This is a genomic window from Arthrobacter sp. Y3221048 (assembly GCF_059092685.1).
On the sequence record NZ_JBNHHX010000005.1, the window covers coordinates 57,479 to 171,320 of the forward strand.

General features: G+C 67.6%; 107 protein-coding genes, 7 tRNA genes, 2 pseudogenes and 1 riboswitch (2 of these 117 cut by a window edge). Of the genes and pseudogenes, 72 read left to right on the plus strand and 44 right to left on the minus strand.

Going from position 1 to position 113,842, the window contains the following annotated elements:
* The 5 genes from AC5RVS_RS14920 to AC5RVS_RS14940 all read left to right on the plus strand — a co-directional run.
* On the plus strand, positions 1-539 hold the final stretch of the coding sequence (locus AC5RVS_RS14920) for a class I SAM-dependent RNA methyltransferase (RefSeq protein WP_494108724.1). 778 nt of this gene lie to the left of the window's left edge; only the last 539 of its 1,317 coding nucleotides appear in the window; its start codon lies beyond the left edge, outside the window; the stop codon is at positions 537-539.
* Positions 540-856: 317 nt separating this feature from the next.
* Entirely contained in the window at positions 857-3,721 is a 2,865-nt protein-coding gene (locus AC5RVS_RS14925; RefSeq protein ID WP_494108725.1) for an aconitate hydratase, read from the plus strand.
* A gap of 220 nt (positions 3,722-3,941) precedes the next feature.
* Entirely contained in the window at positions 3,942-5,918 is a 1,977-nt protein-coding gene (gene dxs, locus AC5RVS_RS14930; protein WP_494108726.1) for a 1-deoxy-D-xylulose-5-phosphate synthase, read from the plus strand.
* 8 nt (positions 5,919-5,926) lie between these two features.
* Positions 5,927-6,466 carry a DUF402 domain-containing protein gene (locus AC5RVS_RS14935; protein ID WP_494108727.1) on the plus strand — a complete coding sequence of 180 codons (540 nt, stop codon included), beginning with the start codon at positions 5,927-5,929 and terminating at the stop codon, positions 6,464-6,466.
* Complete coding sequence (locus AC5RVS_RS14940) at positions 6,463-7,020, plus strand: hypothetical protein (RefSeq protein WP_494108728.1); 558 nt, start codon at positions 6,463-6,465, stop codon at positions 7,018-7,020. The genes AC5RVS_RS14935 and AC5RVS_RS14940 overlap by 4 nt, the downstream gene beginning before the upstream one ends.
* A gap of 24 nt (positions 7,021-7,044) precedes the next feature.
* Here AC5RVS_RS14940 and AC5RVS_RS14945 read toward each other — a convergent pair.
* Positions 7,045-7,364 (minus strand): annotated as a pseudogene (locus tag AC5RVS_RS14945) (integrase core domain-containing protein); the annotation flags it as partial.
* Positions 7,365-7,382: 18 nt separating this feature from the next.
* Positions 7,383-8,120 (minus strand): alpha/beta fold hydrolase, encoded by a 738-nt coding sequence (locus AC5RVS_RS14950; RefSeq protein ID WP_494108729.1) that lies wholly within the window; start codon positions 8,118-8,120, stop codon positions 7,383-7,385.
* 73 nt (positions 8,121-8,193) lie between these two features.
* On the opposite strand from AC5RVS_RS14950, the gene AC5RVS_RS14955 reads away from it, so the two are divergent.
* A complete protein-coding gene (locus AC5RVS_RS14955) occupies positions 8,194-8,892 on the plus strand; it encodes a helix-turn-helix transcriptional regulator (protein WP_494108730.1) in 699 nt (232 codons plus the stop codon).
* A gap of 31 nt (positions 8,893-8,923) precedes the next feature.
* Here AC5RVS_RS14955 and AC5RVS_RS14960 read toward each other — a convergent pair whose 3' ends face one another.
* Positions 8,924-9,502 carry a mismatch-specific DNA-glycosylase gene (locus AC5RVS_RS14960; RefSeq protein WP_494108731.1) on the minus strand — a complete coding sequence of 193 codons (579 nt, stop codon included), beginning with the start codon at positions 9,500-9,502 and terminating at the stop codon, positions 8,924-8,926.
* A 130-nt stretch (positions 9,503-9,632) separates the two neighbouring features.
* Entirely contained in the window at positions 9,633-11,060 is a 1,428-nt protein-coding gene (argG, locus tag AC5RVS_RS14965; protein WP_494108732.1) for an argininosuccinate synthase, read from the minus strand.
* Positions 11,061-11,224: 164 nt separating this feature from the next.
* Between argG and AC5RVS_RS14970 the strand changes: the two genes are divergently transcribed.
* Both AC5RVS_RS14970 and AC5RVS_RS14975 read left to right on the plus strand, forming a co-directional pair.
* Positions 11,225-12,199: an aldo/keto reductase gene (locus AC5RVS_RS14970; protein ID WP_494108733.1), complete on the plus strand. Its 975-nt coding sequence runs from the start codon at positions 11,225-11,227 to the stop codon at positions 12,197-12,199.
* A gap of 29 nt (positions 12,200-12,228) precedes the next feature.
* Positions 12,229-12,912 carry a hypothetical protein gene (locus AC5RVS_RS14975; RefSeq protein WP_494108734.1) on the plus strand — a complete coding sequence of 228 codons (684 nt, stop codon included), beginning with the start codon at positions 12,229-12,231 and terminating at the stop codon, positions 12,910-12,912.
* Between the two features lie 34 nt (positions 12,913-12,946).
* Here the strand turns inward: AC5RVS_RS14975 and AC5RVS_RS14980 are convergent, their stop codons facing one another.
* Both AC5RVS_RS14980 and AC5RVS_RS14985 read right to left on the minus strand, forming a co-directional pair.
* Positions 12,947-13,387 (minus strand): QcrA and Rieske domain-containing protein, encoded by a 441-nt coding sequence (locus tag AC5RVS_RS14980; protein ID WP_494108735.1) that lies wholly within the window; start codon positions 13,385-13,387, stop codon positions 12,947-12,949.
* 75 nt (positions 13,388-13,462) lie between these two features.
* Positions 13,463-13,906 carry a Rieske (2Fe-2S) protein gene (locus AC5RVS_RS14985; protein ID WP_494108736.1) on the minus strand — a complete coding sequence of 148 codons (444 nt, stop codon included), beginning with the start codon at positions 13,904-13,906 and terminating at the stop codon, positions 13,463-13,465.
* Between the two features lie 118 nt (positions 13,907-14,024).
* Here AC5RVS_RS14985 and AC5RVS_RS14990 point away from each other — a divergent pair, with 118 nt between their 5' ends.
* Complete coding sequence (locus tag AC5RVS_RS14990) at positions 14,025-14,684, plus strand: cation efflux transmembrane domain-containing protein (protein ID WP_494108737.1); 660 nt, start codon at positions 14,025-14,027, stop codon at positions 14,682-14,684.
* Positions 14,685-14,767: 83 nt separating this feature from the next.
* On the opposite strand, the gene AC5RVS_RS14995 is transcribed toward AC5RVS_RS14990, so the two are convergent.
* Together AC5RVS_RS14995 and AC5RVS_RS15000 are read right to left on the minus strand one after the other, a co-directional pair.
* On the minus strand, positions 14,768-16,894 hold the full coding sequence (locus tag AC5RVS_RS14995) for a 3-hydroxyacyl-CoA dehydrogenase NAD-binding domain-containing protein (protein WP_494108738.1): 2,127 nt from the start codon (positions 16,892-16,894) through the stop codon (positions 14,768-14,770).
* Complete coding sequence (locus AC5RVS_RS15000) at positions 16,891-18,186, minus strand: thiolase family protein (protein ID WP_494108739.1); 1,296 nt, start codon at positions 18,184-18,186, stop codon at positions 16,891-16,893. The genes AC5RVS_RS14995 and AC5RVS_RS15000 overlap by 4 nt, the downstream gene beginning before the upstream one ends.
* A gap of 152 nt (positions 18,187-18,338) precedes the next feature.
* Between AC5RVS_RS15000 and AC5RVS_RS15005 the strand changes: the two genes are divergently transcribed.
* Positions 18,339-19,397, plus strand: a complete 1,059-nt coding sequence (locus AC5RVS_RS15005; RefSeq protein WP_494108740.1) for a DMT family transporter — start codon at positions 18,339-18,341, stop codon at positions 19,395-19,397.
* On the opposite strand, the gene AC5RVS_RS15010 is transcribed toward AC5RVS_RS15005, so the two are convergent.
* The 7 genes from AC5RVS_RS15010 to AC5RVS_RS15040 form a co-directional block, all read right to left on the minus strand.
* On the minus strand, positions 19,335-20,792 hold the full coding sequence (locus AC5RVS_RS15010; protein ID WP_494108741.1) for an HRDC domain-containing protein: 1,458 nt from the start codon (positions 20,790-20,792) through the stop codon (positions 19,335-19,337). The two genes, AC5RVS_RS15005 and AC5RVS_RS15010, sit on opposite strands and share 63 nt — an antisense overlap.
* Positions 20,793-20,880: 88 nt before the next feature.
* Positions 20,881-21,471, minus strand: a complete 591-nt coding sequence (locus AC5RVS_RS15015) for a DUF3000 domain-containing protein (protein WP_494108853.1) — start codon at positions 21,469-21,471, stop codon at positions 20,881-20,883.
* 114 nt (positions 21,472-21,585) lie between these two features.
* Positions 21,586-22,653 (minus strand): threonine aldolase family protein, encoded by a 1,068-nt coding sequence (locus tag AC5RVS_RS15020; RefSeq protein WP_494108742.1) that lies wholly within the window; start codon positions 22,651-22,653, stop codon positions 21,586-21,588.
* A 49-nt stretch (positions 22,654-22,702) separates the two neighbouring features.
* On the minus strand, positions 22,703-23,506 hold the full coding sequence (locus tag AC5RVS_RS15025; protein WP_494108743.1) for an SDR family NAD(P)-dependent oxidoreductase: 804 nt from the start codon (positions 23,504-23,506) through the stop codon (positions 22,703-22,705).
* Between the two features lies 1 nt (position 23,507).
* Positions 23,508-24,887 (minus strand): DUF6421 family protein, encoded by a 1,380-nt coding sequence (locus AC5RVS_RS15030; protein WP_494108744.1) that lies wholly within the window; start codon positions 24,885-24,887, stop codon positions 23,508-23,510.
* A 231-nt stretch (positions 24,888-25,118) separates the two neighbouring features.
* The gene (msrB, locus tag AC5RVS_RS15035; protein ID WP_494108745.1) at positions 25,119-25,541 is read right to left on the minus strand and encodes a peptide-methionine (R)-S-oxide reductase MsrB; all 423 of its coding nucleotides are present in this window, start codon (positions 25,539-25,541) and stop codon (positions 25,119-25,121) included.
* A 14-nt stretch (positions 25,542-25,555) separates the two neighbouring features.
* Positions 25,556-26,059, minus strand: a complete 504-nt coding sequence (locus tag AC5RVS_RS15040) for a hypothetical protein (RefSeq protein ID WP_494108746.1) — start codon at positions 26,057-26,059, stop codon at positions 25,556-25,558.
* A 100-nt stretch (positions 26,060-26,159) separates the two neighbouring features.
* On the opposite strand from AC5RVS_RS15040, the gene AC5RVS_RS15045 reads away from it, so the two are divergent.
* A complete protein-coding gene (locus AC5RVS_RS15045) occupies positions 26,160-27,398 on the plus strand; it encodes an alpha/beta hydrolase family protein (RefSeq protein ID WP_494108747.1) in 1,239 nt (412 codons plus the stop codon).
* A gap of 3 nt (positions 27,399-27,401) precedes the next feature.
* Here the strand turns inward: AC5RVS_RS15045 and ybaK are convergent, their stop codons facing one another.
* From ybaK to AC5RVS_RS15060, 3 genes are all read right to left on the minus strand, one after another.
* A complete protein-coding gene (ybaK, locus tag AC5RVS_RS15050; RefSeq protein ID WP_494108748.1) occupies positions 27,402-27,893 on the minus strand; it encodes a Cys-tRNA(Pro) deacylase in 492 nt (163 codons plus the stop codon).
* Positions 27,894-27,895: 2 nt separating this feature from the next.
* Positions 27,896-28,357 (minus strand): SufE family protein, encoded by a 462-nt coding sequence (locus AC5RVS_RS15055; RefSeq protein ID WP_494108749.1) that lies wholly within the window; start codon positions 28,355-28,357, stop codon positions 27,896-27,898.
* Between the two features lie 71 nt (positions 28,358-28,428).
* Positions 28,429-29,334, minus strand: coding sequence for a sulfurtransferase (locus AC5RVS_RS15060; protein ID WP_493987385.1), 906 nt, complete (start codon positions 29,332-29,334; stop codon positions 28,429-28,431).
* A 282-nt stretch (positions 29,335-29,616) separates the two neighbouring features.
* On the opposite strand from AC5RVS_RS15060, the gene zapE reads away from it, so the two are divergent.
* The 5 genes from zapE to AC5RVS_RS15085 all read left to right on the plus strand — a co-directional run bounded on the left by zapE (position 29,617) and on the right by AC5RVS_RS15085 (position 34,516).
* Complete coding sequence (gene zapE, locus AC5RVS_RS15065; protein WP_494108750.1) at positions 29,617-30,654, plus strand: cell division protein ZapE; 1,038 nt, start codon at positions 29,617-29,619, stop codon at positions 30,652-30,654.
* Positions 30,655-31,638: 984 nt separating this feature from the next.
* A complete protein-coding gene (locus tag AC5RVS_RS15070; RefSeq protein WP_493987383.1) occupies positions 31,639-31,851 on the plus strand; it encodes a hypothetical protein in 213 nt (70 codons plus the stop codon).
* 631 nt (positions 31,852-32,482) lie between these two features.
* Positions 32,483-33,205 (plus strand): recombinase family protein, encoded by a 723-nt coding sequence (locus AC5RVS_RS15075; RefSeq protein ID WP_494108751.1) that lies wholly within the window; start codon positions 32,483-32,485, stop codon positions 33,203-33,205.
* Positions 33,206-33,236: 31 nt separating this feature from the next.
* Positions 33,237-33,716, plus strand: coding sequence for a DUF2975 domain-containing protein (locus tag AC5RVS_RS15080; RefSeq protein ID WP_493987381.1), 480 nt, complete (start codon positions 33,237-33,239; stop codon positions 33,714-33,716).
* A gap of 182 nt (positions 33,717-33,898) precedes the next feature.
* Complete coding sequence (locus tag AC5RVS_RS15085) at positions 33,899-34,516, plus strand: hypothetical protein (protein ID WP_493987380.1); 618 nt, start codon at positions 33,899-33,901, stop codon at positions 34,514-34,516.
* A 72-nt stretch (positions 34,517-34,588) separates the two neighbouring features.
* Here AC5RVS_RS15085 and AC5RVS_RS15090 read toward each other — a convergent pair whose 3' ends face one another.
* From AC5RVS_RS15090 to AC5RVS_RS15120, 7 genes are all read right to left on the minus strand, one after another.
* A complete protein-coding gene (locus AC5RVS_RS15090) occupies positions 34,589-34,786 on the minus strand; it encodes a hypothetical protein (protein WP_493987379.1) in 198 nt (65 codons plus the stop codon).
* 291 nt (positions 34,787-35,077) lie between these two features.
* A complete protein-coding gene (locus AC5RVS_RS15095) occupies positions 35,078-35,326 on the minus strand; it encodes an antitoxin (protein WP_493987378.1) in 249 nt (82 codons plus the stop codon).
* A 114-nt stretch (positions 35,327-35,440) separates the two neighbouring features.
* A tRNA-Val gene (locus AC5RVS_RS15100) sits at positions 35,441-35,515 on the minus strand.
* Between the two features lie 42 nt (positions 35,516-35,557).
* Positions 35,558-35,631: transfer RNA gene (locus tag AC5RVS_RS15105), tRNA-Gly, on the minus strand.
* Between the two features lie 37 nt (positions 35,632-35,668).
* Positions 35,669-35,740, minus strand: a tRNA-Val gene (locus tag AC5RVS_RS15110).
* A 35-nt stretch (positions 35,741-35,775) separates the two neighbouring features.
* A tRNA-Cys gene (locus AC5RVS_RS15115) sits at positions 35,776-35,846 on the minus strand.
* A gap of 61 nt (positions 35,847-35,907) precedes the next feature.
* A tRNA-Gly gene (locus tag AC5RVS_RS15120) sits at positions 35,908-35,981 on the minus strand.
* A 234-nt stretch (positions 35,982-36,215) separates the two neighbouring features.
* Between AC5RVS_RS15120 and AC5RVS_RS15125 the strand changes: the two genes are divergently transcribed.
* From AC5RVS_RS15125 to hisF, 15 genes are all read left to right on the plus strand, one after another.
* Positions 36,216-36,290 (plus strand) — tRNA-Val (locus tag AC5RVS_RS15125).
* A gap of 133 nt (positions 36,291-36,423) precedes the next feature.
* Positions 36,424-37,308 (plus strand): cytochrome, encoded by an 885-nt coding sequence (locus AC5RVS_RS15130; protein ID WP_494108752.1) that lies wholly within the window; start codon positions 36,424-36,426, stop codon positions 37,306-37,308.
* A gap of 56 nt (positions 37,309-37,364) precedes the next feature.
* Positions 37,365-37,964, plus strand: coding sequence for a peptide deformylase (gene def, locus AC5RVS_RS15135; protein WP_494108753.1), 600 nt, complete (start codon positions 37,365-37,367; stop codon positions 37,962-37,964).
* 13 nt (positions 37,965-37,977) lie between these two features.
* A complete protein-coding gene (gene fmt, locus AC5RVS_RS15140; protein WP_494108854.1) occupies positions 37,978-38,907 on the plus strand; it encodes a methionyl-tRNA formyltransferase in 930 nt (309 codons plus the stop codon).
* A complete protein-coding gene (locus tag AC5RVS_RS15145; protein WP_494108754.1) occupies positions 38,904-40,454 on the plus strand; it encodes an RsmB/NOP family class I SAM-dependent RNA methyltransferase in 1,551 nt (516 codons plus the stop codon). The genes fmt and AC5RVS_RS15145 overlap by 4 nt, the downstream gene beginning before the upstream one ends.
* A gap of 55 nt (positions 40,455-40,509) precedes the next feature.
* Complete coding sequence (gene rpe, locus AC5RVS_RS15150; RefSeq protein WP_494108755.1) at positions 40,510-41,178, plus strand: ribulose-phosphate 3-epimerase; 669 nt, start codon at positions 40,510-40,512, stop codon at positions 41,176-41,178.
* Positions 41,179-41,260: 82 nt separating this feature from the next.
* A riboswitch (FMN riboswitch) is annotated at positions 41,261-41,405 on the plus strand.
* A 110-nt stretch (positions 41,406-41,515) separates the two neighbouring features.
* A complete protein-coding gene (pnuC, locus tag AC5RVS_RS15155; protein WP_494108756.1) occupies positions 41,516-42,226 on the plus strand; it encodes a nicotinamide riboside transporter PnuC in 711 nt (236 codons plus the stop codon).
* Positions 42,223-43,314: a bifunctional diaminohydroxyphosphoribosylaminopyrimidine deaminase/5-amino-6-(5-phosphoribosylamino)uracil reductase RibD gene (gene ribD / locus AC5RVS_RS15160; protein WP_494108757.1), complete on the plus strand. Its 1,092-nt coding sequence runs from the start codon at positions 42,223-42,225 to the stop codon at positions 43,312-43,314. The genes pnuC and ribD overlap by 4 nt, the downstream gene beginning before the upstream one ends.
* Positions 43,315-43,941 (plus strand): riboflavin synthase, encoded by a 627-nt coding sequence (locus tag AC5RVS_RS15165; RefSeq protein ID WP_493987370.1) that lies wholly within the window; start codon positions 43,315-43,317, stop codon positions 43,939-43,941.
* Positions 43,938-44,612 carry a 3,4-dihydroxy-2-butanone-4-phosphate synthase gene (ribB, locus tag AC5RVS_RS15170; protein WP_493987369.1) on the plus strand — a complete coding sequence of 225 codons (675 nt, stop codon included), beginning with the start codon at positions 43,938-43,940 and terminating at the stop codon, positions 44,610-44,612. Before AC5RVS_RS15165 ends, ribB begins: the two co-directional genes overlap by 4 nt.
* Positions 44,602-45,252: a GTP cyclohydrolase II gene (gene ribA, locus AC5RVS_RS15175; protein WP_493987368.1), complete on the plus strand. Its 651-nt coding sequence runs from the start codon at positions 44,602-44,604 to the stop codon at positions 45,250-45,252. The genes ribB and ribA overlap by 11 nt, the downstream gene beginning before the upstream one ends.
* 61 nt (positions 45,253-45,313) lie before the next feature.
* The gene (gene ribH, locus AC5RVS_RS15180; RefSeq protein ID WP_494108758.1) at positions 45,314-45,799 is read left to right on the plus strand and encodes a 6,7-dimethyl-8-ribityllumazine synthase; all 486 of its coding nucleotides are present in this window, start codon (positions 45,314-45,316) and stop codon (positions 45,797-45,799) included.
* A gap of 120 nt (positions 45,800-45,919) precedes the next feature.
* Entirely contained in the window at positions 45,920-46,183 is a 264-nt protein-coding gene (locus AC5RVS_RS15185; protein ID WP_493987366.1) for a phosphoribosyl-ATP diphosphatase, read from the plus strand.
* A 96-nt stretch (positions 46,184-46,279) separates the two neighbouring features.
* Positions 46,280-47,122 carry an ATP phosphoribosyltransferase gene (gene hisG / locus AC5RVS_RS15190; protein WP_493987365.1) on the plus strand — a complete coding sequence of 281 codons (843 nt, stop codon included), beginning with the start codon at positions 46,280-46,282 and terminating at the stop codon, positions 47,120-47,122.
* Positions 47,123-47,139: 17 nt separating this feature from the next.
* A complete protein-coding gene (hisF, locus tag AC5RVS_RS15195) occupies positions 47,140-47,910 on the plus strand; it encodes an imidazole glycerol phosphate synthase subunit HisF (RefSeq protein ID WP_493987364.1) in 771 nt (256 codons plus the stop codon).
* Positions 47,911-47,935: 25 nt separating this feature from the next.
* Here the strand turns inward: hisF and AC5RVS_RS15200 are convergent, their stop codons facing one another.
* Entirely contained in the window at positions 47,936-48,580 is a 645-nt protein-coding gene (locus tag AC5RVS_RS15200; protein WP_493987545.1) for a TIGR03085 family metal-binding protein, read from the minus strand.
* Between the two features lie 138 nt (positions 48,581-48,718).
* On the opposite strand from AC5RVS_RS15200, the gene hisI reads away from it, so the two are divergent.
* The 11 genes from hisI (at position 48,719) to pyk (ending at position 64,266) form a co-directional block, all read left to right on the plus strand.
* A complete protein-coding gene (gene hisI / locus AC5RVS_RS15205; protein ID WP_493987544.1) occupies positions 48,719-49,180 on the plus strand; it encodes a phosphoribosyl-AMP cyclohydrolase in 462 nt (153 codons plus the stop codon).
* A 3-nt stretch (positions 49,181-49,183) separates the two neighbouring features.
* Positions 49,184-50,755, plus strand: a complete 1,572-nt coding sequence (locus tag AC5RVS_RS15210; protein WP_493987363.1) for an anthranilate synthase component I — start codon at positions 49,184-49,186, stop codon at positions 50,753-50,755.
* Positions 50,752-51,396: a Trp biosynthesis-associated membrane protein gene (locus tag AC5RVS_RS15215; protein WP_493987362.1), complete on the plus strand. Its 645-nt coding sequence runs from the start codon at positions 50,752-50,754 to the stop codon at positions 51,394-51,396. The genes AC5RVS_RS15210 and AC5RVS_RS15215 overlap by 4 nt, the downstream gene beginning before the upstream one ends.
* Before the next feature lie 121 nt (positions 51,397-51,517).
* On the plus strand, positions 51,518-51,799 hold the full coding sequence (locus AC5RVS_RS15220) for an HGxxPAAW family protein (RefSeq protein ID WP_493987361.1): 282 nt from the start codon (positions 51,518-51,520) through the stop codon (positions 51,797-51,799).
* Between the two features lie 2 nt (positions 51,800-51,801).
* On the plus strand, positions 51,802-52,620 hold the full coding sequence (gene trpC / locus AC5RVS_RS15225; RefSeq protein WP_494108759.1) for an indole-3-glycerol phosphate synthase TrpC: 819 nt from the start codon (positions 51,802-51,804) through the stop codon (positions 52,618-52,620).
* Between the two features lie 93 nt (positions 52,621-52,713).
* A complete protein-coding gene (gene trpB, locus AC5RVS_RS15230; RefSeq protein ID WP_494108760.1) occupies positions 52,714-54,042 on the plus strand; it encodes a tryptophan synthase subunit beta in 1,329 nt (442 codons plus the stop codon).
* Entirely contained in the window at positions 54,039-54,842 is an 804-nt protein-coding gene (gene trpA / locus AC5RVS_RS15235; protein WP_493987358.1) for a tryptophan synthase subunit alpha, read from the plus strand. The genes trpB and trpA overlap by 4 nt, the downstream gene beginning before the upstream one ends.
* Before the next feature lie 75 nt (positions 54,843-54,917).
* Positions 54,918-56,153 carry a prolipoprotein diacylglyceryl transferase gene (gene lgt, locus AC5RVS_RS15240; protein WP_494108761.1) on the plus strand — a complete coding sequence of 412 codons (1,236 nt, stop codon included), beginning with the start codon at positions 54,918-54,920 and terminating at the stop codon, positions 56,151-56,153.
* A 496-nt stretch (positions 56,154-56,649) separates the two neighbouring features.
* Positions 56,650-61,281, plus strand: coding sequence for a glutamate synthase large subunit (gene gltB / locus AC5RVS_RS15245; protein WP_494108762.1), 4,632 nt, complete (start codon positions 56,650-56,652; stop codon positions 61,279-61,281).
* Positions 61,274-62,734 (plus strand): glutamate synthase subunit beta, encoded by a 1,461-nt coding sequence (locus AC5RVS_RS15250; protein WP_493987355.1) that lies wholly within the window; start codon positions 61,274-61,276, stop codon positions 62,732-62,734. The genes gltB and AC5RVS_RS15250 overlap by 8 nt, the downstream gene beginning before the upstream one ends.
* Before the next feature lie 47 nt (positions 62,735-62,781).
* On the plus strand, positions 62,782-64,266 hold the full coding sequence (pyk, locus tag AC5RVS_RS15255) for a pyruvate kinase (protein WP_493987354.1): 1,485 nt from the start codon (positions 62,782-62,784) through the stop codon (positions 64,264-64,266).
* A 72-nt stretch (positions 64,267-64,338) separates the two neighbouring features.
* On the opposite strand, the gene AC5RVS_RS15260 is transcribed toward pyk, so the two are convergent.
* Complete coding sequence (locus AC5RVS_RS15260) at positions 64,339-64,932, minus strand: ANTAR domain-containing response regulator (RefSeq protein ID WP_493987353.1); 594 nt, start codon at positions 64,930-64,932, stop codon at positions 64,339-64,341.
* 138 nt (positions 64,933-65,070) lie between these two features.
* Between AC5RVS_RS15260 and AC5RVS_RS15265 the strand changes: the two genes are divergently transcribed.
* Positions 65,071-65,151, plus strand: a tRNA-Leu gene (locus AC5RVS_RS15265).
* A gap of 92 nt (positions 65,152-65,243) precedes the next feature.
* Positions 65,244-65,915, plus strand: coding sequence for a TetR/AcrR family transcriptional regulator (locus tag AC5RVS_RS15270; protein WP_493987352.1), 672 nt, complete (start codon positions 65,244-65,246; stop codon positions 65,913-65,915).
* A gap of 94 nt (positions 65,916-66,009) precedes the next feature.
* On the opposite strand, the gene AC5RVS_RS15275 is transcribed toward AC5RVS_RS15270, so the two are convergent.
* Positions 66,010-67,398, minus strand: coding sequence for an MFS transporter (locus AC5RVS_RS15275; protein ID WP_494108763.1), 1,389 nt, complete (start codon positions 67,396-67,398; stop codon positions 66,010-66,012).
* 381 nt (positions 67,399-67,779) lie between these two features.
* On the opposite strand from AC5RVS_RS15275, the gene AC5RVS_RS15280 reads away from it, so the two are divergent.
* The 5 genes from AC5RVS_RS15280 to AC5RVS_RS15300 all read left to right on the plus strand — a co-directional run bounded on the left by AC5RVS_RS15280 (position 67,780) and on the right by AC5RVS_RS15300 (position 75,053).
* The gene (locus AC5RVS_RS15280; RefSeq protein WP_494108764.1) at positions 67,780-68,589 is read left to right on the plus strand and encodes an SDR family NAD(P)-dependent oxidoreductase; all 810 of its coding nucleotides are present in this window, start codon (positions 67,780-67,782) and stop codon (positions 68,587-68,589) included.
* A 115-nt stretch (positions 68,590-68,704) separates the two neighbouring features.
* Positions 68,705-69,862: a serine hydrolase domain-containing protein gene (locus AC5RVS_RS15285; RefSeq protein ID WP_494108765.1), complete on the plus strand. Its 1,158-nt coding sequence runs from the start codon at positions 68,705-68,707 to the stop codon at positions 69,860-69,862.
* 15 nt (positions 69,863-69,877) lie between these two features.
* Entirely contained in the window at positions 69,878-72,121 is a 2,244-nt protein-coding gene (locus tag AC5RVS_RS15290; RefSeq protein WP_494108766.1) for a cytochrome P450, read from the plus strand.
* A 10-nt stretch (positions 72,122-72,131) separates the two neighbouring features.
* The gene (locus AC5RVS_RS15295) at positions 72,132-72,683 is read left to right on the plus strand and encodes an HtaA domain-containing protein (RefSeq protein ID WP_494108767.1); all 552 of its coding nucleotides are present in this window, start codon (positions 72,132-72,134) and stop codon (positions 72,681-72,683) included.
* A 192-nt stretch (positions 72,684-72,875) separates the two neighbouring features.
* Positions 72,876-75,053, plus strand: coding sequence for an elongation factor G-like protein EF-G2 (locus AC5RVS_RS15300; protein WP_494108768.1), 2,178 nt, complete (start codon positions 72,876-72,878; stop codon positions 75,051-75,053).
* A gap of 76 nt (positions 75,054-75,129) precedes the next feature.
* Here the strand turns inward: AC5RVS_RS15300 and AC5RVS_RS15305 are convergent, their stop codons facing one another.
* A complete protein-coding gene (locus AC5RVS_RS15305) occupies positions 75,130-75,582 on the minus strand; it encodes an SRPBCC family protein (protein WP_494108769.1) in 453 nt (150 codons plus the stop codon).
* Positions 75,583-75,794: 212 nt separating this feature from the next.
* On the opposite strand from AC5RVS_RS15305, the gene AC5RVS_RS15310 reads away from it, so the two are divergent.
* A complete protein-coding gene (locus AC5RVS_RS15310) occupies positions 75,795-76,226 on the plus strand; it encodes a YybH family protein (RefSeq protein WP_494108770.1) in 432 nt (143 codons plus the stop codon).
* A 78-nt stretch (positions 76,227-76,304) separates the two neighbouring features.
* On the opposite strand, the gene AC5RVS_RS15315 is transcribed toward AC5RVS_RS15310, so the two are convergent.
* A complete protein-coding gene (locus tag AC5RVS_RS15315) occupies positions 76,305-76,979 on the minus strand; it encodes an alpha/beta hydrolase family protein (protein WP_494108771.1) in 675 nt (224 codons plus the stop codon).
* Between the two features lie 51 nt (positions 76,980-77,030).
* On the opposite strand from AC5RVS_RS15315, the gene ligD reads away from it, so the two are divergent.
* The gene (gene ligD / locus AC5RVS_RS15320; RefSeq protein ID WP_494108772.1) at positions 77,031-78,053 is read left to right on the plus strand and encodes a non-homologous end-joining DNA ligase; all 1,023 of its coding nucleotides are present in this window, start codon (positions 77,031-77,033) and stop codon (positions 78,051-78,053) included.
* 102 nt (positions 78,054-78,155) lie between these two features.
* Here the strand turns inward: ligD and AC5RVS_RS15325 are convergent, their stop codons facing one another.
* Both AC5RVS_RS15325 and AC5RVS_RS15330 read right to left on the minus strand, forming a co-directional pair.
* Entirely contained in the window at positions 78,156-78,776 is a 621-nt protein-coding gene (locus tag AC5RVS_RS15325; protein ID WP_494108773.1) for an L-threonylcarbamoyladenylate synthase, read from the minus strand.
* Positions 78,777-78,840: 64 nt separating this feature from the next.
* Positions 78,841-79,200 (minus strand): nuclear transport factor 2 family protein, encoded by a 360-nt coding sequence (locus AC5RVS_RS15330; RefSeq protein WP_494108774.1) that lies wholly within the window; start codon positions 79,198-79,200, stop codon positions 78,841-78,843.
* Between the two features lie 208 nt (positions 79,201-79,408).
* Here AC5RVS_RS15330 and AC5RVS_RS15335 point away from each other — a divergent pair, with 208 nt between their 5' ends.
* Positions 79,409-79,957 carry a dihydrofolate reductase family protein gene (locus tag AC5RVS_RS15335; RefSeq protein ID WP_494108775.1) on the plus strand — a complete coding sequence of 183 codons (549 nt, stop codon included), beginning with the start codon at positions 79,409-79,411 and terminating at the stop codon, positions 79,955-79,957.
* Positions 79,958-80,604: 647 nt separating this feature from the next.
* Complete coding sequence (locus tag AC5RVS_RS15340) at positions 80,605-82,419, plus strand: HNH endonuclease (protein WP_494108776.1); 1,815 nt, start codon at positions 80,605-80,607, stop codon at positions 82,417-82,419.
* A gap of 141 nt (positions 82,420-82,560) precedes the next feature.
* On the opposite strand, the gene AC5RVS_RS15345 is transcribed toward AC5RVS_RS15340, so the two are convergent.
* Positions 82,561-83,070 carry a hotdog fold thioesterase gene (locus AC5RVS_RS15345; RefSeq protein ID WP_493987337.1) on the minus strand — a complete coding sequence of 170 codons (510 nt, stop codon included), beginning with the start codon at positions 83,068-83,070 and terminating at the stop codon, positions 82,561-82,563.
* On the opposite strand from AC5RVS_RS15345, the gene polA reads away from it, so the two are divergent.
* The 4 genes from polA (at position 83,069) to AC5RVS_RS15365 (ending at position 89,574) form a co-directional block, all read left to right on the plus strand.
* Positions 83,069-85,843 (plus strand): DNA polymerase I, encoded by a 2,775-nt coding sequence (polA, locus tag AC5RVS_RS15350; RefSeq protein WP_494108777.1) that lies wholly within the window; start codon positions 83,069-83,071, stop codon positions 85,841-85,843. The genes AC5RVS_RS15345 and polA overlap by 2 nt on opposite strands.
* 110 nt (positions 85,844-85,953) lie before the next feature.
* Complete coding sequence (locus AC5RVS_RS15355; protein WP_494108778.1) at positions 85,954-87,264, plus strand: GNAT family N-acetyltransferase; 1,311 nt, start codon at positions 85,954-85,956, stop codon at positions 87,262-87,264.
* 288 nt (positions 87,265-87,552) lie between these two features.
* The gene (rpsA, locus tag AC5RVS_RS15360; RefSeq protein WP_494108779.1) at positions 87,553-89,025 is read left to right on the plus strand and encodes a 30S ribosomal protein S1; all 1,473 of its coding nucleotides are present in this window, start codon (positions 87,553-87,555) and stop codon (positions 89,023-89,025) included.
* 240 nt (positions 89,026-89,265) lie between these two features.
* The gene (locus tag AC5RVS_RS15365) at positions 89,266-89,574 is read left to right on the plus strand and encodes a PRC-barrel domain-containing protein (RefSeq protein ID WP_494108780.1); all 309 of its coding nucleotides are present in this window, start codon (positions 89,266-89,268) and stop codon (positions 89,572-89,574) included.
* A gap of 88 nt (positions 89,575-89,662) precedes the next feature.
* On the opposite strand, the gene AC5RVS_RS15370 is transcribed toward AC5RVS_RS15365, so the two are convergent.
* A complete protein-coding gene (locus tag AC5RVS_RS15370) occupies positions 89,663-90,868 on the minus strand; it encodes a class I SAM-dependent methyltransferase (protein ID WP_494108781.1) in 1,206 nt (401 codons plus the stop codon).
* Entirely contained in the window at positions 90,861-91,535 is a 675-nt protein-coding gene (locus AC5RVS_RS15375; RefSeq protein ID WP_494108782.1) for an IMPACT family protein, read from the minus strand. Before AC5RVS_RS15375 ends, AC5RVS_RS15370 begins: the two co-directional genes overlap by 8 nt.
* 165 nt (positions 91,536-91,700) lie before the next feature.
* Between AC5RVS_RS15375 and AC5RVS_RS15380 the strand changes: the two genes are divergently transcribed.
* Positions 91,701-91,934 (plus strand): DUF6480 family protein, encoded by a 234-nt coding sequence (locus AC5RVS_RS15380; protein ID WP_494108783.1) that lies wholly within the window; start codon positions 91,701-91,703, stop codon positions 91,932-91,934.
* Between the two features lie 167 nt (positions 91,935-92,101).
* Positions 92,102-93,313 carry a dephospho-CoA kinase gene (coaE, locus tag AC5RVS_RS15385; RefSeq protein WP_494108784.1) on the plus strand — a complete coding sequence of 404 codons (1,212 nt, stop codon included), beginning with the start codon at positions 92,102-92,104 and terminating at the stop codon, positions 93,311-93,313.
* A 12-nt stretch (positions 93,314-93,325) separates the two neighbouring features.
* Here the strand turns inward: coaE and AC5RVS_RS15390 are convergent, their stop codons facing one another.
* The 3 genes and pseudogenes from AC5RVS_RS15390 to AC5RVS_RS15400 form a co-directional block, all read right to left on the minus strand.
* A complete protein-coding gene (locus tag AC5RVS_RS15390; RefSeq protein WP_494108855.1) occupies positions 93,326-93,490 on the minus strand; it encodes a VOC family protein in 165 nt (54 codons plus the stop codon).
* On the minus strand, positions 93,462-93,755 hold the full coding sequence (locus AC5RVS_RS15395) for a VOC family protein (RefSeq protein WP_494108861.1): 294 nt from the start codon (positions 93,753-93,755) through the stop codon (positions 93,462-93,464). The genes AC5RVS_RS15390 and AC5RVS_RS15395 overlap by 29 nt, the downstream gene beginning before the upstream one ends.
* A gap of 100 nt (positions 93,756-93,855) precedes the next feature.
* A pseudogene (locus AC5RVS_RS15400) lies at positions 93,856-94,161 on the minus strand (VOC family protein); the annotation flags it as partial.
* Positions 94,162-94,324: 163 nt separating this feature from the next.
* On the opposite strand from AC5RVS_RS15400, the gene uvrB reads away from it, so the two are divergent.
* The 4 genes from uvrB (at position 94,325) to AC5RVS_RS15420 (ending at position 99,605) form a co-directional block, all read left to right on the plus strand.
* Complete coding sequence (gene uvrB, locus AC5RVS_RS15405; protein ID WP_494108785.1) at positions 94,325-96,421, plus strand: excinuclease ABC subunit UvrB; 2,097 nt, start codon at positions 94,325-94,327, stop codon at positions 96,419-96,421.
* A 260-nt stretch (positions 96,422-96,681) separates the two neighbouring features.
* Positions 96,682-97,794, plus strand: a complete 1,113-nt coding sequence (locus AC5RVS_RS15410; RefSeq protein WP_494108786.1) for a TerC/Alx family metal homeostasis membrane protein — start codon at positions 96,682-96,684, stop codon at positions 97,792-97,794.
* 39 nt (positions 97,795-97,833) lie between these two features.
* Complete coding sequence (locus AC5RVS_RS15415; RefSeq protein WP_494108787.1) at positions 97,834-99,165, plus strand: MFS transporter; 1,332 nt, start codon at positions 97,834-97,836, stop codon at positions 99,163-99,165.
* A complete protein-coding gene (locus AC5RVS_RS15420) occupies positions 99,162-99,605 on the plus strand; it encodes a hypothetical protein (RefSeq protein ID WP_494108788.1) in 444 nt (147 codons plus the stop codon). The genes AC5RVS_RS15415 and AC5RVS_RS15420 overlap by 4 nt, the downstream gene beginning before the upstream one ends.
* Positions 99,606-99,643: 38 nt before the next feature.
* On the opposite strand, the gene AC5RVS_RS15425 is transcribed toward AC5RVS_RS15420, so the two are convergent.
* The 4 genes from AC5RVS_RS15425 to AC5RVS_RS15440 all read right to left on the minus strand — a co-directional run bounded on the left by AC5RVS_RS15425 (position 99,644) and on the right by AC5RVS_RS15440 (position 105,320).
* On the minus strand, positions 99,644-100,900 hold the full coding sequence (locus AC5RVS_RS15425; protein WP_494108856.1) for an alpha/beta fold hydrolase: 1,257 nt from the start codon (positions 100,898-100,900) through the stop codon (positions 99,644-99,646).
* A 38-nt stretch (positions 100,901-100,938) separates the two neighbouring features.
* Positions 100,939-101,433 (minus strand): GNAT family N-acetyltransferase, encoded by a 495-nt coding sequence (locus tag AC5RVS_RS15430; RefSeq protein ID WP_494108789.1) that lies wholly within the window; start codon positions 101,431-101,433, stop codon positions 100,939-100,941.
* Positions 101,434-101,462: 29 nt separating this feature from the next.
* Positions 101,463-102,641, minus strand: coding sequence for a zinc-dependent alcohol dehydrogenase (locus tag AC5RVS_RS15435; RefSeq protein ID WP_494108790.1), 1,179 nt, complete (start codon positions 102,639-102,641; stop codon positions 101,463-101,465).
* 123 nt (positions 102,642-102,764) lie between these two features.
* Positions 102,765-105,320, minus strand: a complete 2,556-nt coding sequence (locus AC5RVS_RS15440) for a DEAD/DEAH box helicase (RefSeq protein WP_494108791.1) — start codon at positions 105,318-105,320, stop codon at positions 102,765-102,767.
* Between the two features lie 90 nt (positions 105,321-105,410).
* Here AC5RVS_RS15440 and AC5RVS_RS15445 point away from each other — a divergent pair, with 90 nt between their 5' ends.
* The gene (locus AC5RVS_RS15445; protein WP_494108792.1) at positions 105,411-106,187 is read left to right on the plus strand and encodes a trans-aconitate 2-methyltransferase; all 777 of its coding nucleotides are present in this window, start codon (positions 105,411-105,413) and stop codon (positions 106,185-106,187) included.
* A 38-nt stretch (positions 106,188-106,225) separates the two neighbouring features.
* Here AC5RVS_RS15445 and AC5RVS_RS15450 read toward each other — a convergent pair whose 3' ends face one another.
* Positions 106,226-107,122 carry a glucose 1-dehydrogenase gene (locus tag AC5RVS_RS15450; RefSeq protein ID WP_493987312.1) on the minus strand — a complete coding sequence of 299 codons (897 nt, stop codon included), beginning with the start codon at positions 107,120-107,122 and terminating at the stop codon, positions 106,226-106,228.
* A gap of 300 nt (positions 107,123-107,422) precedes the next feature.
* Here AC5RVS_RS15450 and AC5RVS_RS15455 point away from each other — a divergent pair, with 300 nt between their 5' ends.
* From AC5RVS_RS15455 to AC5RVS_RS15480, 6 genes are all read left to right on the plus strand, one after another.
* A complete protein-coding gene (locus AC5RVS_RS15455) occupies positions 107,423-107,641 on the plus strand; it encodes a CsbD family protein (RefSeq protein ID WP_494108793.1) in 219 nt (72 codons plus the stop codon).
* Between the two features lie 319 nt (positions 107,642-107,960).
* The gene (locus tag AC5RVS_RS15460) at positions 107,961-108,374 is read left to right on the plus strand and encodes a CBS domain-containing protein (RefSeq protein WP_493987310.1); all 414 of its coding nucleotides are present in this window, start codon (positions 107,961-107,963) and stop codon (positions 108,372-108,374) included.
* A 5-nt stretch (positions 108,375-108,379) separates the two neighbouring features.
* Positions 108,380-108,595, plus strand: coding sequence for a hypothetical protein (locus AC5RVS_RS15465; protein WP_493987309.1), 216 nt, complete (start codon positions 108,380-108,382; stop codon positions 108,593-108,595).
* Between the two features lie 290 nt (positions 108,596-108,885).
* The gene (locus AC5RVS_RS15470) at positions 108,886-109,137 is read left to right on the plus strand and encodes a hypothetical protein (protein ID WP_494108794.1); all 252 of its coding nucleotides are present in this window, start codon (positions 108,886-108,888) and stop codon (positions 109,135-109,137) included.
* A gap of 159 nt (positions 109,138-109,296) precedes the next feature.
* Positions 109,297-109,758: a hypothetical protein gene (locus AC5RVS_RS15475; protein WP_494108795.1), complete on the plus strand. Its 462-nt coding sequence runs from the start codon at positions 109,297-109,299 to the stop codon at positions 109,756-109,758.
* Positions 109,759-109,790: 32 nt separating this feature from the next.
* Positions 109,791-110,717, plus strand: coding sequence for a DNA topoisomerase IB (locus AC5RVS_RS15480; protein ID WP_494108857.1), 927 nt, complete (start codon positions 109,791-109,793; stop codon positions 110,715-110,717).
* A 93-nt stretch (positions 110,718-110,810) separates the two neighbouring features.
* On the opposite strand, the gene AC5RVS_RS15485 is transcribed toward AC5RVS_RS15480, so the two are convergent.
* Complete coding sequence (locus AC5RVS_RS15485; RefSeq protein WP_494108796.1) at positions 110,811-111,455, minus strand: MBL fold metallo-hydrolase; 645 nt, start codon at positions 111,453-111,455, stop codon at positions 110,811-110,813.
* Between the two features lie 109 nt (positions 111,456-111,564).
* Between AC5RVS_RS15485 and AC5RVS_RS15490 the strand changes: the two genes are divergently transcribed.
* Together AC5RVS_RS15490 and uvrA are read left to right on the plus strand one after the other, a co-directional pair.
* Complete coding sequence (locus AC5RVS_RS15490) at positions 111,565-111,948, plus strand: GntR family transcriptional regulator (protein WP_493987305.1); 384 nt, start codon at positions 111,565-111,567, stop codon at positions 111,946-111,948.
* A 198-nt stretch (positions 111,949-112,146) separates the two neighbouring features.
* Positions 112,147-113,842, plus strand: partial view of an excinuclease ABC subunit UvrA gene (gene uvrA, locus AC5RVS_RS15495; protein WP_494108858.1) — the 5' portion only. The gene runs 1,151 nt beyond the window's last position; the window shows 1,696 of its 2,847 coding nt (coding positions 1-1,696); it begins with the start codon at positions 112,147-112,149; its stop codon lies beyond the right edge, outside the window.

Here is a 113,842-nt window from a genome sequence, read left to right on the forward strand (position 1 = left end):
AGTACCGGGTGACGGGAGACGGCTTCTGGCAGATCCACCGGCTGGCGCCGGCCACGTTGACGGCCGCGGTCCTGGACGGCGTTGCGCCCGGGGCGGGGGAGCAGGTGGCCGATCTGTATGCGGGCGCCGGGCTTTTCACGGCGCCGTTGGCGGACGCCGTCGGGGTCACGGGCAACGTGCTCTCCATCGAGGGCTCGCCGGCCGCCAGCAAGGACGCCCGCAAGAACCTGCACGGCTTCGGGCAGGTCGAGATCGTCCAAGGCAAGGTGGAGCGGGTGCTGCGTTCGCAGCCAGACACGATGGACGCCGTCGTCCTTGATCCGCCCCGCACCGGCGCCGGAAAGGCCGTGGTGCAGGCGGTGGCCGCCCGGAACCCCCGGGTGGTCGGCTACGTGTCCTGTGATCCGGCCTCCTTCGCCCGGGACCTGGGCTACTTCCTGCAGCTGGGCTGGAACCTCGACTCGCTGCGCGTCTTCGACCTGTACCCGCATACCCACCACATGGAATCCTTCGCCGTGCTGACTCCGGGCCACCGCTGAGCGGGGAGCGCGTGCCCGCCCGGCCCTCCCCCGCGCCGCTCGCAACTCTCCCTCACCATCCGCGACCGCTGCAGCGCGATTGTGGCTGTGAGGCAGGCCACAGGCGGCGCTCCGGTTCCTGCCAACCGGCTACCCGATAGGATGGAGGCAGCGGTCCCGGACGAAGCATAGAGTCTCTGGTTTGTAAATTCTGCGGGCTTCGGCGTGCAAAGAGGCCAGAGGCCGAGCCCACAGCTGTCCCTTCACACTTAGGGATGCCTAACTAGCGGGTGGTTGCCGCCCGGACAAAGATAAAGTGTGGCGAGAGGAGTCCTGTCATGAGTAATGTGGACAGCTTCGGTTCCAAAGGCGTCTTGAACGTCGCCGGGGCCGAGTATGAAATTTTCCGGCTGAGTGCCGTTGAAGGTGCCGAGAGCCTTCCGTTCAGCCTCAAGGTCCTGCTGGAGAACCTGCTCCGCACCGAAGATGGTGCGAACATCACGGCGGACCACGTCCGCGCCCTGGCCGGTTGGAACCCCGACGCGCAGCCGGACACCGAAATCCAGTTCACCCCCGCCCGCGTCATCATGCAGGACTTCACCGGTGTTCCGTGTGTCGTCGACCTGGCCACCATGCGCGAGGCCGTCAAGGAGCTCGGCGGCGACCCGAAGCGCGTGAACCCGCTGGCCCCGGCCGAACTGGTGATCGACCACTCGGTCCAAATCGATGTCTTCGGCAACGCCGGCGCGCTCGAGCGCAACATGGAGATCGAGTACCAGCGCAACGGTGAGCGCTACCAGTTCCTGCGCTGGGGCCAGACCGCATTCGAAGACTTCAAGGTCGTCCCGCCGGGAACCGGCATCGTGCACCAGGTCAACATCGAATACCTGGCCCGCACCGTGATGACCCGCGAGGTTGACGGCAAGCTGCGCGCCTACCCGGACACCCTGGTCGGCACCGACTCGCACACCACCATGGTCAACGGCCTGGGCGTGCTCGGCTGGGGCGTCGGCGGCATCGAGGCCGAGGCCGCCATGCTCGGCCAGCCTGTCTCGATGCTGATTCCGCGCGTTGTCGGCTTCAAGCTCACCGGCTCCATCCCCGCCGGCGCCACCGCCACCGACGTCGTGCTGACCATCACTGAAATGCTGCGCAAGCACGGCGTGGTGGGCAAGTTCGTGGAGTTCTACGGCGAAGGCGTGGCCGCGGTGCCGCTGGCGAACCGCGCCACCATCGGCAACATGAGCCCGGAGTTCGGCTCGACCGCCGCCATGTTCCCGATCGACGACGTGACCCTCGACTACCTGCGCCTGACCGGCCGCTCCGAGGAGAACATCGCCCTCGTCGAGGCGTACACCAAGGAACAGGGCCTCTGGCACGATCCGTCGCACGAACTGAAGTTCTCCGAATACATTGAGCTGGACCTGTCCACCGTGGTTCCGTCCATTGCCGGTCCCAAGCGGCCGCAGGACCGCATCGCCCTGACCTCCGCCAAGAATCAGTTCCGCAAGGACCTGCAGGGCTACGTCGGCACCGGCAACGAGGACGCCCTGGACGAGGCGCTCGAAGAGTCCTTCCCGGCGTCGGACGTCCCGGCCATGACCTCCACGGTCCGTCACGCTGCCGCTGCCGCGCAGGCCGGCGGTGCGCAGGCCAACGACCGTCCCTCCGGCGGTTCGGCCAGCCAGGGACGCCACGTCGCCCTGCCCAGCGACGGCCGTGCCTCCAAGCGTGTCCACGTCACCATGGAAGATGGGCGCGAGTTCGAACTGGACCACGGTGCGGTTTCCATCGCGTCGATCACCTCCTGCACCAACACCTCCAACCCGTCGGTCATGCTGGCGGCGGCCGTGCTGGCGCGCAACGCGGTGGAGAAGGGCCTGGCGTCCAAGCCGTGGGTCAAGACCTCCATCGCACCGGGCTCCAAGGTCGTCACCGATTACTACGAAGAGTCCGGCCTGATCCCGTACCTGGAGAAGCTTGGCTTCTTCGTGGTCGGCTATGGCTGCGCCACGTGCATCGGTAACTCCGGACCGCTGGAGCCGGAGATCTCGCAGGCCGTCCAGGACAACGACCTGTCGATCACCTCGGTGCTGTCGGGTAACCGCAACTTCGAAGGCCGCATCAACCCGGACGTCAAGATGAACTACCTGGCGTCCCCGCCGCTGGTCGTCGCCTACGCCCTGGCCGGCACCATGGACTTCGACTTCGAGAAGCAGCCGCTGGGCCAGGACCCGGACGGCAACGACGTGTTCCTGAAGGACATCTGGCCGAACCCGGTCGAGGTCCAGCAGGTGATCGACTCCTCGATCAACAAGGAGATGTTCGCCAAGGGCTACGAGGGCGTGTTCGAGGGCGACGACCGCTGGAAGGCGCTGGAGACCCCGGCAGGCGATACCTTCGCCTGGGATCCCAACTCCACGTACGTGCGGAAGCCCCCGTACTTCGAAGGCATGAGCGCCAAGCCGGAGCCGGTGCAGGACATCAGCGGCGCGCGCGTGCTGGCCAAGCTGGGCGACTCGGTCACCACCGACCACATCTCCCCGGCCGGTTCGTTCAAGTCGGACAGCCCCGCAGGCCGTTACCTGCTGGAAAACGGCGTGGAGCGCAAGGACTTCAACTCCTACGGTTCCCGCCGCGGCAACCACGAAGTGATGATCCGCGGCACCTTCGCCAACATCCGGCTGCGGAACCAGCTGCTGGACAACGTGGAGGGCGGCTTCACCCGCGACTTCACCCAGACCGGCGGCCCGCAGGCGTACATCTACGACGCCGCCATGAACTACCAGGCCGCCGGCACCCCGCTGGTGGTGCTGGCCGGCAAGGAGTACGGTTCCGGCTCGTCCCGCGACTGGGCCGCGAAGGGCACGGCCCTGCTGGGCGTCAAGGCCGTCATCGCCGAGAGCTTCGAGCGCATCCACCGTTCGAACCTGATCGGCATGGGCGTGCTGCCGCTGCAGTTCCCGGCCGGCGAGTCCGCCGCGTCGCTGGGGCTGTCAGGCACGGAGACGTTCTCCATCGAGGGCGTGACCGCGCTGAACGAGGGCACCACCCCGAAGACGCTGAAGGTCACCGCCACCGGCGAGGACGGCGGCACCAAGAGCTTCGACGCCGTGGTGCGGATCGACACCCCGGGTGAAGCCGACTACTACCGCAACGGCGGCATCCTGCAGTACGTGCTGCGCCAAATCTCGGTGAACTAGCCTCCGGGTCCGGCACACACCGCACAGCGGCCCAACGCAGGGCGGGCGTCCGATGGACGTCCGCCCTGCGGCGTCTGCGCCCCGCACCAGCCCGCTTCCCGGCTCAGTCCCTGATCACGCGTCGACCGCGTTGTGTGCACCCTCGCATCGGCGGAACGCAGAGTGGCGGATGGATGGCGGTAGGATTAACCGACGCTTTGTGAAGGAAAGGACCTGCTCTGTGGGATTGCTCGAGACCATCCGCGAGCCGCGCGACCTGCGCCGGATCGACATGGTCCAGTTGCAGGACCTGGCCCGGGAGATCCGCCAGTTCCTGATCACGAACGTCGCACAGACCGGCGGACACCTCGGCCCGAACCTTGGAGTCGTCGAGCTGACCCTCGGCATCCACCGCGTGTTCGATTCCCCGCAGGACAGCATCGTCTTTGACACCGGCCACCAGTCCTACGTGCACAAACTGGTCACCGGCCGGCAGGACTTCGGGACGCTGCGGCAGCAGGGCGGGCTGGCCGGCTACCCGGACCGCGGCGAATCGGTGCACGACATCGTCGAAAGCTCGCACGCGTCGTCGTCGTTGTCCTGGGCAGACGGTATCTCCCGTGCCCGCCGGCTGACCGGCGAAGGCGACCGCTACGTCGTCGCGGTCGTGGGCGACGGCGCCCTCACCGGCGGCATGGCCTGGGAAGCCGTGAACAACATCGCCGCGGACCGCGGGCGGCGCGTGGTGATCGTGGTCAACGACAACGGGCGCTCCTACGCGCCGACGATCGGCGGGCTGGCCGACCAGCTGGCCGCGCTGCGCCGGACCACCATCGACAAGGTCCGCACCCACCAGGCCTACGAAGGCACCCTGGACTGGTGGAAGAAAAAGTTGCAGTCGGGCGGACCGCTGGGCCAGTTCGCCTACCGGAGCCTGCACGCCACCAAGAAGGGCATCAAGGACTGGTGGGCGCCGCAGGGCCTGTTCGAGGACCTCGGCATGAAGTACATCGGGCCGATCGACGGGCACGACCTGGAGGCCGTGGAAGCCGCACTGACGCAGGCCAAGAACTACCGGGGCCCGGTGATAGTCCACACCATGACCGAAAAGGGCCGCGGCTACGCCCCCGCCCGCGCCCACGAGGCGGACCAGTTCCACGCCGTGGGCGTCATCGACCCCGAGACCGGCGAACCCGTCGAGTCCGGCGGCCGGCAGTCCTGGACCTCGGTGTTCGCCGACGAGATCGCCGAGATCGCCGACGAACGCCAGGACATCGTCGGCATCACCGGAGCCATGCTGATCCCGGTGGGCCTGCAGAAATTCGCCAGCAAGCACCCGGACCGCGTCTTTGACGTCGGCATTGCCGAGCAGCACGCGCTGGCCAGCGCCGCCGGCATGGCCTACGGCGGACTCCACCCGGTGGTGGCCCTCTACGCAACCTTCCTGAACCGCGCCTTCGACCAGCTGCTGATGGACGTCGCCCTGCACAAGGCAGGCGTCACCGTGGTGCTGGACCGTGCCGGGGTCACCGGCCCGGACGGCCCCAGCCACCACGGCATGTGGGACATGTCGCTGCTGCAGATCGTGCCGGGGCTGCACCTGGCCGCCCCGCGCGACGCCACCCGCTTGAGGGAAGAGCTGCGCGAGGCGGTGTCCGTCGACGACGCCCCCACCGTGGTCCGTTTCTCCAAGGGGTCGGTGGGGCCCGAGGTTGAGGCGCTCGAGCGGCTCAAGGACGGCGTTGACGTCCTGGCGCGCCGGCCGTCCGGCTCCACCGAAAACGACGTGCTGATCGTCAGCGTGGGCGCCATGAGCGAACTGGCGCTGGATGTCTCGAACCGCCTCGGCGCGCAAGGCATCAGCTCCACCGTCGTCGACCCGCGCTGGGTGCTGCCGGTGCCCCGCTCGATCATCGGCCTTGCGGCCCGGCACCGGATCGTCGTCGTGATCGAAGACGGCGTCCGCGCCGGCGGCGTCGGATCCCGGATCCGCCAGGAGATGCGTGCCGCCGGCGTGGACACCGCGCTGAACGAGGTCGGCCTGCCCGTCGAGTTCCTGGTCCACGGCACCCGCGCCGAGGTCCTGGAGCGCGTGGGCCTCACGGCGCAGCAGGTGGCGCAGGACACGGTCGCGCAGGTGCTCGGTACCAAGGTCCCCTTCGCGCGCCCGCTGCCCGGCCAGGAACTGCCGACCGGCCAGATTCCCAAGATCCAGTGACCGGCCGCATGCCCGCCGAGGCCCAGCCCGGCGACATGGTGGTGTTCCGCAACTGGAAGTACGACGGCGGTGCCCACTGGCTGGTGCCCGGCACCTACCTGGGCGCCGACGGCTTCGGCGACTGGATCTTCCAGCCGGCCGGCTCCCTGGTCGCCCGGCCCGGCATCGCCTTCTTCGCCACCTCCGACGCCGTGCAGTTACTGCCCCAGGAAGGCGACTACGTGGCGACGTTCTACGACGACACCTACCCCGGCGACTTCCGGATCTACATCGACCTGGCCACCGGCATCCGGGTGGACCCGCTGCTTCCGGCCGGCTGGGAAGTCCAGCTCACGGACATGGACCTGGATGTGGTCCGCACCGCCAGCGGCGGCGTGTACGTAGACGACGAGGACGAATTCGCCGAACACCGGGTCAGCATGCACTATCCGCCGGCGCTGGCCGAACGGATCCAAGCCAGCTGCCTGGCGCTTTATGAGCAAGTGGCGGCAGAGGCCGCGCCGTTCAACGGGACGGCCCTGACGTGGTTGAACAAAGGACGGACATGAGTTTCCTGCGCGTGTACAAGAAGAATGACGACGGCGGGCTGGTGTTCCGCGAGGCGTGGTTCGACGAAGACTACGGCCAGTTCGTGGTCAACCACGGGACGGTGGGCCACCAGAGCACCACCCAGGACAGCCGGGACGTCGACCCCGAGGCCGCAGAGTCGCTGATGGGTGCGTTCGCCGCCCAGTGCGCCGAGGACGGCTACTCCGAGCTCACGCCGGGGGAGCAGCACTGGGTGATTGCCCAGTATGCGTTGAAGACGGCGGCCGGCAGCGACCGCGACCGCTACCTGGAGGACAAGGCCAAACGCACCATCACCGAGTACTTTGCCTGGCGCGGGCTCGGAACCGTGGAGAAGACCGAGTTCGTGCCGCACAAGCTCAACATCTATGTCCTGGCGCCGGATGCGGCCAAGGCGGTGGCGGGCCTGAAGGTCTGCCTCCGCGAAGCCAAACTGGACTTCACCAAGCTGAGCATCGGCGTCGCGCCCCACGGGAACCTTGCCGCGGTGAAGCAAAAGCATCCGCTGCCGGCCAAGACGGCGTTCAGCCTCTAGGTCCGGCCGGCTGCGGGGGCGGCGCTAGCTGCCCTGACCGGACACGTTGATCAATCGTGAGAAGGGCGGCGGGGCTGCCGCATGCGGTGTGGGGTCGGTGATGGTTGTAGTGGTGCAGTTAGCCATGTAGCTCCCCACGACGCTCAGCCTCGGAGGTATAGCAGCGGGCGTAGGCCCAGCCGTCGGCCAGGGTGCGGTGGAAGCGCTCGATCTTGCCGTTCGTCTGTGGGCGATACGGGCGGGTGCGCTTGTGCTTGATTTCAAGTTCGGCGCATGTGTCCCGCCACCAGTGTGAGCGGTAGGCGCCCCCCGTTGTCAGACAGAACCCGCTCGACGGTGATGCCGCAGGTTGAACGTGCAGTTCAGTTGGTTCGAGAAGCCGCTGACTGAATGGCGTCGGCGAGGTCGCGGGGACGGCTCCACATAGGCCAATGCCCCGTCGGGAGGTCAAGGACGTCGAGGTGCTCGATGTTCGCGACTTCGGCAAACATGGCATGGCCTGCGCGGGCCAGCTCCAGCACCTGCGCGCTCGGAATCGAGCAGCACACCAAGGTGGTCCGGACCTTGCGGCGGGCATCGTTCGTGAGCTCGACGGCCTGACGAAGCACGGGGCCGGGCTCAGGGACGGCGCGGGCCCGAAAACGCTCGAGGACCTCTGCGCTCAGGCCTTCGAGGCTCGCCTGCTGTGCGAGGACGTCGAGGGACGGCAGCGGAAGCTCCTCCAACTCCTCCGGGATGTCTGGAGCGAAGGCGCTTCCCGTCGCCAGAGGGCCGGAGTCGACCCACACCACTCGGTGGACAAGCTCAGGGTGTCGGTCAAGGACGAGGCTGACGGGGGCATTCGCCCCACTGTGAGCGACGAGAGTTGCGGGCTGATCCTCGGAAGCCCCGAGTTGAGTGATGACGTCTAGGACCGCTGCGGCTTGATCGTCGAGAGTCTTCGCCGCACGCTCGGGATCGTCCCCGTCGAGACCGGGCAGTGTCATCGCGATTGCACGAGAGTGGTCGGTTGTCAGGTGTTCAAGGACTTCATCCCACGCCCAAGCGCCCAGCCAGTGGCCGGCGATGAGAATGATCGGACTGCTTGTAGTAGTTGTCATGTCACTACCCTCGCAGGCACTACGGACAAGGGTATGTCACTATTTATGTCATGAATTTGTCGGGGTCTGAACTGTGAAGCGAGTCGAACGGCTCCATGCTCTGTCCGAGATGTTGCGCCGCAGCGGCGCGCGGGGGGTTTCCGCCGAACGGTTGGCGAGAGAGTTCGAGGTATCCGTGCGCACCATTAAGAGAGACCTCGATGCGTTGGAGAACAGCGGTGCGCCTATATGGTCTCGCCCAGGTCCGGGCGGTGGCTACGGATTGGCTACAGGCGCGTCCCTGCCGCCTGTCAGCCTGTCCCCAGCGCAGGCCGTGGCGCTCATGGCAGCCGTGTCCGCTGCACCCGATGCCCCCTACGCCGATCTGGCAGCAGCAGGTATCCAGAAGATCCTGGACGTCCTCGATCCCAAAACCCGAGCACGAGCCGACGAGCTGGCCCACCGCGTCTGGGTCAACGCGCTTCCCTCCTCTTCGCGCGCAATCAAGTCGGCACTGGAGGAGGCGATGGCCGAGCAGCGAGTGATCCGCATTCGCTACACATCGAGAGACGAGACCACGACCACCCGCGACGTTGAGCCAGTGCTGTTCGCCTCCACGAACGGCCAGTGGTACCTGGTTGGGTGGTGCCGACTGCGCAACGCAATGCGTTGGTTCACCGTGTCGCGCATCGAGCGAGCCAACGTAACCAAGACGGCTTGCGGCGGCCATACCATCCACGAGGTAGGAAAACCCCCAGCGAACGCGAGACCGGTGCACGGTCGGGGCGAGTGAGTCACTCAATCAACCTCTCCGGTCAGTACAGCTAGCTGCCCTCCGGCAGCTCCAGGCCCGCGGCCCGCGCCGCCTCCCGGTAGGCGGCCGCCAGCGTGGCCACGCTGTGGTGGGCGTTGAGGCCGCTGGGATTCGGCACCACCCAGAGTTCAGCCCCGCCGAGCGTCTCCGGCTGACGGCCAAGCTGCGCCTTCGGCCGGTCAAAGCCCACCCGGTAGGCGGTCACCCCGGCGACTGCCACCACCCGGGCCCCCAGGGCTTCGACCCGGAGGGCCAGCAGCCGGGCTCCGGTCCGGAGTTCCTCGGCACCCAGCTCGTCCGCCCGGGCGGTAGCCCGCGGAACGATGTTGGTAATGCCGACACCGCGGGAAATCAGGTGGTCGCGATCGGCCGCTGCCATGCCGTCCCCGGCGCGGATCAGATGGCCGGTGATGCCGGCGGCGGCCAATGCCGGATAGAACCGGTTGCCGGGCCGGGCGAAGTGCGAGCCGGCGGCAGCGGACCAGAGACCGGGATTGATGCCGACGAACAGCAGGCGCAAGCCCGGGCCCAGGAGATCGGGGACCAACGCGTCCCGATAAGCGAGCAGTTCAGCACGGGTAAAGGGCACAAAACCACTCTTTCACACGGCTTGCAGTCCCGCCGCGAACACGGCGCCGGCCCCGGAAAGACGAAGGCACGGCGCCCCGTGAAGGGGGCGCCGTGCCCGTGCCGCGGCCCGCGCAGGCGGGACCGGCGGATCAGTCGGTGCCGGCGTCGAACGCTGCGCGGTCCAGCGCCTCGTCGGCTGCGCGGTCGGCCGGGTCGAGCTCGGCGGTGTCAGCGATTTCGCTCGCGCCGCCGGCTTCCAGGGCGCCCACGAGCTCGGCGGTCGGACCGCCCACCAGGCCCTGCGCGGCGTACTGCTCCAGGCGGGCGCGGGAGTCGGCGATGTCCAGGTTGCGCATGGTCAGCTGGCCGATGCGGTCCAGCGGCCCGAAGGCAGCGTCGCCCACTCGCTCCATGGACAACTTGTCCGGGTGATAGCTCAGCGCAGGCCCGGAGGTGTCCAGGATGGTGTAGTCCTCGCCGCGGCGAAGTCGCAGCGTGACCTCACCGGTCACCGCGGAGCCAACCCACTTCTGCAGCGATTCGCGCAGCATGAGCGCCTGCGGGTCCAGCCAGCGGCCTTCGTACATCAGCCGGCCCAAGCGGCGGCCCTCGGCGTGGTAGCTGGCCACGGTGTCTTCGTTATGGATGGCGTTGAGCAGCCGCTCGTAGGCGATGTGCAGCAGGGCCATGCCCGGGGCCTCATAGATGCCGCGCGACTTGGCCTCGATGATGCGGTTCTCGATCTGGTCGGACATGCCCAGCCCGTGGCGGCCGCCAATGGCATTGGCTTCCTGGACCAGGGCGACGGCGTCGGCAAACTCGGTGCCGTTGATCGCCACCGGGCGGCCCGCCTCGAAGCGCACCGACACGTCCTCCGTGGGAATGTCCACGTCGTCACGCCAGAAGGCCACGCCCATGATCGGCTCGACGGCCTCCAGGCTGGTGCCCAGGTGCTCCAGCGTCTTGGCCTCATGGGTGGCACCCCAAATGTTGGCGTCGGTGCTGTACGCCTTCTCGGCGGAGTCGCGGTAGGGGAAGTTGTGCGCGGTCAGCCATTCGGACATCTCCTGGCGGCCGCCGAGCTCGGAGACGAAGCGCGGATCGAGCCACGGCTTGTAGATGCGCAGCCGCGGGTGGGCCAGCAGTCCGTAGCGGTAGAAACGCTCGATGTCGTTGCCCTTGTAGGTGGAACCGTCGCCCCAGATGTCCACGCCGTCTTCCCGCATGGCGCGCACCAGCAAGGTGCCGGTCACGGCGCGGCCCAACGGGGTGGTGTTGAAGTAGGAACGGCCGCCGCTGCGGATATGGAAGGCGCCGCAGGCCAGCGCGGCCAGGCCTTCCTCCACGAGTGCGGGCTTGCAGTCGACCAGGCGGGAGATGTCGGCGCCGTACTCGGTGGCGCGGCCGGGCACCGCGTCAATGTCCGGCTCGTCGTACTGGCCGAGGTCGGCCGTGTACGTGCAGGGCACGGCTCCGCCGTCGCGCATCCACGCAACGGCAACGGACGTATCAAGTCCACCGGAGAAGGCGATGCCGACGCGTTCGCCGACGGGAAGGGAAGTCAGAACTTTGGCCATGGTTTCGATCATATGTGCAGCGGCACCCAAAGACAGAAGCGGCAACGCCGCGGCTGCCTACGTGACGTGCGGGAACTCACGCCCGCCTCCGGTGCGGGGGTTGGAGCCGGGATAGGATGCGAAACGAACGGCAAATCCCCCAGCGACATGACAAGGATGTAGCGATGGAATACCGGCGTCTTGGCAAATCCGGCCTCACCGTCTCGACGGTGGGGCTCGGCTGCAACAACCTGGGCCGGTCCAATACCCCGACGGAAACGCAGGAAGGCACGGACGCGGTGGTCAATGCCGCGCTGGATGCCGGGGTGACCTTTTTCGACGTGGCCGACACCTACGGGAAGACTCCGGGGCTGAGTGAGGAGTTCCTGGGCAAGGCACTCGGAACGCGGCGCGATGACGTCGTGGTTGCCACGAAGTTTGGCATGGACATGCGCGGGGCGAACGGCGAAGACTTCGGTGCCCGCGGCTCGCGGCGCTACATCGTCAAGGCCGCCGAGGCGTCGTTGCGCCGGCTGGGCACCGACTGGATTGACCTCTACCAGTTCCACACGCCTGACCCGCTGACTCCGGTCGAGGAGACCCTGTCCGCCCTGGACGACCTGGTCCGCGCCGGCAAGGTCCGCTACATCGGCCACTCCAACCGGTCCGGCTGGCAGATCGCCGAGGCGGAATTCACCGCGCGGATGCGCGGCTACACCCCGTTCATCTCCAGCCAAAACCATTACAACCTGCTGGACCGTCGGGCGGAGCTGGAAGTCACCCCTGCTGCCGAGGCCTACGGGCTGGGCCTGCTGCCGTATTTCCCGCTGGCCAACGGCCTGCTCACCGGCAAGTACAAGGACGGCAAGGCACCGGAAGGCAGCCGGCTGACCCACTCGCGCACCAACATGCTCAAGGACGCCGACTGGGAGCAGCTGGGAGCCTTCTCCCGCTTCGCCGCCGACCGCGGACTCAAGGAAATCGAGGTGGCATTCTCCTGGCTTGCCACGCGTCCCGCGGTCGCATCGGTCATCGCCGGAGCCACGAAGCCGGAACAGATTCGGCAGAACGCCCAATCCGCCGGCTGGCAGCCGACTGGCGAGGACTTGGCCGAGCTGGAAGGCATCTTCCCCGCGGTCCCGAAAGTGGCCCTGTTTTGACATCCTCGAGGAGGCCGCGGGAGGAGCCAATGGAACGCTGGGAAGGCTTCTACTTTGGGGGCGCCAAGCAGGGCTGCCTCTACCGACGGTGGGCGGATCACGTCCTCACCACGCGGATCGCCTTCGGGAGCGGGCCGGACGGGTACCGCGCGGAATCCGTCATCCGGTTCGAGCCCGGGACACGGCGGTGGGAGTCCTCCTCCTACCGGCAGGGGCCGGGCCGCACCGAGGCATCGGCCCGCCGCGAGGATTTCGGGCTGCCCGGGACGAGCCTGCCCAGCTACGCGGAGTACCTCCTGTTGGCGGACATGCTCGGATCCGGCGCCCACGCCGTGGAGTTTTTCCGGTTGGACGACGCAGGCCCGGCCGAGCCCGACGGCGGGGCATGGACGAAGATGTCGCTGGCCGGCACCGAGACGGTCGTGTTGCCGGATGGCCGCCGGCACTCGTGCGACCGCTACGAAGTTGTCCGGAGCGGGCGACCGGCGGCCCCCGACGGCGGCTTTCCCACACCGCAGGACTATGGGTCGGACGCCGGCGCGGAGCTGATCGGCGTTCATTGGGCAGCCGGCGGCCGTGTGGTCAAGAGCGACTGGCGCGGAGCCGAGTCCTTCCGGGCACCGGATCGGGCGACTGCAACCGCGGGCCTCGACGGGCCGTTGATTGACTTCCTGGATACCGGATACGGTGCCCCGGCGGCTCCGGCCGACTAGAACGCCTGCTCCGGGGGCTTCCCGGCCACCGGTGTCAGACGGTGACGGTGATCCATTCGCCGTCGATGGCGGCCGCGAAACGCGGTAGCGGAGCCTGTGCCGGACCGCCGGTTACCGTGCCGTCGGCGAGCGCGAATGTCGAGTTGTGGCACGGGCACACGAACTCGGCCTTCGCCGGAGTCACGCCGCATCCTTGGTGCGTGCACACGGCGCTGTAGGCCAGGACGGTTGTCTCGTCGGGGCGGTGGATGAGGATCTTCTGCCCGTCTGCTTCACCGCTGGCACTGCCGCCTACCGGCACATCGCTGAGCTTGCCGACTCGAACCGGCGTGCCATCGCTGGCAACCGGGGAGGGAGAGCCGCCTTGTGCCCCTGTGTAGTCCTGGAGCGGGGAACACGCGGTCAGTGCGCCCACCGCACCGACGGCGGTAGTAGCGGTCAGAATGGCGCGACGCGAAGGCAGGGGCGAACTCATGTCCGCTATTCTCCCCGACGGTCCCGGTTAATTTCCAAACGGACTGCTGATGGTGCGCAGGGCGCAGTGTGCGGTTCAGGCCACCACGGTGATCCACTCGCCGTCAATGGCGGCGGCAAAGCGCTGCAGCGGTGCCGAGGCCGGCCCGTCGAGCACCGTGCCGTCGGCAGCGCTGAAGACAGAGCCGTGGCAGGGACAACGGAACTCCGCGTCCGCCGGCGCCACGGTGCATCCCTGGTGAGTACAGATTGCGCTGTAGGCCAGGACGGTGGTTTCATCCGGGCGGTGGATGAGGATTTCCTGCCCGCCGGCTTTACCATTGGCGCTGCCGCCAACCGGAACGTCGGCGAGCTTCAGGACCTGGACGGCCGCGCCGCCGGACGTAGCAGGGCCGGATTTTCCGCCGGCCTGGCCGCCACCGGTCCCCGCCGGCGCACAGGCAGCCAGTACACACGCCGAGCAAGCTGTTGCGGAGGCTGCCAGGACTGAGCGCCGCGCGGGACCGGCATCGGGATTCATGCGCTGACCTTCCCCGTTGGGCAGTATGCGTGTTCGTAAGAGATAGACGTCCGGGTTTCTGCGTTGGTTCAGCCGCCCGGCATCGACCGAATAAGCAAACGCTGAATACACTTTGATGGTGACCCTTGGGCACCACCGGACCACCGCAGCCGCGGCGGAGCGAAGGGCGGTCCTGTCGCGGCGGATTCGCCTGCTCGTCACGGCCACCATCGCCTACAACGTCTTGGAAGCGATCGTGGCGCTTGCCGCCGGTTCAGTCGCGTCGTCCAGCGCCTTGATCGGATTTGGCCTGGATTCCGTTGTCGAGGTGTCCTCGGCCGCTGCCTTGGCATGGCAGTTCGCCGGTTTCGACCCCGGGAAGCGTGAGAAGAAAGCGCTGAGGTTTATCGCCTTCTCCTTCTTCGCCCTGGCGGCCTTCGTTATCACCGATGCGCTCCGTTCGCTCCTGGGCGGACGCGAAGCGGACCCCTCCACGGCCGGCATCGTGCTGGCGGCCGCCAGCCTGGTCGTCATGCCGTGGTTGTCCTGGGCGCAGCGGCGCGCCGGCCGCGAGCTGGGATCTCGTTCCGCCGTGGCCGATTCGAAGCAGACCCTGCTCTGTACCTACCTGTCCGGGGTTCTGCTCGTGGGCCTGCTCCTGAACAGCACCCTGGGCTGGTCGTGGGCCGATCCGCTCGCCGCGCTCGTGATCGCCGCGGTGGCGATCAACGAAGGCCGCGAATCGTGGCGCGGGGACAGTTGTTACGCCCCGGGCCTGCATTCCCGGGCGGCCGGGTAACCACGCCGGTTCCGCCGGCGGCCACGCACCGCCGTCGTCCTGGAGGACCGGTACGACGGCGGTGCCCGGGTTGGGTGCTGCGGTTACCGCTCCGGGTGGAACTTTCGGCCGTTGACCCGTTCGGAGGCGCCCACCCGGTCCAGGTAGGGGGTGATGCCGCCCAAATGCAGCGGCCAACCGGCACCCATGACCATGCACAGGTCGATGTCTTCCGCCGCGGCCACCACGCCCTCTTCCAGCATGAGCCCGATCTCCTCGGCCAGTGCGTCCTGGGTGCGCCGCAGCAGTTGCTCGGCGCTGCTGGGGGAGTCCCCGAACTCCAGCAGCGCCAGAGTCGACTCGGGAATCACCTGCCGGCCGTCGTCGTCGGTGATCCAGAGGGACGTGATGCCGTTGTCGATGAGCCGCTGCTGGTTGGCGGAGACCCGGAAGCGGTCACCGAAGGCCGCATTCAGCGACTCGGTGACATGCTGGGCCACCGGGATGCCGACCATGGCCAACAGGGTGAACGGGGTCATCGGCAGACCCATGGGCCTGAGCGCGTTGTCGGCAATGTCGGCGGGCGTGCCTTCGTCGAAGGCGTTGGCCACTTCCCCCATCAGCCGCAGCAGCACGCGGTTCACCACAAAGGCGGCAGCGTCCTGGACCAGTACCGTGGTCTTCTTGAGTGCCTTGCCCAAAACGAAGGCGGTGGAGAGGACTTCGTCACTGGTCTTCGGCGCCCGGACGATTTCCAGCAGGGGCATGACGGCCACCGGGTTGAAGAAGTGAAAGCCGACCACACGTTCCGGATGCAGCAGGTCCGCCGCCATCTCCGTAACCGACAGCGATGAGGTGTTGGTCGCGAGGATGCAGTCCTGGGAGACCACTGCCTCGACCTCGGCGAAGACCTGCTTCTTGACGGACAGTTCCTCGAACACCGCCTCGATCACGAAGTCGGCATCCGCGAACGCTTCCTTGGAGACCGAGCCGGTGACCAGGGCCTTGGTGCGGTTGGCTGCGTCGGCCGAGAGCCGCTTCTTGGCCAGCAGTTTGTCCACTTCGGCGTGGACGTACCCCACGCCCTTGTCCACCCGGGCCTGGTCGATGTCCGTCATCACCACCGGAACCCTCAGCTGGCGGGCGAACAGCAACGCCAGTTGGCTGGCCATCAGGCCGGCCCCGACCACGCCCACCTTGGTGACCGGCCGGGCGAGCTTGGGATCCGGTGCGCCGGCCGGCCGCTTGGAACGCTTCTGCACCAGCTCCAGGAAGGCGTAGACCGTGTCGCGGAAATGCGGGGTCTGCATCAATTCAGCCAGCGCTTCGACTTCGAGGTCGGCGGATTCCTGCTGGCTCTTGCCCCGGCCGGCCTCCAGGACATCCAGCACCTTGGCCGGTGCCGGCGCGGCGTTGGACGTCTTGGCCTCCACGAACTTCCGACCGGCCGCGATGGCCTTGTCCCAGTCCGCCTCCGAGGCCGCCGAGGTTCCAGCGCGCCGATCCGCGACCAGCCGGCGGGCGCCGTCGTCGGTGAGGATCCGCGTGGCCCAGGCCAGCGACTGCTCCAGGAAATCGGCCGGTTCGAACAGGACGTCGGCGATGCCCAGCCGGTAGGCGGCCGCGCCGTCCAGCGCCTTGTTGTTGCTCAACGGATTCTCGACCATGATCTTGACGGCGTTGGCCGGGCCAATCAGCCGCGGCAGCCGGTAGACCCCGCCCCAGCCGGGGATCAGGCCCAAGAAGGCTTCCGGCAGGGAGATGGCGCTGGCGCCGGTGGAGATGGTGCGGTAGTCGGCAGCGAGCGCGATCTCCAGCCCGCCGCCCATCGCCGCTCCGTTAATGAAGGCGAAGGTCGGCACGCCCATGGAGGCGAGCGTGGCGTAAACATCGTGGCCCAGCCGGGCCATCGCCCGCCCGTCTTCGGGATCGGCGAGCTTGCCCACGGCGCTCAAGTCCGCCCCGGCCACCAGGTAGTAGGGCTTGCCGGTGATGGCGACGGCGCAGATCTTGCCCGCCGCGGCCCGTGCCCTGAGCCCCTCGAGCGCCGCGCCCAGTTCCACCAGGGTATTGGGGCCGAGCGTGGTCGGCTTGCGGTGGTCCAGGTCATTGTCCAGGGTCAGCAGCGCCAGGGTGCCGGCACCGGGCAGCGCCACATCCTGCACGTAGGGATGGGTGACGGTCTCGTCCGGAAACTTCGCGGCCAGGGCCGTGTACTGGGCGGGGTTCATGCGTGGTCCTCTCGTGCCGGTGCTGATGCGGGGGCGGCGGTTCCGACAGTTTCGGCGGCTGTATCAACGGTGCTGCCCGAATAATCCGCATGGTGCGGGTTCTCCCAGATCACCGTTCCCCCCATGCCCAGCCCAATGCACATCGTGGTCAGTCCGTAGCGGACCGACGGGTCCTCTTCGAACTGGCGGGCCAGCTGGGTCATGAGGCGCACGCCGGAGGCGGCCAGGGGATGGCCGACGGCGATGGCCCCGCCGTAGCGGTTGACGCGGGGATCGTCGTCGGCCATCCCGTAGTGATCCAGGAAGGACAGCACTTGTACGGCGAAAGCCTCGTTGATCTCGAACAAGCCGATGTCCGCGATGTCCAGGCCGGCCATCTTCAGGGCCTTCTCGGTGGCGGGGACGGGGCCGATGCCCATCACTTCGGGCTCGACGCCGGCGAAGGCGTAGGAGACCAGGCGCATCTTCACCGGCAGGCCGAGCTCCGCGGCGGCCTCCGCAGAGGCCAGCAGGGAGACCGTGGCGCCGTCGTTGAGGCCGGCGGCGTTGCCGGCGGTGACCCGGCCGTGCGGGCGGAACGGCGTCCGCAGCCCGGCCAGATCTTCCACGGTGGTGTCCGGCCGCGGGGGTTCGTCCGCGCTGTGCAACGACCAGCCTTCGCCCGGTTTGCGGCCGGCCACCGGCACCAGGTCGGGCTGGATGCTGCCGTTCCGGTAGGCAGCGGCGAGCTTGGCCTGGCTGGCCGCGGCGTAGGCATCGGCCCGTTCCCTCGTGATCGCGGGGAAGCGGTCATGCAGGTTTTCGGCGGTGTTGCCCATGTTCAGCGCCGCCGGGTCCACCAGGCGCTCGCTGGCGAACCGCGGATTCGGATCCGCCCCCTGGCCCATTGGGTGGTTGCCCATGTGTTCCACGCCGCCGGCCACCACCACGTCGTACGCGCCGAAGGCGATGCCCCCGGCCGTCGTCGTCACGGCGGTCATGGCGCCGGCGCACATCCGGTCAATGGCGAAGCCGGGGACCGAGCGGGGCAGCCCGGCAAGAAGCGCGGCGGTGCGGCCGATGGTCAGGCCCTGGTCGCCGGCCTGCGTGGTGGCGGCGATGGCCACGTCGTCGATGCGTTCGGGCGGCAGCGACGGATTGCGGCGCAAGAGTTCCCGGATGCACTTGACCACCAGGTCGTCGGCCCGGGTGCCGGCGTGGATCCCCTTCTCACCCGCCTTGCCGAACGGGGTGCGCACGCCGTCGACGAAGACGACATCGCGCAGGGCGCGGGACGGGGACGTAGGGCTCACCTGATACCTCCATGAGATGCGGGACACAGTGCTAGGCAGAATGTTACCCGCCGGTAACTTAGCCAGCAAGCGCAAGCCGGTGGCCCGGTGGAACGCATGCTGCGGGTACGGTGCAGCGGCTAGGCTGGGCGGCAGGCAACCGGCGAGGAGACATGGAAGCAGAACAGCGGTACCGGCCGGCGGTGGGCTATCCCGGTGCCTTCCTGGTGCTGGCGGCGTCAGTGCTGTGGGGGACTACCGGAACGGCTGCCACCTTCGCGCCCGACGTCGGTCCGCTTGCCATCGGCGCGGTGGCCATGGGGGTGGGCGGGCTGTTTCAAGCGTTGACTGCGCTGCGGCCGCTGGGTCGTGCCCGGCGGCGACTGCGGGTGCAGTGGAAGCTGGTGCTTCCGGGGGCGGTTGCCGTCGCCGTGTATCCGTTGGCGTTCTACAGTTCCATGCATTTGGCCGGCGTTGCCGTCGGCACGGTGGTGAGCATCGGCTCCGCCCCCTTGGCGTCTGCGCTCCTCGAACGGGCTGTCGACCGTCACATCCTGGGCGCCCGCTGGGCAGGGGCCGCCGTGCTGGGGCTCTCCGGAACCGCCTTGCTGTGCTTCGCGGCCGCTGGAGGCGGCGGAGACGGTGCCGGGGGTGCGGGCGGCACGATTGCCGGCATTGCCCTGGGCCTGTTGGCGGGACTGACCTACGCCCTCTACTCCTGGGCCGCGCATCGGATCATTGGCGGCGGTGTTCCCGCACCCGCCGCCATGGGCGCCATGTTCGGGCTGGGCGGACTGTTGCTGATGCCGGTGCTGCTGGCCACGGGCGCTCCGCTGCTGGCCTCGTGGGGCAACGCGGCCGTGGGGGCCTACATGGCACTGGTCCCGATGTTCGCCGGCTACGTGTTGTTCGGCCTCGGCCTCGCGCGGGTCCGCGCCAGCACCGCCACAACGCTTTCGCTGGCGGAGCCTGTCGTGGCCGCCGTGCTGGCCGTGCTGGTGGTGGGCGAGCGGCTGTCGCCGGCCGGCTGGTTGGGCGTCGCCCTGGTCGTCGCCGGCCTCGCCGTCCTGACTGTACCCGGCCGCCGCCGGGGTGCGTCCGTGGGCAGCGGTCAGTCGCCGTCCTCGACCGGTCGGCAGGCCGCTCCCGCGCCGGCGCAGCAGAGGCGGTCAGGCGGGGGAATGCCGTTCACGCCGGCGCCGCCGGATGGAGCCGGACACCGCCCCCGCTGAGGAATCGGCGGGCCCGGCAATGGTTCCCGTGGAAGTCCGCCGGCGCGCGGGGATGCCCGCAGCACCGTCGCCGGTCGCGGGCTCCGACCGCTCCGAGTTCTCCTTGAGTGCCAGCGGCTCCGGGAGGGCGTAGGCTTCGGCGAGCAGCCCGGCCGTCAGTTTGCGTTGCCAGGGGCGGGCGCCGAGCTCTGCCAAGGCGGCGTCCACCGACTGTTCCGTGACGGGCTCCGGCGGACGCCATGCGGTGCGGCGCAGGTAGTCGGGGGTCAGCAGGTTCTCCACCGGCATGTCCAACCGCTCGGCGAGCGATGCCAGCCGGGGCCGGGCGGTCTGCAGCCGGGCCGCGGCGGCCGGGTCCTTGTCGGCCCAGGAGCGCGGCGGCGGGGGAGCGTTGGTGGGCAGGTGCAGGGGAGGCAGCTCGGTCTCGCCCCTGGCCGTGGCAACGCAACGCAGCCAGCGCGGTGCTTCACGCTGTGCCGCCCGCCCATGGAACCCGTGCGTCTCCAGCAATTGCGGGACGGTGGCGGGCATGGCCTTGGCCGCGGCGACGATGGCCGAGTCCGGGATCAGCCGGCCCGGTGCAACATCGCGCTTGGCGGCCAGCGCTTCGCGTTCGTTCCAGAGTTCGCGCACGGCGGCCAGCTGCCGGCGGTCGCGGATCTGGTGCAGTCCGGAGGTGCGGCGCCAGGGGTCGACGCGCGGCGGCGACGGCGGGGCGGCGCGCACGGCCTCGAATTCCTCCAGCGCGTAATCCAGCTTGCCGGCGTCGCGCAGCTTCTCGATCAGGGCCTCGCGGAGCTCGATGAGCACCTCGACGTCCAGCGCTGCATAGCGCAGCCACGGCTCGGGCAGGGGGCGCGTGGACCAGTCCGCCGCGGAGTGCTCCTTGGCCAGCGTGAAGCCGAGCAGGGATTCGATGACAGCGGCCAGCCCCACCCGGGGCAGGCCGGCCAGCCGGGCGGCCAGTTCGGTGTCGAACAGTTTGTCCGGCCACATGCCCAGCTCGGACAGGCAGGGCAAATCCTGGCTGGCGGCGTGCAGGATCCACTCGACGCCGCGCAGGGAGTTATTGAGCAGCTTCAGGTCCTCAAACGGCTCGGGGTCGATCAGCCAGGTCCCGGCACCCTCGCGCCGCAACTGGACCAGGAAGGCCCGCTGCCCATAGCGGAAGCCCGAGGCCCGCTCGGCATCGATGGCGACGGGTCCGGTGCCGGCCGCCAGCGCGTCGGCGGCCCGCTGCAGCCCCGCTTCGCTGGCGATGACCAGCGGAACGCCGTCGCGGGGCGCGTCGAGGTGGATCAGCTGGGGGGTCTGCTCCCGGGGTTCTGCGGCGTCAGTGGAGGTGCTCTGGTCAGGGCTGTTGTGCCCGGACGTGTCCGAAGTCAAGGAGCTCATGATCCGTTCAGTTTAGGCCAGCATTATGCGCCCGGCCGAATGGCAGGACGCGCCGGCGCAGGGAGCCCTGCAGGCAGGCGGTGGTTGGTCAGTTGCGGCGGCGGTTTGGCAGGGCGGCAACGCCTTCCGGCAGCGGCGGCAGCCCGGCGTAGGTGCACACCATGTCGCTCCACGCCTCCAGGTGGGAGCGGATGTCGGCGGAAGCAGGCGTCCAGGAGGCACGAAGCTCGATGTCGATCGAGTCCTGCCGCCCGCTCAGCGTGCCGTAGCTTTCGGACAGGATGCGCGTGGCGGTGCCCCCGGCGTTGCGGTACGCGGCGCCGTGGTTCTCGAGGGCCTCCACCAGCCAGTCCCAAGCGACGGAGCCGAGCATGGTGTCGTTGCCCATGTCGGCGTCGAGCTGGGCGCGGATGTAGGTAACGATCCGGAAGGTTCCGTCCCAGACCGCCGAACCTTCGGGATCATGCAGCAGGATGAAGCGGCCGGTGGCCAGTTCCGGACCGTCGGCGGTCTGCAGCGCCGTGACCACCGGGCCGTGGAGCGGCCGGGGGCCGGGTTCGGCGATGACTTCCGCGCCGAGGGCTACGGCGAAGGGGGCCAGCCGGGAGGGCGCGGGAATTTCCTCCAGCCGCAGTTCATTCCGGCACTGCGCCTGGCGCAAGGCCGACAGCGCGCGCATGAACTCAGGCGGCACTGCTGAGAGATCAATCGCACTCACACAGCCAGATTAGGCCCTGACGCCGCAGGACGACAGGCAGGCGCGCCGGGGAGCCGCGGTGATCCTGGCGCGGGATTAGGAGAGTTCGCTGCGGATGGCCGCGGCGAAGGCGTCGATGTCGTCTTCGGTGGTGTCGAAGGAGCACATCCAGCGGACCTCCCCACGCGACGAATCCCAGTCGTAGAAGCGGAATTTCTGCCGCAGCCGGTCCGCCACCCCGGGCGGCAGCGCGGCGAACACGGCGTTGGACTGGGTCGGCTGGGTCAGGGACAGCCCCTCGACGCCCTCGACGGCGGCGCGCAGCCGGGCGGCCATCGCGTTGGCGTGGGAAGCGGAGCGCAGCCACAGGTCGCCGTCGTACAGGGCGATGAGCTGGGCGGAGATGAACCGCATCTTCGAGGCCAGCTGCATGTTCATCTTGCGCAGGTACAGCAGCCCGTGGGCCGCATCCGGGTTCAGCACCACCACGCATTCGCCATAGAGCAGGCCGTTCTTGGTGCCGCCGAGCGACAGAATGTCCACCCCGGCGTCGGTGGTAAAGCTGCGCAGGTCGGTGCCCAGGGAGGCGGCCGCGTTGGACAGCCGGGCCCCGTCCATGTGCAGCTTCATGCCGCGTTCGTGCACGTGGTCGGCGATGGCGCGGATTTCCTCGATGCTGTACAGCGTGCCCAGCTCGGTGCTTTGGGTGATGGACACGGCCAGCGGCTGCGCGCGGTGTTCGTCGCCCCAGCCCCACGCCTCGCGGTCGATCAGCTCCGGGGTGAGCTTGCCGTCGTCGGCCGGCACCGCCAAGAGTTTAATCCCGCCCACGCGTTCGGGCGCACCGTTTTCGTCCACGTTGATGTGCGCGGTGGAGGTGCAGATGACGGCGCCCCACCGCGGCAACAGCGACTGAAGCGACAGCACGTTGGCGCCGGTCCCGTTGAACACCGGGAAAGCCTGGGCGGCGTCGCCGAAGTGTCCGGCGATCACCTGTTGCAACCGCGCGGTGTAGGCGTCCTCGCCGTAGGCGACCTGGTGCCCGGTGTTGGCATGGGCCAACGCGGTCAACACCTCCGGGTGAACGCCGGAGTAATTGTCCGAGGCGAAGCCGCGCAGGTCGGTGTCGTGCAGGGAACCGGAAAGCAGGGGGGAGTCAGTCACGTGTTTCAGTATTCCTTAATCAGTGGGTGCCGTCACAGCCGGGCCGGGGTCAGGCCAGCCGGATGCGTGCCCCGTTGAGGCGGGCGGCGTCAAGCGTGAACAGGGCGGCGGCGGCGCGGCCCAGGTCTGCCACGTCGGTAAAGCCGGCAAAGGCCTTCTCCGGGTCTGCCCGGCGCATGGCGTCGTCCAGCAGGGCCTTTACGGCCAGGACGACGGCGGCGGAGCGCTGGGGCGCGGGATCCTCCTTGCGTCCGGACTGGGCCCGGCGGAAGGCGTCGGCTATCGAGAACATCCAGCTTTCCGCGGCGGCTTTGGCGGCGGCGTAGTTGGCGCCGGAGGCGGTGGGAGCATCCGTTGCCGTGGTCGAGACGATGGCCACCCGGCCGGACGGGGAGGCCTCCAGCTGGGAGTAGAACGCGCGGGTGGTGTTCCGCAGCGTGCTGATCAGCTGCCGGTGCAGGAAGTCCCAGTCTTCGTCCGACTGCCCCGCCAGGCTCTGGCCCCCGCGCCAGCCGCCCACCAGGTGGATCAGGCCGTCGGCCCCGCCGTGCTCCGCGGCAACGGTGCCGGCCAGTTCTCCCACGGCCCGGGGGTCGGCGAGGTCGCACTGGAAGCAGGCCACGGCGTCGTTCTCCGCATAGGCGGCGTCGAGCCGGTCCTTGCTGCTGCCGACCGCCAGCACCGTGGCGCCCGCGGCGGTCAGGGCCGCGGTGACGGCTTGGCCGGAGGCGCCGGATGCGCCGGCGATGACTACTGTCAGGCCGGCCAGCCGGCCGGGGCCGGGCGCTGCCGCCAGCAGCCGTTCGGCATCGGGGGGCCCGTCGCCGGTGCCCTGGTGTTCGGCGGCGGCCATGTCAGGCCGACTCTCCGGTGATCCCCGACGTGGATTCGATCACCGGCTTCATCTTCCGCGAGAGGGCCTCGTAGAACATCGACAGCGGGAACTCGTCGTCCATGACCTGGTCGGTGACCTCGCGCGGCAGCCCGGTCAGCGGCAGGGCATCGGGGCCCTTGGCCCAGACCGAGGCCGGGTGCGGGGTCAGTGTCCTGGTCAGCATCTCGTAGGCGGCCAGCCAGTGGGCCACCTTGGGCCGGTCGATGGAGCGCCAGTACAGGTCCTCGATTTCCCCGCCCAGGGCGACGACGGCGTCCGCGACGTTGTCCCAGTCGATGGAGAGCTTGCCGTCCGTCCAGTGCAGCACCCGGTGCTGGTGCAGCCAGGCGAACAGCAGCTGGCCGCCGAGGCCGTCGTAGTTGCGCACCCGGTTGCCGGTGATGGCGAAGCGGAAGATCCGGTCGAAGATCACCGCGTACTGCACCAGCCGGGCGTGCTTGCGGACCTGATCGGACGCGGTGGCGTCCTGGGCCAGGCGCACCGACTCGCGGAATGCGGTCAGGTCGCAGCGCAGTTCCTCCAGCGAGTACAGGAAGTAGGGCATCCGCTGCTTGATCATGAACGGATCGAAGGGCAGGTCGCCGCGCATGTGCGTGCGGTCGTGGATCAGGTCCCACATGACAAAGGTTTCCTGCGTCAGCTGCTGGTCGTCGAGCAGGGCCGCAGCCTCTTCCGGCAGTTCCAACGAGGTGATCTCGGCCGCTGCGCGGACCACTTTGCGGAACCGGGCGGCCTCCCGGTCGGCGAAGATGGCGCCCCAGGTAAAGGCAGGGGTTTCGCGCACCGCCACGGTCTCCGGGAAGAGCACGGCCGAGTTGGTGTCGTAGCCGGCCGTGAAGTCCAGGAACCGGATGGGCACGAACAGCTTGTTCGAGTAGGAGCCCGATTCCAGTTCGCCGATGAAGTCCGGCCAAATGACTTCGATCAGCACGGCTTCGACCAACCGGTCGCTGCTGCCGTTTTGCGTGTACATGGGGAAGACCACCAGGTGCCGCAGGCCGTTGACCCGGTGCTGCTGCGGCTGGAACGCCAAGAGCGAGTCCAGGAAGTCCGGGACGCCGAATCCGCCCTCGCGCCAGCGGCGGAAATCCGCGGCCAGTTTGTCCAGGTAGTCGGCGTCGTGTTCGAACAGCGGGGCCAGTTGGCCGATGGCGTCGATGATCACGTCGGTGTGCCGGGCGGCAGCGGGTTTGTTGCCGTCCTCCGGAACGGAGCCGTCGTGGACCTGGAGTGCGCGCAGCGCGGTGGCTGCCTCCTTCAAACGCAGCCAGGCCGGGTGCTGCGCCGGGTTGCCGTGCACGGCAGCGCTGGAGTTGCTGCGGGTGGGGGTGATAGTCATCGTCGCCTCGCCTTTCCGTCGTGCCGGCGGGTCCCGGCGCCTCGAGTGGAATATGTAGCGAGCGTAGCAAGGCAACAGTCATACTTATTTCAAAACCGGCAACAGGTAAGCAACTGTAATGCTCGGTGCCGCGGCGGCCGAAAATGAGCAAGCCCGGCTCGTGCTGGCCGGGCTCAATCATGCTGAAACGTGGAAGCGCCTCAAGCGCTGCGGGTGGCGGGTACGAAAAAGCTACTGCGTGTCCTTCAGGGTCAGGGACACCGAGTTGATGCAGTAGCGCTGGTCGGTGGGGGTCCCGTAGCCCTCGCTCTCGAACACGTGCCCAAGGTGCGAGTCGCAGCTGGCGCAGCGGACCTCGATCCGCTCCATGCCCAGGGCAGAATCCCGCACGTAGCGCACGGCGCCTTCGGCCAGCGGCGCCCAGAAGGACGGCCAGCCGCAGTGCGAGTCGAACTTCTCCTTGCTGGTAAACAACTCGGCCCCGCAGGCGCGGCAGCTGTAGACACCCTCGGTATGGGTATCCCAGTATTCGCCGGTGTACGGCCGCTCCGTGCCGGCCTCGCGGAGCACATGGTATTCCTCCGGGCTCAGCTCCTGCCGCCATTCATCGTCGGTCTTGGTCACCGGGAACTGCCCGGCCTCTGTGTTGCTCATACTCTCTCCAACGCTCACGAGTCGCCAATGTATCCCGAGCCCGAGTACAGGTGCAGGACGGGAATGCCCAGCTTGTCCTGCGCCCGGTTGGCCCAGTCGGTATGGAAGGTATCGGAAATGGAATGCGGCCGGGTGATCACCACCGCCCGGTCTGCCGGATGTTCCCCGACATACTTGACCAGGGCGGACACTCCGTCGTCCTCAACGATGTCCACCGTGGCGTTGAAGCCCGCTTCCGCCAGCAGCCTGGCGGAGATGCGCCTGGCCTCGTCGGCCTCGTGCCGGGCCTCCTCCGGACTCGGCTGGCCGTGCGCCAGCTCGCGGAACGCGGTGCCGACCTCCAACATGCTCAGCCGCTCGACGAAATCCAGCAGCAGGTTCCGCTTGGTGTCCTCGGGAATCAGCACCCGGAAGGTGGTCTGCTCGCCGGAGGTCTGCTCGCCGGCCAGCCAACCGAAGTTCTGCAGGTCGGCGTCATTGAGCGGTTCCTCGGTCAGCACGACGATGGTTTCGGTCATGCGCCCAGCCTAATCAGCAGCGCAAGCCGGGGACAACAACGCGGCACGCCGACGGCCGCGCCGGTTAGCGGTGGGCAGCGGCACCGGCAAGAATGGAGCCATGGCTGTGTTCGAACGTTCATACCTGTCCGGCCGGAACACTTCTGCCGGCGACGGCCAGCTGCCCCGAGCCCGCTGGCTGCTGCTCGGTGCCTTGGCGGGGGCGGGGGCCGGATCCGTGCTGGCGGGAGCGACGTCGGGGCTGGCCTCCTATTTCGCCCGCCAGGTGCTCACGCCCGTCCGCGAGCATGTACAGGATCTGGAAATCCTGGCCGTCGTCGGATCCGGCGTGGAGCAGGAAATCATCCTGCCGGCGACCCTGGACACCACCGCGCCGGGCGTCTACAGCGTCTATTTCGACGGCGGACGCTCGGTGGCGCGGGTGGGTGAGGTGACGTCCTACTCGCCGCGGGAAGGCACGGTCCAGCGGAGGGTGGAGCGGGTGTATGCCGGCGACCTCGCCGCCGCCACGCGCGGCTGGTGGGGCGGTGCGGCCTACCCGGACCCGGCCGCCGTCGGGCTGGCCAATGAGGAAGTGGAGATCGAGGTGGAAGGCGGCACCGCGCCGGCCTGGCTGGTCCGCGCCGAGGCGGACGCGAAAACCTGGGCCATCATGGTGCACGGCCGCGGAGCGTCCCGGGCCGAGGGGATCCGCGCCGTCCGGTCGGTCCGCGGCCTGGGCATCTCTTCGCTGCTGATCTCCTACCGGAACGACGGCGAAGCCCCCTCCGCCCCGGACCGCCGCTATGGGCTGGGCATGACCGAATGGCGCGACGTCGAGGCGGCGATCGGGTTTGCCCTGGCGAACGGGGCAGAGGATGTGGTGCTGTTCGGCTGGTCGATGGGTGGGGCAATCAGCCTGCAGGCCGCCGACCAGTCCCGCTACCGGAGCCGGATCCGTGCGCTGGTGCTGGACGCCCCGGTGATTGACTGGACGGATGTGCTGGCCCACCAGGCGAAGCTGAACCGGATTCCGGATGCCGTGGGGCAGTTCTCGCAGTGGCTGATTTCGAACAAGGCCGGACGGCTGCTGACCGGCCTGGCCGCCCCGCTGGACCTGAAGATGATGAACTGGGTGGCCCGGGCCGACGAGCTGCGCGTGCCGACGCTGATTGTGCACAGCGAGGACGACGACTTCGTGCCGCACGGCCCGTCGGCGGCGCTGGCCGAAAAGAACCCGCTGGTCACGTTCGAGCGTTTCAGCGGGGCGGGACATACCCGTGAATGGAACGTGGACCCGGAACGCTGGGAGCGCGTCGTCACGTCCTGGTTGAGCCGGGTGCTCCGTCCCGTGGGGTGAAAGCTAATCTGCCTTGAGCGGGGCGAAGGACGCGCCGGTCAGGGCGGCCAGGTCCGCCGGCGCGATTTCGATATCCAGTCCGCGGCGGCCGCCGGAGACCAGGATAGCGCCGAAGTCCCGGGCGGTGGAATCCAGCACGGTGGGGCTGGCGTGTTTCTGTCCCAGCGGCGAAATCCCGCCCAGCACATACCCGGTGCGCCGCCGGGCGAGCTGCGGGTCTGCCATGGCTGCGCGCTTCCCGCGCAGGGCCGCGGCCAGTTTCTTCAGGTCAAGGCTGGAACTGACCGGCACGACGGCGACCGCCAGCGCTTCGTCCACGACTGCCATCAGGGTTTTGAACACGCGCTCGGGATCCATCCCCAACGCCTCCGCCGCCTCGCGGCCGAAGCTGGGCGCCGAGGGGTCGTGGGCATAAGTGTGCAGCACATGCGGAACCCCCGCCCGCTGCAGCAGCGTGGTGGCGGGGGTTCCGGCGGATGGCTTGTGCTTGGCCACCGTCAGGCCGAGGCAGCGCGCAGGTGCCGTGCCTCGGTGACCAGGCGCTTGATGCGGTACAGCATGGCGGACATGCCGCGGATCCGCAGCGGGGTGATGGCGCGGGTCAGGCCCAGGTGCTCGGCGATATCATCGGGAACGGCCAGGATCTGCTCTGCCGGCAGCCCGTTGAGCCCCTCGTGCAGCACGGAGGCGAAGCCGCGCGTGGTGGGAGCTTCCGGCGGGGCCGAGAAGTAGATCTGCACGTCCTGGTCCGGGTCATCGCCCAGTTCCAGCGTCAGGAAGAGCGGCGACTGGCATTCCACCACCTGCTCCAGCAGTTCCGGATGGCCGGCGAAGCGTTCGGGCAGCTCGGGAAGCTCCCGGGAGAACTCCAGCAGCAGCTGGAGCCGCTCGGCCTCGGTGACCGCCTGGAAGTCGTCGATGATTTCTGCCAGCGGTTCGGGAATCGTCTGCTCGGTCACGGTCATACTTGCGCTCTCTCTTGCGGTTTAGGGCTCGCCAACGTTAACGTCGTGTGCCAGCCGGCTATTCCTTAGCGGGCCGAGGCGGGAATCCCGCCGGGCTCGGCGCCCCGGACGATCGGCACGCGCACGGCATTGCCCCATTCGGTCCACGAGCCGTCGTAGTTGCGGACCGTGTCGAAGCCCAGCAGGTACTTGAGCACGAACCAGGTGTGGCTGGACCGCTCGCCGATCCGGCAGTAAGCCACCACATCGTCACCCGGCTTCAGCCCGGCGTCGTCCAGGTAGATGGCTTCGAGTTCTTCGCGGGAACGGAACGTCCCGTCGTCGGCCGCTGCCCGCGCCCACGGGACGGACGCCGCCGTCGGGATGTGGCCTCCGCGCAGCGCGCCTTCCTCGGGGTAGGCCGGCATGGTGGTGCGCACGCCGGTGTATTCCTCCGGGGAACGGACGTCCACCAGCGGCTTGCCGAAGTGGTCCAGCACGTCGTTGAGGAAGGCGCGGATGGGTGCGTCATTGCGCTCGACGACGGGGTAGGTCACCGCGGCGGGCCGCGGCGCGTCGGTGGTCATTTCCCGGCCTTCCGCGATCCACTTGTCGCGGCCGCCGTCCAACAACCGCACGTCTTCGTGGCCAAACAGGGTGAAGACCCAGAGGGCGTAGGCGGCCCACCAATTGCTCTTGTCGCCGTAGAGCACCACGGTGGTGTCCCGGCTGATGCCCTTGGAACCCAGCAGCGCGGCGAAGCGTTCGCCGTCCACGTAGTCGCGGGTGTCCGGATCATTCAGGTCGGTGTGCCAGTCGATCTTTACGGCACCCGGAATGTGCCCGGTTTCGTACAGCAGGATGTCTTCGTCGGACTCCACGACCACCAGCCCGTCGGCGCCCAGGTTGTCAGCCAGCCACTGCGTGGAGACCAGTCGGTCGGGGTTGGCGTAGGCGGCAAACTTCTCGTTGTGTTCGGGGGCAATGGGCATGGCAAACCTTTCCTTGAGGTGCAGCTTTTCCATAGCGTGCGGGGAGCCGTGCAAAACGGCCGGAGGACTTCTGTTTAGCCTAACCACCGGAGCGGGCAAAAGCTTCCGGGCGTCACCCCACGCGTCGCGGGATGACGGGAGCGCCACGGCCCGCCTGGACGGACTGTGGCGGGGCTTACACCGACTGCCGCCGGCGGGCGGGGTAGCGTATCGTTTTGCTGGCGGCATTCCGGCCGCCGTGCATACTCCAAGCCCATGTCAGGAAGGCAGCGGTTAGCTTACGTGCCCCAGATTGAACAGCTTTCACGCCGGACGCCCAAGGTGTCCGTGGACGAACTGCTGGCGGGCCTGCACCCGTCGCCGCGTTTTGGCGAAGTGTCCTTCGCCAGCTACCGCCCGGACCCGGCCCAGCCGTCCCAGAGCGAGGCCGTGAGGGCGCTGCAGCGTTTTGCCGCCGTGGTCGACCGGCCCAAGCCGAAGGGCTTGAAGAAGCTGTTCGGCGGCGGCAAGCCGGAGGGCCACTCCGGCATCTACCTGGACGGCGGGTTCGGTGTCGGCAAGACCCACCTGCTCGCTTCGCTGTGGCACGCTGTGGATGGCCCGAAGGCCTTCGGCACCTTTGTGGAGTACACCAACCTGGTAGGCGCGCTGTCGTTCCGGAAAACCGTTGAAGCGCTGAGCAGTTACCGCCTGGTGTGCATCGACGAGTTTGAACTGGATGATCCCGGCGACACCGTGCTGATGTCGCGGCTGATGCGCGAGCTGGCCGACGCCGGAGTCAGGCTTGCCGCAACCTCCAACACCCTGCCGGGCTCGCTGGGGGAGGGACGCTTTGCCGCCGTCGATTTCCAACGCGAGATCCAGGTGCTGTCCGACCAGTTCGAGGTCATCCGGGTGGACGGCGAGGACTACCGGCACCGCGGGCTGCCGGCAGCTCCCCAGCCGCTCAGCGACCACGAACTCAAGCGGCGGCTGCATGATTTCGATGGCAAGGTGGTGGCGGCCGACGAATTCTCGGATCTCGTCAACCACCTGGCCGGGGTGCACCCCAGCCGGTACAAGCAGATTCTCGACGGCGTGGATGCGGTCGCCTGGCATAACGTGCACACCATCTCCGAACAGGCGGTGGCCCTGCGGTTCGTGGTGCTGGCCGACCGCCTCTATGACAAGGACGTGCCGATCATCGCCAGCGGTGTGCCGTTCGATGAGCTGTTCACTCCGGAGATGATGTCCGGCGGCTACATGAAGAAGTACTTCCGCGCGGTGTCCCGCCTGACCGCGCTGGCCCGCGAGGGCCAGGCCGGCGAACCAGCGGTCTAGCTCCCGCAGCCGGGCGCGCACATGCCGCCACTGTGCAGGAGTAATGCCCTGCGCCTGATGACGATACGACCGAGCAACCGACGCGACCGACGCGGTGTTCAACACCATCATCTGCCTGATACGTTCCCCCACCCCGGGGAGCTAATGAGGCAGAATCCTGCCCTCCCTCGCCCCTCTGCTCCCTCTGCGGTGTCCGGTTCTGCAGGAGCGTTTCTAAGCCCAGGCACCCACGGAGAGACAGACAAACCCCTACGGGCAGTACCCCAGACAGGGGACCACGACGGCAGGTCAGCATCCCCGCCAAGGTGCTTGGTCAGGTGATGCCCGAAGGGTCCACCCCCCGGGCTTTGATCGCGGGCCGAAACCACCACGACCCTACAGCGGTTGCTGTACCTCAAAGACACCGGCCCACAACTCCGAATCGCACTCGGCAGGAACGGGGGCAAGGCCAAAGCCGCCGCCAACCGCGACCAGCGTGTCAAAGTCAAAGCGCTGGCCGGATAGGCCGACAACTGCCTCCCCGTCTTCAGACAGGCGAGTCCCGGCGGGCCAGCGCAAAAGATTTGGTTTCGACTTTGGGTCGCTGGTTCGCAGCCCGACGCAACCGTCAGACTGCACGATGAGGACGCCGTTTAGGAGGGCAAGCATGGCGTCATCTCCGTTCGTCCAACTAGTGACGATGAGGTGCGTGTCGTTCGATGGGCTGGATGTCGTAGTTAGACCCCCGCCCTGGACTTGGGCACATGAAGCGAGACTAAGGCATACCCCCAGCGCCACAGCCGCCAGGCAAGCGCGAGGCAGTAGCGCGGGAAGCCGCTCCACCCGCTCCTCGAATAGGCATGAGCCAGTCATAGCAAGAGATTACGCTTTGGACCTGCCGCCTATAGCGGTAAATACCCGTACGCTTCCGTGATCGCCATGTACGGGTGGGCGCGGGGTGCCGCGATACGGGGGCTACCCCCTGTCGGGATGCAAGGATGGGGCATGCATCCGGAAGCGCTGATCCTTTTCATCATCGGCTTGGTACTGGTTGGGCTCTCATCCGTCTATGCCATTGCGCATCCCCGACGAGAAGGGGAACCGTTCGGGCCGCAGCGAAAGATGATGCTCGCCCTGTGCCTAACCGGAGGTCTGTGCATACTTGCGTTCGCCATCATCTTCTTGACGGCACTAACGGATCTGAAGACGCCAATTTAGAGAGCGGGGCCGGAGTACACGCCCCCACCCCTGTCGCCGGGGATCGCTGGCTCGGCATGCCTCAAGAAGCCGCAGTATGTCTTCCGCTGGCCGGACTAGGAGGGCGCCGACTGAGGCGAGCAGGGCCGGCACGTAGAACCAGCCTATGGATGCTGAACCGATCCAGGTAAAGGCTGCCAGAAGAACGGTTGCCGCGATGGAAAGACCCCTCCACGGCTTCCCAGGAATTAGGAGGGGAAGCCCGGTCAGGATCACCGGGATCAGTAGCGGCACGAAGATTAACGGCCCGTTGACTGCAAGCACGGTCAGCTGTTCGGTCACGACCGGGCTATCCGGAGCCTCCGACCCTTGCGAAAATGACTCCACGGTGTAGATGGGAACGAGCAGGACAACCAGGCCAACAGCGACCGTGAGCGCGAATGCCACGCCCTGAAGCACTCGTGCCGAAACGGGCCGGTGATTCATGCAGTCCCCTGTCGAAGCTGTATGGATCAAGGAACCACGAACCAAGAGCCACGTCTTTCGTTCCATCGGATGCAGTACCCGTACGCTTCCGTGGCCGCTATGTACGGGCGGGCGAAGCCAACCGCCGCACGGGGGCACCTCCCACCCGTTCTGACATACTCCGAGGGTGGAGACCCCGAAGATGACCACCACCTCTTCGGTTCCCAAAGTGATCCACGCCGACCAGGCAATCCGCGTCGTTGGGTACATCCGCGTCTCCACGGACAAGCAGGACATCAGCCCCGGCGTACAGCGTGCAGAGCTGATACGCGAAGCCAGCCGCATGGGGTACGAACTGGAGCTGGTCGAGGAGCTGGCCGCGAGCGCGGCCACCATCAGCAAGCGCCCGAAGATGCTGGCACTGCTGGCAGAGCTGAAGGCAGGCAAGTACCAGGGGCTCATGGTCTCCAAGCTTGATCGTCTCTCCAGGAACATGGAGGACGGCACCCGGCTGCTGGCCGACTCGCAGCGTCAGGGTTGGCGCATCATCTGTCTCGACCTCGGAGTCGACACAGCCACCATCATGGGGGCTGGCATGTACAACATGGCGCTCAACTTTGCAGAGATCGAACGGAAGTTCATCGGTGCGCGGACGGCTGCGGCGATGCAGGAGAAAGCCGCCCAGGGGGAACACATGGGCAGGGCTGCCGGCCTGCCGGTCGAGGTCATGCTGCGGATCCACGCCGACCGCGAGCGCGGTCTATCCCTCCGGAAGATCGCGGAAGCTCTGACGGCGGAAGGAATCCCGACTGCTACGGGCAGGGCGTGGCACGCATCCACCGTCAAGGCTGTGCTGGAGTCGGTCACGCTGCGGCGTGCCCTCCAAGACACAGCTCATCGGGATGGTTGACAGTCACGATAGGCAAGGCGATGATCGCGCTGTGATCACACAGCAAGCTACACCCCTCCGCATTCTCCTCGGAGCGCTTGCTCTTGGCGCCCTGCTGGCTCAACTTGTGGTTGTTCCACGGGTCGCGGCTGAGTATGCCGATGCCTACCCCGAAGTTGCGTATCTGGCGCCCCCGTATGTCACGGCGATCGTGGTTGCAATCGGCGGATTCGAGGTGGCTTTGCTGGCAGCATGGCAACTACTTTCGGCCGCGGCGCGGGGAGGGGCTGTGGCCGCTCGGTCAAATGGCTGGGCCAACGTCATGGCACTTTCCCTAATCTTCATGGGAGTGATCTTCGCGGGTGTCTGCGTACACGCCGGGTCCTTCGCAGCCGTCGGCGGGCCTGCCATGCTATTCGGGGTTCTTGCCTCTCTCGCCCTTGTGCCCGTCGCGTTCGGACTCAGGAACAAGGCAGTGGATTTCTTGCGGACAGAGGATGTGGAGCCGCCGGCGGTTGCCAACCAAGACTAGGGCCGGCTTCTCAACAGCCGGCGCAGGAACGGGACGGGCTGACGCCCGTCCTTCTCCGTATCTGGAGCTTGGTGAGAAGTAGGTGCAGGAGGCTCTGTGCGGTTCTGTGCCGGTCCTATCGTGGGACACTAACCTGACCCGAGCTGGAGCGGACGAGGAATCAAAATCTCGAAAGGGAATTCATGAGATCCAATCAGCCCCTGCCAGATAACCCCTGGCCGCAGGACATGGTCATCTCTGTGAAAGACGCGCCGAACCACTTATCGCTCCTGCTCTTCATCCGTAGCGCTTGGAACATTGCCCCGGATGTCAACATTCCGGAGTTAAACCCGGCACCGAAGCCCGGTGCCTCGCGACCGCCTGCCACTGCAGACAGGACTGAGTGGGGCGCCCGTTGGCAGCAGGCTTGGGAACGAGCTTGGGCCTGGTACGACACGGGGGACCAGAAGAACCAGCATCCAACGCCGGAAATCCGCGCCGATCAGGAGATGCACGTGGCCTTCCCTCCGGGCTGGCCAACCGAATACGGCTGGGATGGCGTGGACATCGACGCCTTCAACCACTGGCAAATCCAGCTGCAGCCCAACCACATGCTCCCTCTTGAACTACACCCCGAACGCCGCTGTCTGCCGGCTCTTGTTGCCGCTTGGAAAACAGGCTTGGACACCGTCCTGGTCATGCCTTATCAGGGGGACTACGCCAAGCGCATCAGCCCAAGGCATCTCGTCGTCTCGGCGCAGACCCATAACGATCCCGAGAGCTACACTCGCGCCTTGGCCTCCAGGCTCCCACCCGGTTAGCTATCGTTTGCCGAGCAGGCGGCGCAGGAATGGGACGGGCTGAGGCCCGTCCTTCTCTGTCCGAACCAATGGCTATTGCGCTACGTCGTCGGCGATATCCTGGCGCAGGTTTTCGAAGCGGAGTTGATCAACCCGGAGCCTGAGCATGGCGTTCAACAGGAACAAGGTACGCACTGCGATGGCCGCGAGGATCGCCACTGCAAGGGGCGCAAGGGTGACAATCCAGGAAAGAGCGGCGGCAATAGTGCCGAGAAATGAAATGTCGTCCACGGTTCAACCCCCATTGATCTCGTGTACCGCCCGCTGCGGTTCCCCCAGCATAGAGGGACGGTGGAGGAAGGCCCCGGCCCCTTACCGGATTAGAGCCGGTTCCGATGTCGAGCCTTGCGGCAGGGTGTTTCACTGGGTCGAGCAATCCCCAGACTCGAAGGAGTGCCAGCGCCTACAGCGGACCCTGACGGATCCGGCAGATTGCAAGGCGCGCGCGGCGAATAAGCGGCCTCACCAAAGGGCGCCGGCCCGCCTCCCGGCGGTCCGGCACCCTCCTTGGCGTGCCCAGGACTAGGCGGACGAGGTGTTCCCGTCGGACGGTGCCTGGCCATCCCTGTCGCCGAACGTGTCGACGAAACCGGATGCCTTGGCCTGCAGGCCGCCTACCTGCTTGGAATACTTACCGCCGGTCTTGGCGTCGATGTAGTCACCGGCGCTGCCGACGGCACCCTTGATCTTGCCAGAGTGTTCTCCCACGAGACCGGCTGCCTTGTCCTTGAGTCCTCCGGCCTTGCCCTTGAGCTCGTCAAATACAGACACGGTCACCTCCTTTCCGACGGGGGGCCTTTCGCCCCTGCACGTCCATCGTAGGCACCGCGCCGCGAGCGCTCAACGGCTTAAACAAGAAAGGCTCCCGCCGGGGGAGCCTTGGAATGGTGGGCGATACTGGGATCGAACCAGTGACCTCTTCCGTGTCAGGGAAGCGCGCTACCGCTGCGCCAATCGCCCCGGTGTGCCCGAGGCGGGCCGCTGGAGAAACTCTTTAAAGAGAGCGGACGACGGGATTCGAACCCGCGACATCCACCTTGGCAAGGTGGTGCTCTAGCCAGCTGAGCTACGTCCGCGCGAAACGGTTCCGGATCACTCCGGACTGCGTTCCAGTGGGCGATACTGGGATCGAACCAGTGACCTCTTCCGTGTCAGGGAAGCGCGCTACCGCTGCGCCAATCGCCCGTGATCTCTCACGAGTTGTTTGCTCATCACAAACGAGGTGGGGACGGGATTCGAACCCGCGTATACGGCTTTGCAGGCCGCTGCCTCGCCTCTCGGCCACCCCACCGTGCCTATCCGCAGTTGCGCCAGGACCGGCCAGCGACGCTGGCTCGTAACAGTGACTTGCGAGCGGACGACGGGATTCGAACCCGCGACATCCACCTTGGCAAGGTGGTGCTCTAGCCAGCTGAGCTACGTCCGCAGAAGTTGTCCATCACTTTTCCGCGATCCGTTCATCGAACGGCCCGCGGCGTCGCTGTGATTTCCAACGAGTAAAAACTCTATAGGACGATTCCCGCTTCGTCCAATCGGCCCGGTGGCGGGGTGAAACGACAACTGCCACAGCCTCGTCCCCGTGCGATTTTTGTTTCAGCGGGTCTGTGGGCTAGCATTTCTAGACGTTGCAGGAAACGCCGGGCGCATCCGCAGCAAACCCGGGCGATTGGCGCAGTGGTAGCGCGCTTCGTTCACACCGAAGAGGTCACTGGTTCGAACCCAGTATCGCCCACCACGGTAAATATCCCGGCCAGGCAGCGGTGCCTGGCCGGGATATTTTCGTTTACGGGGCCCGGGCCGGCCGCCTTCGAACAGGCCCCTGTGGCTGGCGGACCGGAACGGTCAGTGGAACCTGAGAAGATTTCCTTATGACTGCACCACTCCTAGCGCATGCCACCGCCAACGGCCGGATGTACGCGCGCTCCACCTCGGAGCCGCCGTCGGTTCCTTCCATCACCACCGTGATCGCGCAGGAGCCGACCACGCTGGACGGCTGGTTCGCCCACATGGCAGCCACCTCCTTGGCCTCCGATGCCAGGCTGGCCGAAGCCGCCGGGGACCCGGGCCGGCTGCGGTCGCTGGCGAAGGAAGCGACCCTGGCCGCGGACCGCTACCGGGACGCTGCCGCGCTGCGCGGGGACCGCGTCCACGGCTACTGCGAACAGGTGGCACTCCGGGCGCTGGACAGGGAGCACGACGTTGCGGGTGCCCGGGAGGCGCTCAAGGCCAACGGCGAAGAAGCTTTCGCCGCCAGGTTCGACGAATGGTGGCAACTCTATGGCGTGGAACCGATCGCCCCGGAGATCACCGTCTGGAACCAGGAGGTGGGATACGCCGGCACGCTGGACCTCGTGGCCAGGATCGGGGGGCGGACCTGCCTGATCGACTTCAAGACCAAGGGCACGGACCGCAACGGCCAGGTCAAGTCGCTCAATGACAAGGTGGTCATGCAGTTGGTGGCCGGGATGAAGGCCCAGGAGTCCTTGGTCGACGCCGCGACGGGAAGCTGGGAGCCGTGGGCGCACGGTGACGATCCGCTGCTGCTGGGCGTGGCGATCGGTGAGACGGAAGTCCGGCCCATGCGCGCCAATCCCGAAGTGCTTCGATGGCACTGGTACCGCTTCTGCTCGCTGCGACGAGCGTGGGAGACGCATCTGCAGGTAGCCGAGGCGGGCCGGGCGCTGCTGCCGATCGCGCCGCCCCCCGCAGCTGGCCCGCAGGCGGCCCAGCAGGCGGCCCAGCAGGCCCACTAAACTGGACCGGAACCAACGGCAGTACCCGAAGCGGCAACAGTGAGGACAAGAACTACATGGCGATCCTGAGCATCCGGATTATCGGCGACCCCGTGCTGCGAACCAAGGCGGAAACGGTCACCGGGTTCGGGCCGGAGCTGGCCAAGCTGGTGGCGGACATGGACGAAACCATGGAGGACGTCGACGGCGCCGGGCTGGCGGCCCCGCAGGTTGGCGTGAGCCTGCGCGTCTTTACCTTCCGCGTCGACGGCAAGCGCGGCCACGTGGTCAACCCGGTGCTCGAGCTCAGCGACGACTTCCAGGACGACGTCGCCGAAGGATGCCTGTCCATCCCCGCGCTGGGCTATCCGGTGCGCCGCCGCCGCTGGACGCGGGTGACCGGCCAGGACGTGCACGGCAAACCCGTGGAGTACGAGGGCGAAGGCATGCTGGCCCGCTGTTTCCAGCATGAGGCCGACCACTTGGACGGCATCCTCTACATCGACCACCTCACCGGCGAGGACCGGAAGAACGCGCTGCGGTCCATCCGCAACGCCGGTTACAACGGCGTGGCCGGCGAGACGCAGGCCCAGCGCGCCGCCCACGTCGTCTCCGGCTTCAGCCGGGGACCGGCCGCGGCGGGCGCCGGTTCCTTCGGGCACCGCTGGCATGACTGACGGCGGCAGGCGCTTGCGGGTCCTATTCGCCGGCACTCCCGGCGTGGCAGTGCCGTCCCTCGACCGGCTCGTCGAGGATGGCTTCGAGATCGTGGCTGTGCTCACCCGGGAAGACGCGCCGGTAGGGCGCAAACGCGTCCTGACCGCCTCGCCGGTGGCGGCCCGCGCCACGGAACTGGGCGTGCCGGTGATCCGGGCCAACCGGATCGGGCAGCAAGCGGCCGATGCCATCCGGGCAGCCGCTCCGGATGTGGCGGCCATCGTGGCCTACGGCGGCCTCGTCCCCGAAGCGGCGCTCAGCATACCCGAACATGGCTGGATCAACCTGCACTTCTCGCTCTTGCCCGCCTGGCGCGGCGCCGCCCCGGTGCAGCACGCCGTCATCAACGGTGACGACGTCGTCGGCGCCTCCACCTTCCAGCTGGAGAAGGGGCTGGATACGGGCCCGGTGTACGGCACCCTGACCGAGGCGTTGGGCCCTGCGGAGACCAGCGGCGAGGTGCTGGACCGGCTCTCGCGCAGCGGCGCTGTGCTGCTGTCCCAAACGCTGGCAGCCGTCGGCGCGGGCACGGCTGCGGCGGTGGCGCAGTCCGGCGATGTCAGTCATGCGCCCAAGCTGTCCCTGGAGGACGGCCACATCGACTGGCGGCAGCCGGCGCTGGCCATCCGCCGCCGCATCAACGGCGTCACCCCCGAGCCCGGCGCCTGGACCATGCTCGACGGGCAGCGCTTCAAGCTGGGCCCGGTACGCCTGCGGCCGGAGCACCGCGATCTGCCGCCGGGGGCCGTCAGGCTGGCGGGCGGCTCGTCGGCGTCGGCGCTTGTGGGCACCGGTTCCCACGCCGTCGAGCTGGACAGGGTCCAGCCGGCGGGCAAGAAAATGATGGATGCAGCAGATTGGGCCCGCGGGCTTGGGCAGCGTGAGGATGTGCACTTCGAATGAGCGGGCGGAATGAAGGCAACCGGAACAGCGGACGCCAGGGCGGCGGTGGCCAGGGGGCCGGCCGTCGTGATGCGGCGGGGCGGGAGCGCAACCGCGGCGGCACCAGGCAGTACTCCCGGTCGGCTCCGTCGCAGCGGACGAGGACGGCGGATCCGGCACGGCTGGCGGCCTTTGAGGTGCTGCGCGCGGTGGAACGGGACGACGCGTATGCGAACCTGGTGCTGCCGGCGAGCATCCGCAAACACCGGCTGGACAAGCGCGATGCCGGCTTCGCCACCGAGCTGGCCTACGGGGCCCTGCGCGGCCTGGGCACCTACGATGCCATCCTGGCCCGCTGCGTGGACCGGCCGCTGGACCAGCTGGACCCCGCCATCCTCGATGCGCTCCGCCTCGGCGCCCACCAGCTGCTGGCCATGCGGGTGCCGGCCCATGCCGCCCTGGACCAGACGGTCAGCCTGGCGCGCGCGGTGATTGGCGCGGGCCCCGGCTCGCTGATCAACGCCGTCCTGCGCAAGGTCACCGCCCGGGACCTCCCGGGCTGGACCGCCGAGCTGACCGCCGGGGAGACCGACCCGGTCAAGGCGGCGGCGTTGAAACACAGCCACCCGGAATGGGTGGTGCGGGCCCTGCGGCAGTCCCTGGCCGGGCACGGCCGCGGCGTGGACGAACTGGAAGACCTGCTGGCGGCCGACAACGCCGCGCCGGTCGTGAACCTGGTGGCGCTGCCGGGGCTGGGCACGCTGGACGAGGCGTTCGACGCCGGCGCCGAGCGGGGGGAACTGGTCGAAGGCTCCGCCCTGTATGCCGGCGGCGATCTCGGCCGGCTGGCCAGCGTCCGGGCGGGAACCACCCGCGTCCAGGACGCCGGTTCCCAACTCGTGGCGCGGGCACTGGCCGCCGCCGCGCCGGTAAAGCCGGGCGAGCGCTGGCTGGATCTGTGCGCCGGCCCCGGCGGCAAGGCCGCCCTGCTGGGCGCGCTGGCCGCCGAACAGGGCGCCACCCTGCTGGCCAATGAGGTGGCCGAACACCGCGCCGAGTTGGTCCGAAAGGCCTTGGCCCCGATCCCGGCCGACGTGTGGGAGATCCGTACCGGAGACGGCCGCGAGCTGGGTGATCTGTATGCCGGGCAGTTCGACCGGATCATGGTGGACGCCCCCTGCACCGGGTTGGGAGCCCTGCGCCGCCGCCCGGAATCGCGGTGGCGCCGGAAGCCTTCCGACGTGGCCCAGTTGGGTCCCCTGCAGCGCGAACTGCTCGCCGCGGCCGTTGCCGCCGCCAGGCCGGGCGGCCTGATCGCCTACGTCACGTGCTCCCCGCATCCGGCGGAGACGACGGCGGTGGTCGCCGACCTGCTGCGCCGCAACCCCGGGCTGGAGCTGCTGGATACGTCCTCCGTCCTCGACGGGGTCAGTCTCCCGGGGCAGCTGGAAGCAGGGCAGCCGGGCGGCGACGCGGTGGGCCGGTCCGGCGGAACGACCGCGCAGCTGTGGCCGCACCGGCACGGCACCGATGCCATGTTCATGGCGCTGCTGCGCCGAACCAACTAGGTCAACACCGGTTCCCACACTCCTCGACACACACAGACAGGCAGGCAAGCATCCGATGGCACAGTGCTGCATCAACCCCAGCATCCTCTCGGCCGATTTCGTCAACCTCGAAGCCGAACTGCGGCGCATTAGTACCGCCGATGCCGTGCACGTGGACGTGATGGACAACCATTTCGTGCCGAACCTGACCATCGGGCTGCCGGTGGTGCAGCGGATCCGGGAAGTCAGCCCCCTGCCCCTGGACGCGCACCTGATGATCGCCGATCCCGACCGCTGGGCGCCGGCCTATGCTGAGTCCGGGATTGAATCGGTGACTTTCCATGTGGAAGCGGCGGCGGCTCCGGTCCGGCTGGCCAGGGAGCTGAGGTCCCGCGGTGCCAAGGCGGGCATGGCGCTGAAGCCGGCCACCGCCGTCGAGCCCTATTTGGATTTGCTGCCGGAGATGGACCTCCTGCTGATCATGACGGTCGAGCCGGGCTTCGGCGGGCAGTCTTTCCTGGACGTCACGCTGCCCAAGATCCGCAAGGCCGCCCACGCGGTGGCGGGTTCCGGGCTGCCGGTAGCGATCCAGGTGGACGGGGGCGTCACCGAAGAAACCATCGTGCGGGCCGCCGAGGCCGGTGCCACCGTCTTCGTCGCCGGGTCCGCCGTGTACGGCAAGGCCGATCCGGAGCAGGCCATCGCTTCGCTGCGGGCCGCGGCCAGCCGGCAACCCACCTCCTGAGGCTCCTGTGACCGGTGTTACAGGTTGTGACGGGAATGGAACGTGTCACGGGGCAGTTGTGAGAGCATAGTTACGCAAACACAACGTGCTCCGGGGTCGGTGTAAGTCCGAACCGGCGGTTATAGTCCGCGACCCGCTGCCGAGAGTTCCACCCGGAACTTCACGCAGCGGTTGAACCGGTGGAATTCCGGTACCGACAGTTAAAGTCTGGATGGGAGAAGCACGTACAGGTGGCAGCCATGGGGCCACCGGGTACGGTCGATGACCGTTGGCCCGGAAGGCCCCGGATCTTCCGCTCTGTCGTTCCCCGGAGCCGCCGCGGCTCGAAAGGAACGGCATGGATTTTCTGCGGTGGCTCTTTGAAGCCCAGATTCCCGTAGCCGGCAGCGCCCTGCTGCTGCGCGAAGTTCTGGGCAACGTCTTCGGCCTGCTCAGCGCGCTCGGCGGTATGCGCCGGAAGGTGTGGGCCTGGCCCATCGGCATCATCGGCAACGTGCTGCTGCTGACCGTCTTCCTCGGGTCGCTCTTCGGCTCCGCCAATACCGCCAACCTGCTGGGCCAGGCGGGCCGGCAGGTCATGTTCATCGCCGTGGCCGTTTACGGCTGGAGGCGCTGGCGTTCCGCACGCAGCGGCGGGGGCCACGCCATCACGCCGCAGTGGGCCAGCGGCAAGGCGCGCCTCGGCCTGATCGCCGCCTTGCTCCTGGGCACCGTCGCCCTGACCCCGGTGTTCGCGGCGCTCGGCTCCTACGAGCCGGTCTGGGCGGACGCCTGGACCTTCGTGGGTTCATTGCTGGCCACCTACGGCATGGCGCGCGGCTGGGTCGAGTTCTGGCTGATCTGGGTGGCGGTGGACATTGTGGGTGTGCCGCTGCTGTTCAGCGCCGGCTACTACGCCAGCGCCTTCATGTACCTCTTCTACGGCGGCTTCACGCTGGTTGGTTTCTTTGTCTGGTGGCGGGCCAACGCACAGGCCAAGCCCGGGGTCGAAACTTTGCATCCCGATCCGCGGATCGGCCGCCCGGCCGACGAGCAGGTACAGGCGTGACGGGCCAGGCGGCGGTTGGCACGGCCCGCAGTTTTTCGACGCCGGAGCAGCGCGCCATGGAGTTGGCGCTGGACGCCGCGCGGCAGGGCGTGCGCGGAGCGAATCCCCTCGTGGGCGCCGTCATCATCGACCCGCGGGGTGAAGTGGTCAGCATCGGGTACCACCGGGGCGCCGGCACACCCCACGCGGAAGTCGATGCGCTGGCGAACGTGGCCCGGGAGCGCGCCGCGGACCTGGCCGACTGCACCATGCTGGTCACCCTGGAACCGTGCAACCACCGCGGCCGCACCGGCCCCTGCTCTGGTGCCATCCTGGACGCCGGCATCCGCTCGCTGGTCTACGCCACGGCCGACCCCACCGAGGTGGCCGCCGGCGGGGCGCAGCGGCTGGCCGAGGCCGGCGTCGCCGTGCGCACGGGGCTGTTGCGCGAGCAGGCACTGGACCTGAACCATCGCTGGGTCCAGTCCCGGCGGGAAGCCCGGCCGTTCACCACGCTGCACGTCGCGCAGACGGTGGACGGGCTGATTGCCGCAGCGGACGGCACCAGCCAGTGGATCACGGGGGAGGAGGCCCGGGCGGACAGCCACGGCATCCGCTCCCGCGCAGACGCCATCATCGCCGGCAACGGAACCATCGCCGCCGACAACCCGCGGCTCACCGCCCGCGACCAGGCCGGACACGAGACCCCCGGCCAGCCGCTGCGCGTGGTGATGGGGCGCCGGAAGGTCCCTGCAGACGCCGCCGTCCGCGGCACCGATGGCCGCTTCCTGCAACTGGCCACCCACGACCCGGCCGAAGTATTGGCCGAACTGGCACGGCGCGGCGTCGGCCACGCCATGATCGAGGGCGGAGCCACCGTCGCCTCGGCTTTCCTGCGCGCCGACCTGGTCGACGAGCTCGTGCTCTACCTGGCACCCCTGATGCTCGGCGCCGGCACGCGTGCCGTAGCCGACCTCGGCATCGGGACACTGGCCGAGGCCGGCCGCTGGCGTTGGGACACGGCCGGCGGCAGCACCCGAACCTTGGGCGCGGATCTGCGCCTGCACTTAGAACCCCTGCCGTCCCACGGCATCCAGAAAGGCAAATGAATGTTTACCGGAATCATCGCGGAACAAGGACGCGTTGAATCGCTGGACCTGAGTCCAGCCACCGACAGTGCTGTGCTGACCTTCACCGCACCAGCAACGGCCGCCGGCCTCGGACTCGGCGGCTCGATCGCCGTCAACGGCGTGTGCCTGACCGCAGTCGCGCTGGACGGCAGCCGGGTCAGCGTGGACGTGATGGGGGAGACGCTCACGCGCACCACCACCGGATCGCTGCAGCCGGGGCAGACAGTCAACCTGGAGCGCTGCGTCCCGGCCGGCGGACGGCTGGACGGACACGTGGTCCAGGGGCACGTGGACGGGGTCGGCACGCTGGCCGAACGCGAGAACCTGGGCGACTGGGAGCGGCTGCGTTTCACCGTTCCCGTGGAGCTGGCCCGTTACATCGCGGAAAAGGGATCCATTGCCGTCGACGGCGTCTCGCTGACGGTCACGAACGTCAGCGACGCCGGTGCCGCGACCCAGTTCTTCGAAGTCGGCCTGATTCCCACCACGCTGGCCGACACCGGGCTGGGGGCGAAGCAGCCCGGAGACAGGGTCAACCTGGAAGTGGACGTCCTCGCCAAGTACGCCGAGCGGCTCCTGGCCTTCACCACCGGAGCCGGGGCATGAGCGCCGCGGTGGAGCCGCGGATCGCGCTCGACACGATCGAAGCCGCGGTGGCGGCGGTCGCCGCCGGCCGCCCCGTCGTCGTCGTTGATGACGAGGACCGGGAAAACGAAGGCGACATCATCTTCGCCGCCGACGCCGCCACCCCTGAACTGATGGGCTGGACCATCCGCTATACCTCGGGCGTCATCTGCGTGCCCCTGCCGGCGGCACGGGCCGACGAACTGGGGCTGCCGCCCATGGTCGAGGTCAACCAGGACGCCAAGGGGACTGCCTACACGGTGTCCTGCGACGCCGCCGACGGCGTGACCACCGGCATCAGTTCCGCGGACCGGGCCCGCACCGCCGCGGTGCTCGCGGCAGCGGACAGCACCGCCGCCGACCTGACCCGGCCCGGCCATGTCTTCCCGCTGCGGGCGGTCGACGGCGGCGTGCTCGCGCGGCGCGGACATACCGAAGCGGCCGTGGACCTGTGCCGGTTGGGCGGGCGTGCCCCGGTGGGCGTGATCGCCGAACTCGTGCACGATGAAGGGGACATGATGCGTTTGCCGGCGCTGCGTGCATTTGCCGACGAGCACGGCTGCCCGCTGGTGTCGATCGAGGACCTCGCGAACCACCTGGCCGGGCGCCCGGACGCCGCCGGCCTGCCGAAGGCGGCAAACCATGGACGGTAAGGACATCCGCGAAAAGACTCCGGCCGCCACGGTCGAGGGCGGGCCCGCGGTCCAGCTGCCCACCGCCTTCGGCAGCTTCACGGCCCGGGCCTGGACCGATGCCGCCACCGGCGTGGAGCACCTGAGCATCACCTCCCAGGTCCGGCCGGCGGCCGCACCGCTGGTCCGGCTGCACTCCGAATGCCTGACCGGCGATGTGTTCGCCTCCTACCGCTGCGACTGCGGCGAGCAATTGGAACAGGCGCTGGCCATGATCGGCGAGCACGGCGGGACGGTCCTGTACCTGCGCGGGCAGGAGGGGCGCGGCATCGGGCTGGCCAACAAGATGCGGGCCTACGCGCTGCAGGAAGCCGGCGCGGATACGGTGGAGGCCAATGAGCAACTGGGCCTGCCCGTGGACGCGCGGGATTACTCCGCCGCGGCCGCCATCCTGCAGGCGATGGGCATCGGCGCCATCAGGCTGCTGAGCAACAATCCGGCCAAGAGCAGCATGCTGGCAGCCCTGGGAATCGACGTGGTCGAGATGGTGGCCGCCGAAGTCCCCTACCGGGAGCAGAACCGCCGCTACCTGGAGACCAAGCGGGACCGCATGGACCACCGGCTGGCCGTCCTGCAGACAACACCGGTGCAGCAGAGCTGACGCCTGCGCCCGGCACAGCATCCACGACTAACCACCGACGAGAGTTTCACGAAGGAAGAACATGAGCGGACACGGAGCACCCACCATCGACATCACCGGCCTGCAGGCGGAGACCGGCGCGCTAAGGCTCGCGATAGTCGCCGCCAGTTGGCACACCGAGATCATGGACGGGCTGGTCGACGGCGCGCTGCGGGCGGCAACGGAGGCGGGGATCGGGGAACCGGCCCTGGTCCGGGTGCCCGGGGCCTTCGAGCTGCCCGTCGCCGCCGCCCGGCTGGCACCGCACTATGACGCCGTGGTGGCGCTCGGCGTCGTGATCCGCGGCGGAACGCCGCACTTCGAGTACGTCTGCCAGGCCGCCACCGAGGGCCTGACGAGCGTCAGCGTGCAGACCGGCAAGCCGGTGGGCTTCGGGGTGCTCACCTGCGACACGGAGCAGCAAGGCCTGGACCGCGCCGGCCTGGCGGGCTCCAGCGAGGACAAGGGCCACGAAGCGGTTACCGCCGCCCTGGCGACCGCGGCCACGCTCCGGGGCCTCGGCGTCTGAGGCCGGACCGCCGCGCGGCCCCGCGCCTGAGGCCGGACCGCCGCGCGGCCCCGGAGGCATTCGTCACAATGGGAACGGCGGTTTGCCGCCCTTATGCGCTCCTGACGTAGTCTAAAGGGCGTGAAATCCTTCGAATCCCTGTTTGCGGAACTGAGCGAAAAGGCGCAGCGGCGCCCGGAGGGCTCCCGTACGGTAGCCGAGCTGGATTCCGGCATCCACGGAATCGGGAAGAAGGTCGTCGAAGAGGCCGCCGAAGTCTGGATGGCAGCCGAACACGAATCCGACGAAGCCGCCGCAGAGGAGATCTCCCAGCTGCTCTACCACCTGCAGGTCCTGATGATCGCCAAGGGCCTGCGGCTGGAAGACGTCTACAAGCATCTGTAGCGGGACGCCGCCCGAGCCGGCGCCCCGCCCAGACCCAGGCCGATTCCACACTTGCGCGGCCCTGCTGCGGCCGCGACGATTCCAGAAAGACTCCACATGCTGCGTGTAGCTGTTCCCAATAAAGGTTCCCTGTCCGAAGCCGCCTCCGCCATGCTGGGCGAGGCGGGCTACCTCCAGCGCCGCGACAGCCGCGAACTGGTCATGACCGATGCGGACAACGATATTGAGTTCTTCTTCCTGCGTCCGCGCGACATCGCCGTCTACGTAGGCTCCGGCACCCTGGACGTCGGCATCACCGGCCGTGACCTGTTCCTGGATGCACAGGTGGAAGCCGTCGAGCTGATGAACCTGGGCTTCGCGGCGTCCACGTTCCGGTTCGCCGGCCCGGTCGGCGAGTTCAGCAGCGCCGGGCAACTGAGCGGCAAGCGCCTGGCCACCAGCTATGACGGGCTGCTGCGCAGCTACCTGGCCGAGCACGGCATCGACGCCTCCGTCGTCCGGCTGGACGGCGCGGTCGAGTCCTCCGTGCGCCTCGGCGTGGCCGACGCGATCGCCGACGTCGTGGAGACCGGCAACACGCTCCGGGCCGCCGGGATGGAGATCTTCGGCGACCCCATCCTGAAGTCCGAAGCCGTGCTGATCGGCCGCGGGGAGACCGCGCCCAACGGACTGGACGTGCTGATGCGCCGGCTGCGCGGCGTCATTGTTGCCCGCGAGTACGTCATGATGGACTACGACATCCGCAAGGACCTCGTGGACGCCGCCGCGGCGCTGACCCCGGGGCTGGAGTCACCCACCATCTCACCGCTGCGCGATACCGGCTGGGTTGCCGTGCGCTCGATGGTCCGCCGCAACCAGACCAACCGCATCATGGACGAGCTCTACGATCTCGGCGCCCGGGCCATCCTGGTCAGCACCATCCACGCCTGCCGCATCTGACCGCCCTGGAGTAAGCCATGACTGTTGCCATCCGTGTGATCCCCTGCCTGGACGTCGACGCCGGACGCGTGGTCAAGGGGATTAATTTCGAAGGCCTGCGCGACGCCGGTGACCCGGTGGAACTGGCGCACCGGTACGACCGTGCCGGAGCCGACGAGCTGACCTTCCTGGACGTCACCGCCTCCTCCGGCAACCGGGAAACGACGTTCGACGTCGTGGCCCGCACCGCCGAGGAAGTCTTCATCCCGCTGACCGTGGGCGGCGGAGTGCGCGAGGTCGCCGACGTCGACAAACTGCTGCGCTACGGGGCGGATAAAGCCGCCATCAATACCGCCGCGGTCGCCCGGCCCGACGTGATCGACGAGATCACCCGCCATTTTGGCTCCCAGGTGCTGGTGCTCTCGCTGGACGCACGCCGGACCGGGGATCCCTCGGTGGCTTCCGGATTCGAAGTCACCACGCACGGCGGCCGCAAGGGTACGGGGATCGACGCGGTGCAGTGGGCACGCGAGGCAGCCGACCGCGGGGTGGGGGAGTTGCTGCTCAACTCCATCGACGCCGACGGGACCAAGGACGGTTTCGACCTGGAGATGATCCGGGCGGTACGGGCCGCGGTGAAGGTCCCGCTGATTGCTTCCGGCGGCGCCGGCAAGCCCGCGCATTTCCCGCCGGCCGTCGCCGCGGGGGCCGACGCAGTGCTGGCCGCATCGGTCTTCCACTTCGGGCCGGACGACGCCATCGCCCAGGTCAAGCAGGCGATCCGGGACGCGGGCTACCCGGTCCGTTGAGGCCCGGAGCCGGGGAAGCGGAAGCTCAGAGGCCGATTTCGGCGCTGTCCAGCAGCGCCACGGCATCGTCCTGGCCCTCAAACGTGACCAGGGCATGCTTGGCCCGGCCGGACGCATGCATCAGCAGTTCGCCCGGTTCTCCGACGATTGCCACCGAGACCGGCGCCCGTTTGGCCACATGCCGCGGGCCGTCCGGCCGCACCAGCACGATGCCCAGGTCCACGCCGCGGTACAGCAGTGCCGCGCGCCTGATGAGTTCGTCCCACAGCGCCAACGAATAGTCCTCGTCCAGCGCCCGCGGTGCCCAACGGTCGGTAGCCCGCCGGACGTCTTCGGTGTGGACGAAGAATTCCACCAGATTGGCCACCCGGTCCACTCCCGGCACCCTGAACGGGGACAAGGCCGGTGGTCCGGCGCGGAAGGCTTCCACCAGCCTGGCATAGCCGGCCGGTTCCCGGGCTTTGTCCGCCACCTTCCGGGTGGCCTCGTCCGAGACCCTGGCGAGGGGCTTGAAGGCCAGGCCGAGGGCGGCACCCACACGGTGCTCCCGGATGTACAGGTGGGCGGCCAGTTCTGCGGTCCTCCACCCCGCGCACAGGGTGGGTGAATCCGGCCCGGCAGCCAGCAAGGTCTCGGCCAGGACTTCACGGGACGGATTTACGAAATGCATCATCATGAACCTAGCACGAAGAAGGCGCCTGCGGGCCGGTAAATGGGTCCGTGCACGCCGTCCTGGCGCGGGCGGAAGCCTTCGGGACTTGGCACTAGACTTGTAGCGATGCCTTCCGAGTCTGATTCCCCGAATACAATGCCGTCCGCTGCCGGCGCAACGGCCCTTGACCCCGCCGTCGCCGGGCGGCTCAAGCGCGACTCCGCGGGCCTGGTGGCCGCGGTCGTCCAGCAGTTCGATTCCGGTGAAGTGCTGATGCTGGGCTGGATGGACGACGAGGCGCTGCACCGCACCTTGACCAGCGGCCGCGTGACCTTCTATTCGCGCTCGCGCCGGGAATACTGGCGCAAGGGTGACACCTCCGGCCACGTGCAGTACGTGAAGTCCGTGGCTCTGGACTGCGACGGCGACGCCCTGCTGGTCCGGGTGGACCAGGTCGGCGCCGCCTGCCACACCGGCACCCGCACCTGCTTTGACGGCCGCGGCCTCGACGTTGTCGCCGGCGACGGCGCCGAACCGGGCGGCGGCGCCGGAGCGTCCGGCACCGGAACGGGCCCCACGACCACCGCAGTATCAGCCACTGAAGCGAAAGACAGTTAACGCATGCAGGACCTTGGCGTCATCAGCCCCAGCCTGGAGGAATTCCGTGCGCTTGCGCGCGACCGCAGGGTCATCCCGGTCTCCATCAAGGTGCTCGCCGATGACCAGACTCCCATTTCCATTTACCGCAAGTTGGCGGATTCCCGGCCGGGAACCTTCCTGCTGGAGTCGGCCGCCGTCGGCGGCGTCTGGTCCCGCTATTCCTTCATTGGTGCCAACTCGCGGGCCACGCTGACGACCAGGGACGGACAGGCGCACTGGCTGGGGGAGCCGCCGGTGGGCGTGCCGCGCGCGGGCAACCCGGTGGAGGCGTTGCGCGCGACCGTGGAGGCGCTGCGGACCGAACGGTTCGATTCGCTGCCGCCGCTGACTTCCGGGCTGGTGGGCTTCGTCGGCTGGGAGGCCGTGCGGCACTGGGAGAGGCTGACGTCCCCGCCCGAAGACGACCTGAACCTGCCCGAGCTGGCCATGAACCTGGTCACCGACCTGGCCGTGCACGACAACGCCGAAGGCACGGTCACGTTGATCGCCAATGCCATCAACTTCGACAACCGCGACGAGCGCGTGGACGAGGCGTGGCTGGACGCGGTCAAACGGGCCAAGCACCTGCTGGCCCAACTCGCCGAACCGCTGGCGCAGCAGGTGTCGGTGCTGGAAGACGCCGCGCTGGAAACCGCGGACCTGATGAACAGCGTCACCCACAGCTGGGCCCGGGAGAAGTATCTGGCGGCCGTGGATCGCGGCAAGGAAGCAATCGTCGACGGCGAAGTGTTCCAGGTCGTGATCTCGCGCCGGTTCGAGACCGAATGCTCAGCCGAGGCTCTCGACGTCTACCGCGTGCTGCGGAACCTCAATCCCAGCCCCTACATGTACCTGTTCAGCCTGGAAGATTCCGACGGCGTGGGCTACTCGATCGTGGGATCCTCCCCGGAGGCGCTGGTCACCGTGACCGGCGACGAGGTCATTACGCACCCGATCGCCGGTTCCAGGCCCCGCGGGCACAGCGTGGAGCATGACAAGGAACTGGCCGAGGAGTTGCTGGCGGACAAAAAGGAACGCGCCGAGCACCTGATGCTCGTGGACCTGGCCCGCAACGACATCTCCAAGGTCTGCAAACCAGGCAGCGTCGACGTCACGCAGTTCATGGAGGTGGAGAAGTTCAGCCACATCATGCATCTGGTCTCCACCGTGGTTGGCCGGCTGTCCCCGGATAAGACCGCCTACGACGTGCTGGCCGCGACGTTCCCGGCAGGTACGCTGTCCGGCGCGCCCAAGCCCCGCGCCCTGAGGCTGTTGGACGAACTGGAACCGCACCGCCGGGGCATTTACGGCGGCGTTGTGGGCTACCTGGACTTTGCCGGGGACATGGACATGGCCATCGCCATCCGCTCGGCGCTGCTGCGCGGCGGCGTTGCCTACGTCCAGTCCGGCGGCGGGATCGTGGCCGACTCGCAGCCGGAGGCCGAGGCGTTGGAAACCGTGAACAAGGCGGCGGCGCCGCTGCGGGCGGTGACCCTGGCGGCGCGGCTCCATCCGGCCAATCCCGCACACGTACCGGTCAAGGGGCAGCAATGAGCGACGAGAACACCTCCCCGGCGCGGGACGCGGAACCGGAGCGGCGGCCGGCCCCCGCGCGCTGGCAGCGCAAGGGCACCGTGGTGCTTGCCGCCGTCGTGATCTCGTTGGCCGCCTTTGGCACCACGACGCAAACCTGGCTCACGGCCCGGTTCCCGGGAACCCGGGTGCAGACCCCCGACGTGAGCGTGGCCGGCAGCGATGCCGCCACCGCGGTGACAGCCCTGGCGCTGGTGGCACTGGCCGCCGCGTTGGCCGCTTCCATCGCCGGGCGGATCGCCCGCATCGTGATCGCCGTGCTGCTGGCGGCGGCCGGCATCGGCATCTCCGCCGCCAGCTTTACCGTGGTCGCCAACCCGGCCGGGGCGGCTTCGGCGGCCATCGGTGAGGCGACCGGGCAGATCGGGGGAGAGGCCGCCGTCGACATCACGGTTTTCCCGTACCTGGGGGCCGTGGCCGGCGTCCTGCTCTTGCTGACGGCCGTCTGGCTGATGGTGGCCGGACGGTCCTGGGCCGCGTCGAAGAAGTATGTGCCGGCGACCGAGCGGCAGGCCGACGGAATGCCATCCGACAGGGCCGGCAGCGTCGACGAAATCGACAGCTGGGACCAGCTCAGCCGGGGCAAGGACCCGACGGACTGAACCGCCGGCCGCGGCCCGCACCGGGAACGAGGGCAGCCGGCAGCCGTGTCACACTGGCCTGCCGAGCCCGCAAACAATGGCAGAATGAAGTAGCAGAACCGTTTTTAGAGGGAGATACACCATGGGCAACCAGGCCACCGCCACCGAAACCGCGATGAAGACGGACCCGGCAGGCAGCATCCACGACGAGGTCATCGGCCACGGGAACAGCCCGGCCGCCTGGACCTGCGTGCTCATCATGATCGCGGGCTCCATCGTGGCAGGCATCGGCTTCGCCATGGCCTCGTCGGTGGTCTTCTGGGCCGGAATGGCAGTCGTCTTCCTCGGCCTGATCGTCGGCGGGATCATGAAGAAGGTCGGCTACGGCGTGGACGGCAGCAAGATCCAGGGCAGCGGACACTGAGCGTGACCGTTCTCGACGACATCATCGTTGGAGTCCGCGAAGACCTCGAGTCCCGGCGCGCCCAGGTTCCCTTGGCGCAGATCCAGCGGCTGGCCGCCGGCGCGCCGGCTCCGCGTGATGCCTACGCAGCCCTCGGCGGAAACGATTCGCCGAGGACCGCGCTCAAGGTGATCGCCGAGGTCAAGCGCAAGAGCCCCTCCAAAGGCGATCTGGCTTCCATCAGCGACCCGGCCCAACTGGCGGCCGGTTACGAACGCGGCGGCGCTGCGGTCATCAGCGTGTTGACGGAGCAGCGCCGGTTCAACGGCTCGCTGGCGGATTTCGACGCCGTGCGCGCCGCGGTGGACGTGCCGCTGCTGCGCAAGGACTTCAACGTCGAGGAATACCAGATCTTCGAGGCACGCGCCCACGGCGCGGACCTGGTGCTGCTGATCGTCGCCGCCTTGGACGACGACAGGCTGAAGGCCTTGCTGGCGCTGACCCACGAACTGGGCATGGAGGCCTTGGTGGAGACACATACCGCCGAGGAGATCGACCGGGCCGTCGCCGTCGACGCACGCATCATCGGCGTGAACGTCCGCAACCTGAAGACCCTGGACGTGGACCGTTCGGTGTTCGCCGGGTTGGCAGGCCGGATTCCCTCCAGTGCCGTGGTGGTGGCCGAGTCGGGAGTCCGCGGAGCGGACGATGTGCGTGACTACGCCACCCAGGGCGCCAACGCCGTCCTGGTGGGCGAAGCGCTGGTCATCACCGGTGATCCGGAAGCGGCCGTTGCCGAATTCGGCGCGGCGGGCGCCGAGGCCATCGCCGCGCGCCGCTGAGCCCGCCGGCCAGACAACTTAAGAATCCTTAGAGGGGCAGACAGGGGCCAGCTGCGGCTCCGCGTCCTGCCTCCAGTAACAGACAGGACGGCCATGACGCAGAGCCCCGATACCCCGGCGGAGCCCGGAAACACCCAGGAAGCCGCCGATGCCTTCCTGGCCGGAGACAGCCTCCGCCATGCCCCCGGTCCCTATTTCGGTGCCTTCGGCGGGCGCTGGATGCCGGAATCCCTGATTGCTGCGCTGGACGAACTGGAAGACACCTTCGAAAAGGCCAAGGCGGATCCCGAATTCACCGCCCAGGTGGCCGAGCTGAACAAGAACTATTCGGGCCGGCCCTCGCTGCTGACCGAAGCCAAGCGCTTCTCGCAGCATGCGGGCGGCGCCCGGATCTTCCTCAAGCGCGAGGACCTGAACCATACCGGCTCACACAAGATCAACAACGTGCTGGGCCAGGCCCTGCTCGCTCAGCGGATGGGCAAGACCCGCATCATTGCGGAGACCGGTGCCGGCCAGCACGGCGTGGCCAGCGCCACCGCCGCCGCGCTGCTCGGCATGGAATGCGTGGTCTACATGGGCGCCGAAGACACCCGCCGGCAGGCCCTGAACGTGGCCCGGATGGAACTGCTCGGAGCCACCGTCGTGCCCGTCACCGCCGGGTCGCAGACGCTCAAGGACGCCATCAACGAAGCCCTGCGCGACTGGGTGGCCAATGTGCACAACACCCACTACCTGCTCGGAACCGCTGCCGGTGCTCACCCCTTCCCGGCGCTCGTCCGCTACTTCCATGAAGTCATCGGCGAGGAAGCCCGCGCCCAGATCCTGGACCAGGCCGGCCGGCTGCCGGATGCCGTCTGCGCCTGCATCGGGGGCGGTTCGAACGCCATCGGCATCTTCCACGGCTTCCTGGACGACCGGAACGTCGCGCTGTACGGCTTTGAAGCCGGCGGCGACGGCGTCGACACCGGCCGCCATGCCGCCACCATCACGCTGGGCCGGCCGGGAGTCCTGCACGGGGCGCGCTCCTACCTCATGCAGGATGAGGACGGCCAGACCATCGAGTCGCATTCAATATCGGCAGGGCTGGACTACCCCGGCGTCGGACCGGAGCATTCCTACCTGTCGGACATCGGCCGGGCCAGCTACGAACCGGTCACCGACAGCGAAGCGATGGATGCTTTCCGGCTGCTGTGCCGCACCGAGGGCATCATCCCGGCGATCGAATCGTCGCACGCCCTGGCCGGAGCGCTGCGGGTGGGCAAGCGCCTGACCGAGGGCCGGGACAATCCGCAGGACGTCATCATCGTCGTCAGCCTTTCGGGCCGCGGCGACAAGGACGTCGCTACCGCCGCCGAGTGGTTCGGCCTGCTTCCGGAGGAATCACCCGAAGCAAGCATCGGTTCCGAAGGAGAGCAGCTGTGAACAACACCGCCATCGCCAGCAAGTCCGCCGCGGCCATCGACAGGGCCCTGGCCGACGGCCGGACCGCACTGGTCGGCTATCTGCCCGCAGGATACCCGGACGTCCAGACCACCATCGACGCCGCCGTCGCGCTGGCGGAGAATGGTGCCGATGTCATTGAAATCGGCATTCCGTACTCGGATCCGGTGATGGACGGCGCGGTCATCCAGGCCGCCACGGTCCAGGCGCTGAAGAACGGCTTCCGGGTCAGCCAGGTGTTCGACATCGTCGCCGGGATCACCGCGCGCTGCGATGCCGCCGTCCTGGTGATGACGTACTGGAATCCGGTCATGCGGATGGGCGTCGACGAGTTCTCCCGCCGGTTGGCCGAGGCCGGCGGCGCCGGGCTGATCACGCCGGACTTGATTCCGGACGAGGCGGCCGAATGGTTCGAGGCTTCGGACAAGTACGGGCTGGACCGCGTGTTCCTGGTCGCACCGTCGTCCTCTCCGGAGCGGATGGCGATGACGGTCAAGGCCAGCCGCGGTTTTGTCTACGCGGTATCGATCATGGGCGTCACCGGCGCCCGCGAGAGTGTGTCCAACGCCGCCGAGCGTGTGGTCCGCTCGGCGCATGAGGCCGGAGCCGAACGGGTCTGCGTTGGGCTGGGGGTTTCCAGTCCCGAGCACGTGCGCGAGATCGGCGCTTATGCCGAGGGCGCCATCGTGGGCACCGCGCTGGTGGCCGAACTCGGCAGCTCCGGTGTGCCGGCACTCGGCAAGCTCGCGGCGCGGCTGAGCGAAGGCACAGCCCGGGCCTGACAGAATAAGCGGTGGCCAGCGGTCCGCCGCTTGCCCGCGCCCGCCCCGCAAACTCCGGCCAAGAGGACTCACCTGGTGTACAGCACGACTATTGCAACGGCCGTACCGGCATCCATCCCCAGCCCCGGCTGGTCCGGATTCAGCATCGGCCCGCTCACCATCCACGCCTATGCCCTGTGCATCCTGCTGGGCATCGTCGCGGCAATCTGGCTCACCCACCGCCGTTGGAAGGCCCGCGGCGGGCCGGAGGAGTTCATCTGGGATGCAGCCATCTGGGCCATCCCGTTCGGCATTGTTGGCGGCCGCCTGTATCACGTCTTCTCATCGCCCGACGCCTACTTCGGACCGAACGGGGACCTGAGCCTCATCCCGCAGATCTGGCGCGGCGGGCTGGGAATCTGGGGTGCCGTGGCACTCGGCCTGGTTGGCGCGTGGATCGCGTGCCGCCGGGCCGGCATCAAGCTGCCGGCCTTCATGGATGCCGCCGCCCCCGGGGTGCTGCTCGCCCAAGCCATTGGGCGCTGGGGCAACTGGTTTAACCAGGAGCTGTTCGGCGCACCCACCACGCTGCCCTGGGGGCTGGAGATCGACGCCGACAACCCCAACTTCCCGGCCGACGCGGAACCGGGCACCTTGTTCCACCCCACCTTCCTCTACGAGTCGCTCTGGAACCTGGCCGGGGTGGCCCTGCTGCTGCTTTTGGACAGGCGCTTCAAGTTCCGCCGCGGCATGCTGTTCTGGCTGTACGTCGCGTTCTACACCCTCGGCCGGGTCTGGATCGAAATGCTGCGCATCGACGATGCCGAGATGGTCACCATCTTCGGCATCACCCAGCGGCTGAACGTCTGGACGTCGCTGCTGCTCCTGGTCGCCGCCGTCGTCATTTTCATTGTGCTGTCGCGCCGCCCTCGCACCGCGGAAACCGACTCCCTGTACCTGCCGGGCCGGGAGCCGTCCGGCGTCGCGGCGGCGGAATCCGAGCAGGCAACGGTCCTGCAGGGGAACGCCTCCAAGCACGACGGCGGTCCGCGCGCCGCGGGAGCCGGATCTTCCGTAATCGCGGGGGAGAAGGGGGAAACCCCTGCCGGGACGCCCGACCCGAAGGGCGGGACGCCGGACCCGAAGGCCGGGGAACGTGCCCCACAGGGCGCGGCGCCGGCCGGCAAGGACGTTGAGCCGGGGTCAAAGGACACGGAGCCGACCCCGGACAATGCGCCGGCAGCCGAGGAAGCCGGGCAGCCTGCAGCGCCCGCCGATGCCGCCGCCGAGAACGACCCGCCCACGGCGGACAACAACCGCCCCCGGAACTAGTTTCCCCGCGCAGCCGCCGGAACGTCGCATCCCTACGTTCCGGCGGCTTCGTGCGCTCCGGGCTGCCGATAACAATCCGGAAAGCGGTCGGTAAAAAACCCGAAAAGCCTGTGTTGCAAGGTGCCTGCCGTGCTATCGTCGCTCTACCGCAGAACAGACTCGTTCCGCGGCCGGTCCGACCCTGATGGGCGGGCCGAACGATCAGTACGCACCTCCCGGACCACCGACCGGGCGCAGGCATGCGGCGTACCGACCACACTGACGTGGATTCTCCGCCGGACAAGGCGCACCACCCAGTGCGGTCCCGGCGGCCGTGGCCGATTGACCGCACAGTTCACCCTGGCGGCCCCCATCCGACCCCTTGGACACCGAATACGCTGTGCGGGGTGAGCTGGCCATAGAATCCCGGTGCATCACGGGCCGGCTTCCCAGCAAGCCGCCCGGGCGGGGCCAGCGCCGTCCCCTTCTCACCTACATCCAGGAGAAGGAAGTTCAGATGACTCCTCCGTTCAAGGGGTCCGGTACCCCGCGCAGCCTCGGCGGCGGACATGGGCGCCGGCACACCACAGTGCCCTCGCCGTTCAGTCGTTTCGCCGCCTACCCGGAAAAGACCGGGCTGTACGATCCCGCCCACGAAAAGGACGCCTGCGGCCTCGCCGTGATTGCCACCCTGCGGGGCGAGCCGGGCCACCACATCGTCGACGCGGCGCTGACGGCGCTGCGCAATCTGGAACACCGCGGCGCCGTCGGCGCCGATGAAGGAACCGGCGACGGCGCCGGGTTGCTCACCCAGATCCCCGATGAATTCTTCCGGGCGGTGGTGGGCTTCGAACTCCCGGCGCCCGGCCGGTATGCCGCCGGGACCGCTTTCCTGCCCAGCGACGAGTCTGAAGCGGCGGCGGCGCGGGACGGCGTGGAATCCATCGCCGCCTCCGAAGGCCTGCAGGTCCTCGGCTGGCGCGACGTCCCGGTGGTCGCCGAACTGGTCGGCGCCATGGCGCGGTCCTGCATGCCCCACTTCGCCCAGGTGTTCCTGGGCCTCGACCCGGCCGATGCCGGCAGCAGCGATGTGGATGCCCGCGTTTTCCGCGTCCGCAAGCGCGCGCAAAACAAGTACGGGGTGTACTTCCCGTCGCTGTCGTCGAAGACCATCGTCTACAAGGGAATGCTGACCACCGCGCAGCTGGAACCCTTCTACCCGGACCTCTCCGACCCCCGCTTCAAGACGAAACTGGGTATTGTCCACTCCCGCTTCTCCACCAACACCTTCCCCTCGTGGCCGCTGGCCCAGCCGTTCCGCACCATTGCGCACAACGGCGAGATCAACACCGTCAAGGGCAACCGCAACTGGATGCGGGCCCGCCAGTCGCAGCTGAAAGGCTCCCTGCTGGGTGACACGCCCGAAGAGCTCTTCCCGATCTGCACGCCCGGCGCCTCCGACTCCGCCTCTTTTGACGAAGTCGCCGAACTGCTGATGCTCTCCGGCCGCCCGATTACGCACGCGATCATGATGATGATTCCCGAGGCGTGGGAGAACCACGCCACGATGGATCCGGAGCGGCGTGCTTTCTATCAGTACCACTCCATGCTGATGGAGCCGTGGGACGGCCCCGCGGCCGTTTCCTTCACCGATGGCACGCTCGTTGGCGCCGTGCTCGACCGCAACGGCCTGCGCCCGGCCCGCTACTGGGTCACGGAGGACGGGCTGGTCGTGCTGGCGTCGGAGGTCGGCGTCGTCAACATCGAACCGGCAAAGGTGGTCAGGAAGGGCCGGGTCTCGCCGGGAAAGATGTTCCTGGTGGACACCGAGGCCGGCCGGCTGGTCGAGGACGAGGAGATCAAGGCCGACGTCGCGGCGGCCAACCCCTGGGGCGAATGGCTCAAGGAAAACATGATCCGGCTCGAGGACCTGCCCGAGCGCGAGCACGTGGTGCACACCGCCGCGTCGGTGAACCTCCGCCAGCGGACCTTCGGCTACACGCAGGAAGAACTGCGGATCCTGCTGGGCCCGATGGCCCGCACCGGCGCCGAACCGCTGGGGGCCATGGGCACCGACACCCCGATCGCCGTGTTGTCCAAGCGCCCGCGGCTGCTGTTCGACTACTTCGTGCAGTCCTTCGCGCAGGTGACCAACCCTCCGCTGGATGCCATCCGCGAAGAACTGGTGACGTCGCTGCGCTCGTCCATCGGTCCCGACGGCAACCTCCTGGCCACCGGCCAGGTGCGCACCACCCAGGTGGCGCTGAACTTCCCCGTGGTCAACAACGACGAACTGGCCAAGATCGCCGCGATGGCAGACGAGGAGGGCAACCGCCTCACGCTGAAGGTGGGCGGTCTCTACCGGCCCGACGGCGGCGCCGCCGAGTTGGCTGCCCGGCTGCAGGAAATCTGCGAAAAGGTTTCCGGCGCCGTCAACCGCGGCGTGAAGTTCATCGTGCTCTCGGACCGGGACTCGAACGCCCAGTGGGCGCCGATCCCGTCGCTGCTGCTGACCAGCGCCGTGCACCACCACCTGCTCAAGAGCGCCAACCGGACCAAGATCTCGCTGCTGGTGGAAGCCGGCGACGTGCGGGAGGTTCACCACGTCGCCGTTCTCATCGGGTACGGCGCTTCCGCCGTGAATCCGTATCTGGCGATGGAAAGCTGCGAGGAACTGGTGCGCAACGGCGACATCCAGGGCGTCAGCGAAGCCCAGGCCGTGCAGAACCTGATCAAGGGCCTGGGCAAGGGCGTGCTGAAGATCATGTCCAAGATGGGCATTTCCACCGTCGCCTCCTACTGCGGCGCCCAGACGTTCGAAGCGATCGGACTCGCCCAGTCCCTGGTGGACCAGTACTTCGCCGGAACCATGTCGCAGCTCGGCGGCGTCGGCCTGGAGGTCATCGCCGCGGAAGCCGCGGCCCGGCACGCCCAGGCCTACCCCTCCGACGGGATCGAAGAACCCCACCGGACCCTCGAGAACGGCGGCGAGTATCAGTGGCGCCGTGAAGGACCGCCGCATCTGTTCAACCCGGAGACGGTGTTCCGGCTGCAGCATGCCACCCGCGAACGGCGCTACGACGTGTTCAAGGCCTACACCCGCGGCGTGGACGACCAGGCCAAGGACCTGATGACGCTGCGCGGCCTGTTGAAGTTCAAGACCGGCGCCCGCCCGCCCGTGCCGCTGGAGGAGGTCGAACCGGTCTCCAGCATCGTCAAGCGTTTCTCCACGGGGGCCATGAGCTACGGCTCCATCTCGCAGGAGGCGCACGAGACGCTGGCCATCGCCATGAACCGGCTGGGCGGGAAATCGAACACCGGCGAGGGCGGCGAGGACGTCGACCGGCTGCTGGATCCGGAGCGCCGGTCGGCCATCAAGCAGGTGGCGTCCGGCCGGTTCGGCGTCACCAGCCTGTACCTGACCAACGCCGAGGACCTCCAGATCAAGATGGCCCAGGGAGCCAAGCCCGGCGAGGGCGGCCAGCTGATGAGCCAGAAGGTCTACCCCTGGGTGGCCCGGACCCGGCATTCCACGCCGGGCGTCGGCCTGATCTCGCCGCCGCCGCACCACGACATCTACTCGATCGAGGACCTGGCGCAGCTGATCTACGACCTGAAGCGTTCCAACCCCTCGGCACGCGTGCACGTGAAGCTGGTGTCCGAAGTCGGGATCGGCACCGTGGCGGCAGGCGTGACCAAGGCGAAGGCCGACGTCGTCCTCGTCTCGGGGCACGATGGCGGCACCGGGGCCAGCCCGCTGAACTCGCTCAAGCATGCCGGCGCGCCTTGGGAACTGGGGCTGGCCGAGACGCAGCAGACGCTGATCCTCAACGGCCTGCGGGACCGGGTGGTGGTGCAGGTGGACGGGCAGTTGAAGAGCGGCCGCGACGTGGTGGTCGCGGCGCTGCTGGGCGGCGAGGAATTCGGCTTCGCGACCGCGCCGCTGGTGGTCTCCGGCTGCATCATGATGCGCGTCTGCCACCTGGACACCTGCCCGGTGGGGGTTGCCACGCAGAACCCGGAACTCCGCCGCCGCTTCACCGGCAAGCCCGAGTTCGTGGTGAACTTCTTCGAGTTCATTGCGGAGGAAGTGCGCGAGCTGCTGGCCGGACTGGGCTATCGCAGCCTCGCAGAAGCCATCGGCCACGCGGAGCTGCTGGACACCCGCGAAGCGGTCGACCACTGGAAGGCCGACGGCCTGGACCTGGCACCGATCCTGCGCGGCTACGGCACCGACTCCGACGTCCCGCTGCGCAACATGACCACGCAGAACCACGAACTGGACAAGCACTTCGACAACCAGCTGATCGCCATGAGCTCCGACGCGCTGACCCACCGCGAACCGGTGCGGATCAGCCTGGACGTGATCAACACCGACCGGTCCGTGGGAACGATGCTCGGCCACGAAGTGACCAAGCGTTTCGGCATCGAGACCCTGGCGGACGACACCATCGACGTGACCCTGACGGGCCAGGCCGGACAGTCGCTGGGCGCCTTCCTCCCGGCCGGCATCACCCTGCGGCTGCTCGGCGACTCGAACGACTATGTCGGCAAGGGACTCTCCGGCGGCCGGATCATCGTCCGGCCGGACCGGGCCAACACGTTCGCGTCCGAACGCAACGTGATCGCGGGCAACGTCATTGGTTACGGCGCCACCAGCGGGGAGATGTTCCTGCGCGGCCAGGTCGGCGAGCGGTTCCTGGTGCGCAACTCGGGCGCCACCGCCGTCGTCGAAGGAATCGGCGACCACGGCTGCGAGTACATGACCGGGGGACTGGCCCTGGTCCTGGGCCGGACCGGCCGCAACTTCGGCGCCGGCATGTCCGGCGGCGTGGCCTACGTGCTGGACCTGGACCCGAGCCGGCTGAACACGCAGAGCACCGACAACGGCGAACTGCAACTGCTGCGGCCGGACCCGGTGGACGAAGGGATCATTGCGGCCCTGCTCAAGAAGCATGCGGAGGAAACCGGCTCCCTGCTGGGCGCGCGCCTGCTCGAGGACCTCGAAGACACCCTGACCCGCATCACTAAGGTGCTGCCGCGCGACTACGCGGCGGTGCTGCAAGCCCGGGCGAACGCCGAAGCCGAAGGGCTGGACCCCGACGGCGACGTTGTCTGGACCCGAATCCTGGAGGTAACCGGTGGCTGACCCACGCGGATTTATGAAGGTGCGGGAGCGCCAGACCCAGCCCCGCCGTCCTGTCCCCGTGCGGATCATGGACTGGAAGGAAGTCTACGAAGCGCAGGAGAAGGGCGTGCTCCGCAGCCAGGCCGGCCGCTGCATGGACTGCGGCATCCCGTTCTGCCACCAGGGCTGCCCGCTGGCCAACCTGATCCCGGAGTGGAACGACCTGACCTGGCGCGGCAAGGACCAGGAAGCGATTGAGCGGCTGCACGCCACCAACAACTTCCCGGAATTCACCGGCCGGCTGTGCCCGGCGCCGTGCGAGGCTGCCTGTGTGCTGGGCATCAACCAGCCGGCGGTGACCATCAAGCAGGTGGAAGTCTCCATCATCGAGGAAGCCTTCGACCAGGGCTGGGTGACTCCGCACGCGCCGGAGCGGTTGACCGGGCACACGATCGCCGTCGTCGGATCCGGTCCCGCAGGGCTGGCGACGGCGCAGCAGCTGACGCGGGCCGGCCATACGGTCGCGGTGTACGAGCGCGACGACAAGGTGGGCGGCTTGCTGCGCTACGGCATTCCCGACTTCAAAATGGAGAAGCACTATCTGGACCGCCGGCTGGAGCAGATGCGTGCCGAGGGCACCCGGTTCCGCACCGGGATCGAGGCCGGCAAGGACATCAGCTGGGACCAGCTGCGCCGCCGCTACGACGCCGTGGTGATCGCGACCGGTGCCACCGTGCCACGGGACCTGCCGATCCCCGGGCGAGGGCTGTCCGGCGTGCACTTCGCCATGGATTACCTGGTGCAGGCCAACCGGGTGGTGGCCGGCGAGACGGTCCCGGACCAGATCGACGCCCGGGGCAAGCACGTGGTGATCCTGGGCGGCGGCGACACCGGCGCGGACTGCCTCGGCACGGCGCACCGGCAGCAGGCGGCCTCGGTAACCACCCTGGCCATTGGCAAGCAGCCGCCGGCCCAGCGTGCTGCGCACCAGCCCTGGCCGACGTTCCCCAACCTGTTCGAAGTGGCCAGCGCCCATGAGGAAGGCGGCGAGCGGACCTACCTCGCTTCCACCGTGGAGTTCGTGGGCGAGAACGGCGTGCTCACGGCGCTGAAGGTCGCCGAGACCGAGTTCGTGGACGGCCGGCGGGTGCCCAAGCCCGGCACCGAGCGGGAGATCCCGGCGGACCTGGTGTTCCTGTCCCTGGGCTTTACCGGTCCGGAGCAGGCCGGGCTCGGCGCGCAGGTCAACGCGGCCTTCGACGAGCGCGGGAATGTCGCCCGCGACGGCGGCTACATGACCGGCGCGAAGGGCATCTTCGTGGCCGGCGACGCCGGGCGCGGACAGTCCTTGATAGTGTGGGCGATCGCCGAAGGGCGCGCCTGCGCGGCCGCCGTCGACCAGTGGTTGACCGGAAGTACGCGGCTGCCGGCTCCGGTGGCCCCGGACGACCGTGCGATCGCGGTGCTGCCCTAGCGGTGGCACGCCCTGCGCAACGGCCGCATTCTGATTAGGGTAGGGATATGAGACGCGCAAAAATCGTTGCAACCTTCGGCCCTGCCATCGCCAGTTACGAGAGCACCTTGGCTGTCCTCAAGGCCGGCGTGGACGTGGCCCGAATGAACATGAGCCACGGCGACTACGGCGTGCATCAGCAGACCTACGACAACGTCCGCAAGGCTTCGGCCGAACTATCCAAGCCGGTGGGCATCTTCGCCGACCTGCAGGGCCCGAAAATCCGCCTGGGACGCTTCGTGAACGGCCCCCACCACCTCGCGGTGGGCGACCGCTTCACGATCACCACCGAGGACGTGGAGGGAACCGCCGAGCAATGCTCGACCACGCACAAGGGCTTGCCGGGCGACGTCAACGTGGGCGACTCCCTGCTGATCGACGACGGCAAGGTGGCGCTCAAGGCCATCGAGGTCGACGACGTCAAGGTCGTGACGGAAGTCACGGTGGCGGGTGCGGTGTCCAACAACAAGGGCATCAACCTGCCCGGCGTGGCGGTCAATGTCCCGGCCCTGAGCGAGAAGGACGAGGAGGATCTGCGCTGGGCGCTCAAGACCGGCGTCGACATGGTGGCACTGTCCTTCGTGCGCAACGCCGCCGACGTCCAGCGGGTCCACGAGATCATGGACGAGGAGGGACGCCGCGCCCCGGTTATCGCCAAGATCGAAAAGCCGCAGGCCGTGGACGCCATCGAAGAGATCATCGACGCGTTTGATGCCATCATGATCGCCCGCGGCGATCTGGGCGTGGAGCTGCCGCTGGAGGACGTGCCGCTGGTGCAGAAGCGCGCCGTCGAACTCGCCCGCCGGTGGGCGAAACCGGTGATCGTTGCCACCCAGGTGCTCGAATCCATGATCGACAACCCGCGGCCCACCCGGGCGGAAGCATCGGACTGCGCCAACGCCGTGCTCGACGGCGCGGACGCGGTCATGCTCTCGGGCGAAACCAGCGTGGGCAAGTACCCGCTGGAGACGGTCCGGACCATGGCACGGATTATCGAATCCACCGAGCAGCACGGGCTGGACCGCATCCAGCCGCTGGGCAGCCAGCCGAAGACCCGCGGTGGCGCCATCACCCGGGCGGCCGTGCAGATCGCCGACCAGCTCGACGCCAAGTACATCTGTACCTTCACCCAGTCCGGTGACTCGGCCCGCCGGCTCAGCCGGCTGCGCCCGGGGCGGCCGGTGTTCGCGTTCACCCCGCTCCAGTCCACCCTCAACGTGCTCTCGCTGACCTGGGGCATCCAGCCGCTCGTCGTCGAGTTCGTCGAGCACACCGACCACATGACCGCCCAGGTGGACCGGATCCTCTACGAGCGCGGGCTGGTGGACATCGATGACCTGGTCGTCATCGCGGCCGGTTCGCCTCCGGGCAAGGCCGGTTCCACCAACTCCCTGAAGGTGCACCGGGTGGGCGACCTGGCGGATGCCGGCGAACTGCTGGACGGCCAGTCGCACCCGCGGCCCGAGCGGGTCGGCCCCTGGCCGTCGTCGTAGGCGAAGGGCCGGTGCAGGCCACGGACAGAAGAAACGGCCTCCGGATCATTCCGGAGGCCGTTCCCGTTCGCCTTAGTTCACCTGATTGATGATCGTCTCGGCGACTTCGCGCATGCTCAGCCGGCGGTCCATCGACGTCTTCTGGATCCAGCGGAACGCTTCCGGCTCGGTCAGGCCCATTTTGGTTATGAGCAGGCTCTTGGCCCGCTCCACCAGCTTCCGGGTCTCGAACTGCTCCTGGAGGTCGGATACCTCGGACTCCAGGGCGGCGAGCTCCTCGTGGCGGGAGAGCGCGATCTCGATGGCCGGAATCAGGTCCGCCGGCGTGAAGGGCTTCACCACGTACGCCATGGCACCGGCGTCGCGGGCGCGCTCCACCAGCTCTTTCTGGCTGAACGCGGTCAGCAGCACCACTGGGGCAATGCGTGCCTTGACGATCTGCTCCGCCGCCGAGATGCCGTCCATCACGGGCATCTTCACATCCATGAGGACCAGGTCCGGCTTCAGTTCCTGGGCGAGTTCCACTGCCTTTTCGCCGTTGTCGGCTTCGGCAACGACGTCGTAGCCCTCGCCCCTGAGGATTTCGACGATATCCAGGCGGATCAGTGTCTCGTCCTCCGCGACGACGACGCGGCGAGCGGGGACAGACTCGGTTTGTTCAGACACTGGCGCTCCTAGGGTGTTGCGTTGCCATTCATGTGGCGTCGGTTCCGTGAAATAGCCTATCGGCATGTAGAGTAGATTCGCGCACCGGGGAGCATGACGGTTTTCACAGTTGGAGACCGGCTTCGCAACCGGTGCATTGCCCGAGTGGCGGAATGGCAGACGCACCGCACTCAAAATGCGGCGGGTAAAACCGTGTGGGTTCGAATCCCACCTCGGGCACAGCTAGTGCTGATACGGATCCAACCGGTGGGGAGCGGCAGGTGGATGTCGCGGCAGGGGCGGGGCCCCGCGCCGATGGTAGTTTGGGGAGGGTGAGCACCGTTGAAAATGAGCGCAGACCTGGCCCGGTCGAAAGTGGGAGCAGTGCTCAGGAGAAGGCACCGCGTCAGTCTTTGCGCGAACTGCAGAAGCAGCTGACGCGGGAGCGGTTGATCGAGGCCGGCGCGGAGGAGTTTCGGAACCGGGGCTACAACGAAACGACGGCTGAAAACATTGCCAGCGCAGCAGGCGCCAGCCGGGCAACCTTCTACGTCTATTTCCGGAGCAAGGCTGAAGTTGTTGCCGAGATCATGCGGCAGGGCGCGCCAGAGGTGCTGGCTGCGTACCGGCGGCTGGACGAAATAAGGGACCCGGACCTGGAGAGCATCGTGTCCTGGCTCGGGGAGACCTTTGCCCTGTGGCGCGAGAAGGCCCGGGACTTTGCCACCATGGAGCAGGCACTCGCGAATGACGATGTGGTGACGGATACGTGGATCTCAGTCCTGGGGAACAGCTACAAGGTCATGCCGAGGACGTTCTCCCGGTTTACCGATCCGGACGAGCACGAACGTGCGCGGCTGCACCTTCTGACCCTCCAGATGGCGCTGGACCGCATGATGTATTTTGCCGTTATTCGTCAGCGCCCGGTGGATATGGTCAGTCTTAAAGAGGTGCTCGCGGCCCAGTGGCTTGCCTTCCTCCGCAGGGATACAACAACTCAGTGAGTGTCCCTGCCGGGGAGGGACACTCACTGATTGGATCCGGCCGGCTTGCCTGCATCGATGCTTGTCGGGCCCGGCACCCTTGAATCTACAAGTGCTACTGGCTGGAGATTTCCGTGAGGCGCACGCTCTTGGACAACGAGAAGGCGGCGGCGACCGCAACCAGGCAAATGCCGGCCGCTGCCATGAAGCCTATGCCGTAGTTCTCGGCCAATGGCAGGGGTGCCGCCGGCGTGGTGTTGAGTGCGATGATCGCGGCATAGATGGCCGTGCCAATGGACGACGAGGATAAGGCAATGGCAACGTAGAGCGAGGCCGTACCGGCGCCCCTGCCTTCCGGTGCTTCGGCGGCGATGACGGAGATGGCTACGGTGAGCACGGTGGTGTAGGCAACGCCGTAGAAGAGAATGCCGACCACAACGGCCCACAATTGGTTGTGCATGAAGTACAGCCAAATGAAGGACAGCGTCAGCAGGATGGCGCCGGCTGCGAGCGGTCGGCGCGGCGGGATGCGGTGGAGCAGCCGCGGTACGTAGAGCGAAACAACAATGCCGGCGGCGGTCATCGGGATGAACAGGAAGCCTGCCATCAGCGGATTCAGGCCGAAGCCATAGCCTGCCACCTCCGTCGGAGTCAGGGCCCAGCCCATCACAAAGTTGAAGATCATGATCCCGGCGGCGCCCAGGGCAACAAAGACAAGGTAGGCCGGCAGCAGCCGGGTGCTCAGCAGCAAGCTGACATCGACCAGCGGCTGCTTGCTCCGGGACTCCGCCAGGAGCGCCAGGACCAGGCCGGCGATCCCTCCGATGACCCAGATCAGGGTGGAAGCGGTGAAGAAGCCCCATGCCGTGCTTTGGCTGATGCCGATGCACAGGGCCGTAAGGGACAGGCCCATCAGGACGACGCCGGTGACATCGATCCGCCGCTTCGCGCTTCGGTTGCGCAGCACGGCGTCCGAATCGGATCCCCAGAGCAGCATGCCGACCAGGCTGAGCACGGTCAATACAGCGCCGATCCAGAAAGTGGTGCGCCACGTGGCGCCCGCAACCACCATTAGGCCGCCCAGGCCAAAGCCGAACGTGACCCCGATGGCCTGGCCGCCGGCGATGATGCCGATGGCCTTCTTGCGGTCGAAGTTGGACAGCCGGTCATTCATGATGCCCACTACCAGCGCCTGGCCGGCCATGATGCCGGTCAACGCCCGGCCGATCACCAGCACGGCGAACGTGGTGGCGAGGGCCGAGATAACGTAGCCGGCCAGGATCCCGAGGATGCAGAAGATCATCACCTTGCGGTGGCCGAAAACATCGCCGGCCTTCGACAGCAACGGGATGGAAGCCGCGCCCATCAGCAGGGTGGACAGCAATGCCCAGGAGACCTGGGCCGGGGTCAGCCCGAGGTCCAGACTCATCGACTGATAGAGCGGGATGGCCATCATGGCGCCCACTTCATTAAGCAGTTGGAGGCCGGAAAAGGTGATGGCCATCAGCATTCCTGCGCGTTTCCAAGGAAGTGTTCCCCGGGCGTCCTGCAGTCCGGCCGCGGAGGTCCGAGTTAGTGGAGCAGACATGTTTCTCCTCTGAAGAGAGGTCCATCGGGACCCGCTGAAAGGGGCCGGCGTGAAGGGCTCGATCGGCGAGCCGAAGTTGCCGGCAAAGAAAGAGGCAGCACAGCGATGTGACGCGCCTCATAAAAGACTGACGGTGATCAGCATACCGATAGACAGGCGTCTGGCAATAGGACGCGTGCACATTTTCTATATTCCCATCCAACATTTCGCTAGACACGTGTCTAACAACGTGCGAGACTGGGTGTCTTCGATCACAGTTCGTACCGTCCCGCTGGGATGGAGGATGGCAGGAAAACAATGAATCTTGACGGCAAAGTGGCGTTCATTACCGGAGCGGCATCGGGAATCGGCCTGGCTACGGCGCGGGCCTTCGCGGCGGCAGGAGCATCCGTGGTGGGCGCGGACCTGTCCGAGGATGCGCTGGCCAGGGAGTTCTCGAAGATCCCGGGTTCACTGGCCATTGCCCTGGACGTGACGGACAGCGCCGCCGTCAACGCTGCCTTTGCGAAGCTGGATGCCGAGTTCGGCCGGCTGGACGCCGTGATCAACGCCGCGGGAGTGAACGCTCCCAACAAGGCCGCCAACGACAAACTGGTTGAATCCAACGTCCGTTCCTTCCGTGCCGCGCAGTCCGGTGAGGAATACTTCCCGGATTTCCTGGGCGACATCAGTGACGAGGACTTCCGGCGCGTGCTGGAAATCAACCTCTTCGGCCCGTTCTACGTGATCCGCGCCGGCGCGCCCCTGCTCAAGCGCACCGGCGGCGGCGCCATCGTGAACGTCTCCAGCTCCGCAGCCCTGCTGGGCGTGCCCATGCCGCTGTACTACCCGGCGTCGAAGGCCGGCGTGCTGGGCATGACCCGCAGCGCCGCCGCCGAGCTGGCTCCTTTCAACATCCGGGTCAACGCGATTGCGCCGGGCGCAGTGGACACCCCGTTGTTCCGCCAGCAGCCCGCCGAAATCACCGGCATGCTGATCGGGATGCAGCCCATCAAGCGGCCCGCGGCCCCGGAAGAGATCGCCGAAACGCTGCTCTTCCTGGCCAGCGACTCCGGCGCCTACTACACCGGCCAGACCCTCTCGCCGTCCGGCGGCCTCCACATGTAGCAGCCCCGCACTACCGCAACGTACGACGGCGGACGGCTGCCGCCGTCGTCCCCCGGTTTTGTCTTTCCGGCCTTTGTGCCACCGCAGAAAACCAACAAACTGCAGGAGTTTGACCATGACCCACGGACTGAATCCAGAAGCCCTTGAGCTGCTCGAGTCCACCATCCGCAACGACATCAGCGCCGGCGACTATGACGGCGCCCGCATTATTCTGGCACGCCATGGCGACGTGGCCCTGGACGCCACCATCGGCTGGGCGGATCGGGCCGCTAACCGCGAAATGAGAGCGGACAGCATCTTCCGCGTCCTGTCCCTGACCAAGGCGTTTACCAATGCGCTGGTCTACCAGGCCATCGGCGAGGGCAAGCTGGCGCTGAGCACCCGCGTTGTCGACGTGATCCCGGAATTCTTCGGCCCCTCGCGCTTCCGCATGCTGCGCAAGGACAAGGTCAACCTCTCACACCTGCTGACGCACCGCTCGGGCCTGCCGGCCACCCCGGAGCCGCTGCCCACCGAGCAGCTGGGCAATCTGGCCAACACCATCGAGGCGATTTGCAATCTGGACGTCATCCACGAGCCTGGCAGCAACCTGACCTACTCTCCGGCCATCAACCACGCGCTGATGGGCGAGATGCTCCGCCGGGTCTACGGTGCGGACTCGTTCCGCGATCTGGCCGAGAAGAACCTGTTCGGTCCGCTGGGCCTGACGGACACACGGTTCGGCCCGCTGGATGAGTGGAAGGACCGCATTGTCCCGCTCAAGGCCTACATCCCGGACGACGGATGGCTTTCCGCGCGGGACGTGGAAATCCTCAACGAGGCAGTGGACCAGGATGCGGAGATGCCGTGGGTGGGCTCCGTCAGCACCGCCGCCGACGTCTTCACGTTCGCGGAAATGATCCGCCGCAAGGGCGAGTTCGCCGGGCGGCAGCTGATCGCCCCGGCGGTGTTGGATGTTGCGACCACCTTGCAGACCGGCGAGATGACCAATGACCTGTACGCGATGATCGCCCGCGCCCGTGGCTGGGAAGAGCCCATGGGCAACTTCGGCCTGGGCTTCTCGCTCAGCGGCACCGGCACCCATGCCTCCTTCTTCGGTCCCTTCACCAGCCCGCGCACGCATGGCAACTACGGCGCCGGATCCACGCTGTTCTGGATCGACCCTGAGCGGGACATGACCTTCGTCTGCCTCACCGCCGGCGTCATGGACGAAGGCGACAACGTGCTGCGCTTCCAAAAACTCTCCACCATCGCCGCCTCCGCGGCCCTCTGATTGGAATATCCGCCAATGAGCACAGAAACCACCCGCCTGCGGGAACGCGGGCCGCTCGCCCCGGAGTTCGACGCGATGGGCGACGACTACTACCGCGATCCGGCGCGGCACTTCGCCGACGTCCGCGAAGGCACTCCCACCTTCTTCTACCCCTACCTCAACGCCTGGATGGTCACCCGCCGAGCTGACGCTGAGATGATCCTGCCGGACTGGCAGAAGTTCTCCAGCGCCAGCAACGCCGGACTGATCACGGTGCCGGAGAAGCACGCGGAGACCATGCCGGCTGAGCTGATCTCCCGAATCCTGGTCGGCTCCGACCCGCAGGGCCACACGATCGCCCGCCGAGTGGCGCAGAAGGGCTTCCTGCAGGCCCGGATGGAGGCGCTCCAGCCGCAGATCGAAGAGCGCGCGCACCGGATCATCGACCGGATCGAGGCGGACGGCGCCGCGAACCTGATGGACGCCTACAACCTCGAGCTGACGACCCAGACGCTGATGGCGCTGATGGACCTGCCCGCCGCGCTGGAGCCCATGATGCGCCAGCTGCGCGACGACTTCTTCCAGGTCCTCGCCAGCGCGCAGGAGCCGCTGCCGGAACCGCGCCGCACGGAGGTCTGGGACCGCTACGTTGCCGCCCAGCTGGTGCTGCGCGGGATTGTCCGCGACCGCCGCGAGAGCGAAGCGGATGACCTGATCTCCGTGATGGCCCGCGACAAGGACCGCCAGGGCAACTATTCGCTCTCCGAGGCGCAGATCGCACTGCACTTGGGCGAGTTCTCTGCGGCCGGTACCGACACCACCGCCCAGGCGATGGCCAATGCGGTCATCTTCCTCAATGACACCCCGGCCGCCCTCGCCGACGCCAAGGCCGATCCGGCCCTGTGGCAGGCCGTCTTCGACGAGACCGTGCGCCGCCGCCCGTCGTCGACCTTCGCGTCGCGCCGCGCCAACGTGGATGTGACCATCGGCGGCGCGGACATCAAGGCCGGTGACATGATCTGGCTGGCGCTGGCCAGCGCCAACACCGATCCCGAATACTACGAAAAGCCGTTCGAGTTCGACATCCACCGCGAAGACCCGCGCGACCATCTGGCCTTCACCAAGGGCCGCCACACCTGCCTGGGCCAGCCGTTGGCCCGGGTGCAGGGAGCCACCGGCCTGAAGGTGCTCTTCGAGCGGCTGCCCAGCCTGCGCCCGGCGAAGGACTGGGGCCTGGACTTCATCCGCATGGCGCTGCTGCCGGTCCGGCGCAGCCTCGACGTGGAGTGGGATGTTGCCGCCAATGCGCCGCGGCATGCTGTCGAGCTCCCGGAAGATCCCACCGCAACCCTCGAGCTGCGGGTCAGCGAGTGCCGGCAGGAATCCGACGGCGTGCTTTCGCTGACCCTCGTGGACCCGGCCGGAGCACGGCTGCCGGAATGGCACCCGGGCGCGCACATCGACGTGCATGTTGGGGACTACGTCCGGCAATACTCGCTGTGCACTCCCGGCGGCAGCCAGGACAGCTGGCGCATCGGCGTGCTGAACGAGCCGAACGGACGCGGGGGCTCACGGGCCATCCACGAGACCGTGCGGGCCGGCGGCACCCTGACCGTGAGCCAGCCGCGCAACAACTTTGTGCTCCAGCCCTCCAAGAAATACGTCTTCATTGCCGGCGGCATCGGCATCACACCAATCCTGGCCATGGTGAACCAGGCCGAACGTGCGGGCGCGGACTGGACCCTGGTCTACGGCGGCCGGTCACGGGCCACCATGGCGTTCCTGGGCGAGCTCGAACAGTTCGGGAACCGGGTCCGCATTGTCCCGGAGGATACCGACGGCCGGGTGGACTTCGCCGCCTACCTGCAGGACATCAAGCCGGAGACCCTGATCTACTGCTGCGGGCCGGAGCCGCTGCTCAACGTGGTGGAGGGGGCCTCGGCGCACTGGCCCTCGGGCAGCCTGCACGTGGAGCGGTTTGTGCCCAAGGAGATTGATTCCAGTGGCGATGTGGCCTTCGAAGTCGAATTCGTGGACAGCGGCGTCACGCTGACCATTCCGGCGGACAAGTCCATCCTCGAGGTGGCCGAGGAAGCGGGCCTGCCGGCGCTGTCCTCCTGCAACGAAGGCACCTGCGGCACGTGCGAAACCCCGGTGGTAGCCGGAGCCGTGGACCACAGGGACTCCATCCTGACCGACGAAGAAAAGGTCAGCTGCGACAGCATGTTCATCTGCGTTTCGCGCTCCCAGGGCGGCTGCCCGCTCAAGCTGGCCCTGTAGGAAGGGACCTATGGACTCCGCACCGGAGCCCACGGCACAGCAGCCTGCGGGCGGGGACTCCCCGCCCGCAGGCCTGACCTGGGGCATCAAACGCAGTTTCATTAACTACATCTCCCGTCTGCCGGACGGATCAGTCACCGCCCGGGACGGGGCAGCGATTGTGGACGGCAGCTTCTTCCGCTTCGAGCCCGACGGCGGGGAGTACGGTCCGCTGACGACGTCGGGAGTCCTCAGGTTTCGGGGCCAGGTTCAGTTGCGCGGGCACTACGGCATGCTCTCCGTCCTGATTGCCGACCCGTGGATTGAATTCGACAACGACTCGTCGGTGATGAGCATCGTGGACGTGCGGCACTGGCCGGACCTGAGCAATCGCGTGCCGCTGCTGCAGTTGCCCTCGGCACGGCTTGTTGCGGGCGGCGCCTGCCACCTCCTGCCGGAGACACCGGCCCGGCTGACGCCGGAGGGATCCGTTCTGTTCAACGAGCAGTATCGGCCCGGCGAACAGATGGACCCCGTGGCCGCGGTGTTCCAGTGGCCGGACAGCCGGTGTCCAACCGACTGACCGCACGCGCGGAGTCAGCCTGCGCCCAATCGGCGGGGACGTTTGGCCCGCGATGCGCGGTGAGCGGGGAAGCGGGCTTTTGTTTGCGGGGATACGACCACGCCCTTGCCGCTGCGCCCCTTCCGGGTGTCGAATCTGTTAAGAGCAGGTGAGTGCGCAGGACGACGATGCCTACGACGCCAGGAGGCGCTCATGTCGGGGAAATCGGCCAATGGATTGGCGAAGGGTTCTGGCCGGAGCGCCGATCTACGGCGGGCGGAGGTCTCTGCCGCGGCAACGGCGTCCCGGCCGGAGCAAATCCGCAACGTGGTGCTGGTGGGCCACTCCGGTGCCGGGAAGACGATGCTCGCGGAGGCCATGCTGGCGGCGGCAGGAGCCACGAACCGGATGGGTTCAATCGTCGACGGCACCACCGTCAGCGACTCGGATCCCTCGGAGATCCACCAGCAGCGGTCCGTCGTGCTCTCCGTCCTTCCCTTTATGTACGACGACGTCAAGATCAACCTCCTGGACACGCCGGGCTATTCGGACTTCACGGGCGAACTGCGTGCCGGTCTTCGCGCCGCCGATGCGGCCCTGTTCGTGGTGTCCGCCGTGGAGGGGATCGATGCCGCCACCACCGCGCTGTGGGGCGAATGCCAGAGCGTCGGGCTGCCGAGGGCGGTGACCATCAGCCGGCTGGACCACCCGCGGGCCGACTTCGACGCGGCGCTGGCCGGCTGCCGCCGCGCCTTCGGCGATTCGGTGCAGCCGCTGTACCTGCCGGTGCGCAACGGGGCGGAGCTGACGGGGTTACACGGACTGCTCTCCGGCACCGTATCGGACTACAGCGGCGGGGAACGCCACCCCGCCTTCCGCCCCGCGGATGCCGGGGAACTGGAGGGTGCCGAGGAGGCGCGCAGCGCCCTGATCGAAGGCATCATTGCCGAGAGCGAGGACGAGTCCCTGATGGACCGCTATCTCGGCGGCGAGGACATCGGCCTCGACGTTCTTTTCTCCGACCTGGAGACCGCCGTGGCGCGCGGATCCTTCTACCCGGTGCTGGCCACCTCGTCGGAAACGGGGCTGGGCATCACGGAGCTGCTGGACATGATCAAGCGGGCATTCCCGTCCCCACGCGAGCGCCCGTTGCCGGCGGCGGCGGGACTCTACGGCTCGCGGAGCACCCCGCTGCGCTGTGATCCCGACGGACCGCTCGCCGGCGAAGTGATCCGCACGACCACGGATCCGTTCCTGGGCCGGGTCTCCCTGGTGCGGGTTTTCTCGGGCACCTTGCGGGATGACTCCGCCATCCACGTGTCCGGACACGGACTTGCCGACCGGGGCCATGCCGACCACGACAGCGATGAACGGGTCACGCACCTGCACGCCCCGCTCGCCTCGACCTTGCGGTCGGTGTCCTATTGCATCGCCGGCGACATCTGCGCGCTGACGAAGATCGGCACCGCCGAGACCGGCGACACGGTGTCGTCGAGGGAGCAGCCGATGCTCATCCAACCGTGGGAGATGCCGGAACCCCTGTTGCCTGTCGCGGTGGAGGCCGCAACGCGCAACGATGAGGCCGCTTTGGCCAAGAGCCTGGCCAAGGTGGCCGCGGGCGACCCGACCCTGCGGGTGGAGCGGCATGCGGAGACGCACCAACTCATCCTGTGGTGCATGGGCGAATCGCACGCCGAGGTGGTGCTCGACCGGCTACGCGGGCAGGGCGTGAACGTGCAGACGGTCGACGTCGTCACGCCCCTGCGCGAAACGTTCGCGGCAGCGGCCGCCGGACGCGGACGCTACGTCAAACAGTCCGGCGGGCACGGCCAATTCGCCATCTGCGAGATCGAAGTCGAACCGCTCCCGCGCGGCGCCGGGTTTGAATTCGTGGACAAGATCGTCGGCGGTGTCATCCCGGGCCCTTACATTGCGTCCGTCGAGAAAGGTGTCCGGGCGCAGATGGAGAAAGGCGTCTCCGCCGGGTTCCCCGTCGTCGACATCCGCGTGACACTGGTCGGCGGCAAGACCCACAGCGTCGATTCCTCCGACGCGGCCTTCCAGTCCGCAGGTGCCCTGGCCTTGCGGGAAGCCGCTGCTGCGGCGCGCATCCAGTTGCTCGAGCCGGTCTCCGCCGTGACGATCACAGTTCCCGACGACTATGTGGGAACGGTGATGAGCGACCTGTCCGCGCGGCGCGGACGCCTGACCGGATCGGATTCAGCCGGCGGGGACCTCACCGAGATCAGCGCCGAAGTCCCGGATCAGGAATTGCTGCGCTACGCCATCGACCTGCGTGCCCTGACCGGCGGCACCGGACGCTTCCGGCGCGCCTACCTGCGGCACGACCCGGTGCCTTCGACAGCGTCGACCGGGGTGGGGCAACGGTGAGGATGTCGGTCGGGACGGACCGGGTCACCGGCCGACCGGGGTCGGGCAACGAGGCTGCCGGCCGGGACGGACCGGGTCACCCGCCGGCGTGGAGAACGCGGGCGAGTTTCCGCAAGGCGTCCGTCCAGCCGGCCCGGTGAAGGCCGAGGCGTTCCTCCGTAGCGAACGCGCCCTGGGAGAGGGCAAGCCGTGTGCGGCCTTTCATGGGTTCAAGGGACAGCGTGACGATGGTTTCGCGGTCATCGGGCACGGGCTCCTCCCACCGGAAGGTGTAGGCGAGGCGGCGCGGCGGGACGACCTCGAGATACTCGCCGGCGAGGTGGAAGGGCGGGCCGTCGGGCGGTTTCATGGTCAGCCGGTAGGTGCCGCCTGACCTTGCGTCGAGCATGACCTCGGGTGTTGTGAAACCTTCCGGGCCCCACCATTTGGCCAACTCGACCGCCTCCGTCAGCATCCGGAACACCAGTTCGCACGGCGCGGCCAGGACCATCTCCAGCTCCAGCACGAGACCGCCAGGACGCTCGTTCATCGGAAGCAGCCCCTTCCGGCACGGACCCGCCAGTTGGGGGGCGTCCGGGCCCTTGGCCTGCCATCGTAGTCCCGCGGCCCGGCCCACGGGTAGGAGGCCCTGCACCGGAGCCAACACCGGTCGTGGACATCCCCGGATGCCGGTGGGAGCATGGCTGTATTCGCGCCCCGGCCGCCGGTACGGCTGCGGCGGGAGCAGCGTCTGGAGGAAACATGCCAGGGCCCGATCTTGACCTTGTTGCCGAGCGTTATCACAGCGCCCTGGACGCGTTCGTCCAGGGAAACCCCGCTTCGGTGAAGGAACTGTTTTCGAGGCAGGAAGAGGTCACGCTTGCCAATCCGCTCGGCCCGCCCGCCCGTGGCTGGGAGGAGGTCGAGGCGGCCATGGACCGCGCGGTATCGCATTTCAGCGAGGGCGAGCCGATCCGGTTTGAGCGTATTTCCACGTACGTCGGGACAGACCTGGGCTACATCGTAGAAATAGAGCGGACCCGGGTGAAGGTCAACGTGTCCGACGCGGCCTCCCCGATCTCGCTGCGCGTCACGACGATATTCCGGCTGGAGGACGGCACCTGGAAGATCATCCACCGTCACGCCGATCCCATCACTTCCCCACGGCCCATCGACTCGATCGTCGAGCAGTAGCCGGCAGCCAGCCGGGGGATCAAGCGCCGCCGACCATCGACTCCATCGCCGGGCACTGGTCGGCAGCCGGCCCGGCGGTCAAGCGCCGCCGACCCTCGAGTGGAGGAATTCGGCGGCAGGGCCGGCGAGCGAGGCCCCGATTTCCGCCGCCCCTCGTTTCCGGCCCTTAACGTCGAAGGAATGGTCGCCGCCTTCCTGCCAGGCGAGCACGGCGTTCGGGCCGGTGCGTTCGACGACGGACTCGAGCAGTTCCCGGGTGGCGAAGGTATCGCGGGTGCCCTGCAGGAACAGCATGGGCAGGGTGAGGCCATACAGGTGCTCGTCGCGCAGCTTTTCCGGCTTCCCCGGCGGGTGCAGCGGATAGCCCAGGTACACGAGGCCGGCGGCCGGCATTCCCTCCGCCACGGCCATCGACGCCATGCGGCCGCCGAAGGATTTGCCGGCCGCCCACAGCGGTTCACCTTCGGACCGTGCTGCCGCCTCCCGCATGACCGAACGCCACGCCACAATGGCAGCCGGCGGGCGGTCCGGAAACTTCCTGCCGGCCTCCCGGTAGGGGAAGTTGAAGCGCAAGGTGGCCACGCCGTCGTCGTTCAAAGCGCGGGTGAAACCCGACAGGAACGGGTGGTCCATGCCCGCGCCGGCCCCGTGGGCCACCACCAGCGATGCGAAGGGGGACCCGGGACGGGCGTAGACACCGGAGACGGTGGTGTCGCCGACGTCGATGGTCACGGGGGTCTCGGTGATAGGCATGCTCCCATCATGCCCTCGCCAGAAGCGACGTGGGTGTGTTTAGGTGTTCCCATGGCCAGCGAACAGACAACGTTGACGGTCGACGGACCGCACGGCGAGCGCGAGGTACGCATTTCCAGTCCGAGCCGGGTGATGTGGCCCGAGCTGGGGATCACCAAACTGGATCTGGCGCGTTACATCGCGGAGGTGGGCGAGGCGTTCGTCCGCGCCAACGGCGACCGGCCGGTGTCGCTGCAACGGTTCTCCAACGGGATCGACGGCGAGCAATTCTTCTCCAAGAATCCGCCCAAGGGCGCGCCCGACTTCGTGCGGTCGGTGATGGTGGTTTATCCGAGCGCCCGTTCGCACCCGCAACTGGTCCTCGACGAGCCGGCCGCGGCGGTGTGGGCGGTGCAGATGAACACCGTGGTGTTTCACCCGTGGCCTTCGCGCGCGGGGAACTCCGACAACCCGGACCAGCTGCGCATCGACTTGGATCCGCAGCCGGGGACCTCGTTCGACGACGCCATCCCGGTGGCGATCGAACTGAGGTCGGTGCTGGCCGAGGCCGGACTCAAAGCGTTCATCAAAACCTCCGGAAACCGCGGGCTGCACATGTTCGCGCCGATCGAGCCGACGCACGAATTCCTGGACGTACGCCATGCCGTCATCGCCGCGGCGCGGGAGATCGAGCGGCGGATGCCCCAACAGGTGACGACCTCCTGGTGGAAGGAAGAGCGCGGGGAACGGATCTTCGTGGACTTCAACCAGGCCAACCGCGACCGGACCATGGCGGGTGCCTACAGCCCGCGGGCCCTGCCTAACGCGGCGGTGTCCTGTCCGATCGAATGGGACGAACTCGAGACGGCCGACCCGAAGAACTTCACGATCGCCACGGTTCCGGACAGGTTGAAGACGACCGGCGACCCGTGGGCGCGCATGCACGATGAGCCGGGCAAGATCGACGTCCTGCTCGAGTGGTGGGAACGCGACCTCGAGGCGGGTCTGGGGGAGATGCCCTTCCCGCCCGACTATCCGAAGATGCCGGGCGAGCCGCCGCGGGTGCAGCCCAGCCGGGCACGCAAGAAGGACTGACCGCGCGGAACCGGGCGCGTCCCGCCCTCGGCGCCGCCCCGGGCGGGGCGGGCCGGCAGCCGGATGGGCGCCGGCCAGGCGGGTCCGCCGGTCGGATTGGCCCTATTCGAACCGGGACGGGTCGCCGGCCCCGTAACGGACTACCTCGGCCGTGCCGCTTGAAAAGTCGACGACGGTGGACGGCTCGGACCCGCAGTCGCCGCCATCCACAACGGCGTCCACCACATGGTCGAGCCGGTCCTTGATCTCCCAGCCCTCGGTCAGCGGCTCCTCCTCGTCCGGCAACAGCAGTGTGCTGGAGAGCAGCGGCTCGCCCAGCTCCGCAAGAAGTGCCTGCGCGACGTTGTTCGCCGGAATGCGAACGCCCACGGTCTTTTTCTTCGGATGCAGCAGCCGGCGGGGAACCTCCGCGGTGGCCGGCAGTATGAATGTGTAGCTTCCCGGCGTCACGGCCTTGATGGCGCGGAAGACGTTGTTGTCGACGTGCACGAATTGGCCCAGCTGGGCAAAGTCCTTGCAGACCAGGGTGAAGTGGTGCTTGTTGTCGAGCCGGCGAATGGTCCGGATCCGTTCCAACGCGTCCTTGTTGCCCAGTTGCGCACCGAAGGCATAACAAGAGTCGGTCGGGTACACGATCAGCGCGTCGGACCGGACAAGGTCCACAATCTGGCCGATCGATCGCGGCTGGGGATCCTGGGGGTGGACGTCGAAGTATCTCGCCATTCCCTGAGCTTACGACTCAGGGCACGGTTGATGCAGGAGCGGCGCATCCTGTGCCCTCGTGGGGTCAGGAAGCGACCGAATGGTCCATCCACCACTCGGTGAAGTGGGTTGCCCGGCCCTCGCCGTTCAACCGGATCAGCCACAGGTTGCTGTATGTGCGTCCGTCCCGGTAGGCGGTCGTTCCCTCCACCACGGAGACGTGGTCGGTCACCGCGACTTCGTGCCACTCGAATGTCGCGGCGCCGGGCTCATCCTTGCGGGCCAGCCACTGCCGGACAATGCTGTCCCGGCCACGCCAGGGTTCCGTCCAAGGCTCCGGCCGGTACTCGGCGTCGTCGGTGAACAAGGCTCCGATCTGATCCGGGTCATTGGTTTCCCACGCCTGCCGGTAGGCCGTGATCCACGCCGAAGTCTGCGCATCCATCCCACCGTTGTACTGCGGCAGCTGCGGACCGACAACCCCCGCATGTCCTGCGGCAGCTGCGGACTCACAACCCCCGCATGTCCTGCGGCAGCTGCGGACTCACAGCCACGGCATGTACTGCGGCAGCTGCGGACCGACAACCCCCGCATTTCTCGCGGGACGCGCGCCAAGCTTCCACTGGTCCGGCCCGCTGGCTAGCATGGGCCCCATGGCCCGGACTATCTACTACGTCGGCAGCTCGGTGGATGGGTATATTGCCGACCGCAGCAACAAACTCGACTGGCTCACGCAGTTCAATGACGCCGCCGGCGTCCAGGACAGCTTCGGAACCTTCATGCAGCGCATAGGGTCCATCGTCATGGGCTCCGAAACGTACAAGTTCGTGCTGGAGGAGGCGCCGGAGGAATGGCCTTACGGCTCAACACCCACCTGGGTCTTCACGCATCACGAACTGCCAGGCATTCCCGGCGCGGACATCACGTTTGTGCGAGGCGATGTGGGTATCTTCCACGATGACATCTGCGCCGACGCCGGCGAAAAAGACGTGTGGCTGGTCGGCGGCGGGCAACTTGCAGCACAGTACGCGTCGGCCGGCCTGCTGGACGAACTCATCCTGACGTTGGTGCCGGTAGTGCTGGGCGGCGGACAACCGCTGCTACCGGTTCCCAGCACGACGGCGCCTGCCCGGCTTCGTGGCAGCCGCACCTTGGGCGACTTGGTGGAGATGCATTACGACCTTACGCCGGTGCCGGTCTAGCCTCACGCCACTCCGGTGCTGGTGTAGCCTCACGCCAACGCGTTACCCCGTGCCGTCCTCCTGCGTGGGCCCGTCTGCACCCGTCGGACTACGTGGCCCCGGACCAATCCTCCTCCTGCGTGACCGCGGTCCGGCTTTTATGGCCCGGCAGACTGGTCCGGTGCGCCCAATCGTGCAGTACTGTTTGCGCGCCCGGGGGAGACTGGTCCTCCTGCATGGCCCGCTTGGTGGTCGTCCCCGCCCGTGGTGTCCGCTTCGCTGACCCCTCTGTGCGGTGCTGTTTGCGCGGCACGGCAGACCGTCCTCCTGCATGGTCCGCTTGGTGGTGGTCTTGCTTACAAGGTCCTGCTGCGGAAACTACAGGCCGCCTTCGGACACGGCCACTCCACCGGCTGTCGTGCTGCAGTCGGTGGCGGTTGCTGCGCCCTCCGAAGTGGTGGCTGCATCCTCCGAAACTGTCAGTGGCGGCGCATAGTCTGTTTTCACTAGCAGTTCAGCACCAACGTTGGCCGCCGGGTGTGGATTTGCCGGTGGCGTCCGCGGATCCGTTCAGGGTTCGTGACCGCTCGTAGTCGAGGCCATGCAGTACGCATGCTGAAGATTGAGACGCTGAGATGTTTGATCCGGCAGTATCCGAACCTCCCGCGGTGGCGTCGCCTGCCACGGCGCTGCCCGCCGCAGCACCGGCTGCCGGCAGCGCTTCGGGGCAGGACGCCGGGCCGGCCGCGGGTCCGGTCGGGTCTGCCGCCGTTCGCGCCGCCGCCGCTGCCTTGGAGGGCATCGATCTGGACGCGCCGGACCCGGAACTGGTGGAAGAGCTCACGGCGTTGGAAGGCCTGAAGGCTGCCGCCGCGGCGGCGCAGGCCAGGGTCCAGGTCGCGCTGGAGAAATCCGTGCGTGCCCGCCGTGCCGCCGCCGGGATCCCCAAAGACCGGCAGGGCGCCGGTGTGGCCGCCCAGATCGGGTTGGCCCGCCGCGAGTCCCCGCACCGGGCCGCGGTCCTGCTGACCCTGTCCCGGACCCTGGTCGGGCAGATGCCGCACACCCTGGCCGCCCTGGCCGCGGGGCACCTGAACGAATACCGGGCCGAGATCGTGGCCCAGGAAACCGGTTGCCTGACCCCGGAGCACCGGGCCCGGGTGGACCGGGAACTGGCCGGCAACCGGGACCGGCTGCACGGTCTCGGGAACAGGGCACTGCGGGCCGAAGCCAAACGCCTCGCCTACCGGCTGGAGCCCCGCTCGGTGGTGGACCGGGCGGCGAAGGCCGAAGCGGACCGGCACGTTTCCTCCCGGCCGGAGCCGGACACCATGGTCTCGGTCCGGACCCTGCTGCCGGTGGTCCAGGGGGTGGCGGTCATGGCCGCCCTGCACCGGGAAGCGGACCGGCTGCGCAACAACGGCGACCCCCGGTCCCGCGGCCAGATGATGGCCGACACCGTGTTCGAACGCGTCACCGGCCGCAGCACCGCCGACCCGGCCCGGCTGGAAATCCAGCTGGTGATGACCGACCGCACTCTGCTCCAGGGCGAGGCCGAACCGGCCTGGCTGACCGGCTACGGCATCGTCCCGGCCCACTACCCCCGCAACCTCACCGGCCTGCCGCACCAACCGCCGGCAACGGCACACACACCCGAAGCCAACACCGAAGCCAGCCCGCCCGGCCGCACCGCTGCCGGCGCGGGTCGCGAGGACAGCGGGCTCACCGCGGCAGGACCAAACGGTGGCAGCCCTCCGCCCTATGGCGCCTGCAGCCCGCCGGGCGGGATGGGGCAGAAAGCGCCGCCGGCCGGGACCGAGCCGGGCTGGAAGACCGCCCGCGAGCAGGCCCAACGCACCAAAGTGCTGAAACAAGGCACCGTGGAGGACATCTGGGTCCGCCGCCTCTACACCGCCCCCGGGACCGGACAGCTGCTGGGGATGGACTCGGCCGCCCGAAAGTTCCCCGACGGAATGCGCCGGATGATCCAAGCCCGCGACGCCGTCTGCGGCAGGCCCTGGTGCGACGCCCCGATCCGGCACATCGACCACATCGTGCCCTGGTCAAGAGACGGCAAAACCACCATGGCCAACGGCCACGGACTCTGCGAACAATGCAACCAATCGAAGGAAGCCGAAGGCTGGTCCAGCCGCCCCCTCCAAGGACCACACCACACGGTCGAAACCACCACCCCCACCGGACACACCTACACCTCCACACCACCACCGCTACCAGGCACGCCGCCGCCCGGGGCGTTAGGGTCGGAGAAGGCCAGGACCGGGCCGGCAGCCACAAGGATCCCGGCATTCGAGACGGTTGAGGCAACCCTGTCGAGCGCGGACATCATTCGCCGCGCTTTGGCCGCTGGCAGAACGAACAGTGATGGCGACGCCGACGACGGCGCCCGGCTGGGCGCGTGCACTGCCGGCGGTTGGGCAGTAGTAAGGGTCCCGAGGAACAAGCTCGCTCGGTCCGCCGCCTAGATTTCCAGCACAAGGGGCAGTGGCACTAACTAGCGCAAGGGGAGTGGCGTGGCACTACACAGCGCATGGCGAGCGGCACTTGGCCGATCCGTACAGTGCGCCGAGCTAACCTTTACTGCGGGCCGAGGCCTAGAAGACTACCTACCCGTTGTCGCGTATCAGATTGGTGATCCGCGCCGTGGAGAGGCGCCGCCCGTCGTCATCGGTCATCACGACTTCGTGCACGGTCAGCGAACGGCCCAGCTGGATCGCCGTCGCGGTGCCGGTGACATGTCCCGAGGAGACCGAACGGTGATGACTGGCGCCAACTTCGATGCCGACGGCGTGGCGGCCGGCGCCCGCGTGCAGAGTCGCTGCGAAGGAACCCAGCGTTTCGGCCAGCACCACATGCGCGCCGCCATGCAGAATGCCCGCCACTTGGGTATTACCGTCCACCGGCATGGTTGCGACCATGCGCTGCGGCGTCATCTCGCTGAAAACGATGCCCATCTTCACCACGAGCGCTCCCACACCGGTGTGTATCAGCCACCGGTGCAAGTGTTCCGGGACACCGGCGTCGACCAGTTCGGCGATCGTGGCCGCGGCCGAGGCCGGGGGCGAGCCCTGCGAGTGTCCCGCAGCACTGTCGCCGGGTGTGAATTTGTCGCTCATGGGAACTAGGCTGGCAGGTGTGAGTGAAACTAACAAACCGGAAGCAGTGACCGCGATAGTGGAGGCAGAGGGAGCCCCCGTTGCCGGCCCGGAGAGCGAAGCTTCGGGGCCGAAGCGCCTGCTGCTGATCGATGGCCATTCGATGGCGTTCCGCGCGTTCTACGCCCTGCCGGTGGAGAACTTTTCCACGGATACCGGCCAGCACACGAATGCTGTTTACGGTTTCACTTCCATGCTGATCAAGATGATCGAGCAGCGCGAACCGACCCATATCGCCGTGGCGTTTGACCTGGACACCCCCACCTTCCGCACCGTGGAGTATTCCGAGTACAAGGGGGGCCGTAACAAGACGCCCGAGGAATTCCACGGCCAGGTGGACCTGATCGTCAAGGTGATGGAGGCGATGCAGATCCCCACCGTCACCCTGGACGGATACGAGGCCGACGACGTCATCGCCACACTCAGTGCCCGGGCCGAGGAAGCCGGCTGGGAGGTCCTTGTGGTCTCCGGAGACCGTGACGCGTTCCAGCTCATCACGGACAAAGTCACCGTGCTGTACCCGAAGAAGGGCATCAGCGACATCCCGCCCATGGACGGCGACGCGGTGGAAGCCAAGTATTTCGTCCGGCCGGAACGGTATTCGGATCTCGCGGCGCTGGTCGGTGAAACGGCGGACAACCTTCCCGGCGTTCCGGGCGTTGGCCCAAAGACCGCTGCCAAGTGGATCAACCTCTACGGCGGCGTAGAGGGCATCTTGGAGAACCTGGATTCGATCGGCGGAAAGGTCGGCGAGGCGCTTCGGGCCAATGTCGATTTAGTCAAGCGCAACCGCCGGCTGAACCATCTGCTGCGGGATCTGGACCTTCCGGTAAAGCTGGAGCACATGGTGCTGCAGCACCCCGACCGGGCCGCCATCGAGGAACTCTTCGATGCGCTGCAGTTCAACACCCTGCGCAAGCGACTCTTCGACCTCTTCGGTGAGGAGGACGCCGTCCGCGAGACGGAGGTCAATGCCCCCGCCCACGCGGTGGTCACCGATGCGGCTGCCCTGAAGGAATGGCTGGAGGAGACCAACCAGCACAACGTCGCCCTGCAGTTGGTGGCCGAAACGGCGGAAGGCGGGGACGACGCCGTCGGGCTGGCCCTGGTGGCCCACGCACAGGCGGCCTACGTGCCGCTGACTGCCTTGGACGCCGACGCCGAGCAGCTGCTGGCACACTGGCTGTCCGACCTGGACGCACCGAAGATCGTCCACGACTTCAAGTACGCCTACAAGGTACTCTCGCGGCGCGGGTTCGAGCTGCTGGGCGTAGTCGACGACACCGCCATTTCGGCTTATCTCATCCAGCCTGACCGGCGCAGCTACGAACTGGCGGACCTGGCCCAGTACCACTTGAAGATGTCCGTGGCGGCCCCCGAAGCCGCGGCGAACGGGCAGCTGGAGCTCGGCCTGTCCGAGGATGACAAGGCCGGACCGGCCGTGGTGCAGGCGTTCGCCGCGCTGCAGCTGAGCGAACACTTCGCCGGACAACTGGTGGATCGTGGCGCCAACCAGCTGCTGGGCGGGCTTGACCTGCCCCTGTCGCTGGTACTGGCGCGGATGGAACTGGACGGCATTGCCGTGGACGCCGGCGCGCTGGACCGGCTGGTGGACGACTTCACGGTGACCATCGACGCGGCCAGCTCGGCGGCCTTCGGCATCATCGGCAAGGAAATCAACCTAGGCTCTCCGAAGCAGCTGCAGGCGGTGCTGTTCGAGGAGCTGGGGCTGCCGAAGACCAAGAAGATCAAAACCGGTTATTCGACCGACGCCGATGCGCTCAACGACCTGTTCGCCAAGACGGGCAACGAATTTTTGGTCCAGCTGCTGGCCTATCGCGATGCTTCAAAGCTGCGGCAAACGGTGGAAGGCCTGCGCAAGACCGTGGCGGATGATGGACGGATCCATACCACCTACGCGCAGACCGTCGCCGCCACCGGCCGGCTTTCCTCCATCAACCCGAACCTGCAGAACATCCCCGTCCGGTCGGAGGCGGGCCGCCGCATCCGCGAGGCGTTCGTCGTCGGCGAGGGCTACGAGCTGCTGCTAACCGCCGACTACTCACAGATCGAAATGCGGATCATGGCACACCTGTCCGGAGACGAAGGCCTGATCCAGGCGTTCCGGGCGGGCGAGGACCTGCACCGGTTCGTCGGTTCGCACATCTTCGGGGTCGCCCCGGAGGATGTCACCAGCGAGATGCGCGCCAAGGTCAAGGCCATGTCCTACGGCCTGGTGTACGGGCTGAGCTCCTTCGGCCTGTCCAAGCAGTTGAACATCTCCGTGGATGAGGCCCGGACGCTGATGAAGGAATACTTCTCCCGGTTCGGTGCTGTCCGCGACTACCTGCGCGGAGTGGTGGACAAGGCCAGGGTGGACGGGTTCACCTCGACGATTGAAGGCCGCCGCCGCTACCTGCCGGACCTGGCCAGCGATAACCGCCAGCTGCGCGAGATGTCGGAGCGTGCGGCCCTCAACGCGCCCATCCAGGGTTCGGCCGCGGACATCATCAAGAAGGCCATGCTCGGTGTCTCGGAGGAGTTGCGCCACCAGGGACTGAAGTCGCGGATGCTGCTGCAGGTCCATGACGAACTCGTGCTCGAAGTAGCGGCGGGGGAGCGGGAACAGGTGGAGCGGCTGGTGCGGGCCCAGATGGGCGGCGCCGCGGAACTGACCGTGCCGCTGGACGTGTCGGTGGGGGTGGGCGCCAACTGGCAGGAAGCCGGACACTAGTCCGGTCGCCTGGCCGCGGCGTCGCGGGCGCGCAGAGGCGGTGACGGTTCTGTGCGCTGCCTGCGGCTTCCTCTGGCGGACCGGGGGAGGTGCCGCTAGGCTCGAAGACCGTGACCACCCACACACAGGAAACCCGCCAAGACATCCGCATCGACCGGTTTGCAGCCGGGCTCGACGGCGACAAGCCGGACGCCAGGACCCTCGGCTGGTTCGAAGCGGTCAAGTTCGGGTTCCACGACGGCAAGCCGGATGCCTCCGACGTCGCTGCCTACACCAGGACCTACGGCACGGACCAGCGGATTCTCTGGGGCGCCTACGACGACACGCAGCGCCCGGGCGTGTGGGACTCCGAAGTGCCCGTCGCTACCTACGCCACCATGGTCAACACCCTCAACGTGGGCGGCGGGCGGCTGCTGGACACCCACCTGATCACCGCGGTGACGGTCCGGGCGACGCACCGGCGCCGCGGGCTGCTGCGGCGGATGATCACCGACGACCTGAAGCAGGCCGCCGGCCGCGGACTCGCGATGGCGGCGCTCACCGCTTCCGAGGCCACCATCTACGGCCGCTTCGGTTTTGGCGCCGCAACGTTCATTCGCGAAGTGGAAATTGATGCCCGCGAGCGGTTCGGGCTGCGTGCCGCGGCCACCGGGACCATGGAGTTGGCCGACCCGGCTTCGCTCCAGAACTTGGCGCCGGAAATATTCAACGGGTTCCACGCCCGGACCCTGGGCTCGATCGGACGCCAGGCCAGTTACGCCTTGCGCGTCTCGGGTCGCTGGAGCCAGGACAACGCGTCCGAAGACAAGTCGCTGCGAGCGGCTGTCCATTACGACGGCGAGGGCCGGCCGGACGGCTATGTCAGCTATCGCTTTGCCGGCTGGGACAGCAAGCCCTACACCGTGAAGGTGGTTGACCTGGTTGCCGCCGGGCAGGATGCGTACCTGGAGTTGTGGCGTTACCTGGGGTCGCTGGACCTGGTTGAACGGATCAAGTTCCCGCTCGGGCCGGTGGAGGATCCGCTGGCGTGGGGACTGGCGGACAGCCGCGGCTACGAGGTGGCGGCGGTCGAAGATGTGTTGTGGCTGCGCGTGCTGGACCCGGTGGCGGCCCTCCAAGCCAGGCCGTACCTGCACGACGGCTCGTGCACCCTGCGGATCACCGATCCGCTGGATATCTGCGGCGGCGTCTACCGGCTGACCGTCGAGGACGGCCGGGGAGCGGTTGACGTGCTGCCGGAGGATGCCGACGTCGACGCCGTAGTGCCCGTGGATTCGCTCGGTTCGCTCTATCTGGGCGGAGTCCAGGCACGGACCCTGGCCGCGGGCGGCCACTTCTCCGGTGCCTCAGCGGAAGCAGTCGCCGGCATGGACCGCCTGTTCGCATCGGACACCCCGCCGTACTGCATCACGCATTTCTGACCCTACCGGGGGAGCGCCGTCGAGGCGCCGCTTCGCCGTAACCCTGCGCCTCGACAAGGCGGGTCGCTTTGCCGGGATTGGCGCGACCAGTTAGACTTATTGGGCGCGTAATGCGTATGGAGAGCCCTTCGGCGAAGGGCAGGCTTCATGAGCTTCACCAAAACACATCAGTCCGTTTCCGTAAACGGCAATGCATCCCTTGTGCAGCAGCGGTTCCATGCTGCTGTGCCTCGGGAAGCAGGGCAGCAGCGGAACTCAGAAAACTATCCACATCGGAGCCCCTACTACATGACCATCACCTCCACCGAGAAGCCCGGTACCCCGCAGGTCGCCATCAACGACATCGGTACCGCTGAAGACTTCCTCGCAGCCGTCGACGCGACCATCAAGTACTTCAATGATGGCGATCTGGTCGAAGGCACTGTCGTCAAGGTTGACCGCGACGAAGTCCTGCTCGACATCGGTTACAAGACCGAAGGTGTCATCCCCTCCCGCGAGCTTTCCATCAAGCACGACGTCGACCCGGGCGACGTTGTCGCCGTTGGTGACGAGGTCGAAGCCCTGGTGCTGACCAAGGAAGACAAGGAAGGCCGCCTGATCCTGTCCAAGAAGCGTGCTCAGTACGAGCGCGCCTGGGGCGACATCGAGAAGGTCAAGGAAGAGGACGGCGTTGTTACCGGCACCGTCATCGAGGTTGTTAAGGGTGGCCTGATCCTCGACATCGGCCTGCGCGGCTTCCTGCCCGCCTCCCTCGTCGAGATGCGCCGTGTGCGCGACCTGGCTCCGTACATCGGCCAGCAGATCGAAGCGAAGATCATCGAGCTGGACAAGAACCGCAACAACGTTGTGCTGTCCCGCCGTGCATGGCTTGAGCAGACCCAGTCCGAGGTCCGCTCCACCTTCCTCAACAAGCTGGAGAAGGGCCAGGTCCGTCCGGGCGTCGTCTCCTCGATCGTCAACTTCGGTGCCTTCGTGGACCTGGGCGGCGTCGACGGCCTGGTGCACGTCTCCGAGCTGTCCTGGAAGCACATCGACCACCCGTCCGAGGTTGTCGAGGTTGGCCAGGAAGTCACCGTCGAGGTACTCGAGGTGGACCTGGACCGCGAGCGCGTGTCCCTGTCCCTGAAGGCCACCCAGGAAGACCCGTGGCAGACCTTCGCCCGCACCCATGCCCTGGGCCAGATCGTCCCGGGCAAGGTCACCAAGCTGGTTCCGTTCGGTGCGTTCGTCCGCGTCGAAGACGGCATCGAGGGCCTGGTCCACATCTCCGAGCTGGCCGTGCGCCACGTGGAGCTGGCCGAGCAGGTTGTCTCCGTCAACGACGAGGTCTTCGTCAAGGTCATCGACATCGACCTGGAGCGCCGCCGCATCTCGCTGTCCCTGAAGCAGGCCAACGAGGGCGTCGATCCTGAGGGCTCCGAGTTCGACCCGGCCCTGTACGGCATGGCTGCCGAGTACGACGAGCAGGGCAACTACAAGTACCCCGAGGGCTTCGATCCGGAGACCAACGAGTGGCTCGAAGGCTACGAGGCGCAGCGCGCCGCGTGGGAGCAGCAGTACGCCGATGCCCAGTCGCGCTGGGAAGCCCACAAGAAGCAGGTTGCTGCTTCCATGGCAGAGGAAGCCGAGGCTCCGAGCGAGTCCGAGGCCGCACCGACCAGCTACTCCTCCGACGCCCCGGCGGCTCCGGCCTCCAGCGGCGGCACCTTGGCTTCCGACGAAGCCCTGGCTGCACTGCGCGAGAAGCTGACCGGCCAGTAACAACGGCATTCAGCGCCGGGGCAACCCGGCATCACTGACTGAGGAACCCCCGCACCGTTAGGGTGCGGGGGTTCCGCTGTGTCCGGCGCGTTTCCGGATCGCCGGATCGCCGGAACGCCCGTCGCTGCGCGGCCGACGCCCGGTCCGGGGCCGCTGCGGTCCTTGCCGGGCGCAGGCGCGGGATTTAGGGTGAGGAACGTACGCACACCCACGCAGGCCGTTGGCCGGAACGGAGAGAACATGGCAGATCAAGTCGACATTCACGCCTTGCAGCAATCCACAGTGTGGGACAACGAGCAGCAAAAACTGGGCGCCGTGGGGCAGGTCCATCAGGATCCGGTTACCGGAACCATCACCTGGCTCACCGTAGGCCTGGGCCTGGCCGACAGCCGCGAGAAGTTCGTGCCGATTGCCGGAGCCCGCATCAATTCGCGCGACGTCTACGTCGCCTACAGCCACGACACCATTAAGGACTCGCCCTCGCCGGAAGCGTCCGACAGCCTCACTCCGGAGGAAGAGGCCGAGTTGCGCAGGTACTACGGCACCTAGAGCCGCCCTTGCCCGGGACACGGCAGCGGAGGCCTGCCACCCTTGAACTGCTCCTTAGGGCAGGGTGCTGACGCCCGTGAGCTGCTCCTCAGGGCAGGGTACTGACGGTGACCGTGAACTTGGAGTTCCTCGCCACCTGCCGGGTGGGACCCACCAGCCGGTTCAGCGCCGGCTTGTAGGCCAGGTGGCTGTTCCAGACCGTCCACAGCTCCCCGGCCGGTCCCAGCACCCGCCCGGCGTCGGCGAAGAGCTTCAACGCGATGCCCGCGTGCACCGCGTTGCCGATGTGGAACGGCGGGTTGAGCACCACCAGCTGCTCGGATGCCGCCGGCAGCGAGGACAACCCATCGTCCCGGCGGACCTGCACGCGGTCCGCTACGCCGTTGGCGTCCGCCGTGGCACGTGCCGACGCGACGGCGGAGGCCGACTGGTCGGTTGCCAGTACCTGCATCCCCGGGCGTGCAAGGGCCAGATAGGCGGCGATGGAACCGTTGCCGCAGCCGAGGTCGACGGCGCGGTCCGACTGCCGGGCGCCCGCCAACAAGGGCAGCAGGAACCTGGTCCCGGGATCCAGCTTGGGCCCGCCGAAGGTGCCGCCGAAGGCAAGCAGCCGCAATGGAACGGGCAGGCCGACGTCGTGCTCTTCCGCCAGGGGAAAGCGCCCGCCCGACGCCGGCCGCGGACCGGTGGCCGTGAGCACGCGCGCTTTCTGCCGCGCCAGCCCCGCAGTCACGGAGGAGAAGGAGGCGCCGAGCACGGAGTTCATCGCCGTGGTCATGTGCTTCACGCGGCCGCCGGCCAGCACCGTGACACCCGGCGAGGCGGCCGCCGCGATGCAGCCGGCAACCTCCTCCAGCGCATCGAGCGCGCGGGGCAGCTGGAGCAACACGAGCCGTGCGCCGTCGAACGCCGCCGGTTCCAGCAGGAAATTCCGGTAGCCGGTCAGTCCCATCCGCGAGGCATTGTTGGCCAGGGCCCGCTCGGAACTGAGCGGGTCCTGGACCACGCGCATGCCGTGCTTGCCGGCTGCCGCGAGGGGCAGCGTCAGCGCCCCGTAGTGGTCGTTGACCACCGTGATGTGGCTGCCGTCCACGCCGTCCAGCAGCGGCGCGGCGGTGTCCAGCAACAACCTGTCCGCCGCGTCGTAGGCGAAGAGGTTGTCCGCCTCCACATCCGGCCAGCGCCGGAGCGCGGAAAAGTCGAACTCGGGCCGCTGCGGACCGGGGGGCGGCGCCTCCCGCCCGGAGCCCGCTGCGTTCGGCGCTTTGGGCGCACTTTCGTGATGCTCAGTCAAGGTCCACCCATTCCGTGCCGAGCGGTTCCGCGCCCGGGCCACCCGACGTCAGCGCGGCGAGCTGCTCCCCAAAGCGCGAGATGACTGCCGGCTGGTCGTCCATTGCCAGGTTGATCCGGACGCCGTCGGCTCCGTACTCACTGCCAAGCACCACGGTGCCCGCGGCTCGCAGCTCATTTTCCAGGCGTCCGGCGTCGGCATGCGCGGCCGGCACCGCGAACAGGCGCATCCGGCGCCGCCGGACCAGCGGCGCGGTCGCCACGGCCTGCGACACCGACTCCGAATAAGCCCGCACCAGTCCTCCGGCTCCCAGCAGGATTCCCCCGAAATAGCGTACGACGACGGCCGCGACGTCGCTGAGGTCTGTCACCCCGGGCACCGTCTCGCGTTTGAGCAGGGCCTCCAGCATGGGGACCCCGGCAGTACCGGCGGGCTCGCCGTCGTCGTTCGAGCGCTGGACGCCCCGGTCCGGGCCCAGCAGGAAGGCACTGCAGTGGTGTCGGGCGTCGTGGAATTCGCGGCGCAGCTCCGCGACAAGGCCGCGGGCCTCTTCCTCCGTCTCCGACCGTCGCAGCACCGTGATGAACCGCGAGCGTTTGATCTCGATCTCATGCCGGTGCTCGCCGGCGACGGTGGTGTAGCTGCTGCTGGGGGACGGGGAAACCATAGGATCCAGCCTAGTGCGCCCGCCCGTGGTGGCCGGCTCCCGCGGATATGCAGGTCAGCACGGGCCGCCCGGGTCCCTTGTCCGGCGGCCCCGGACGTGCCTAGTCTGGGTGGCACAGGGCCGCGCCTGCTTCGGCGGCCGGAGAACGCAACGAACGGCGGAACCATGGCGAAGAACCAACCGGAATTCGACCCGCGCGTCCAGGGCGGAAAGGGCCACGGCGAGGCCACGCCCGGCGGCGGCGACGAAGGCCGGGTATCGGCCGACCAGGGCGACTCGGCCAACCCGGATCCCGAAAGCCAGAACATCACCGGACTGGAACCCGGCGGTGGCGTCCCGCCCGGAGAAACTCCGCCGGCCGAAGACCAGATGAGCGCAGACCAAGGGCACGACGAGTAGCGGGTCCAGGCCACACCTGACCGCCGGAGGCAGCACGACGGCGGCACGGCGCGGCCGGCCGCGGCCGATGTTGGGCACGCGTGGCGCGGGTCCGGTCCGGTCCGGCGCGGTTGACGCGGGACACGCTGTGGCGCGGTGACGGCCCGCGCGCTGGCTAGACTGAGGCCGTGCTCAGAATCGGACTCACCGGTGGCATCGCCGCCGGAAAATCGCTGGCTGCCCGGCGGCTGGCCGAGCTCGGCGCCACCCTGATCGACGCCGACGCCATCGCTCGGGAAGTGGTAGAGCCCGGCACCGACGGCTTGCGCGCCGTCGTCGACGCGTTCGGCCCCGGGATCCTCACCGCTGACGGCAGGCTTGACCGACCGGCGCTCGGTGCCGTGGTCTTCAACGATCCCGCGCAACGCGAGCGACTGAATGCGATCGTGCATCCGCTGGTCCGCGCCAGCGCGGCGGCGCGGGTAGCCGCGGCAGGCGAGGGCGCCATCCTGGTCCAGGACATCCCGCTGCTGGTGGAAACCGGGCAGAGCCCCTCCTTCCACCTGGTCCTGGTGATCGACGCGCCCGAAGACGAGCGGCTGCGGCGCATGGTTGAGGACCGCGGCATGACCGAAGCCGACGCCCGCTCCCGCATGGCCGCCCAAGCCTCCCCGGCAGAACGCAGGGCCGCGGCCGACGTCGTGCTGGAGAACAACGGCACCCGGGAACAAGTGTTGGCCGCGCTGGACGCGCTCTGGGCGGAACGGCTGGTGCCGTTCAACCAGAACCTGTTGGCCCGTCGGCTGGCTCCGCGCACCGGCCCGCCGGTCCTGCTCGACCCGCAGCCGCACTGGCCCGCGCAGGCAGCCCTGCTCGCGGAGCGGATCAGCCGCGCCGACCCGCGCATCCTTGCCGTCGATCACGTTGGTTCGACGGCCGTTCCGGGGCTGCCGGCCAAGGACGTGCTGGACCTGCAGGTTACCGTGCGCAGCCTGGACGACGCCGATTCCGCCGCGGACGCACTGGCCGCGGCCGGATTCCCGCGCTGGCCCGGTACCTGGCGCGACACCCCGAGACCGGAGCATCCGGAGCCGGGGGACTGGCAGAAGAGGCTGCACGGGAACGCAGACCCCGGTCGTGCGGTCAACGTCCACATCCGGGCGGCCGGCTCGCCGGGGTGGCGCTATGCCCTGCTGTTCCGGGACTGGCTGCGGGCCGACCCCGGCGCCGCCGCGGCGTATCTGGCCGAGAAACGGCGGCTCGCCGGCTTGCATGCCTCGGACGCTTCCACCGGCCGCTACGCCCGCGCGAAGGAAGACTGGTTCAGCCGGACGGCCGATCCGCAGATGAACCAGTGGGCCCGGGACACCGGGTGGAGGCCGCCGGCCGCCGGCAGCTAGCGCCTTCGCCTCTCACCCGAAGGCCGGCGCGAACTGGCTGGCGGTGAAGACGGCGCCAAACGGGTCCCGGATCAGCGCATCCCGCGTCCAGTCGGTGTTGGTTTGGCCAAGCACCGTCCCGCCCAACCGTTCAGCGGCGGCGGCGGTCTCATCGCGATCGGCGACCGTGAACGCCACGTGCCAGTGTGCCGTCTCGCCGGGCTGCAGGGCGGGTGAGCCACCCGATGGCATCCGCGAACCCCGGCGGGACGTTGATGCCCGATTGGCGCTCGTGGATGCCGGGGTCACTGGTCGCCTGCAGGTGGTCGCCGTAGCCGGGGACGCGAATCATGCTGCCGAAACCGACGTCGTCGAATTGCCAGCCGAAGACCTCGCCGTAGAAGGTTGAGGCTGCGGCGGGATCGCCGGCGTGCAGGTTGCTGAAATTCCACGCGCCCGGCATGTCGACTGCCTGGGCGCCCGGGCCTGTCCCGGGCCTGCCAGAGTCGGAACGGAACGCCGGCCGGATCAGCACACAGCGTCGCGCGGCCGCCCTCACCGGCATCGGTCGGGCCGGAGAGCACTTGTCCGCCCGCAGAGCGGATCCTGTCCGCCGCCGCCTCCGAATTCACGACCGCTACGTACGTGTTCCAGGCGGGCGTTGCCCCAGCAGTGCCCTCGCCGAGACCGGCAACGTCCCGGCCGTCGAGCTTGGCAATTACATAGCGCGGGGATACACCCGGTGGAGTAGCCTCGGCGAAGGTCCAGCCAAGGAGCCCGCCGTAGAAGTCCTTGGACGCCTCAACATAACGGTGTTCGACGTCAATCCACGACGTCACGCCCTCGGGATAGGTCCGCACCGGGTCCATGGGGTGCCTTCCGTTCGTCGTCGCTGCACCCACAGATGTAGCGCACGCAGCGGTACCGGGCAATGCTCACCGGGCAATGGCGCCTCGGCCAATCCCCTGCGGGGGTTAGGCCCAGAGCGATTCCGGACCCACGCTGACCGCAATCGGGTCTACCGTTAACGGCATGAGTCTTGCGCAGGACATCAAACGCGTTGTGGCGCCCTTCGAGGTCGTCAGTGAATTCCAGCCTGCCGGCGACCAGCCAGCGGCGATCAAGGAGCTGACCGAACGGATCCAGGCCGGGGAGAAGGACGTGGTGCTGCTCGGCGCCACCGGCACCGGCAAGTCCGCCACCACCGCCTGGCTCGTGGAACAGGTCCAGCGGCCCACCCTGGTGATGGTGCAGAACAAAACTCTGGCCGCCCAGCTGGCCAACGAGTTCCGTGAGCTGCTGCCGAACAATGCCGTGGAGTACTTCGTTTCCTACTACGACTACTACCAGCCGGAAGCCTACGTGGCACAGACGGATACTTTCATCGAGAAGGACTCCTCCATCAACGAGGAAGTCGAACGTTTGCGCCACTCTGCCACCAACGCGCTGCTGACCCGGCGCGACGTCATCGTGGTCGCCACCGTGTCCTGCATCTACGGTCTGGGCACGCCGGAGGAATACATCGCGGGCATGGTCACGCTCCGTAAGGGCGCCGAAATGAACCGGGACGACATGCTGCGCCGGTTCGTGGCCATGCAATACGCCCGCAACGACGTCGACTTCCACCGGGGCACCTTCCGGGTCCGCGGCGATACCGTGGAAATCATTCCGATGTACGAGGAACTGGCCGTCCGGATCGAGTTCTTCGGCGACGAGATCGAGCAGATCCAGACGCTGCATCCGGTCACCGGGGAGATCATCCGCGAGGAGACGGAAATGTACGTCTTCCCGGCGTCGCACTATGTGGCCGGCGAGGACCGGATGAGCCGGGCGGTCAGGGACATCGAGGACGAGCTGCGCGACCGGCTGCAGGTGCTCGAGTCGCAGAACAAGCTCGTGGAAGCACAGCGGCTGCGGATGCGCACCACTTATGACCTGGAAATGATGCAGCAGATGGGGTTCTGCAACGGCATCGAGAACTACTCGCGGCATATCGACGGCCGCGGTCCGGGCACGGCGCCGCACTGCCTGCTGGACTACTTCCCGGACGATTTCCTGTTGGTGATCGACGAATCGCACGTCACCGTGCCGCAGATTGGCGCGATGTACGAAGGCGACATGTCCCGCAAGCGCAACCTGGTGGACTACGGTTTCCGGCTGCCGTCCGCGATGGACAACCGGCCGCTGAAGTGGGACGAGTTCCAGGAACGGATCGGGCAGACGGTCTACCTTTCGGCCACGCCGGGCAAGTACGAGCTGTCCAAGTCCGACGGCTATGTCCAGCAGATTATCCGGCCCACGGGCCTGGTGGATCCCGAGGTCATCGTCAAGCCGACCAAGGGCCAGATCGACGACCTGCTGGGCGAGATCAACGCACGGGTGGAGCGGAACGAACGCGTCCTGGTCACCACGCTGACCAAGCGGATGGCCGAGGACCTGACCGATTACCTCAATGAGCACGGTGTGAAGGTCCAGTACCTGCACTCGGACGTGGACACGCTGCGCCGCGTGGAACTGCTCCGTGAACTGCGGATGGGCACGTTCGACGTCCTGGTGGGCATCAACCTGCTGCGCGAGGGCCTGGACCTGCCCGAAGTCTCACTAGTGGCCATCCTGGATGCGGACAAGGAAGGCTTCCTGCGCAGCAGCACCTCGCTAATCCAGACCATCGGCCGTGCCGCCCGCAACGTCTCCGGCCAGGTGCACATGTACGCGGACAAGATCACGGACTCGATGGCCAACGCGATCGAGGAAACCAACCGACGCCGTGAGATCCAGGTGGCGCACAACAAGAAGCACGGCGTGGACCCGCAGCCGCTGCGCAAGCGGATCGCGGACATCACCGACCAGCTGGCCCGCGAAGACGCCGACACCCAGCAGCTGCTGAAAGACTTCGACTACGGCAAGGGCAAGCGAGGGATTTCCGCGGCCGTGTCGAAGGACAAGATCCGCCGCGACGGGCTGGCCGCGGCACCGGCCGAAGACCTGGGCGAGCTGATCGCCCAGATGACGGAGCAGATGCACGCCGCCGCGGCGGAGCTGCAGTTTGAGCTGGCTGCCCGGCTGCGCGACGAGGTCTCGGACCTGAAGAAGGACCTGCGGCAGATGCGCGCCGCGGGCCACGCCTAAGCCCTAGGCGGCTGCCGCACCGGTTTCCGGCGGGGCAGATGACGACGGCGGTGCGCACCCGCCGTCGTCAGGCGCACCTGCGCTACACTTGACCGAGCGTAGGGGAGTATCCCGAACACTGTGGACGTCAACACGCGGGGCATCGACGCCCCGCCGGGCGCAGTGGCCTGGCCGCAGAGCGGCAGGCGGAGAGACTTGCGGCGAACACTCGCACCCGCGCACCGCACACGCGCGGCATCTTCTGTGAAAGGCAAGGTTCCGTGTCGGACCAATTATCGCTGCCCTTTGAGGTCATTTCCTTCGTGGTTCTGGGCGCCATCCTGCTGTTCGACCTGCTGTACGTGGTCAAGCGGCCGCACGAGCCGTCCATGAAGGAAGCCGGCCTCTGGGTCGGTTTTTACGTCACCCTGGCGCTGATCTTCGCGGGCATGCTGTTCTGGCAGGCCGGCCCCGACTACGGCCAGGAATTCCTGGCGGGCTGGATCACCGAGTACAGCCTCAGCGTCGACAACCTGTTCGTCTTCATCATCATCATGGCCAGGTTCTCCGTGCCGAGGAAGTACCAGCAGGAAGTGCTGATGTTCGGCATCATCATCGCGCTGATCCTGCGGGGCATCTTCATCCTGCTGGGCGCGACGCTGATCGCCCAGTTCAGCTGGGTGTTCTACATCTTCGGGGCGTTCCTGCTCTGGACCGCCTGGAAGCAGGCAACAGACTCGGGCGAGGACGAGGAAGAAGGCTCCGAGTCCGGGCTGATTTCCCGGCTGACCAAGAAGCTGCCGGTCAGCGAGCACTACGACGGCAACAAGCTGCGCACCACGGTTGACGGCAAGCGCCTCTTCACCCCCATGGTCATCGTTTTCATCACCATCGGCATGACTGACCTGCTGTTCGCGGTTGACTCCATCCCGGCGATCTTTGGCCTCACCCAGAGCGCGTTCATCGTTTTCACGGCGAACATCTTCGCGCTGATGGGCCTGCGCCAGCTGTACTTCCTGCTGGGCGGCCTGATGGACCGCCTGGTCTACCTCAAGCACGGGCTGTCGATCATCCTGGCCTTCATCGGCGTGAAGCTGATCTTCCACGCGCTGCACGAGAACGAGGTGCCGTTCATCAACGGCGGCGAGCATGTTGAGTGGATCCCCGTGATCACCACCCAGCTGTCGCTCGGCGTGATCATCGGGACCCTGGTGGTCGCCACGGTGGCCAGCCTGCTCAGCCCGGCCGGCCGTCAGGCAGCCATCGATGCGCGGCTGGCAAAGGACGCCGAACGCGCGAGGGCGGCAAACAGCGAGTCGGATGCCGAGCCAGCCCGGTCGGATGCCGGGCCCGTCCAGTCGGACGCCGAGCGCGCCAAGTCCGACACCGAGTAACGGCGGTTCAACCGGTTGCAGGTCGACTAGGATCGGCGTGTGACCCGGCAACCAGACGCGGCGCTGAACGCAGACCCTCGCACGAGGGCCGTTCAGCGCCGCGTCGTTGTTTCCCTGTCCCTGGCCCAGCTGTTCAGCGGCTTGGGCCACGGCGCGGGGCTGGCCATCGGCTCGCTGCTGGCCGTGGAGCTCACCGGCAGCGAGGCCCTGGCAGGAACGTCCACGATGGCGATAGCCCTGGCCGGCGCGCTGGCGGCGCTGCCTTTGGCGGGTGTCGCCGCCCGTTCCGGACGCCGGCGGGCGCTGGTTACCGGTCTGCTGCTGGCCCTGCTGGGTTCGGCGTTGATGGCGCTGGCACCGGTCACCGGATCCTTTGCGGTGCTGCTGGCAGGCTCCGCCCTCTTGGGGGTCGGCAACGCGGCGAATCTGCAGGCCCGTTTTGCGGCGGTGGACCTGGCCGTGCCACAGCATCGCGGCCGGGATCTGGCCTTCGTGGTTTGGTCCATCACGGTCGGTGCCGTGGCCGGACCCAACCTGATCCGCCCGGGCGCCGAGTTGGGCGCCGCGCTCGGGTTGCCGGAATCGTCCGGGCCGTTCCTGTTCGCGATGGCAGGCATGGCCATCGGCGCTGCGCTGCTGCTGGTGGGCCTGCGGCCGGACCCATTGGGCTATGCGCGTTCACGCGGCGGCGGGGAAGCCCTGCCGGTCAACCGCCGCGGGACCCTGCGAACGGGCGTGGCAGCGGTCCGGCATCATCCCATGGCCGCGCTCGGACTGGCGGCCGTGGTGGGGGCCCAGTTGGTGATGGTAGCGGTCATGTCCATGACGCCCGTGCACCTGCAGGCGCTGGACCATGCCGGCGGGCACCAGCACAGCCAGACAGACACGTTCGCCATCATCGGCTTCACCATCTCGCTGCACCTGGCCGGCATGTACGCCCTCTCGCCGCTGATGGGCTGGCTGACCGACCGGCTGGGACGCACCCGAACCATCGTGGCCGGGCAGTTGGTCCTCCTGGCCGCGACGGCGCTGGCCGGGTTGGGACAGCAGGACACGTGGCTGGTGGGTGCCGGACTGGTGCTGCTGGGCCTGGGATGGTCGGCGTCGGTGATTGCCGGCTCCACGCTGTTGGCCGAGTCGGTGCCGGAGTCCGGTCGCGTGCCGGCACAGGGCCTGTCCGACACGCTCATGGGTGCCGCGGGGGCCCTGGGTGCGGCTTTGTCTGGCCCGCTGCTGGCCGCCCTGGGGTTCGCCGGCCTGAACGCGGCGGCCGCCGTCGTTGCCGTCGTAATATTGCTGGCACCGGTTCTTGCCGCCCGCAGCGGGGGCGTCCCGGCAGGAGTTGGTTCCGGCGACAGGAGCCCATCGTGAGCCACCGGCAGGTCTTGGTCGCAGCGACCGCGGTGTCGATCCTCCTGTCGGGTTGCGGCTACGAGGGTGTCCCTGCATCCTTCGGTGCCGTAGAAACGGGTCCGGGGGACGAGATCCTGCTGGTTAACCCCGACAGCGGTCGGGAGAACTTCGAGATGGAAGCCGGCTTCAAGGGAACCCTCGAGCTGTCGGCGGAGAATTGCGTCATCGGTAAGGACATGTCGGGTCGTGAGATCATGCTGGTGTTTCCGGCCGACGCCACATTCAGTCAGGGGCCGGAACTCCTGACCGTGGAAGTCGAAGGCCGGTCTTTGGCGATCGGAGGACCGGTATTCTTTGGCGGGGGAACCCTCCGGCAGGAACAACTCGACCGTCTCTCTGAGAGCGTGCCGGAGGGATGCCTTCGGAACGAAAACTTCTACGTACAGACCATCGGGTAGAGCGTTCCGGCGCATCGCCGAGGCTTGAGGGAAGGCAGCTAGCCCCGGACCATGCCGAGCAGGCGCTGGAAGACGGCCTCGCCGTCGTCGGCAATGCCGTCATGATGGAACTCACCGGTTTCCCAGACCTGCAGCCCCTTCACCTGCGCGGCCGTTTCCAGCGACAAACCGCGCTCCACGTAGATATCGTCGCGGTACACGGCAGCGGCGGCGGGCACGTCGTTCCCGGCCAGCCGGTCGGGGGCGTAGAGGGCCGGCCAGTCGGACTTCGCTGCCAGCAGTTCCGCCACCTCGCGCAGCGGCACCAGCGCCGGATCCTGCTCGAAGTACCAGGGATAGACCATCTCGCCGGTCAGCAGCGGCTCGGCCGCCTCCGGGGCGAACTGCGGGAAGTCCCGGAGTACGCGCCACGCCGCCCAGCCGGTCGCTGCGCCCTGGGCATAGATGGATTCGTGCATCAGGGCATAGAGCGGGTTGGCAGCACGGCTCACGAGTGCGGCGACCTGCTCCAGGAAAGAATCCGAGAGCCGCTGGCCGGACGGGGTCGTGACGAAGGCGTCCTCCAGCAGGTAGTGCAGGGCGTCGATCCGGGTGTTGCCGCCCAGATACGACCCGGCCATCTGGAACCGGCCGGTGGTCAGCCGCTCGCCGGACGGCAGGTACTCGGGCACCGATTCCAGGTGTCGTGCGACGGCGGTGACTTGGGCCCGGTCTTCCGGGTAGCGGGCGAAGTATTCCCGGTTGCGTGCTTCCACCCGGGGAAAGGTGGCCCGGTAGACCCGGTCGGCTCCTCCCGCCAGCGGGGCCAGGCCGCCGGTGATCAGCACTTCCCGCAGCCCCTCGGGTGCGAGGGAGAGGTAGGTCAGCGCACAGAAGCCGCCGTAGCTCTGTCCGAAGATGCTCCATGGTTCGCTGCCGAGTTCCTGCCGGATCAGCTCGGCGTCGCGCACGATCGAATCCGCACGGAAATGTGCCAGATAGGCCGCCTGCGCCGCGGCGTCGCCGCGCAACGGCAACGTCTGCCGGTTCACGGGGGAGGAGAGGCCGGTGCCGCGCTGGTCCAGCATCAGGATGCGGAAGGTCTTGGCCGCCTCCTTCATCCAGCCGGTAAACGACGTCACCCGGTTGCCCCGGCCGCCGGGCCCGCCCTGCAGGAACAGCAGCCACGGCAGCCGGGCCGCCGCGGCGTCGTCGTGTTCCAGGGAGGAATACTCACGGGCGAAGATTTCCACGGTCTCGCCGTCCGGGTCCGCGTGGTCGAGCGGGACGTCGAAGAAATACCCGGCCGTCCTCATTCCACGGCTGCGGTGTGTGCCGGTCACCCGGTGTCCCGTCACGCGTGCACCTTGGCCGCTCCCGAGCCGAACGACGCGAGGGCGTCGCCGGCCAGCCGGAACGTTGACCATTCCTCCTGCGGCCGGGCGCCGAGGCTGCGGTAGAAGTCGATGGACGGGCGGTTCCAGTTCAGTACCGCCCATTCCACCCGGGCGTACCCGGACGCCACCGCGTGGCCGGCCAACGTCTGCAGCAGGGCCTTGCCGTACCCCCGTCCGCGGGCCTCGGGCCGGACGTACAGGTCCTCCAAATAGATGCCGTGGACGCCCTCCCACGTGGAGAAGTTCCGGAACCAGAGAGCGAAGCCCTGCACACCGCCGTCGTCTTCGGCGACATGCGCGAAGACGGACGGCTGAGCAGAAAACAGGGCGTCTTGCAGCTGTTCCGGCGTGGTCTTGACCGCGTCCGGTTCCTTCTCGTACACCGCCAGATCGCGGATCAGCTCGAGGATGACGGGGACATCGGCTTCGTCGGCCGGGCGTATCACAGACATGACAAAAGCCTAGCGTCCCGGAGCAGGCGCTACGGCTTGAGCACCACCTTGATGCAGCCGTCGTCCTTCTTCTGGAATTTCTCGTACATCGCTGGCGCGTCGTCCAGCGGGGCCGTATGCGTGACCAGGTCGCCGACGCCGAGGGGATCTGCCGGTTCGCCCGCCAGCGGCAGCACGTCGTCGATCCAGCGCCGGACGTTGCACTGGCCCATCCGCAGCGTGACCTGCTTGTCGAAGAGCGTGAGCATCGGCATGGGGTCGGCTTGGCCGGCGTAGACGCCGGACAGCGAGATGGTGCCGCCGCGGGCCACGGCGTCGATCGCGGCGTGCAGGACGGACAGGCGGTCCAGGCCTGCGGTCGACATCAGCTTTTTGGCCACGGGGTCGGGCAGGAGTCCGACGGCGAACTGTGCGGTGGCCGCAGCCGTCGCGCCGTGCGCCTCCATGCCGACGGCGTCGACCACCGACTCCGGCCCGCGGCCCTGGGTCGCGTCACGCAGTTCGTCGACGATCTTCGGGCCCCACTTCAGGGTCTCGATGCCGTGCCGGCGGGCCATTTCCAGCCGCTCCGGGACAAGGTCGACACCTATGACGCGGTGGCCCAGATGCCGGCCGATGCGGGCGGCAAACTGGCCGACCGGCCCGAGCCCGAAGACCGCCAGCGTGCCTCCGTCGGGAACCTGGGCATAGGCCACCGCCTGCCAGGCGGTCGGGAGGATGTCGGAGAGGAACAGGTATTGCTCGTCGGGCGCCTGGCTGTCCTCGATCTTGATGGGACCGTAGTCCGCGTGGGGGACGCGCAGGAACTCGGCCTGCCCGCCCGGAACAGAGCCGTAGAGCTCCGTGTAGCCGAACAATGCAGCGCCTGAACCCTTGTCCTTGACCTGCGTGGTTTCGCACTGCGATTGCAGGCCCCGGCTGCACATATGGCAGCGCCCGCACGCGATATTGAAGGGAACCACCACCCGGTCGCCGGGCTTGAGCCCCGGCACGGCGCTGCCGGTCTCCTCGACGATCCCCATCGGTTCATGGCCCAGGACGTCGCCGGGTGACAGGAACGGGCCAAACAGCTCGTAGAGGTGCAGATCGGACCCGCAAATGGCGGTGGAGGTGACCCTGATGATGGCGTCGGTCGACTCCCGCAGGACCGGGTCCGGAACCTGCTCGACGCTCAGCTTCCGTTTGCCTTGCCAGGTCAGTGCTTTCACAATCGTCTCCCTGTCGCGTCGCCGGGGGAGCACACCCTGCGCCCCGCGGAAGGTAAGTGTGCTTATTACCCTAGGGACGCTGCCAACCGCCTGCAAGCGGGCCCGAGCCCGGCAGCTCCGCGATCAGGCCATGCGGCCGGCCGGTCCGACGTCGAGAACCCGGACCGCGGCAGCTCCCGTCTCATTGCTGGCGGCGAGGTCCACTTCGGCGCTGATGCCCCAGTCCCGGTTTCCGGCCGGGTCATCGAAGATCTGCCGCACCTTCCAGACCGCCGGCTGCTCCTCGATGATCAGCAGCGCCGGTCCGCGCGCATCGGGCCCGATGCCGATGTCGTCGTACTCCTCAAAGTAGGCGTCCATGGCGTCCGCCCAGCGGTCGGCGTCCCAGCCCGCATCGGCGTCCAGTGCACCCAGGTCCTCTTCCTGCTCGTCGGCGAACAACTCGACCCGGCGGAACAGCTCGTTGCGCACCATGACGCGGAAGGCCCGAATGTTGTCCGTCAGCTTGGGCGGCTCCTGCGTGAACACCGACTCGGCGGCGTGATCGGCCGCCAGATCCGCCGCGCCCTTGCCCGCGGCGAGTTCTTCCCATTCGTCCAGCAGGCTCGAGTCGACCTGCCGCACCAGCTCACCCAGCCAGGCGATGATGTCGGCCAGGTCCTCGCGCAGGGCCTCGGCCGGCACGGTCTGCCGCAGCGCCTTGTAGCCGTCGGTCAGATAGCGGAGCACTATGCCCTCGCTGCGGGCCAGCCCGTAGAACTGCACGAATTCGCCGAAATTCATCGCCCGTTCGTACATGTCACGGATTACCGACTTCGGGGCAAGTTCAAAGTCGCCCAGCCAGGGCGCACCGTGCCGGTAGGTCTCGAAGGCGGCCTCAAGCAGCTCGGCCAGCGGCTGCGGGTAGGTCACCTCGTCCAGCAGCGCCATCCGCTGGTCGTATTCGATGCCGTCGGCCTTCATCGCGGCCACAGCTTCGCCGCGGGCCTTCTTCTCCTGCGCGGACAGGATCTGGCGGGGCTTCTCCAGCGTGGCCTCGATGATTGAGACCACGTCCAGTGCGTAGCCGCCGTCCTCGGGATCCAGCAGGTCCAGACTGGCCACGGCGAACGGGGAAAGGGGCTGGTTCAGCGCGAAATTCGGCTGCAGGTCCACCTTCAGCCGGACGAGGTGCCCGTTCTCATCCGGTGCGTCCAGGCGTTCCACCAGGCCGGAGACCACCAGCTCCCGGTAAATGCCCAGTGCCTTCTTGATCAGCTTCAGCTGCGAGGCGCGTGTTTCGTGGTTGCGTGTCAGCAGCCGCTTGGCGGCGGCGAACGGGTCCCCCGGGCGCTCCAGGATGTTCAGCAGCATCGCGTGGCTGATGGTGAAGCTGGACGTCAGGGGTTCGGGGTCGCTCTCCACCAGCTTGTGGAAGGTCGGTTCACCCCAGCTCACGAAACCCGTCGGCGGCTTCTTTTTCGCCACTTGGCGAAGTTTTTTCTGGTCGTCGCCGAACTTGGCCACCGCCTTGGCCATCGCCTTCGTGTTCTCCACCACGTGTTCCGGGGCCTGCACGACGACGGTGCCCGCCGTGTCGTACCCGGCCCGCCCCGCGCGGCCGGCGATCTGATGGAACTCGCGCGCATTGAGCAGCCGGGTGCGCACGCCGTCGTACTTGCTCAAGGCGGTCAGCAGCACGGTGCGGATGGGCACGTTGATGCCCACACCCAGCGTGTCCGTGCCGCAGATGACCTTCAGCAGCCCGGCCTGGGCCAACTGCTCCACCAGCCGGCGGTACTTGGGCAGCATGCCCGCGTGGTGGACACCTATGCCGTGCCGGACCAGACGGTTGAGGGTCTTGCCGAAGCCTGCCGCGAACCGGAAACCCGAGATCAGTTCGGCAATGCGGTCCTTCTCCTCCCGGGTGCAGACGTTGATGCTCATGAGATTCTGGGCGCGCTCAATGGCTTCCAACTGGCTGAAGTGCACCACATAGACGGGAACCTGCCTGGTGGAGAGCAGTTCCTCCAGCGACTCCTGCACGCTGGTCTGCACATAGTAGTAATGCAGCGGGATGGGACGCTCCGCCGAGCTCACGGTGACCGTCGTCCTGTCCGTGAGGTCGGTGAGCTCCTTCTCGAACCGGGTCACGTCGCCCAGCGTCGCGGACATCAGCAGGAACTGCGCCTGCGGCAGTTCCAGCAGCGGCACCTGCCAGGCCCAACCGCGCTGCGGATCGGAGTAGTAGTGGAACTCGTCCATGACCACCGTGCCGAGGTCCGCGGCGGAGCCTTCGCGCAGCGCGATGTTGGCCAGGATCTCGGCGGTGCAGCAGATGATCGGGGCATCCTGGTTGACCGCCGAGTCGCCGGTGACCATGCCGACGTTCTCCGGTCCGAAGATGTCGCACAGGGCGAAGAACTTTTCCGACACGAGCGCCTTGATGGGTGCCGTGTAATAGCTGACGGACCCGGTGGACATGGCGTGGAAATGGGCGGCGATCGCGACCATCGACTTCCCCGACCCGGTGGGGGTGGCCAAGATGACGTTGTTGCCGGTGACCAGCTCCATGACGGCTTCGTCCTGGGCGGGGTAGAGCGACATCCCACGGGATTCGACCCACTCGATGAACCGGGTGTAGACGTCGTCGGGATTTGAGGCAGTGCCGGTGTCCGGCAGGAGCTGGAGGAGATTCATGTTCTTCCCAGCTTAGGCGGTGGCGTCCCCGCGCCATGCGGGCACCCATAATCCTCTGACGTGGCGGGGGTGTGGCGTAACGTACTGCCCATGCACTGGGACCCGCACAAGTATGTGGAATTCGCCGACTACCGCGACCGGCCGTTCTTCGACCTGACCGGACGGATCGCTGCCGCCGATCCCGCCGTGGTGGTGGATCTGGGCTGCGGTCCCGGCGGCCTGACGGCGGCGCTCGCCGAACGCTGGCCCGGCGCCAGCGTCACCGGAGTGGACAGCTCACCCGAGATGATCCGGCAGGCGCAGCAGCGGCACACATCGCCCACGGTGAAATTCGTCGCCGGGGATATCCGTACCTGGACGCCTCCGGCAGGCTTGGATGTACTGGTTTCCAACGCCGCGCTGCAGTGGGTGCCCGGGCACCAGGACATCATGCGTTCCTGGCTGCGCGCCATGAAGCCCGGCGCCTGGCTCGCCGTGCAGGTTCCGGGAAACTTTGCCGCTCCGTCGCATGCGCTCATGAGGGCGCTCGCCGGCTCACCGCGATGGCAGCGCCGGCTGGACGGGGTGCTCCGCCACGAGGACGCCGTGTCCGAGCCACAGGACTATTTCGAGCTGCTCTCGGACGAAGGCTGTGAAGCCGACGTCTGGGAAACGACCTACCAGCAATTGCTCCACGGCGCGAACCCGGTGCTGGAATGGGTCAGGGGAACCGGCCTGCGCCCCGTCCTGGCCGCCCTCCCGGCGGCAGAAGCGGCCAAGTTCGAAGCCGAGTACGCCACGCTGCTGCGCGACGCCTACCCGGCCGGCGAACACGGGACCCTGTTCGGATTCCGGCGGATTTTCGCGGTGGGGCGCAAGCTCGGCTGAACCCGTCCTCCGGTGGCGGACGGTGGACGGACCCGGCCTCAGGGCGTGGGAGTCCCGCCGTTGACGTTCAGCGTCTCGCCGGAAACGTAGCTCGACTCCGGAGAGGCCAGGAAGACGTAGGCCGGGGCCAGTTCGGTAGGCTGCCCCGCGCGGCCCAGCGGCACATTCTTGCCGAACTCCGGCAGTTTGTCCTTCGGCTGGCCGGCGCTGACCTGCAACGGGGTCCAGAACGGGCCGGGGGCCACCGCGTTGACGCGGATGCCGCGGCTGGCCAGCTGCTGGGCGAGGCCCTTGGTGAAGTTGTTGATGGCGGCCTTGGTGGAGGCATAGTCGAGCAGGACCGGCGAGGGGTTGTAGGCCTGGACGGACGTGGTGTTAATGATCGTCGAGCCCGGCGGCATGTGTGGCACCGCGGCCTTGGTGATCCAAAACATGGCAAAAACATTCGTGCGGAACGTGTCCTCGAACTGTTCGTCGCTAATGTCTTCGATTTTCTCGACGGCGATCTGGCGCCCTGCGTTGTTGACCAGGACGTCCAGCCCGCCCAGCTGTTCGACGGCCTGGGCGACGAGTTCGCGGGAAGCGGCGGCGTCTGAAATGTCACCCGGCAGCAGTACAGCCTTGCGCCCTTCCTTCTCGATCACCGCAGCGATGTGCTGTGCGTCGGACTCCTCGGCGGGCAGGTAGGACAGGGCGACGTCTGCTCCTTCCCGGGCAAAGCCGACGGCCACGGCGGCGCCGATGCCGGAGTCGGCCCCGGTGATCAGTGCCTTGCGGCCGGTCAGCCTGCCGGTGCCGCGGTACGACTGTTCGCCGCGGTCCGTCTGCGGCTCCAGGTCTTTGTCCAGCCCGGGCTCCGGCTGGCTCTGCTTGGGCGGCGAGATGCTGGGAAAACGGTCAACGGGATTCTGGAAGGTGTACTGATCCGACGTCATGTCTGGCTCCCTTCTTGCGGCCGCATCGAGGGCCCCGCCGGCACCCTTGGTGCTGCGCTCGATGGAAGGCGGGGCCGGGGCGGCCTGGCATGGTCAGTTTGCTGATCGTGGTGCCACCCTACGCTGTCGTGCATCGGTCGTACAGCCAGCGGTTGCCGGCCCTCCTCCGTGAGGATCCGGAACGAGAGGTGCGCGCGGCCGGCGAACCGCCCCTAAGGTCAGCAAGCTTTCTACTTGGGCCGCGGCGGGGTAATCTGGGGCTGGACCTGTAGGAAAACCTGAACCGAAAGAGGTGCTGATATGGGTATGGGCGACAAGTTCGATGCTGCGAAGGACAAGGTGACCGGCAAGGTCAACGAAGCCGTCGGCGAGGCGAGGGACGACAAGTCCCAGCAGCTGAAGGGCAAGGGCCAGCAGGTTGAGGGCGGGGCCAAAGACAAGATCGCCGATGCCAAGGCCCACCTGAACGAGGACGCCGACCGCGTTGCCGACGACACCGAAGGCGGCGCCAGGCGCTAAGCCGGTTCTTTTGTCGCAAATCCCCCGTGGGCCACTGGTTCACGGGGGATCTGCCGGTTAAGGCGGTGCTGCGACTACGCAGGTTCCCGATGATGGCGTGTTTCGGGGGGTCGGAACTTCCAAGGCATGGCCGCGACCGGCAATCGAGGGGATGGGACAGGAATTTCGGGCCCGCGCCGGGGGGCGGCGCGGGCCGCCCTTCAATTCCCTCGCAGCCTGTGGTAATTGTAAGTAACCTTATAAATCAGCTTGGCGTGCTCGTCCCTGCTGGCTGGACGGTGCGCGAAGCGGCTCGAACTACCTGAAGGGACTGATATCCGTGACTACCGCAAGGGAAATCATGACCGGTGGTGTTGAATGCATCGGAGAGAACGAGACGCTGGAGCTGGCGGCCCAAAAAATGCGGGACCTCGACGTCGGGTCGTTGCCCATCTGCGGTGAGGACAACAGGCTCAAAGGCATGGTCACGGATCGGGACATTGTGGTGAAGTGCCTGGCCGACGGACGGGATCCGCGCTCGATCAAAGCGGGTGAGCTGGGCCAGGGCAAGCCGGTGACCATCGGGGCCGATGACAGTATCGAAGAGGCCATCAGAACCATGCAGGACCATCAGGTGCGCCGGCTGCCGGTCATCGACGGACACGACCTGGTCGGAATTGTCAGCCAGGCCGATGTCGCCCGCAACTACCCGGAAGACCGCGTGGGTGAACTGGTCGAGTTCATCTCCTACTGATCCGGGTGGCCATCATGTCGGAGCAGTTGCCGGAGGCGTATGCCAAGTACCTGGCAGGATGTGAGCCAACCCAGGCCGACGCCATCCTGCCGGTGCTGAAGCAATCGGCCGCGGACGGCGAGCGCGGTGTGCTGGTGCGGTTCCTCCCCAACGAAGTGCAAGCCATGGCGACCGAGGAGGTCCCGTTCGGAACGATCCGGGAAGAACGCTACGACGAATAATCCACGCCTGCCCGCCGGTGGCCGGAGGCCCGGGGTGCCGAGCGCATCCCGGGCTGCAGCCTGTCAAGACCCAGGCGTAAAATTAACCGAGCCGGAGCGATATTTTGGTGATTCGTTGCCGGAGTGGGGAAGCACTTGTAAGCTCGCAGCAGTTGGAGCCGAAACGGCTCTCGGGCTATCTGGAGGCTGCGCATGGACAGGTTCGATGCCGGTCGGGACGCAGGGTGCTTCGTTGGTTTGGGGCGGAACTGATGCGGCACCGCCATCTGTCACCCGCTGACGAATTTCCGATGGATCTGGCTCCCCTTGGTGACCCCGAGTTGCTGGCGCTGTACGGCAGGGCCATGCGCCAGCTCGAGCGGGAGAGTATCCAGTTCGGCGCGGCCGATCCCGAGACCGAGTTCCGCCTGGAGGAGCTGCGTGTCGAGCTCGACCGGCGGGACAGCCGGGATGCGCTGCAGGCGAGCAGGCGGCGGGTCCGCGGTTTGTATGGCAAGCCGGGGGGCGAACCGCCGGATTCGCTGTACGACGGCACCAGCTAGGCTCTGGGCCGCAAGCATTTGCCCGCCGGCGGATTCAGGCGGTCCGCACCGCGGGTGGGCGTTCACCCTTCCCGGGTCTGCGCCTCGGCGCTTATGCTGCTCTTCCCACCCCCGTATGATGGGTGACAAACAGTATGCTTATCAATAGTGGGATGCAGATTGGAAGGGCAGACAATCGTGATTGCCAATGACAGTTCAAGTGCCCATGCCGGCCAGGACAAGGACCGGGATCCGGGAAGCGAGTTGCCCGATCCCTGGTGCTCCTCCTGCAGCACCGACGAGTACCTGGTGTTCGATGCCGTAACGCTGCTGCCGCCGCAGGCCGGAGCCCCCGCACTGCCGCGATGGGACGTCAGCTACTGGTGCAGCCGCTGCGACGCTTATTACGGGCACGAAACATTCAAGGTGCCCGCCACGGAATCCGAGAGCGTCGGAATCGATTTCGGGGCCGAGGGCTACATGCACTGCGGGGAGCCGATGCAGCCGGTGGAACGCATCGACCACTCGATCGTTGATCCCGTGGACGCCGGCTCCCCGGAAACCGGCCCGCTCCCGACCGTGCGGGTGGACGTTGAAATCCTTCGCTGCAGCTGCGGGTTCAAGATGGAGGTGCCCATCTGAGGCTAAGGCGCAGCAACGTCCGTGCGCCCGGTATCACCCGCCGGCGTCACGGGTCGGGGTTCTCCTACCGCAACCCGGACGGGTCGAAGCCTGCCGGTGACGAGCTCCGAAGGATCAAGGCGTTGGCGGTCCCGCCGGCATGGTCGGATGTGTGGATTTGCCCGGCGCCCAATGGGCATATCCAAGCAGCGGGAACGGACGACGCCGGACGGCGGCAATACATCTACCATCCCCGTTGGCGGGAACTGAGGGATCGGGAAAAGTTCGACCGCTCCCTGGCGTTCGGATCCACCCTGACCACCGCGCGCCGCAAGGTGACGCGGCTGCTGAGGTCCGGAGAACAAACCCGGCAGGTGGCCTGTGCCGTTGCCTTCCGCTTGCTTGACAGCGCGTCATTGCGGATCGGCTCCGAAGTCTACGCCGAAGACAACGGTTCCTACGGGGTTACTACGCTGTTGGCTCGCCACGTGCGGGTGCGCGAGGACACCGTCCGGCTTCATTTTCCCGGGAAGAGCGGGCTGCAGTGGGACGTGGAACTGAAAGATCCGGATATCGCCGTCCAGCTGGCGACGGTGCGGGGCCTGAAGGCCGACGATCCGGCCATCGGGTACCCCAACGGCACCGGACACTGGTCCGGGCTGTCCGCGTCGGAGTTGAACGAGTTTATCCACGAACTCTGCGGGCAGGAGTTCAGCGCCAAGGACTTCCGGACGTGGCAGGGAACGGTAACGGCCGCCGTGGCACTGGCCGGCTACAACGGCAGACCGAATCTAACCGGCCGGCGCAAGGCCGTCGTCGCGGCCATGCACGCCGTCTCGGAGAGGCTGGGCAATACGCCCGCCATAGCCCGCAAATCGTACGTAGATCCGCGGCTCGTCGACCGCTTTATGGCAGGACAAATCCCGGACGCGGCAACGTACTCCGCGGCGGAACGCAGCCTGCCGTCCTTCCTCGCGTGACAGGGGAGCGAAAGCAGCCCGCGGCGCTAGAATTAGAGGGCCCCGGCAGGCGGGATTCCCCCCAACGTCCACGTCTGTCGGGGTTGACGCGCCCTACCAGCCGCGCGATTTCCACGCGTCCAGATGGGGCCGTTCAGCCCCGAGCGTCGTACCTGCGCCATGGCCCGGATGGACCACCGTATCGTCCGGCAGGTAGTTGAACACCCGTTCGACCACGTCGCTGTAGAGCGACGCAAACCGCTCCGGATCCTTTTGCGTATTGCCCACCCCACCCGGAAACAGCGAATCTCCGGTAAACAGGTGCGGGGGACCATCGGGTGCGCGGTAAAGCAGCGCCACGGAACCCGGCGTGTGCCCGCGCAGCTTGATGGCTTCCAACGAGAATCCGTCGAACCGGCCGACGTCCTGATGCTCGAGCGCAACGTCAGTCCGCACCTCGATCTCAGGAATATCCTCCGCGCCGGCCGCCGTCTTGGCCCCTGTGGCGGCTACCGCCTCCGGCAAGGCCCGGACATGGTCCCAGTGGCTGTGCGTGGTCACGATCAGGGCGACCTTGGCCGGCTGGTCCGCATCCCCGGCGCCGTCGCGCAGCAGTTGCTCAATGGCCGGAAAGTCGTCGGCAGCGTCAATCAACACCTGGGTGCCGGAAGCCTTGGCTGTCAGCAGATAGACATTGTTGTCCATCTCGGAAACGGAAATGCCGCGGACGGTGACTGCAGGATCTTCGTGAAGCAACATGCTTCCCAGCCTACCGACAGTCGACCCGGACGGCTCAGGATGTCATTCTGGTTGTAGCAGTGGACAGGCAGCCGGATGCTGCGGACACGACGGGGAGCGGGCGCAGGCGATGGAAGCGAGCGAGTTTGACTGGCGGATGAACCGCGACAGCGCCGTGCCGCTCTTCGAGCAGCTCAGGCTGCGGATCATCGAAGCAGCCGACGCCGGCGAACTGCCGGTGGGCACGAAGCTGCCGCCCGTCAGGCGGCTGGCCGATCATTTGGGCGTGGTCCCGAATACCGTGGCACGCGCCTACCGGGAGCTCGAAACTGCCGGCCGGGTGGAAACACACGGCCGGGCCGGTACCGTGGTGAGCGCCGGCGCAGGCAAGGCCCGCCAACAACTGGGCGATGCCGCCGAAGCGTTCGCCCGCGCCGTTCACGGCCAAGGCATCGGCGGCAAGGAAGCACTCGCCGCCGCCAGGGCCGCGTTGGAGCGCCACGGCATCAAGTAGGCGACGCGGCAGGCGGCCGGTGCCTCATAGACGGCGCCCTGCGGACAGCCGCTGTCCGCAGCGGCCTCCGGCCGTGACCGATGCAATACAAGTTCGAACGAATTTTCGATTAGAGTAGATACCGTGCTAAAAGCAAGCGAAACGTCCGTCCCGGCGACCGATTCCGAGTCCGCCACCCCCGTTTCCCGCTCGGCGGACATGTCCCGCCTGGTAGTCAAAGGCGCCCGCGAGCATAATCTTCAGAACGTCAGCGTGGACCTGCCCCGCGACGCCATGATCGTCTTCACGGGACTGTCCGGCTCCGGCAAGTCGTCTTTGGCTTTCGATACGATCTTCGCCGAGGGCCAGCGCCGGTACGTGGAATCGCTTTCCTCCTATGCGCGAATGTTCCTGGGGCAGGTGGACAAGCCTGATGTGGACTTCATCGAAGGCTTGTCGCCGGCGGTGTCGATCGACCAGAAATCCACCAGTCGCAACCCGCGCTCTACCGTGGGAACAATCACCGAGATCTACGACTACCTGCGCCTCCTGTGGGCCCGCGTCGGCCGCCCCTTCTGCCCCCAGTGCGGTGAGCCCGTGGAGAAGCAGACCCCGCAGCAAATCGTGGACCAGCTGCAAGAGCTTCCCGACGGGACGCGCTTCCAGATCCTGGCTCCGGTAGTGCGCGGGCGCAAGGGCGAGTTCGTCGACCTGTTCAAGGAACTGAGCACCAAGGGCTTTTCCCGCGCCAAGGTGGACGGCAAGCTGGTGCAGCTGAGCGAACCGCCGAAGCTGGGGAAGCAGTACAAGCACACCATCGAGGTGGTGGTGGACCGGCTTGTGGCCAAAGAAGGCATCCATCAGCGTCTGACCGATTCGGTGGAGACCGCCCTGGCGCTGGCGGAGGGCCGCGTCCTGGCTGATTTCGTGGATATTGCCGAGGACGAGCCGGGCCGTACTCGTGCCTTCTCGGAACACTTGGCCTGCCCGAACGAACACCCGCTCGCCATCGACGAGATCGAACCGCGCTCGTTCTCGTTCAACAATCCGTTCGGTGCCTGTCCGGCCTGCACCGGTATCGGCAGCAAGCTCGAAGTCGATGTGGACCTGGTGGTCCCGGATCCGGACCGGAGCCTTTCTGAGGGCGCCATCGCCCCGTGGTCATTGGGCAAAGCCACCCAGGAGTACTGGACCCGGCTGCTCGAGGGGCTCTCCCACGAACTGGGGTTCTCCATGGACGAGCCGTGGAAGAACCTGCCGAAGAAGGTCCGGGAAGCCGTACTGCACGGCAAGGACTTCAAGGTCGTGGTGCAGTACCGCAACCGCTTCGGCCGGGAGCGCAAATACAGCACTGGTTTCGAAGGCGCGTTCCAGTACATCCACCGAAAGCATGAGGAAACCGAGTCCGAGTGGGCGAGGGACCGTTACAAGGAGTACATGCGTGAGGTGCCGTGCCCGGAGTGCAACGGGGCGCGGCTGAACCCCGCGTCGCTGTCCGTGCTGATCAACGGCAAGTCCATCGCGGAAGTGTCTGCCCTGCCGCTGCGCGAGGCAAGTTCGTTCCTGGCCGCTCTGGAACTCTCCGCCCGCGAAACCCAGATCGCCCACCAGGTACTCATCGAGATCCAGGCGCGCTTGCGCTTTCTCCTGGACGTCGGCCTGGAGTACCTGAACCTTGAGCGCGCCGCCGGCACGTTGTCCGGCGGAGAAGCCCAGCGCATCCGGCTGGCAACGCAGATCGGCTCCGGTCTTGTCGGCGTGCTCTACGTGTTGGACGAGCCCTCGATCGGCCTGCACCAGCGGGATAACCGGCGGTTGATCGAGACCCTCACGCGGCTGCGCGACCTCGGCAACACCCTGATTGTGGTGGAGCACGACGAGGACACCATTGCCGAGGCCGACTGGATAGTGGACA

Bases quoted from the DNA above. Each gene is read 5' to 3' on its own strand.
- AC5RVS_RS14925 (WP_494108725.1), top strand. From the start codon at position 857: ATGAGTAATGTGGACAGCTTCGGTTCCAAAGGCGTCTTGAACGTCGCC.
- AC5RVS_RS14935 (WP_494108727.1), top strand. From the start codon at position 5,927: ATGCCCGCCGAGGCCCAGCCCGGCGACATGGTGGTGTTCCGCAACTGG.
- AC5RVS_RS14940 (WP_494108728.1), top strand. From the start codon at position 6,463: ATGAGTTTCCTGCGCGTGTACAAGAAGAATGACGACGGCGGGCTGGTG.
- AC5RVS_RS14950 (WP_494108729.1), bottom strand. From the start codon at position 8,120: ATGACAACTACTACAAGCAGTCCGATCATTCTCATCGCCGGCCACTGG.
- argG (WP_494108732.1), bottom strand. From the start codon at position 11,060: ATGGCCAAAGTTCTGACTTCCCTTCCCGTCGGCGAACGCGTCGGCATC.
- AC5RVS_RS14970 (WP_494108733.1), top strand. From the start codon at position 11,225: ATGGAATACCGGCGTCTTGGCAAATCCGGCCTCACCGTCTCGACGGTG.
- AC5RVS_RS14975 (WP_494108734.1), top strand. From the start codon at position 12,229: ATGGAACGCTGGGAAGGCTTCTACTTTGGGGGCGCCAAGCAGGGCTGC.
- AC5RVS_RS14980 (WP_494108735.1), bottom strand. From the start codon at position 13,387: ATGAGTTCGCCCCTGCCTTCGCGTCGCGCCATTCTGACCGCTACTACC.
- AC5RVS_RS14985 (WP_494108736.1), bottom strand. From the start codon at position 13,906: ATGAATCCCGATGCCGGTCCCGCGCGGCGCTCAGTCCTGGCAGCCTCC.
- AC5RVS_RS14995 (WP_494108738.1), bottom strand. From the start codon at position 16,894: ATGAACCCCGCCCAGTACACGGCCCTGGCCGCGAAGTTTCCGGACGAG.
- AC5RVS_RS15005 (WP_494108740.1), top strand. From the start codon at position 18,339: ATGGAAGCAGAACAGCGGTACCGGCCGGCGGTGGGCTATCCCGGTGCC.
- AC5RVS_RS15010 (WP_494108741.1), bottom strand. From the start codon at position 20,792: ATGAGCTCCTTGACTTCGGACACGTCCGGGCACAACAGCCCTGACCAG.
- AC5RVS_RS15015 (WP_494108853.1), bottom strand. From the start codon at position 21,471: ATGCGCGCGCTGTCGGCCTTGCGCCAGGCGCAGTGCCGGAATGAACTG.
- AC5RVS_RS15025 (WP_494108743.1), bottom strand. From the start codon at position 23,506: ATGGCCGCCGCCGAACACCAGGGCACCGGCGACGGGCCCCCCGATGCC.
- AC5RVS_RS15030 (WP_494108744.1), bottom strand. From the start codon at position 24,887: ATGACTATCACCCCCACCCGCAGCAACTCCAGCGCTGCCGTGCACGGC.
- msrB (WP_494108745.1), bottom strand. From the start codon at position 25,541: ATGAGCAACACAGAGGCCGGGCAGTTCCCGGTGACCAAGACCGACGAT.
- AC5RVS_RS15040 (WP_494108746.1), bottom strand. From the start codon at position 26,059: ATGACCGAAACCATCGTCGTGCTGACCGAGGAACCGCTCAATGACGCC.
- AC5RVS_RS15045 (WP_494108747.1), top strand. From the start codon at position 26,160: ATGGCTGTGTTCGAACGTTCATACCTGTCCGGCCGGAACACTTCTGCC.
- AC5RVS_RS15060 (WP_493987385.1), bottom strand. From the start codon at position 29,334: ATGCCCATTGCCCCCGAACACAACGAGAAGTTTGCCGCCTACGCCAAC.
- AC5RVS_RS15070 (WP_493987383.1), top strand. From the start codon at position 31,639: ATGCATCCGGAAGCGCTGATCCTTTTCATCATCGGCTTGGTACTGGTT.
- AC5RVS_RS15085 (WP_493987380.1), top strand. From the start codon at position 33,899: ATGAGATCCAATCAGCCCCTGCCAGATAACCCCTGGCCGCAGGACATG.
- AC5RVS_RS15130 (WP_494108752.1), top strand. From the start codon at position 36,424: ATGACTGCACCACTCCTAGCGCATGCCACCGCCAACGGCCGGATGTAC.
- def (WP_494108753.1), top strand. From the start codon at position 37,365: ATGGCGATCCTGAGCATCCGGATTATCGGCGACCCCGTGCTGCGAACC.
- AC5RVS_RS15145 (WP_494108754.1), top strand. From the start codon at position 38,904: ATGAGCGGGCGGAATGAAGGCAACCGGAACAGCGGACGCCAGGGCGGC.
- rpe (WP_494108755.1), top strand. From the start codon at position 40,510: ATGGCACAGTGCTGCATCAACCCCAGCATCCTCTCGGCCGATTTCGTC.
- pnuC (WP_494108756.1), top strand. From the start codon at position 41,516: ATGGATTTTCTGCGGTGGCTCTTTGAAGCCCAGATTCCCGTAGCCGGC.
- AC5RVS_RS15165 (WP_493987370.1), top strand. From the start codon at position 43,315: ATGTTTACCGGAATCATCGCGGAACAAGGACGCGTTGAATCGCTGGAC.
- ribB (WP_493987369.1), top strand. From the start codon at position 43,938: ATGAGCGCCGCGGTGGAGCCGCGGATCGCGCTCGACACGATCGAAGCC.
- ribA (WP_493987368.1), top strand. From the start codon at position 44,602: ATGGACGGTAAGGACATCCGCGAAAAGACTCCGGCCGCCACGGTCGAG.
- ribH (WP_494108758.1), top strand. From the start codon at position 45,314: ATGAGCGGACACGGAGCACCCACCATCGACATCACCGGCCTGCAGGCG.
- hisG (WP_493987365.1), top strand. From the start codon at position 46,280: ATGCTGCGTGTAGCTGTTCCCAATAAAGGTTCCCTGTCCGAAGCCGCC.
- hisF (WP_493987364.1), top strand. From the start codon at position 47,140: ATGACTGTTGCCATCCGTGTGATCCCCTGCCTGGACGTCGACGCCGGA.
- AC5RVS_RS15200 (WP_493987545.1), bottom strand. From the start codon at position 48,580: ATGCATTTCGTAAATCCGTCCCGTGAAGTCCTGGCCGAGACCTTGCTG.
- hisI (WP_493987544.1), top strand. From the start codon at position 48,719: ATGCCGTCCGCTGCCGGCGCAACGGCCCTTGACCCCGCCGTCGCCGGG.
- AC5RVS_RS15210 (WP_493987363.1), top strand. From the start codon at position 49,184: ATGCAGGACCTTGGCGTCATCAGCCCCAGCCTGGAGGAATTCCGTGCG.
- AC5RVS_RS15215 (WP_493987362.1), top strand. From the start codon at position 50,752: ATGAGCGACGAGAACACCTCCCCGGCGCGGGACGCGGAACCGGAGCGG.
- AC5RVS_RS15220 (WP_493987361.1), top strand. From the start codon at position 51,518: ATGGGCAACCAGGCCACCGCCACCGAAACCGCGATGAAGACGGACCCG.
- trpB (WP_494108760.1), top strand. From the start codon at position 52,714: ATGACGCAGAGCCCCGATACCCCGGCGGAGCCCGGAAACACCCAGGAA.
- gltB (WP_494108762.1), top strand. From the start codon at position 56,650: ATGACTCCTCCGTTCAAGGGGTCCGGTACCCCGCGCAGCCTCGGCGGC.
- pyk (WP_493987354.1), top strand. From the start codon at position 62,782: ATGAGACGCGCAAAAATCGTTGCAACCTTCGGCCCTGCCATCGCCAGT.
- AC5RVS_RS15275 (WP_494108763.1), bottom strand. From the start codon at position 67,398: ATGGCCATCACCTTTTCCGGCCTCCAACTGCTTAATGAAGTGGGCGCC.
- AC5RVS_RS15280 (WP_494108764.1), top strand. From the start codon at position 67,780: ATGAATCTTGACGGCAAAGTGGCGTTCATTACCGGAGCGGCATCGGGA.
- AC5RVS_RS15285 (WP_494108765.1), top strand. From the start codon at position 68,705: ATGACCCACGGACTGAATCCAGAAGCCCTTGAGCTGCTCGAGTCCACC.
- AC5RVS_RS15290 (WP_494108766.1), top strand. From the start codon at position 69,878: ATGAGCACAGAAACCACCCGCCTGCGGGAACGCGGGCCGCTCGCCCCG.
- AC5RVS_RS15295 (WP_494108767.1), top strand. From the start codon at position 72,132: ATGGACTCCGCACCGGAGCCCACGGCACAGCAGCCTGCGGGCGGGGAC.
- AC5RVS_RS15300 (WP_494108768.1), top strand. From the start codon at position 72,876: ATGTCGGGGAAATCGGCCAATGGATTGGCGAAGGGTTCTGGCCGGAGC.
- AC5RVS_RS15305 (WP_494108769.1), bottom strand. From the start codon at position 75,582: ATGAACGAGCGTCCTGGCGGTCTCGTGCTGGAGCTGGAGATGGTCCTG.
- AC5RVS_RS15310 (WP_494108770.1), top strand. From the start codon at position 75,795: ATGCCAGGGCCCGATCTTGACCTTGTTGCCGAGCGTTATCACAGCGCC.
- AC5RVS_RS15315 (WP_494108771.1), bottom strand. From the start codon at position 76,979: ATGCCTATCACCGAGACCCCCGTGACCATCGACGTCGGCGACACCACC.
- ligD (WP_494108772.1), top strand. From the start codon at position 77,031: ATGGCCAGCGAACAGACAACGTTGACGGTCGACGGACCGCACGGCGAG.
- AC5RVS_RS15325 (WP_494108773.1), bottom strand. From the start codon at position 78,776: ATGGCGAGATACTTCGACGTCCACCCCCAGGATCCCCAGCCGCGATCG.
- AC5RVS_RS15330 (WP_494108774.1), bottom strand. From the start codon at position 79,200: ATGGATGCGCAGACTTCGGCGTGGATCACGGCCTACCGGCAGGCGTGG.
- AC5RVS_RS15335 (WP_494108775.1), top strand. From the start codon at position 79,409: ATGGCCCGGACTATCTACTACGTCGGCAGCTCGGTGGATGGGTATATT.
- polA (WP_494108777.1), top strand. From the start codon at position 83,069: ATGGGAACTAGGCTGGCAGGTGTGAGTGAAACTAACAAACCGGAAGCA.
- AC5RVS_RS15345 (WP_493987337.1), bottom strand. From the start codon at position 83,070: ATGAGCGACAAATTCACACCCGGCGACAGTGCTGCGGGACACTCGCAG.
- rpsA (WP_494108779.1), top strand. From the start codon at position 87,553: ATGACCATCACCTCCACCGAGAAGCCCGGTACCCCGCAGGTCGCCATC.
- AC5RVS_RS15365 (WP_494108780.1), top strand. From the start codon at position 89,266: ATGGCAGATCAAGTCGACATTCACGCCTTGCAGCAATCCACAGTGTGG.
- AC5RVS_RS15375 (WP_494108782.1), bottom strand. From the start codon at position 91,535: ATGGTTTCCCCGTCCCCCAGCAGCAGCTACACCACCGTCGCCGGCGAG.
- AC5RVS_RS15380 (WP_494108783.1), top strand. From the start codon at position 91,701: ATGGCGAAGAACCAACCGGAATTCGACCCGCGCGTCCAGGGCGGAAAG.
- AC5RVS_RS15395 (WP_494108861.1), bottom strand. From the start codon at position 93,755: ATGCCGGGCGCGTGGAATTTCAGCAACCTGCACGCCGGCGATCCCGCC.
- uvrB (WP_494108785.1), top strand. From the start codon at position 94,325: ATGAGTCTTGCGCAGGACATCAAACGCGTTGTGGCGCCCTTCGAGGTC.
- AC5RVS_RS15425 (WP_494108856.1), bottom strand. From the start codon at position 100,900: ATGAGGACGGCCGGGTATTTCTTCGACGTCCCGCTCGACCACGCGGAC.
- AC5RVS_RS15430 (WP_494108789.1), bottom strand. From the start codon at position 101,433: ATGTCTGTGATACGCCCGGCCGACGAAGCCGATGTCCCCGTCATCCTC.
- AC5RVS_RS15440 (WP_494108791.1), bottom strand. From the start codon at position 105,320: ATGAATCTCCTCCAGCTCCTGCCGGACACCGGCACTGCCTCAAATCCC.
- AC5RVS_RS15445 (WP_494108792.1), top strand. From the start codon at position 105,411: ATGCACTGGGACCCGCACAAGTATGTGGAATTCGCCGACTACCGCGAC.
- AC5RVS_RS15450 (WP_493987312.1), bottom strand. From the start codon at position 107,122: ATGACGTCGGATCAGTACACCTTCCAGAATCCCGTTGACCGTTTTCCC.
- AC5RVS_RS15455 (WP_494108793.1), top strand. From the start codon at position 107,423: ATGGGTATGGGCGACAAGTTCGATGCTGCGAAGGACAAGGTGACCGGC.
- AC5RVS_RS15470 (WP_494108794.1), top strand. From the start codon at position 108,886: ATGGATCTGGCTCCCCTTGGTGACCCCGAGTTGCTGGCGCTGTACGGC.
- AC5RVS_RS15485 (WP_494108796.1), bottom strand. From the start codon at position 111,455: ATGTTGCTTCACGAAGATCCTGCAGTCACCGTCCGCGGCATTTCCGTT.
- AC5RVS_RS15490 (WP_493987305.1), top strand. From the start codon at position 111,565: ATGGAAGCGAGCGAGTTTGACTGGCGGATGAACCGCGACAGCGCCGTG.